The following is a 111,619-nucleotide window of genomic DNA, read 5'->3' on the forward strand; positions in this document are numbered from 1 at the left end:
TCGCGGACCGAGTCGAACAGTGAGGGGATGTCCGCGCCGGAGGCGTGGCCGTAGGCGCGCAGCCCGTTGCGGGACGCCCCGCCCAGGAGCTGGTAGACCGGCATCCCGGCGACCTTGCCCTTGATGTCCCACAGCGCCATGTCCACCGCTGCGATCGCGGCCATCGTCACCGGGCCGCGGCGCCAGTACGAGGACCGGTACAGGAACTGCCAGGTGTCCTCGATCCGGTGCGGGTCCTTGCCGATCAGCAGCTGCGCGACGTGTTCCTTGAGGTACGCGGCCACGGCCAGTTCGCGGCCGTTCAGGGTGGCATCACCGATGCCGGTCACGCCGTCCTCGGTGGTGATCCGCAGGGTCACGAAGTTACGGGAGGGGCTTGTCACGAAGACTTCCGCGGCAATGATTTTCACAACAGGTCCTTTCGAGCGGGGGGGCTGGGTCGAGGCTGGTTCTGGAATTTAGTTGGAGTTGGGCGCGAGCGGTTTGGCGGCAGCCCTTGAGGCGGCGGCTTCCGAGGATGCGGCAGCCGTTCCTTCGGCTCCGACTTGTTCACTGGTGCGGCGTGCCCGGATCTCGGTGAGGATCTCGGCGTGCATGGCGTCTGTGAGGTTGTACTTGGACATGACCAGGACGGCCAGGATGGTCAGCACGGCGGGGATGGCGCCGGCCGCGAGCTGGATTCCGAAGATGGCGTCGGCGGTCTGTGCACCGCCGGACTTGTAGCCGCCCAAGGCCAGTGCGTAGGCGGCGAGCGCGCCGCCCACAGCCTGGCCGGTCTTCCGGGTAAAGGAGAACAGCGCGTAGGTGATGCCCTCGGTCCGGACACCGGTCTTCCATTCGCCGTACTCCACCGTGTCGGCTTCCAGGGCCCACACCACGATGTTGACGGCGAGGACGCCCACGAGGCTGACCACCAGGCCGGTGAAGCCGATCCAGACCTGGCTGGCAGGGGTGAAGAAGATGATGGCGCCACCGATGACGGTGAGCAGGGACGAGTAGATGTACACGCGCTTCTTGCCGACGCTGCGGACCAGCTTGGGCATGAAACCTGCCAGCACGAACGTGACGACCAGCTGAATGATGGACAGGACCGGATACAGGTCGAGGCGGCCGAGGACGTCGCGCAGGTAGTACAGCTGCACGGAGGTCAGCGCGAGGTAGCCGGAGAGGAAGAAGAAGGAGCTGATGCACAGCATCAGGAGGGGCTTGTTGCCCTTCAGGGTTTCCATGCTCTGCTTGAGGGACACGTTCGGGACCGCGCGGTGGACGCGTTCCTTTGCGGTGAGGACTGTGAAGAAGTACAGGGCCGCGCCGATCACGACGAATACCATCGTGATGGTGGTGAAGGTTGCCTGCAGGTCAGCGCCGGGCTTGATGAGCGGTGCCACGAAGATGCCGAGGGCCGAACCCACCAGCAGGCCGCCAACCATGCGTGCCGATCCCAGCTTGGCGCGCTCCCCCGGGTCCTGCGTCATGGCGCCAGCCAGGGAGCCGTAGGGGATGTTGACCAGGCTGTAGGCCAGGCCAAGGGCTGCGTAAGTGACGTAGGCGTAGAGCAGGGTGCCGGACTCGCCCAGTTCGGGGACGGAGAAGGTTGCAACGCTTAGGAGCAGCAGCGGGATGGAGCCGAACATGATGAATGGACGGAACTTCCCGAAGCGCTTGCTGAAGCTACGGTCCACCATGCGGCCGGCAAGGACATCGGCGAACGCGTCGAAGATCCTGACGGCCAGCAGCAGGGTGCCGGCAGCGGCGGCGGAAATGCCCGCAACGTCTGTGTAGTAGACGAGGAGGAACATGGTGGCCGTGGTGAAGGCCAGGTTGTTGGCGGCGTCGCCGGCGCCATAGCCGATGATGTTCAGTTTGCTCAGTTTTTTCATGATTGGGCTCCTTTACCCGGTGCCGTCCCCGCGGGGCCGGCGAAAAATGATGAAAACGTTAGGGGGTGGTGGTGCCCGCTATGGTTTTGTCGCTGCCGTTCTTGACTCCGGCGAGCGCGGTCCAGCGCTGGCGCAGGGCGAATGCGGCGGGTTTGGGCCGGCGGTCGCGGGTGAAGACGCCCTTCTTGTTGCCGTCCACCCGCATGATGCCGTTGGACGTTTGGAAGTCTGCGAAGTTCCACACCTGCTCGCCCACCATGGCTTCTACCCGGTCGAAGACGCGGTGGTACATGGTCAGGAAGGCTGCCTGGTATTCCTCGCTCCAAGGCTGCTCATAGATGGAGTGGAAGCCGGGCATGGTGTCCGGTCCGTACTCGGTCATGATCATCGGCTTGCCGTACTTGGCTTCCCATTCCCGCAGCTCCTTCTCCAGGACCTGCTCCGCTGTTTCCAGATCCCCGTTGTTCAGGTACCAGCCGTAGTAGCGGTTGAGCATGATGACGTCGAAGAGGTCGCCCAGCAGTTCCTTGTCCGGGGTGTCGAACATGACGTTGACGTAGCCCACGGGGCGGGTGGGGTCCAGCTGACGGGTAAGTTCTGCCAGCGGCTGGAAGTATTCGCGGGCGCCTTCCTCCGAACCGTTGGGTTCGTTGGCGATGGACCAGATCACTACGGACGGGTGGTTCTTGTCGCGGGCCACGAGTTCCGTAATGGCCTGGCGGTGGTTCGCGGCGGTATTGGCGTCCACGCCGCCGTCGACGTACGTCTTTTTCGCTATGCCGCCGAACACGGCGCCGAAGCCAAGGTGCAGGCCCACGGCAGCGGTTTCGTCGATCACCACGATGCCGTGGCGGTCAGCGAACTCCATGACTTCCTCGGCGTACGGGTAGTGCGAGGTGCGGAAGGAGTTGGCGCCCACCCAGTCCAGGAGCTGGAAGTCGTTGACCATCTGGGCGTTGCTGTGGCCCTTGCCGATGGCGACATGGTCCTCGTGCATGCCGAAGCCGGTGAAGTAGAAGGGCTCCCCGTTGATGAGGAATTCCTTGCCGCGTACTTCGACTGTCCGCACGCCCACGGGCAGCGTGTAGCTGTCCAGCAGCCGGCCGCCGTCGTGGATTTCAGCGGTCAGGTTGTATAGGTATGCCGCGCCGGGCTTCCAGAGCACGACGTCGTTGATCACCAGGGCGCCCTCGGCGCCTTCCGCGCGGGACACCTCGACGCCGTCGGCATCCTTGAGGGAAACAGTCACCGTTTCGCTGCCGGAGCCGCCCGCCGTCGCGATGGTGTAGTCAACGGTGCCGGTGGCGCCGTCGAAGCCGGTCACTGCCGTGATGTCGTCCACCGTGACGGCGGGCGTGCTGTAGAGCCAGACGCTGCGGTGGAGCCCGGCGTAGTTGTAGAAGTCATGGAGGTAGCTCTGCTGCCGGCGGCCGTCCTCGGTGACGGTGATGCTGCCCGGCGGGATGGTGGCCTGGGTGAGTTCGTTGTTCACGGAGATCGTGAGCCGGAAAGCCTGGCCCGGGGTGACGTGGTCCGTGATGTCGGCGCTGAACGGCATGTAGCCGCCGGTGTGCTCGGCGACCAGGACGTCGTTCACCCAGACCATGCCTTCGTGGGTAGCGGAGTCGAGGCGGACGTGGACCCGCTCCCCGGCCCAGCCGCGGGGAACGCGCACTTCGCGCTGGTACCAGACGTAGCCCACGTGGTCGCGGATGGCCTTGTCCGGGAAGACGTCGTTGTAGCTGGCCGGAACACCCATTTCGAGGCTGGTTTCCAGCGGAGCCTTGAACCATTCCTGCCGGTGTCCGGCACGGTCGAAGTCCACCTGGAAGCGATAGAGGCCGTCGAGGTTGACCATTTCACGGGTTTCGTTTGCCTGGGGCTTGAGCATTTTGGCGAAGTCCTTACGCGTCATTGCGGGGTGGGTCTGGGGAGGATTGCGGGTGCCCGGGGTCGCGGCCGGGTTTTTGCTCTTGTTGTAATCCTAATCACTTGGCAATCATTTGGCAAGCGGTTGCCATCTTTTTGTTGAAAGTTCATGAAACACTGCTGCCCGACTCCCCGTGATCCGGGAGCCGGGCAGCAGTGCACGTACGGAGGACGCTACGGGAAGACAGCCAGCTCCCCGAACGTTCCGCACAAGTCTGCAATCAGCTCGACGACGGCGGGGTCCCCGGCCAGGGCCGGATCCACCAGGCCCAGCAGGGCACGGATCCGCTCCGCGCCGCTGAGCCGGTTGGCTTCGGCCGCCTCACTAGCCAGCGGATCCTGGAACGCTGCCGCGGCGGCGCTGTAATCCATCCACGCAGCGATCATGAGCGCCGCCGCCGCACCGGACCGCCCCGCTGCACGTTCGGCCCGCAGCACCGGAACGGCGCGCATCCGCAGTTTGGTGCTGCCGTCCATCGCAATCTGCGCGAGGTGGTGGGCAATCCGGGCATTGCTGAAGCGTGCCAGCAACGCAGCGCGGTAAGCCGGGATCTGCAGTTCCGCAGGATTTCCGTCCGGCCCGGAAAGGTTCGCTTCCGCCTCGTCCCAGAACTTTTCAACGGCCTGCAGGCAGAGCGGGTCCGCCAAAGCCTGGGCCACTGTGGTGTGGCCGTGAAGCTGCCCGGCGTAGGCCAGCAAGGAGTGCGCGCCGTTCAGGAGCCACAGTTTGCGGTTCTCGTACGGTTCAATGTCGGCCACGAACACGGCACCGGCGTCTTCCCAGCGCGGGCGTCCCGCGGGGAAATCCCCGCTGAGCACCCAGTTGGCGAAGGGCTCGGCCACCACGGGTGAATTGTCGCGGTAACCGCACGCGGCCTGGACGGCGGCAATGTCCGCATCGGTGGTCCGCGGGGTGATGCGGTCCACCGAGGTGCTGACGAAGCTGATGTTGGCGTCAATCCATCCGGCCAGGCCTGCGTCCCACGCCCCGGCCATGCCCACCACGGCGTTGTGCGCCACGGTGCCGTTGTTGGAAAGGTTGTCGCAGCAGACCACGGCGAGCGGTCCGGCGGCAGCAGCCCGGCGGGCGGCGAGGGCCAGCACCAGCCGGCCCAGCGGCGTCGTCGGATTTCCGCTGCCGGACGCCATCAGCGCAAGGTCGGCAACGACGTCGGACGCCGTCCGGTCGAGTTGCCCGTCGGCGCCGAGTCGGTAGGCAGCTTCGGTGATGGTCAGGGTGACGACGGCGGTGGCGGGCGCGGCAACCAGCTCCGCGAGCCGCTGCACGTCGGCGCCGTCCACGGCCTCCACGATGCTGCTGACCACAGTGAAGGAGTCGCCGCCGTCAGCGCGTTCCACCAGGGTGAACAGCCCGTCCTGTTCGGCCAGCGCCAGCGCTGCGTCGGGGCGTCGGCCGGTGAAGGCTGCGATGCCCCAGTCGGCGGCGTCAGCCGACAGGTGGGTGTACCAGGCCTGGTGCGAGCGGTGGAAGGCGCCCAGTCCCAGATGGACGATCCGCACGGGTGCCTTGGCAGACGGCCTCAGGCTGCGGCTGAGTTGGGGAAGTTCGACGGCGGGTTCCGGCGCGGATTTCAGTTCGATGCTCACAGCTTGAAGACCCTTCGGGGCGAGCCGTCGACGATGTCGACGATCAGTTCATGGGCGCGGTCCTCGCCGACGCGGTGCTCCGCTACCAGCCTGGCCAGGAAGGAGGCCTCGATCCGGCGGGAGGCATCGTGGCGCGCGGGGATGGAGCAGAAGGCCCGGGTGTCGTCGATGAAGCCGGACGAGCGGGAGAACCCGGCCGTCTCCGTGACGGCTGAACGGAAGCGCAGCATGGCGTCCGGTGCGTCCAGGAACCACCACGGGGCACCGAGGTAGACGGACGGGTAGAAGCCTGCCAGCGGCGCGAGTTCGCGGGAGAACACGGTCTCGTCCAGGGTGAAGAGCACCAGGTGGAAGTCCTTGGCGGTGCCGAAGTCCTGCAGCAGCGGGCGGATTGCCTCGGTGTAGTTGGTGGCGACGGGAATGTCGTGGCCTGTGTCTGCACCGTAGGCGTTGAAGGTGGGTTCGTGGTGGTTGCGGTAGGACCCCGGGTGGATGGTCATGACCAGGCCGTCCTCCACGGACATCCGCGCCATCTGGTACATCATGTGGGCTTCGAAGTCGTCGCGGTCCTGCGCCGTGGCCTGGCCCGAGCGGGCGCGGTCGAACAGCTTGGCCGCATCGCCGGCGTCGAGCTTCAGCGTCGCGGGAGTGCGGACGCCATGGTCCGCGGAGACTGCGCCGTGTTCCACGAAGTAACGACGCCGGTTTTCCAGAGCCGTGACGTAGCCGGCATAGCCGGTGGCGCCCTCGCCCGCTGCCGCGATGAGCCGGTCCACGTTCGCGGACCAGGTGGGGTGCGCGATGTTCAGGTAGGCGTCGGGGCGGAAGGTGGGAAGGACTCGTCCGTGGAACGTGGGGTCCTCGGCGATCGCCTTGTGGCTGGCCAGGCTGTCCAGCGGATCGTCCGTGGTGGCCAGCACCTCGATGTTGAAGTCCTTGAAGAGCTGGCGGGGCCGGAAGCCCGGCTCGAGCAGCTTGGCAGATATCGCATCGTAGCTGGCATCGGCGGTCTCGGCGCTGATCTCCTGCTGGAGGCCGAAGACGCTGCTGAACTGGGTGCGGAGCCAGTAGCCGGAGGCCGTTCCCTCGAACAGCGGCCAGGCCTTGCAGAACTCGTGCCAGACGGTACGGGAGTCCGGTTCCCCCGTTGCCGGGCCCTTCAGCCGGTTCAGGGGAACGCCGCTGGCGTGGATCAGCCGCGTGACGTAGTGGTCCGGACTGACCAGCAGCGCTGCGGGGTCCGGGAAAGGGGTGTTGTGCTCGATGACTGCGGCGTCAACGTGCCCGTGCGGGGAAATGATGGGGAGGTCCTGGACGCGCTGCAGGAGGTCGCGCGCAATGCTTCGCGTTCCGGGATCCGCGGGCAGGAGCCGGTCTGGGTTGGCGGCAATCGACTGTGACATAGCTCAATGGTCCGGTCTTCCCCGGGTATTTGTCAACCGGTTGCCAAATATTGCCAGAGTGTCCCGGATTACTGTTCGCTACGGTTCCGGACTGTCGCACCTGCGATCCGGGCCGCGGTTGTCCGAGACCGGCGCGGATATCCGGAAATGCCGCGGACTTGCTCAGCCCGCGGGCAGGAGCCGTCCGCTCGAGCCCCGCAGCACAAGCTCTGTTTCGACGCGCAGGGTGGCGGTCGGCTCCCCTGCGCCGTGCAGCAGGTCCAGCAGCAGCGCGGCAGCGCCGGAGCCGCACTCCCCCAGCGGCGAGCGAACGGTGGTGAGCGGAGGCGTGGTGAAATCCGCCCCGAAGATGTCGTCGAAGCCGACGATGCTGATCTGGTCCGGGACCACCACCCCCGCGGCCTGGAGTTCCTGCATGAGCCCGATGGCCAGGAGGTCGTTGTAGGTCAGCACGGCCGTGGCACCGCTGGCGCGGACGTCGCGCGCCACCTGCCGGCCGCCGTCGACCGTGGGTTTCGTGGATTCCAGCCGCACGGCGTCGAGCCGGGACCATTCGCAGGCGGCCTGCACGCCATCCCAGCGGCGGGCGGACATCCAGGACTGCGCAGGACCGGCAACAAAGGCAACCTTGTGGTGCCCGTTGGCCGCCAGGCTGCGGACTGCCTCGCTGATGCCCTTGTTCACGTCGGGAACCACGCACGGCACGCCGTCGACCTCTCGGTTGATGACCACCACGGGCTTGTCGCGGGCGATGGTCCGGATGTCGTCGTCGTCCATGCGCGGACTGGCAAGGATGAGGCCGTCCACGGTGGCCATCATCCGGCGGGCAGCCGTCAGCTCGGTGACGGCGGACTCGGCGGACTCGGCAAGTACCAGGGTGTAGTCGCGGAGAGTCGCGGTGGTTTCTGCGCCGCGGATGATGTCGAAGAACGTGGGGTTGGTGATGTCCGCGACGATCAGCCCGAAGGTGTTGGTGCGGCCGGTGGGGAGGGCCCGGGCGAACGGGTTGACGTGGTAGTTCAGTTCGGCGGCGGCATCCTCGATGAGTTTCTGCGTCTTGGCGCTGACGCGGCCGGGCTTGCTGAGCGCGCGGGAGACCGTGGACGGATTGACGCCGGCAACCTTGGCAATGTCGTAGATGGTGGCGTTGGATTTTCCGTCCCGGGCGTTCTTCTTGACCGGACCTGTTGGTGCGGCTACGTCCGGCGTCTTGGGTTCAGTCACCGCCCCATCCTAACGAGGAAACAACCCAACCAGGTCGCAGTTGTGGCCGTTTTGAGCGCTCAAACGGCCACAACTGCCAGTTAGTTGGGCGAGGGTTGGCCAGCGGTTGCCGGGCTGGGGTTGCGGGTTGCTGGAAGGGACTAGGAGCGCTCGGGGAACTTGCCCTCGTCCGCGATGCGCTTGTTCAGCTCGGCGAGGAACTCGTCCTCGTCGAAGTCCAGCCCAACCTCCGTGCCGGTCCAGCTGGAGAGGTGGATGGCGTTGGCCAGTCGGACGCCCTTGATGCCGTCCGATCCCGGGGCCAGCAGTGGGGTTCCGTCCAAAATGTTGGCCGCGAAGTTCTCCAGGACGCCGGAGTGCTGCGCGCCCCAGGCGGACTCGAACTCGATGACCTCTGTGGTGTAGTACTCCTCGGGATTCAGCTCGCCCATGAAGAGTTTGCGGACATCGTCCATGTCCATGCCGTCGCTGAGTTCACGCTCGGGCTTCTTCAGGCGCGTCACCGTGGCGGTTTTGGAGTTTTCGACGACGATCTTGCCCTGGTCGCCCAGGATCTCGAAGCGGTCGGTCCCCACGAGGTCGTGCGTGGCCGTCACGAAGACGCCCGTGGCGCCGTTGCCGTAGTCCACGACCGCAGTGACTTCGTCCTCCACTGCGATGTCGCGGCGGAAGCCGTAGGCAACCTTGGAGTAGACGGACTTGGGCACGCCGCAGATCCACTGCCACAGGTCCAGCTGGTGCGGTGCCTGGTTGACCAGCACGCCGCCGCCTTCGCCGCCCCACGTGGCGCGCCATTCACTGGAGTTGTAGTAGCCCTGCGGGCGCCACCAGTTGGTGATGATCCAGTTGGTGCGGCGGATGCTGCCGATCTCGCCGTTGCCGACGATCTCCTTGAGCTTCTGGTACAGCGGGTTGTTGCGCTGGTTGAACATGATGGCGAAGGAGAGCTCAGGCTTGCCGGCGGCAAACTCGTTGAGCTCCCTAACCTGCTTCGTGTAGACGCCGGCGGGCTTCTCCACGAGCGCGTGGATGTTGCGCTTGAGCGTTTCGATGCCCATTTCCGGGTGCAGGAAGTGCGGCACGCAGGTGACCACGGCATCCACGTCGCCGCTTTCCAGCATGGCGATGTAGTCGTCGTAGAAGGCAACCTCCGGGTACGTGGCCGAGGCCAGCTCCTTCTTGGCGGGGTCAGTGTCGCAGATGGCGCCAATCTCCATGTTCGGGACCAGCCCGTCGGTGATGAACCTGGCGTAGGCGCCGCCCTGCTGGCCCAGGCCGATGATGCCCAGGCGTACTTTGGTGCTCACAGTTATTTTCCTTTTCGTTGGTTGAGCTTGTCGAAACCGGATGATCGGGATCAGTGGTTAGAAGAGGCCCGCGTGGCCCATGGCCACCAGGTTGTCGTAGGAGGTCTGCAGGGCATCCCACACAGTGCGGCCGTAGAGTTCGTCCTGCTCCACGAGCATGTACTGGGCGCCGGCAGCCTGCGCGGCCGGAATGATGGCGGGGAAGTCCAGGTTGCCTTCGCCCACTTCGGCGAACTGCACTACGTTCTTGAACTCCGCCATGAAGCCCATAAAGTCCCCGGAGTCCAGCAGCCCGAAGGAGGACTCGGGCAGTTCGCCGATCCGGTAGTCCTTCAGGTGCACCATGGCCGTGCGGCCCGCGTACTTTTCCAGGGTGCGGACAGGGTCGAGGCCGCCGCGCTGTACCCAGTGCACATCGATTTCCATGCCCATGGCGGGGGAGTTCTCGGCGATGATGTCCAGCATGTACTTGCCGTCGAACTTCGCGAACTCGATGTGGTGGTTGTGGTAATACAGGCCGAGGCCCTGCTCCCGCAGGCGTTCGGCGTATTCGTTCGCCTGCTTGGCGAAGTCAATGACTGCGCCAATCGATTTCATGGCAGGGAACGGCAGCATGCCGATCCGAAGAAGCTTGGAGTCGAGGCGCTTGGCGTCATCCACGATCTTGTCGAAGTCGTCCCTGAGCGAGTCACCGGGACGGCCTTGGGGTGTCTCCATGGCCACGGACAAGGCTGCAATATCCATGCCCAGTTCGCTGCGGGAACGCTCCAGTTCAGCGACGTTTTCCGGAGTCATGGGAATCTGGGAGATCTCGACGGCGTTGTAGCCGATCGCGCTGACCTTGCGGAGCGTTTCAAACGCGCCGAGTTCGGTGAAGCTGTCTTTCAACATCATCGCTTGTACGCCAATTTTGGCCACTGTTTCCTCCGTGGTGTTCCGGGCCCCTAAGGGCCATTTTGCCGGTTTCGTGCTGTCACCCGAAGCCGCCGCCCGGTGTTAGGGCGAACGCCGTTAGGCGACGGCGCCGGCCTGTTCAATTTGATGCTGCTGGTTTTCCAGCAGCCGGTGCCGGCCCGCCCGGCGCTGTTCCTGCCGGTCAGGATCGGGGACCGGGGACGCCAGCAGCAGCCGCTGGGTGTAGGGGTGGTCGGGGTCGGTGGTGACGACGCCGGCGGGGCCCTGTTCGACGATCTCCCCGTGGTACATCACGGCGACGCGGTGGCTGATGTGCCGGACCACGTCGAGGTCGTGGGAGACGAACAGGTAGGAAACGCCGGTGTCCCTCTGGATCTGCAGGAACAGGTCCAGCACCCGCGCCTGGGTGGACAGGTCCAGAGCACTGACGGGTTCGTCGCAGACAATCAGCTTCGGCGAGAGTGCCAGGGCCCGGGCGATCGCGACCCGCTGGCGCTGGCCGCCACTGAACTCACGCGGCAGCCGGTGGATGGCGTCCGAGGGCAGCCCCACCTGGTCAAGCAATTCCTTGACCCGCTTCCTGGCCGCTGCCGATTCCATGCCCTGTACTCCGAGTGGCTCGGCGAGGATGGCGCCGATCTCCAGGGCCGGGTTCAGCGAGGTGTAAGGATCCTGGAAGACCACCTGGAGGTCGCGGCTGAGCGTGCGCCGTTGCTTGCGCGTGGCGTGGCTGATGTCTTTGCCTTCGAAGATGATCTTTCCGCCCGTCACCGGGGCAAGGCCGAGGACTGCCCGGCCCAGGGTGGTTTTTCCGGAACCGGACTCCCCCACCAGGCCGAGGGTTTCGCCCTGGCCGATGGAAATGCTGATGTCCGTCAGGGCCCGGAACGGCTTGGCCCGGAACTTCTTGCTGGGATATTCCACAACCAGGTTGTCCACCGTCAGCAGCGGGGCGCTCTCCGTGGTGCTCATGCGACCGGCTCCTTCTGGCTGGATACAAGCATGGACATGGGTTTTTTGCCTTCGAGCATCGATGCCAGGAGAGTCCGGGTGTACTGCTCTTTCGGGTTCCGGAGGATGTCACGGACGGACCCCTCCTCCACGAGCCGGCCGTTCTGCATCACGGCTACGCGGTCGCAGAGGTCCGCCACCACACCGAAGTTGTGCGTCACCAGGACGACGCCGATGTTCAGTCGCTGCTGGAGCTCGCGCAGGAGATCCAGAACGTCGGCCTGAACAGTAACGTCCAGGGCCGTGGTGGGCTCGTCGGCGATCACCAGGTCCGGTTCACAGCTGATGGCGCCGGCGATCAGCACACGCTGGGCCATGCCCCCGGAGACCTCGTGCGGGTAGGCGCCAAACGTCCGGTGCGGATTGACGATTCCGACGTCGGTCAGGAGCTTCAGTCCCCGCGCCGTCGCCTCAGCCTTGGAGATTCCCAGGACACGCACCATGGGCGTGACCAGCTGGTAGCCGATGGTGAAGGCGGGGTCCAGGTTGCTCATGGGCTCCTGCGGAATGTAGGAGATCCTCCTGCCGCGCAGCTTGGACAGCCTCGCCTGGTCGACGCGTTCCTCGCCCGGTGCCACGGTGTAGTTGCCGTCGAACTGGATGGAACCGGCCACGAGCCGGGCGTTGTCTGGAAGCAGACCCAGGATGGAGAACGCCGTCTGGGATTTGCCCGAACCGGATTCACCCACAATGCCCAGGATCTCGCCGCGGTCCACGTGGAAGGAAACGTCGTCCACCACCTTCTTGACGGAGCCGTCTGCCTGCGGGTAGCCGACGCCGAGGTTGGTCACCTTTACCAGGTGGTGCTCGGTTCCGGCGTCCACGGCGGCCACCGACTTACGCGACGGGCGCGCGGCGGCGGGTGCCGGCGTCGAGCCCTTAACCAGAGCCCTGGCGCGGCGGTGCTTGATCTTTTCCCCATCCTCCAGGGCGTCACGGATGGCGTTGCCCAGCAGGACCAGCCCGCCGATGGTCAGCGCCATGGCCACAGCGGGCCAGAACAGCAGGGTTGGGTTCAGGTAGACGTTCTTGAAGCCTTCCGAGAGCATGACGCCCCAGGTGGCCTTGGTGGGATCGCCCAAGCCCAGGAACTCGAGTCCGGACTGGATGGCGATGGCCACGCCGGCAATCGCCGCTGTCTGGATGATGATCGGTGCCCGGACCACGGAGAAGATGTGGCGGGCAATGATGCTGAGGTCGGAGAGCCCGGATACGCGCGCAGCGTCAACATACAGCTCATTCCGCACCGACTGGACGGCCGTGCGGGTCAGCCGGAAGTAGGACGGGCTGATCAGGACGCCGAAGGCGATCATGGACATCCATACCGACGGGCCGAAGGCCGCCCGGATGGTCAGCAGCACGATCAGGCCGGGGAGGCTCATGAGGATGCTGACCACCCAGTTGGAGACCGCCTCGAACTTTCCGGAATAGTAGCCGGCGATCAGGCCGGCCGGCAGGCCGATGACAATGGCGACGCCGGCGCACAGCAACGCCGAAAGAAGCGTCAGCTGCGCACCGAACAGCAGCCGGCTCCAGACGTCGCGCCCGGCGCTGTCGGTTCCCAGGATGTTCACGGAATCTGGTGCGGCCAGGGTCTTGGCAATGTTTGCGTGATTCTGGTCAAAGGGCGCCAGAACGGGCGCGAGGATGGCCAGAAACGAGATCGCCAGCAGAATTACCGTGGCAGCGATGCCAAGGGGGTTCTTGAACAGGCGCCGGATCACGGTGGAGCGGACCACACTGCCGCTCTGCCCCGCGTGATTGGAGGGCGTGGGGGCGGCAGGTGCAGGGGCGGCAGCTGCCGAGGTTTCCACGGAATCGCTCATGACACACGTACTTTCGGGTTGAGCCAGCCATTAAGAATGTCCACCAGCAGGTTCACCACGATCACGACGACCACCGTGTACATCACGACGCCCATCACCACGGGAAGATCCGACTGGCCGGTAGCGGCGACCGCCAGCGGACCCATGCCTGGGAGGGCAAAGATCTGCTCGATGATGACCACGCCGCCAAGCATGCCGATCAGCTGCAGGCTCAGCACGGTCAGGCCGGCCGGAGCAGCACTGCGCAGTACGTGCTTGAAGAGGATCTCGCGCTCACCGATGCCGCGGCTGCGCAGGGTGCGGACATAGTCGCGCTCAAGCTGTTTGATGACCGCGCTGCGGATCTGCTGCGCGCCTCCCGTGACGCCGTTGATCAACAGGGCAATCACGGGAAGGGACATGGAATAGACCCACGCCTCGGCCCCGGAGTCCGGGGAGATGGTGCTGGTGGCAGGGAACAGTCCCATCTGGATGGCCAGGATGGTGACCAGGATGACGCCAATCACGAACCCGGGGATCGAGTCCCCGATGATGGCGCCAACCTGGACCACCCTGTCCACCCAGCCGCGCTTGACGGCCGCCGCCACACCGATCAGTGCGGCGCAGATGGCGATCAGGATCATTGCGGTGAAAACCATGGTCATGGTGACCGGAATCCGGGTGGCCAGGGAATTGGCCACCGGTTCCGAGCTGAACCACGAAGCACCAAGGTTTCCGGTCAGGGCATCGCCCAGCCAGGAGAAATAACGGGTCACCAGGGGCTGGTCCAGCCCCAGCTCGTGTTCCTTCATCGCCACTTGTTCAACAGTGGCCTGGTCACCCAGGATGTTCCTGGCGATGCTTCCGCTGGAGACATAGAGCAGGCAGAAGGTGAGCGCGGAGACCACAAACAGCACCACCAGCCCGCTTCCCAGCCTTTTCGCAATGAACCTGATCATGGTGTCCTACTTGGCCGGTGAGTAGTTGTAGATGGACGGAACGGCCTGCTGGATCTGCGGCGTGACGTTCACCTTGGAGTTGTGGTAATACATCTGGTTGACCCGGAACAGCGGGGCGAACCATGCCTGTTCGACGACGTACTTGTTGACTTCCTGAGCCAGCTTGCCGGCATCGGCGCCTCCGTTGCGCACTGCCGCGATCTTGGCGTCCAGCTCCGGCGTCGCATTCTTGAACGGGTTGTAGAGCGCTTTGGTGGAGACAATCTGGTCGGTGGCAACCGTGGGCTGGCCCTGGAAGAGCGAGAAGTACATGCTGGTGAACTTCTGCCCGGCAATGTCAGAGGTGAAGGTATTGGTCAGCGCGGCGCCAACCTTGAGGGTGATGCCCACGTCCGCCAACTGCTGCTGGACCACGGAGATCTGCGTTTCGAAACCGGGAACGCCAGGGATTTCCAGGGTTACGCCACTTTCGAAGCCGGCTTCCTTGAGGAGCTGCTTTGCTTTGGCCGGGTCATAGCTGTAGTAGTTCTCCAGCTCCTCGGTCCAGGCCCCGCTGGCCTTGCCGAACGGCTGGGACGTCGGGGTGCCCTGGCCCAGCATGACTTGATCGAGGATCGTCTTGCGGTCGAAGGCGTAGTTAATGGCCTGGCGGACCTTGACGTTCGCGAGCGCCGGGTTCTTGGCGCCGTCGCGGTCCAGGAGGAGCAGGCCCTGCCAGTCCACTTCGTTGGCAGCCAGCTTCATCTTGGCGCCCTCCGCCTGCTTGCCGTTCTTGGGATCCAGGATCGTGGCATCGACCTGGCCGGAGACAAGGGCGTTGGTGCGGGCGGTAAGGTCCGGCAGGATCTTGAACGTCAGCTTGGAGTACTTCTGTAGGTCCTTGTTCCAGTAGTCCTTGCGGGCAGTGAAAACGGTCTGGGAGTCCTTGACCGACGCCGCCTTGTCCATCACGTACGGGCCGGAGCCCACCGGTTCCGTCTTGATGCCTTCGCTTCCAAGTGCCTTGGGGCTGCCCATCAGGCCCGCAGCCTGGCTGAGGAAGTATTCCAGGGCCGGGTCCGGGGTGGTGAGGTTGATGTCGATGGTGTCGGCATCCACAACGGCCACATCTTTGACCGCATTGAGCTGGGCCATCTGCGGGCCGTTGGCCTTCTTGAAGTGGTCCATGTTCGCCTTGGCCGCTTCGGCGTCGAACTTGGCTCCGTCGCTGAAGGTGACGTCAGTCCGCAGATCCACAGTGAGCTTGGTGCTGTTGCTGTTGTACTTCCAGGCGGTAGCCAGCATAGGGCTGAGCTTTCCGTCCGGTTCGCGGAGGATCAGGGTGTCATACACGGCCTGGTAGGGCTGGAGGACGTGCCCCACGTGGGCCTGGGCCGGGTCCCAGGAACGTACGTCCTGGATCGTGCCGATCGTCAGCGCAGTGGCGGCGCCGGCGGCTGAGCCGGAGTTTGCGGTGCCGCCGCACGCGGTCAGGGCAAGCGCCGCGCTGACTGTTAGGGCGGTCGCTGCCGCCTTGGGACCTAACTTCATTGTTGGCTCCTTGGATCTTTGGAACGTGATGCTTACGGAATAGGCCGGTGTGGCGTGGACCACACCGGCCTTGCGAGATTCAGCGTACGCATTGTTGCCGGCTTTGGCAACCGATTGTCAAAATCGGTGCAATATTGGCTTGAATGCGTTGGAAATGTAGCGGTCTTAGCCTCTTCGAATTGCTACAACCTGTTGCCCAACAGATATCTCAGGACATCCTGTGGGCTGGCGCCGGGTAGCTCTGCCGGTAAATATCCTTGATGATGCGCAGCGACTTTTCGGCCTCCGCGGGGCTGATCCAGAACGTCTCCGCCTCGTCCAGCCGGCCATAGAAGTCGTTGATCAGCAGCTCGTGCGACACACCCCAGTAGGAGCGGCCGCCGGAGTCGCTCTTGCGCTCCGGAATGACCTCTACGCGTCCGTCCGCATAGGTGACCGTGAGGCTGTCCCGCAGGCTCAGGACGGCCCTTTCGGTGACGACGTCGAGTGTCACCGGCGCGTTGAAGGCATTGGCCAGGGTGGCATAGAAGGCGCTCCGGGCACCGTTGGCATGTTCCGCAACGAATTCCGCGGTGTCTTCCACCTCAATAGTGCCGGCCAGGAAGCGCGTGGAAGCGTTGCCGCTCACCGTCACGACGTCTCCCACCAGCCACTGGAGCAGGTCCACGGTGTGGATGGCCTGGTTCATCATCAGCCCGCCGCCACCGCCGGCCCACGTCCCCCGCCACGGGCGGCTTTGGTAGTACTCGGCGGAACGCTGCCACATCACTGTTGCTGACGCTCCCACCACGGCCCCCAGCTCGCCCGTAGACAGCAGCGAGTGCATGGCCTGCGAGGTCGCGTTGTACCGGTTCTGGAAGCACACGGCGATTTTCGCGCTGGCTGCGGAGGCGGCTTCAACCAGCCGCCGCCCCTCCGCCAGCGTGTGGGCCAGCGGCTTCTCCACGATGACGTTGACGCCGCGCTCCAGGCAATCCGCAGCCACCGAGGCGTGCTGGTCATGCGGGGTGCAGATGTGCACCACGTCCGGCCGGACGGCCTCGATAAGGGCCATGTGGTCAGCGAAGCCGGGGACGCCGTAGGCGGCCACCGCGGAAGCCAGCCGCCCCGGATCCGAATCGCAGACCGCAACCAGCGTGGCGCCGTCGAGCTTTGCAACCGCTTCGAAATGCACGGCGGAAACGTCGCCGCAGCCGATGACCGCCGCCGTCGTGCTCAAGAGAGTTCAACCCCGTTTTTCGCGGCGAGCGCGGCAAAGGCGCGGGCCGCGACGCCGAAGGCCACCGGCCCCGAGAATCCGCCCAACTCATGGGCGCTGGCCAGGTGGGGTTCCAGCGAGGCGAACCCGGTGAAGCCGTCCGCCTTCAAGGCGGCAATGGTGGCGTCCAGTTCGCCGTCGCCCTCGCCGGAGGGCACCACTTCGCCGCTGGTGGACAGCGCATCCTTGACCTGGAAATACTCAAGGTAGGGGCGCAGCATGGCGTAGCCGTCGGTGTGGGGCTTGACGCCCACCTGGACGAAGTTGGCGTTGTCCCAGGCGATGCGCAGCGACGGGGAGTCCACGGTTTTCATGATGTCGAGGACGCGTTCGGGGGTGTCGCCGTAGATTCCCTTCTCGTTTTCATGCAGAAGCACGACGCCGGCCTCCGCGGCTTCCGCGGCCAGCGCACCCAGGCGGGCGATGACGTCGTCCCGGATGTCTTCCTGGCTCTGGCCTTCGGCCCGGTAGAACGAGAAAATGCGGATGTATTTGGTATCCAGGCCCTTGGCCACGGAGATGATCTGGCGGAGCCGCTGCACTTCGTGCTCGACGGGCAGGGAGACGTCCACCTTGCCGATGGGGCTGGCCACGGCCGAGACCTTGAGGCCCTTCTCATCGAGGATTTCCTTGAGGGTGGCAACCTGCTGCGGTTCCAGCTCGGAGACATTAGTGCCCCAGGCGCTGCGCACCTCAATGTGGCTGGCACCTAAGGCCAGCAATACCGCGGCCTGCACCGCGGGATCCGGATCTATTTCATCGCCGAAGCCTGAGAGCGGCCAGACTGCGGTTGTTGATTTGCTCACGCGGATCTCCTGGGTTTAGCGGCCGCCGCGGTGGAAGCTCGCATTCCTGCCCCAGCGCGGTGACCCAGTTCACAAACGGTGTCCAGCCCAGTTTAGCCAGTCTGGCCGACAATGACAACCGATTGCCAAACTTTGACAATCTGTGGCATTCTTTGCTGACGGGATCTGTGGCGACAGTCACAGGCCCGCCTGTCCGCCCCCGGCCATTCCGGCCCGGCCACCACGTTCAGAGAGGAGCGCCGTGGCTACGACGCAACCAGCAGCAGTGGACCGTCCGCCCACCATCCATGACATTGCCGCGCTCTGCGGCGTCGCGGCCTCCACCGTTTCCCGGGCCCTCTCGACTCCTGACCGCGTCAACATCAGGACGCGGCTGCGGATCGAGGCGGCTGCGGCCCAACTGCACTACATCCCCAACAGCCAGGCGAAGGCGCTCAGCTCCGGCCGGACAGGTGCCGTGGGAGTCCTGGTCCCGGACATTACCAACCCGTTCTACTTCGACCTCATCAGGGGCACCCAGCTCCAGCTCAAGGCGGCCGGGTACACCCAGTTGCTGGTGGACACGGAGGAATCCGATGAGGTGGAAGCCAGCACCATGGAGCAACTGCGCAAGAGTGCGGACGGCATCATCGTTGCCGCATCCAGGCTCAGTGACGAAGCCCTGCTGGCTGCGGCCGCAAAGATGCCCATGGTCACCATGAACCGCGACGTTCCCGGGGTCCCTGCGGTCCTCATTGACACCCCGTCCGCCACCAGCCAGGCCCTCGACCACCTCATCTCGCTGGGCCACACCCGGGTCGCCTACATGGCCGGCCCCACGACGTCCCAGTCCAGCGAACGGCGCTGGACCGCATTGTCCGAGGCGGCCGAGGAACGCGGCGTGGAAGTCCGCAGGCTCGGACCGTTCGCCCCCAAGACGCAGTCCGGCGCAGCTGCGGCGGACGCCGCCGTGCACAGCGGAGTGACTGCGTGCATCGCGTTCAACGACCTCATCGCCATCGGCATGCTCCAGCGCCTCCGGGAACGCGGCATCGGCGTTCCCGAGGACATGAGCATTGTAGGCTGCGACGACATCTTCGGCGCCGACTTCTGCAATCCGCCACTGTCCACCATGGCGTCACCGATTGAACAAGCCGGCCGCGTGGCGGTCTCCATGCTGCTGGCCCAGCTGAACCCGCTGGCCGGCGGCGGAACACGCAGCAGGTCGGTGATGCCCACCCACCTGACGGTCCGAGGCTCCACCGGCCCGGCACCCGGCGCGACCCACGCATGGAAGTGAAGGTGCGGACACAGTTGAGCGTTGCCGACGCCGCTGACTAGGCTGGGCACATGCGCGAACTCCAGGCCAAGATCATTGAAGAAATGGGCGTCCAGCCCCGGATCGATCCTCCCGAGGAGGTGCGCAAGCGCGTCACTTTCCTAAAGGAGTACCTGAAAGCCACCCGCACAAAGGGCTTTGTTTTGGGTATTTCCGGAGGCCTGGACTCTTCGTTGGCGGGGCGCCTTGCCCAGCTCGCCGTCGAGGAGCTCCAGGCCGAGGGCACCGAAGCCAACTTCGTGGCGGTCCGCCTCCCCTACGGCGTGCAGCATGACGAAGACGACGCCCAGGCCGCCCTGGACTTCATCCAGGCCAAGACGGAGTGGACCTTCAACATTTCGGCGGCCGTGGACGGATTCGAGGACGAGTTCGAAAAGACCGTCGGATCGGAGATCTCCGACTTCCATAAGGGCAATACCAAGGCCCGGACGCGCATGATCGCCCAGTATGCCCTGGCCGGTGAGCACAACTACCTGGTTATCGGCACGGACCACGGCGCCGAGTCCGTGACGGGGTTCTTCACCAAGTTCGGCGACGGCGGTGCGGACATCCTGCCGCTCTTCGGCCTGAACAAGCGGCAGAACCGTGCACTGCTTGCCGAACTTGGCGCCCCCGCACGGATCTGGGAGAAGGTGCCCACGGCCGACCTCCTGGACGGCAAGCCCGGCCGCACGGACGAGGACGAACTCGGCATCACGTATGACCAGATCGACGACTACCTCGAGGGCCGTGATGTCCCGGAGAACGTGGCCGTGGCCATCGAGCAGAAGTTCCTGCGGACCCGGCACAAGCGCACCGTTCCGGTCAGCATCTTCGACACCTGGTGGAAGCACGAGGGTCCGGAGGAGCCCAGGGCAGGACTCTGATCCGGGCTCCTAGGGCAGCAGCACGATCTTGCCGCGGCCGTGGCCCGTCCTGCTGATCTCCAGTGCATCGGCAGCCTCAATGAGGGGCATCCGGTGGGAGATGTGGAAGGTGATCTGGCCGTCCGCAGTGAGGGTAGCCACTTCCTCAACGCGTCCTTCCAACTGCCGGACGGCGGCGATTCCGGCTTCCGCCGAGTGCTTGCCGGGAACTGTTGTTACGGCGCGGCTGCGGTCCTGCAGCAGTTGGGCCGTCGCGGCAACGGCCTCGTCGTTGCCGATGGTGTCGAACACAGCGGTGACATCACCGGTGGCGTCGCTCATATCCCGCACCCGGTCCGCCAGCCCCGCTCCGTAGGTCACGGGTTCGGCACCCAACTCGCGGAGGTACTCGTGGTTGGACTCGGACGCCGTGCCGACCACCCGTGCCCCGAGTGCTACGGCGATCTGGACCGCGGCCGAGCCCACTCCTCCGGCCGCGGCATGGATGAGGAGGGTGTCTCCGGGGCGCACTCCGAGCTGCTTCAGGGCAGAGTACGCGGTGCCGCCGGCCACGGGGATGCACGCCGCCTGTTCGAAGTCGACGCCGGCAGGGAGCGGGGTGAGCTGTTCGGCCGGGACCAGGGCTTCCGTGCGGTAGCCGCCGGTGAGGCCGTTCCAGATCACTTCATCGCCGACGGCAAACCCCTCGAAGGCGGGCCCCACAGCTGTGACCACGCCGGCTGCCTCACTGCCGGGCACCGCCGGAAAATCCAGCGGTGCCCATTGCTTCAGGTAGCCGGCCACAAGTTTCCAGTCGACAGGGTTGACGCTGACCGCCCGGAATTCCACGCGGACTTGGCCCTCGCCGGGCTCAGGCAGTTCCTCGGCTCCTACCTTCAGGACCTGCGGGCCGCCGTATTCGTCGAAGTAGATCCTGGTGCTCATGGCTCTGGCTCCTTTGCTGCTGTCCCTGCCCTCTAGTGCAAGGGTAGGCAGGGCACTGCAGGCGTCACAAGGAGACATCTGGAGTCCGGTCAGCGCCTGACTTCCACCTCTCCCACCATGCCCATGTAGTCATGCAGGGCGCAGAGGTAGTCGTACTCGCCCACCTTGTTGAAGGTCACGGTGAATTTTGCCCCGGGCTCCATCAGGCCGGAGCTGAGGTCCCCGCCCTTGAAGTTCTTGGGATTGCCCACCGGCGCGAACACATTGGCCGGTTCATGCCCGAACGTCACGGTGTGCGGCGCACCCATCCCGGCATTGACAAAGGTCACAGTGTCGCCGAGGTGGACGACTATCTCATGGTGGACGAACCGCATCAGCATCGCGGTTCCGTTGTCCGTACCGGCGATCACCTTGTGGTTGCTGGCCTGCTTGCGGGCCGCCTCCCATTGCTTCTCGCCGTCCCGCACGATCTTCCGTTCCTCTTTCTTGGTCTGGCGGTCGTACTGCGACTGCGTGAACGGGTAGTCGGTTCCGGCGGCCCGGACATGGACCGTACCCTTCATCGCCATGCCATGCACAACGCAGTAGTAGGTGAACTTGCCGGTGTGCGTGAACTTCAGCATGTAATGCTCCACCGCTTTGAAGCCGGTGTTGGAGACATTGGCCATGATTCCGGAGTTGTAGTACGAGTGGCCGTCATACGTGGTGCCTCCCTGCCGGCTCAACTGCTTCGGATCAAAGGGGTTGAACGGCGTGAGCGGCTTGCCTTTCGCCAGGAACGTCACGGTGTGGATTTCTGCGGCGTTTGCCTCCCACTTGATCTTGTCCCCGGCGTTGACATAGATGTTCGACGGAAGGAAGGACATGCCCTGGATGGCCTGGTCTGAGGACTCCGAGCCGACTTGGACGGTCCAGGTCCTCGGCGAGTTCTCATCGTCGGCAAACGCTGCGGTACTAAGTGACAGCGGCAGGAGGATGGCCGCCGAAAAGGCGAGGAGAAGGCGCAGCAGGTGCGGCCTTTGGTGGTTTTTTGGTTTGAGAGTCATGCGACTCATTCCTTTTACGCTGGGCGTTGGCAGCCGCGAAGCGGCCGGGAAGGTACCGGCCCGCAGATTGCGGTACCGGACCGATGCCAGAGCGGCGCGGATCCAGCGGGACCCTTCTGCTTTTCTCTGTCGCCCAGCCCAGGGAAGGGAAGAGGCCTCGGAACCGGACCCGCCACCGAACTAGGCGACAACACGGACTTTCCGGTTCTCGAAGGGATAAGTTGTGGTTCTGTTGAGCCGTCAGAGCCCGGATTCGTGGCCGACGGCGTGCGGTCTAAGCCGGTCGGTCCGAGACTACAGATACAGTTCCCATGGTGCTCCGCGTCGAGGAAATTGTCGAGATGCCGAGGGTGGTCAGCCGGCGCTGGGCGTGCGGAGCAGGGCTGAGATCCGGTGTGCCTCTTCAAGGAGGAGCCGGCCCAGGAACTCCTGCCGGTCTCCGCGGAAGCGCGGCTCGATCCCGGTCAGGGACAGTGCCCACGCCGGACGGTTGGCCTGGTCGAACACGGCCGCGCCCATTCCCCAGCTGCCTTCCAGCACCAGGCCGGGGTTCACCGAATAGCCCAGCTGGCAGGTTTGCTTCAGGTTAGCCCGGACCAGTGCCTCCGGGTGCCCTTCTGCGAACTTTCCGGCGTGGACGGGCCACCCGGACAGGACCTGCTCCCGTTCGTTCTCCGGCAGGAAGGCAAGGATGGCCGTGCCTGCCGATGCCACGCCCAATGGAAACCTGACGCCCTCATGCAGTACGAACGAGCGCACTGGGAAGCTGCCTTCCTCGCGCAGCAGGCAGACGGTCTCGGTGCCCCTGCGAACGGAGAAGAAGGCGCTCTCGCCCGTTTCCTCCGCCAGCCGCCGCAGGCTGGGCCTGGCAATGTCCTCCAGCGGGAACCGGGCGGAGGCCACCGATCCCAGCAGCAGGACCTCCGGGCCCAGGACCCAGTTGCCGGTCCGGGCATCGTGGTCCAGGAGTCCTTCCGCGGCCAAAGAGGTGAGAAGGCGGTGGACCGTGGGCCGGGTGAGGCCTGACTCTCGCACAAGTTCCAGCAGGGAGCTTCCCTCCGGCCTGCGGCCCGCGATTCGCAACAGTCCGGCAATGCGGCTGACCACCTGGGCCCCCTGAACGGGTGTCGGGTTCATAACTCTCCTTCGTGTATCCATAATGTGGATACACAGAACACTACCGTCCATACTATAAAAAGAGCCATGCGTAGGGATAATTTCGTCCTTGACAGTGCCCCTCGGACGCCCGTACGCTCAACATCCAAGGCCTGAGTCCACAAAGTGGAACACGCGGTGAGCATGTTTCGAGACGGTCCGCCAGCAGCCCATCGGAGCCCCCACGATCCAACCCCCACCGATCCAACCCCCAACGATCCAACCCAGCTCAATGAGGAGATGCGATGTCCAAACTTAGATCCGCAGCGGCCGAGGCCTTGCAGGATGTGCTCCGGGACGGCATGACGCTCGCCGTCGGCGGCTTTGGCCTGAGCGGCATCCCGGCGGACCTGATCGAGGCCGTCCGGAAGTCGGGCGTCGGCGACCTGACGGTGGTGTCCAACAACATGGGCGTGGACGGCAAGGGTCTCGGTGTCCTGATCGAGGCCGGCCAGGTCCGCAAGGTGATCGCCTCCTACGTGGGCGAGAACAAGCTTTTCGCCGAGCAGTACCTGGCCGGCCTGCTGGAGGTAGAGTTCACGCCGCAGGGCACACTGGCCGAGCGGCTCCGCGCCGGCGGCGCCGGCATCCCCGCGTTCTACACCAAAACCGGCGTGGGCACCCTCGTTGCCGAAGGCAAACCGCTCGCGGATTTCGACGGCGAAACGTACGTTCAGGAGCGCGCCATCCGAGCCGACGTCGCACTGGTCCACGCGCACACGGCCGACACGGACGGCAACCTGATCTACCGCTTCACCGCCCGCAACTTTAACCCTGTGGTGGCCACCGCCGGCGCCGTGACGATCGCCGAGGCCGAGGAGATCGTGGAGCCCGGCGAGCTGGACCCGAACCACGTCGTCACCCCCGGCGTCTACGTCCAGCGCCTCGTCCAGTCGAGCAAGCGCGTCAAGGACATCGAGCATCGCACCGTACGCCCGCGCGTCGAGCCCGTCCCCGCCTAACCCAGCGCGAACGAACACTTCAGCCCCTCGATTTTGAACCCCAAGGAGAAACCCATGGCCTGGACCAGGGATGAAATGGCTGCCATCGCGGCCGAGGAACTCAACGACGGCGACTACGTGAACCTGGGCATCGGCATCCCCACGCTCGTGGCCAACAACCTGCCCCAGGGCGTCCGTGTCGTGCTCCAGAGCGAGAACGGGCTGCTCGGCATGGGCCCGTTCCCATTCGAGGGCGAGGAAGACGCCGACCTCATCAACGCCGGCAAGCAGACCGTCACCGTGCTGCCAGGCGGCAGCGTCTTCGACTCCGCCACGTCCTTCGGGATGATCCGCGGCGGCCACGTCAAGGTTGCCATCCTGGGGGCCATGCAGGTGTCCGGCAGCGGCGACCTCGCCAACTGGACCATCCCCGGCAAGATGGTCAAGGGCATGGGCGGCGCCATGGACCTCGTCGCCGGGACCCCGCGCGTCGTCGTCCTCACCGAGCACAACGCGAAGGACGGCACCGCCAAGATCGTCAAGGAGTGCACCCTGCCGCTTACCGGCCTCCGCGTGGTGGACCGGATCATCAGCGACCTCGCGGTCTTCGACCTGGAAAAGACGGACGACGGCGGCCGGCAGCTCACGCTCACCCGCCTCGCGCCAGGGGTCACCGTGGAGGAAATCCGCGGGAAGACCGAGGCGGAGTTCACGGTCGCACTCGAAAATGCCGCCCCCGCTTTGGAAGGAGCCTCAGCATGAGCCTCAAAGATCAGTTCGGCAAGGACGTCCTGCTCACCGGCTGGGGCCACAGCCGCTTCGGCAAGCTGACGGATGAGACCCTTGAATCCCTGATCGTTCAGGTCGCCACCGAGGCTATCGGCAACGCAGGGATCGAACCCGGCCAGATCGACGAGATCTACCTCGGCCAGTTCAACTCCGGCATGATGCCGCTGGCGTTCCCGTCCTCGCTGGCGCTGCAGGTCTCGGAGCAGCTGGCCAACGTCCCCGCCACGCGGGTTGAGAATGCCTGCGCCTCGGGGTCGGCCGCGTTCCAGCAGGGCACCAAGTCGCTGCTGGCAGGCACCGCAAAGACCGTGCTTGTGATTGGCGCCGAGAAGATGACCCATGCGGGGGCGGACGTCGTGGGTGCGGCACTGCTGGGGGCGGATTACGACATGGCCGGCAAGGCCTCCACCACCGGCTTCACCGGGCTGTTCGCGGAGGTGGCCAAGCATTACGGGAAGCGCTACGGATCCAGCGTCGGGAACCTCGGCGACGTCCTGGGCACCATCGCGGCCAAGAACCACCGCAACGGCGTGGACAACCCCTACGCCCAGCTCCGCAAAGACCTCGGCGAGGAGTTCTGCCGCACAGTGTCGGACAAGAACCCGATGGTGGCCGATCCGCTGCGCCGCACCGACTGCTCCCCCGTGTCCGACGGCGCCGCCGCCGTCGTGCTGTCTGTCTCACCGACCGCCGGGGTCACTGCCCCGGTCCGGCTCGCCGGATTCGGCCACGCGAGCGACTTCTTCCCCGCAGAACGCCGCGACCCCACCGCCTTCGCCGCCACCCGCGTCTCCTGGCAGCGCGCCCTGGCGATGGCCGGCGTCGGGATCAAGGACCTGGACTTCGCAGAAGTCCATGACTGCTTCACCATCGCCGAGCTGCTCATGTACGAAGCAATGGGCCTTACGGAACCTGGGCAGGGCGTCCGCGCCATCGAGGAAGGCTGGGTGTTCAAGGACGGGAAGCTGCCCGTCAATGTATCCGGCGGCCTCAAGGCCAAGGGTCACCCCGTGGGTGCGACGGGCGTTTCCCAGCACGTCATCGCAGCCATGCAGCTCACCGGCACCGCCGGCGACATGCAGCTGGCCGGCCCCCGCCGGGCAGCGGTGCAGAACATGGGCGGCGTAGGAATCGCCAACTACGTCAGCGTCCTCGAGGCCGTCTAAGCCCGGGCGCCGAACCGTCCTGACCTTCTTTTGTCCGCAGACCGCGGCGACACGCGAATTCACCCGCGTGTCGGCTGCGTGGCCGCCGAATGAAGGTCAGGACGGCGATGCGGGCATGGCCATCTAGCTCCGGCCCCGGATCAGGGCCGCAATGTCGGCAAAGCCCAGGCGCTCCGCATTGTCCAAGGCCGTCCGGCCCTGGGGGTCACGGATGGAGGGGTCGGCGCCGGCCGCCAGGAGCAGCCGGACCACTTCCTGTTGCCTAGGACCGCCATTGTTGAGCAGGACGGCCTCCTGCATGGCAGTCCAGCCGAGGTTGTTCACGTGGTTTACGGGAATTTCCGCGGCGATAAGGATCCGGACCGTGTCCACATGGCCGTGTTCGCTGGCCGGTATGAGTGCAGTCCCGCCGTAGCGGTTGGTACTGGACACATCCGCACCGTTGGCCAGGGTCAGCCGAAGCACGTCGTTGAACCCTTCTGCTCCGGCGTAGAGGAACGCCGAATCCTGGATCGCGTCCTTGGCGTTGACGTTGCCGCCGGCCTGGATCAGCTGCTTGACCAGCCGCGCATTGTTGGCTTTGGCTGCAAGGATCAGCCGCCGGTCGAGCTCCGCCTGGGCCTCCCGGGGCAGCGCCGGGCGAGAAGCCGTGGCCCCTGTCGGCGTGGAAGTCTGCGACTTTGCCGGGCTTGGCGTTCCCGGGCGCGGTGTGGCCACACTCGAGATGGCCGCCGATGGCGCACTGGGTCCGGCAGTGGCAGCGCTGTCTGCCGCGCCTCCTACCCCCACGGCGCTGCATCCTGCCACTGCTGCTGCCACGGTAACGGCCGCCAGTGCGCTCACAACCGGCATCCGTCCCGGCGCCGACGTGTACCGACGCCGTCCAGCAGCGTTGAACCGCCTCATGAACCGAACCTACCCAGCGATGGCATCGGCACCCGCTGCCGCGCAGGCTTCGTCGAGCTTGCCGTCCGGGGCGCCGCCCACGCCGATGCCGGCCACGGACACGCCGTTGACCTTGAGCGGCACTCCGCCGGGCAGGAAGAGCGTGCCGGGAAGGTCGGCGATGCTGGGGCTGTTGCCCATGATGCGCTTCGCCAGCTCGCTCGTGGGGGCACCAAAAGCGGCAGCGGTATAGGCCTTCCGCTTGGCCGATTCGATGGTGTGCTCAGCCGCGTTGTCGCCCCGGAGGATTGCCTGCACGGTGCCAAACCGGTCGACCAGCGCTACCGTGACGAAGGGCAGCTTGTCCGCCTGGCACTTGGCAAGCGCCGCGCCCACCGCCTTGGCCGAGGCGCCGACGGTGATCCGGCTCTGAGCCACAACGTTGGCTGGCACCGGCTGCACGTCCGCGGCAGGCACGGCAGCGGGTACGGCGGCGGACACCGAAGCCGGTTCAGCCGCCCGCGCCGAGGAACCGCTTCCGGAGTTGGCGGCGGCGGTCGCACCTGCCGTCAGGACGAGCGCTCCGGCTGCGGCGGCGGCAAAAACCTTGCTGGACTTTTTCACGGTAGTTCTCCTTTTAGCGCTGAGACTCAGCTGAATCAGGTGGCGGAATCGGGTACATTTCCATCGTGCCGCCTGCCCCGAACGCGCACATCGGGCCTTCGTGGGCACCGTGCTCCCCCTAACGGCCAGCGGGATCAGCCAAAAGGCTGAGAGACGAGCAACGGCGCGGGCAATAGCATGGTGGATAGCACTCCCTCCACCGGAACCGGACGCCATGCCTTCCTCAGCCCCAGCACTCCCCCAGGAAACCCTGCCCGGCCGGACAGCCCAGGCATCAGGCCCGCTGGGCAGGATTGACGCCGCGGTCCACCTGGGTTTCGCGGTGCTGCTGGTGGCGTCGGTGGTGCGTTACGTGATGCGGCACAGCCCTGCTGACAACCTCATGGTTCCCGGCCTGGCCGCCGCCGCCTGCGTTCTCTACGCCGTCATCGCCGTGCTTGCCCAGCGCGGGCGTCCCTGGGCCGTCTGGATGTTCATCCTCGTCGCCGTGTGGGCGGTCCTGGTGGTTGCCGCGCCCAGCTTCGCGTGGTGTTCGTTTGCGCTGTTCTTCCTCTGCCGCACGGCATTCCAGGGGGCGGTGGCCTACATCGCAGCGGGCGCGACGGCGGCCGCCACCGCCGTCGGGCTGTTCCGGCTCAGCGACGGCCCCGACCTCGCCATGCTGCTTGGTCCGCTTGCCGTCGGCGTCATGCTGACGCTGATCTACGACCGCATCGAGCACGACGCCGCGGAGCAGCGCCGCCTGCACGCTGAGGTGTCGCTCGCCCAGGGACAGCTGGCCGCCAGCGAGCGCCGGGCCGGCACCATTGCCGAGCGTGAGCGTGTGTCCCGCGAAATCCACGACACCGTCACGCAGGGCCTGGCCAGCAGCCTGCTGCTCCTGGAAGCGGCGAACCGCGCCTGGCCCGCCCCGTCGTCCCGGCAGGACCTCAGCCAGGCCAGCGGGCTGCTCCGCCGGAACCTGTCAGAAACGCGGAGCCTCGTCCACGAGCTCGCTTCCCCCGGACTGGACGCCTCTCCCCTGCCCGAGGCCCTGCTGCAGGCCGCCTCGCAGTATGTCCCCGGGGCGCGGCTGCTGGTCACCGGCGAGCAGCGGCCCGTTCCCGCGGACGTCCGCCACACACTCCTGAGGGTAGTTCAGAGCGCGGCAGCCAATATCCAGCTCCACGCGTCCGCAGCGAACGTGACGCTGACGCTCGGCTTCCTTCCGGAGGCCGTCACCCTGGATATTTACGACGACGGCGGCGGCTTTGATCCGGCGGCGGCAGCACCGCCATCGGACGCCGGAGGCTACGGGCTGCGGGCCATGCGGCAGCGGGTGGAACAGCTGGGCGGCGTATTCTCGTTGGAAAGCACCCCCGGCGAAGGGACCATCGTGGCCGCGCAACTGCCTGCCAGGGAGGACGCATGAGCGCCATCACCGTCCTCCTCGCTGACGATCACCTCGTGGTCCGGAGCGGGCTCAAGGCGCTGCTGGGAACCCAGCCGGACATCGACGTCGTGGCCGAGGCCGCATCAGGCGAAGAAGCCTTGGCGAAGGTAGAGGAACATTCCCCAGCCGTGGTGGTGATGGACCTGGCCATGGGCGCCGGCATGGACGGCATCGAAGCCATCCGGAGGATCCGCGAACGCAACCGGCGGCAGGCGGTGCTCGTGTTCACCACGTACGATTCCGACGCCGACATCGTCCGCGCGGTGGACGCCGGCGCCATGGGCTACCTGCTCAAGGACGCCGCACCGGAGGAGATTTTCGCCGCCATCCGGGGTGCCGTACAGGGCAGGAGCGTGATGAGCGCCCCGGTGGCCTCCCGGCTGTTCCAGCAGCTGCGGAATCCCGACGAGGTCCTGACCCCGCGCGAAGCCGAGCTGCTGAGCCTCCTCACCGAGGGGCTCAGCAACCGCGAACTCGGCCAGCGGCTCTTCATCTCCGAGGCCACGGTCAAAACCCACCTGGCCCACATTTACGCCAAGCTCGGAGTGGAAACGCGGGCAGCAGCCATCGCCACCGCCATCCGCCGGGAGGGCATGCGCTAGGCCGGGCCGCCACGTACGCGTGCGGGGTCTACACTCGTTCAGGTCACGCCCACCTTCCGACAGGAGCAGCCATGCGCGCCACCATTATCCACGGCCCCGGAGACATCAGGGTGGAGGACCGGGACTATCCGTCCGTCCAGCTTCCCACGGACGCGGTGGTCACGGTGACTGCAGCATGTGTGTGCGGCTCAGACCTGTGGCCGTACCGCGGCGTGAAGCCAACCCACGCGCCCTCCGCCATAGGTCACGAATTCATCGGCGTGGTGGAGAGCGTCGGCGATGATGTGAAGGCTCTCAAGGAGGGCGACTTCGTGATAGCCCCGTTCGTGGTGAGCTGCGGTGAGTGCCCGCAGTGCCTGAACGGCGTCACAGTCGCCTGCGACCGGCTCGCCGGCTGGGGCGGCAAGGACGATGCAGGATTAAGGATAGACGGCGGCCAGGGCCAGGCAGTGCGTGTCCCCCTTGCCGAGTCCACCCTGGTCAGGGTGCCCGACGTCGGCGACCCAGACGATGCGCTCCGGAAGAACCTCCTGACGCTGTCCGACGTCATGGCCACCGGCCACCACGCCGCCCTCAGCGCCCAGGTCTCTCCCGGCCGGACCGTTGTGGTGGTGGGCGACGGCGCCGTGGGGCTGTGCGGTGTCCTGGCAGCCAGGCGCTTAGGTGCCGAGCGGATCATCGCGATGTCGCGCCACGCTGACCGGCAGGCCATCGCCCGCGAGTTTGGCGCCACGGACATCGTGGAAGAACGCGGGGACGACGGCGTGGCGAAGGTCCGTGAGCTGCTCGGCGGCGTCCTCGCGGACTCGGTGCTGGAGTGCGTGGGGACCAAGGAGTCCATGGAACAGGCCCTGCATTCGGTCCGTCCAGGCGGCGCCCTGGGGTTCGTCGGGGTACCGACCGGCGGCGCCGAGATTCCGCTGCGCTATCTGTTCGATAGGAACATCACCGTGGCAGGCGGGATGGCTCCCGCCCGTACATATATCCCGGAACTGCTGGCAGACGTGCTGGCCGGGACCATCAACCCGGGCCGGGTGTTCGACGTCGAAATGCCGCTCGAGGAAGCAGCCGAGGCCTACAAGGCAATGGACGAACGCCGGGCCATCAAGGTGCTGCTGACTCCATAAGACGGACCCGCTCCGGCTATTGCATGGCCGCGGGCCGGGGTCTAGCGTGATCGGCATCAGCATCCACCGCCCCTCAAGGAGCCGTCATGGCCGGGTTTGTGCAGATCATCGAATTCCAAAGTTCCCGCATCAAGGAGATTGAAGAATTGGGCCGGCCGTCAAGGACCGAGGGAGCGACTGACCCCACGTTCCGTCGCATCGTGGCCACCGCGGACCGCGACCGGCCGGGGACCTACTTCACCATCGTCGAATTCGATTCCTACGAGTCGGCCATGGAAAACTCCAACCGGCCGGAAACGTCCGACTTCGCCGCGAAGATGGCGGCGCTGTGTGACGGACCACCGGTCTTCCGCAACCTTGACGTCATGTGGGAGGACACGGGCGAGGCTTCGGACGCTCCCTAGCGGCCGAAATCCGCGAAACCGGGAGCCGGAAATGGCCTCCCCGCAGCACGCCGACCAGGACAGTCTCGTGCTGGAGCTCGGCAGCCTCGGCTCGGCACCACTTTCCCGGGTGGGCGGCAAGGCCCTCAACCTCGGGAAGCTGGCCGCTGCGGGTTTCCCCGTGCCGCCAGGTTTCTGCCTGACCACCTCGGCCTACGCACTGGCGGTTCCACGGGAGCTGGACGCTCTGGCCGCTCGCCTTGACGGGATCGGCCCCGTGGCGGCCTCCACCGACGCCGAGGCAGCGATTGCCGAGCGCCAGCTTGAACGGAGGCAGCCTGCCGAGCGCCAGCTTGCCCAGCGGGCGCGGGAGCTTGTGGGGACGTCACCGGTCCCACCGGAAGTCGCGGCGGCCCTCCGCACTGCCTACGCAGCGTTGGGTGCCGCGCCCGGCGCCGAACACGCCCCGGCGGTGGCGGTTCGCTCCTCCGCCACCGCGGAGGACCTGTCCTTCGCGAGCTTCGCCGGGCAACAGGATTCGTTCCTGGATGTCGTCGGTGCCGACGCTGTGATCGAGGCCGTCCGGCGATGCTGGGCCTCCCTGTGGACCGACCGGGCGGTTGCCTACCGCTCGGCCAACGGGATCAGCCATCGTGACACAGGACTCGCCGTCGTCGTCCAGCTTTTCGTCGACGCCGCCACTGCGGGTGTGTTGTTTACCGCCAATCCGGTCACCGGCACACGCGGTGAAACCGTCATCGATGCGAGCCCGGGACCAGGCCAGGCCGTGGTCTCCGGGGCAGTCAATCCGGACCATTTTACCGTGGACAGTGCGACGGGGCGGATTCTGCAGCTTGTCCGCGGACGCGTCGGTGCGGCCACTGCCGACCTCGAGCCCGGCAACGCCGGTGGCCAGCCGAGCCTTGCCGACGCCGAGGTCCGTGCTCTGACCGCGCTGGGCCTCGACGCCCAGCGGCTGTTCGGCGAACCCCAGGACGTCGAATGGGTCATTGACGCCGGCGGCATGATTTGGCTGACCCAGTCGCGTCCGATCACTGCGCTGTACCCCTTGCCTGATCCATCGTCCGCGGAACCGTTCGGCGTTGAATCCGAGCCAACATCCGACGTCCGCGTTTATCTGTGCGGCTCCCTGCTCCAGGGGCTGACCCGCCCCATCACGCCAATGGGGCTTTCCGCGCTGGGCATGTGGGGCGACCGCAGATCGCCGTGGACCTACGTCAGCCCCGGCCTGCGCATGTATATGGACCTCACCCCTTTAGTGCGCAGCAAGTCCGGCCGCCGGGCCCTGGTGAGAATGCTCCCCGTGGCGGACGGTCGCTCGGCAGCCGTTCTCCCCGCACTTCTGGACGACCCGAGATTCAGCGTCATCAAGCACCCGCTCAGGAAAGCGCCGGCCACAGCGGACGGGGCCCGCGGAGGCGGTTCCTTTGCCCGCCCTGGCCTGGTGACGTGGCTGCTTCCGGCCCTGATTCGAGCCGTTCTCCGGCCGGAAGCAGAATTGCGCAGGGCACGGACCTTCGAACAACGCCTCGCGAAGGATCTGGCACTGCGCGAGCCCGCTACCGCCTTCCGGCGCCTCGACCACGCCGAGCATGCAGCGGTGCGGACGGTTGATGGCCTCTTCCGATCCACACTGCCGGGGCCCGCCACGGGCTATACGATGCTGGCCCTGGCCCGCTGGCTTCTGCGCGGAATTGCCGAACCTCGCGAGCTGGAAGCAGTCCTCCGCGGATTGCCCCACAATGTGACCACCGAAATGGACCTTGAACTCTGGCGTTTTTCCGTGTCCATCGCCGGGGACCCCGCCTCGCGCAGTGCATTCCTCGACAAACAGCCTGATGAACTGGCCGTCAGCTACGCCGCAGGAGAGCTGCCCGCTGTGGCGCAGTCCGGCCTGCGCGGATTCCTGGAACGTTATGGCCACCGCGCCGTGGCGGAGATCGACTTGGGCATGCCCCGGTGGGCCGAGAAGCCGGACCATCTTCTCGGGATGATTTCCAACTACCTTCGGGTGGAGGATCCGGAACAGGCTCCGGACCGGCAATTCCAACGGGCGTCCGATCACGCGGAGGCGAGAATTCGCAGCCTCGTTGAGCGGGCCCGTACAAGGAGCCAGCTGCGGGGCCGTCTGGTGGCGCTGTGCCTGCACCGGTCACGGCAGCTGTGCGGGCTACGCGAACTTCCGAAGTTCTACGTCGTCACGGTGCTCGGCGAAATGCACAGGCAGCTCACCGCCGTCGGCGCCGAGATGGCCAGGACCGGTGCCGTCGCCGCCGCCGCGGACGTCTTCTTCCTCAGCTTCGACGAGGTCCGCGTGGGCCTGCGCGGGGCCGATCTGAAGGGAATGGTGACCGACCGCCGTCAAATTTATGATGCTGAACTGCGGCGCCGGCGAATTCCCCGGCTCCTGCTCTCCGATGGCACGGACGTCGAGGCCGTGGTCGCCGGTGCGGCCGCGGCCCCCGGAGGAATGGTCGGGACACCCGCATCCACGGGCACGGCCACCGGACGGGTCAGGGTGATCCTGGACCCTGTGGGCGCGCGCCTGGAACCCGGGGAAATCCTGGTGGCGCCTTCCACAGATCCGGGCTGGACGCCGCTCTTCCTGACCGCTGGTGCGCTGGTGATGGAAATGGGCGGCGTCATATCCCACGGGGCGGTGGTGGCCCGGGAGTACGGCATCCCCGCCGTCGTGGGCGTGCCGGACGCCACCAGCAGGCTGCGCACCGGTCAGACCGTAACTGTGGACGGCGCAGCGGGGACTGTTACCGAGGTTGCGACCGCCGCAACCGACGATGGGACCGTGAGGTAGTCCGGTCCTTGGAGGAGCAGATCGGGGACCCTCCGTAGCCCGCGGAATGCCCCGGGATTTCGTGCTGCTGCAGGCGGACGTCTTCAAATTCGCCCTGCCCGGGACCAGGAAACCGCAGGTCCGGCCACCCCCTGCGGACCGAATCTGCCGTTACAGGAGGGACAGTTGATGACGGTAGCTATTGCACGGCCAGCGTACGCACCCTAGGTTTGAGACAGCGGAAGACAGTCTCCGCATCTGCCTGCCGTCGGAGCAGGACCAGAAAAGGGTTACAAAGGAAGTAGTAGTAATGGCAACAGGCACAGTTAAATGGTTCAACGCCGAAAAGGGTTTTGGCTTCATCGCTCCGGATGACGGATCAGCAGATGTTTTCGCGCACTACTCGGCAATTGCCAGCAGCGGCTACCGCTCCCTGGATGAAAACCAGAAGGTCGAATTCGATGTGACCCAGGGTCCCAAGGGCCCGCAGGCAGAGAACATTCGCCCGCTGTAAGGCTTGAAAACTGCCCGGGATGTGCCGACTGGCACATCCCGGGCAGTTTCTTAACTACTTACATGGACGGAGTTCGTGGACCGCCGATCCGGACCGCGCAGACACCCCATACCGGGGCGATCTCGGTAGAGTGCCCACTATGGATGACAAAGCGATTCTGCACCGCTACCTCCGCACGCGCCGGGCCCAGCTGCTCGCAAAGCTCGACGGCCTCGGTGAGTATGACGCCCGCCGCCCAATGACGCCCACCGGGACCAACCTGCTGGGCCTGGTCAAGCACGTTGCGAGCGTGGAGCTGGGCTACTTCGGTGAGGTGTTTGGCCGCCCCAGTGAGCGGGACGTCCCCTGGCTCGACGACGGCGCGGAACCGGATGCTGATATGTGGGCGACGGCTTCGGAGACCCGCGATGAGATCGTGGACCTGCACCGCTTCTCAGCCTCCCACAGCGACGCCACTATCGAGGAACTGCCCCTCGACGCGCCCGGCGTGGTGCCGTGGTGGCCCGAAGAGCGGAAGCACGTGACCCTGCAGCAGATCCTGGTGCACATGTGCGCAGAGACGGCCCAGCACCTGGGGCACGCCGACATTCTGCGGGAACTCATCGACGGCTCAGCCGGTCAAGGGCCCAACGACCCCAATATCCCGCAGCGGAGCGCCGCCGAGCAGACGGCGCACTTCGGCCGGATCGAGGCCGCGGCACGCGAAGCGGCGACTCCGGCGGAAACACCCGCAACGCCGCCGTTCGTGTCTGAACGCTAGGCATCAGCGCCCCGCGGTTCGCCGGTTTTAAGCCTTGGGTTTCGGCGCCGGCTTTAGCGCCGGCTTTAGGCTCTGGGGCAAGCGCTAGACGAAGGCCGACACCCCCGTTACCGCCCGCGCCACGATGAGCGAGTTGATCTCGTAGCTGCCCTCGTAGGTGTAGAGGATTTCAGCGTCCCCGAACAGCTTTCCCATTTCGAAGTCGCTGCTGATGCCGTTGCCGCCCAGCAGCGAACGCCCCATGGCCACCGAGGCACGCGCCAGCCGGGTGGTGGTGGACTTGGCCATGGCGGCCTGGGCCATCTCCAGTTTGCCTTCCTCCTGGATCCTGGCAAGCTGGGCCATCAGCGCCAGGGACGCGGACGCATTGCCCAGGATCTCGGCGAGTTGCTGCTGGATCAGCTGGAAGCGGGCCAGCTCCTTGCCGAACTGCCGGCGCTGCAGCGAGTAGGCGCGCGCGACGTCGAACGCGGCCAGCTGGATCCCGGCCCCCTGCCAGCCGACCCAGGCACGTGAGTCCCGCAGGAGCTCGTTGGCCTTGGAGAAGTCCGTAGCCCCGGGGAGCAGGCTGGCCTCCGGGATCCGGACGTTGTCCAGCACGATGTCCGCGTTCTGCATGATCCGCAGGCCGATCTTGTTGGCGATTTTAGTGGCCGTGTAGCCGGGCCGGTCCGTTTCCACGATGAAACCCTTGATCTGCTGGTCGGTCTCATCCCGGGCCCACACCAGGGCAAAATCAGCAATGGTGCCGGCTCCGATCCAGCGTTTGGCCCCGTTGATCACCCACTCGCCGTCCTCGAGCCGGGCAGTGGTGGCCAGGCCGCCGGCGATGTCCGATCCGTGGTCCGGCTCTGTCAGGGCGAAGGCCCCCAACTGCGTGAAGGCAGTCAGTCCGGGCAGCCAGCGCTGCTTCTGTTCGTCGGAGCCGAGCTCCTGGATCATGCCCACAATCAGTTCGTTGTGGATGCCCACCAGGGCGGAGAGCGACACGTCGGCCCGGGCCACCTCCACGTACATGAGGCCTTTGAAGAGCTTGGACGTGCCGTCCGTCTGCAGCCCGCCGAGTCCGCGCTTTCCCATCTCAGCCAGCAGCCCAAACGGGAATTCCTCGCGGTTCCAGTAGTCAATGGACTGTGCCCTCACCCTGGCCTGCAGGAACTCCCGGATGTCCAGGTAGCGCTTCCGCTCGTCAGGAGGGAGTAGGTCGGCAATGTACATGAGGTCGGCGTCGGGGAACGGCGGCGCGGAAACCTCCGGCCCGCCTGCCGCCTGCGGAGGCACCGTCCGCCGGGCAGCATCAGCACCTGCGGATTGCATGCCTTCCGATTGCATATCTGTGGATGGTGCGCTGTCACGTCCTTGTGGCTGCACGGGCATGTATCCCTTCGCTCTTCCAAACCCTTGGATGTCCTAGTATATTGCACAGTGATGTGGATCACTAGGACGTGCATCCCGAGGCGAAAGGTGCCCCATGACAGTCACCGATGACTTCCGTGCAGCACGCGACCAGCTGCTGGCCCTGCGCGATGACTACGGACAGGCCCGGGGCAGCTTCCAGTGGCCACGGTTCGAGGAGTTCAACTTCGCCCTGGACTGGTTCGACACCGTCGCGGCGAATCCGGCCACCGGCGGCAACCCCGCGCTGGTGATCGTGGAACAGGACGGCTCGGCCACGCGGCGCAGCTTTGCCGAGCTGTCGGCACGCTCAAACCAGGTGGCCAACTGGCTCCGCAGCCAGGGCGTTCGGCGCGGGGACCGCATGATCATCATGCTGGGGAACCAGGTGGAGCTGTGGGAGCTTATGCTGGCCGGCATCAAGCTCGGCATCGTGCTCATCCCCACCACCACCCTGATGGGTCCGGCGGACCTGAAGGACCGCGTGGAGCGCGGCGAGGCGGCGTGGGCCGCCGTCGGAAGTTCCAACATCGGCAAGTTTGCCGACGTTCCCGGCGCCTACACACTGATTGAAATCGGCGAAGCCGGCACCGCACCCACCCGCGCGGTCCAATACTCCGACTCCGCCGCCTCCGCCGGGGACTTCACCCCGGACGCAGTCACGAAGGCCGATGAGACCCTGCTGCTGTACTTCACCTCGGGCACCACGTCGAAGGCCAAACTCGTGGAGCACACGCACACGTCCTACCCCGTGGGCCACCTGTCCACCATGTACTGGATCGGCCTGGAGCCCGGGGACGTGCACCTGAACGTTGCCTCCCCGGGATGGGCGAAACACGCCTGGTCCAACGTGTTTACGCCGTGGATCGCCGAAGCCTGCGTGTTCATCTACAACTACGACCGCTTCGACGCCCGCGCCCTGATGGACCAGATGGACCGCGAAAAGGTCACCAGCTTCTGCGCCCCGCCCACGGTCTGGCGAATGCTCATCCAAGCAGACCTCACGCTCCTCCGGAACCCGCCCACCAAGGTGGTTTCGGCCGGCGAACCGCTCAACGCCGAGGTGATCGGGCAGGTCCACCGGGCCTGGGGCCAGACCATCCGGGACGGCTTCGGCCAGACCGAGACCACGGTGCAGGTGGCCAACACCCCGGGCCAGCCGGTCAAGATCGGCGCCATGGGCCAGCCGCTGCCCGGTTACGATGTGGTTCTCGTTGACCCCGCCACCGGGGAAGAAGCCGACGACGGCGAGCTCTGCCTGCGCCTGGACCCCCGCCCCGTGGGGCTGATGAAGGCGTACTATGGCGACCCCGGGAAGACGTCGGACGCCTTCCGCGGCGGCTACTATCACACGGGCGACATGGCCAGCCGGGACGAGCGCGGCATCATCACCTATGTAGGCCGCGATGACGACGTCTTCAAGTCCTCCGACTACAGGCTGTCCCCGTTCGAACTGGAGAGTGTCCTGATCGAGCACCCGGCGGTGGCCGAGGCCGCAGTCGTGCCTTCTCCGGATCCGGTCAAGCTGTCCGTGCCCAAGGCCTTCGTGGTCCTCGCAGCTGGCCATGAGCCCGGGCCGGAACTTGCCGAGGAGATCCTGCGCTACTGCCGCGACCACCTGGCTCCCTTCAAGCGCATCCGCCGCATCGAATTCGCCGAGCTGCCGAAGACCATCTCCGGCAAGATCCGGCGCGTCGAACTGCGGCACAGCGAAGAGATCCGGCACGCCGGCAATTCCGTTTCCGGCAGTCCCCTCGCCCAAAACCTGGGCACGGAATATTCGGAAACGGACTTTCCGAGCCTGAAGAACCAGGGGTGAGCGATGGGAAGACCCCTGCCCCGCGACCCCATCGCCGACGCCCAGCGGAACTGGGAACGCCACGGCTGGGGTAATGTCGCCGCGCCGATGGCCGCCATTACCGCGATCATGCGCACCCAGCAAATTCTCCTGGCCCGTATCGAGGGGGCGCTCAAGCCGTTTGGCCTGACCTTCGCACGCTACGAGTTGCTTGCCCTGCTGAGTTTCGCCCGGAGCGGCGCCCTGCCCATGAGCAAGGCGAGCGCCCTGCTCCAGGTCCATCCGACGTCGGTGACCAACGCCGTCGACCGCCTCGAAAAGGCCGGCCTGGTGATCCGTTCACCGCACCCCACGGACGGGCGCACCACACTGATCGAGCTCACCACCGAGGGGCGCACCGTTGCCAAAAGAGCGACGGCGGTACTCAACACCGAGGTTTTCAGCCAGTCCGGCTTCGCTGACGGTGAGGTGGACCAGCTGATCCGGATCCTGGGCGATTTCCGCCGCCAGGCAGGGGACTTCTCCGATTAACGGCGGACTCGCCGGCCGTGCCCGCAGTGGAGTCCTCAACTTAGCGGCCGGGCACGGCATCCTCGCCTGCTGCCCGCGCGGACGGCAGGAGTAATTCCTGCACGAAGGTGTCGAGCAGGGCCGCCTGATGCGGACTGTTGGCAAGCTGCACCAGATCGGCCGCCGTGCTGGACAGCTTGACGTTGGTGTGCTGGCTGTGGGTGGAAAGCAGATCGAAGGCGGCATCGGAGCCGATCCGCAGGATCCCCATGAGTATTCCCTTGGCCTGTTCAATGGTGCTTCGTGTCCCGACGGCCCCTTCGACCGCCTCGCGGGACGCCCGTTCGGTCTCCCAGCGAAGCGTGCTGGTGAGGTCAATAATGAACCCGTCCACCGCCCGCAGGACGCCTGCCTCCACCACCGCCTCCCCCGCAGTGAGGACGCGGTGCTCGCGCAAGCGGGAGTCGATAAGGCGGTGATAGCTGCAGAAAAATCCCCCCGAAACACAGGCGGCGGCGAATATGTCGCGGCAGCGGTCCCTGTCTTCGGGGTGTTTGTGGGAGTAGAGCAGTTCGATCGTCGGCACGATCTCCCCGCGGCAGTAACCATGGAGGGCATAGATTTCATCGGACCAGTGCAGCTCAAGGGACTCCGCATCATAGCGGAACGTCCCGGCCACGCAGTCCGCGTCGCCAAGGGCGCTGGAGTACGTTTTTACGCTCTTCGGCTCGTTCATCGCGACATCTTCAGCCGCCCCGCGTCCGCTCATTTCACCCCGGGCGGCTGTCCGCTGGAGGAGGAAACGAGGGACCGTACCGGGGCGGACACCGTGCACGCCTGCCGCACCTCGGGGCGTGCCGGGAGGCCGCGCCGAAAGCCTGCCCCTGAACCGCCCGCTGGAACCGCAGCCGGGCGGCGCGGAGGCTGGCGGTCAGCCGGTGCCGCCGAAAGTTCCGTCACGTGGCCCATGCCTGCATACTCGCGAACAGCTGCAATACCTTCCACTGCTGCTGCCTTGTCGGGAAAGGCCCGGGACACTGCCATCACGGTACCGTCCGGGGCTGTGAGCTGAAATCTGAACGAAGCATCAGCGTCAATGAATAGTTCGAACATGCCGGCCATGAAGTCCTCCCCGATCAAGAGAATTATCAGGCTTCCGATGACGCCGTCGGCACCGGAAGCGGTCGAAGTGTTCCCTTATCGCGCCACAAATGATGGCGGGCGCGAATTGATGAATTCATGAAAGTGTGAACCAGTTGTGCCCATTTTTCAAGGTCAGTCCACGCCTTAGCACCGCCCCGGGCGTCCGTCCGAGACATTAGGATGCAGGATTTGCCTGCCCGGGCAATCGGCGGTCCTAAGACAGACCGTTCTGTCTCTATACTTGATTCTAGGCGCGGCTATTCGTCCCCGCCGGTACCGGATTGGGGATTGCGGCGGAGGGAAATTCGATGGATGACATGCCAGGCGGCGTTGTCCTGACCGATGTGAAAGCGGACCTCTTCAAATCGATGGGCCATCCGGCACGCATCCTCATCCTGGAGATGCTGGTTGCCGGCCCCGTGGCTGTAAGCCGGCTCCGGGACGACACGGGCCTGGAGGCCTCGAATCTTTCCCAGCACCTGGGAATCCTTAGACGACAGCGGCTGGTCATCCCATCCCGCAAGGATGGCCGCCTGTTCTACGAACTGTCCTGCACTGACGTGAGCGAACTTCTGGAAGCAGCCGCCGGACTGCTTGGATCCGTCCGGCAATCCACAGGCGGGCTCCATACCTCCCGAAGCCTGCAGACTGCCGGCTGACGCCAGCTACCGGCCATCCCGCTAGGCCGGGCTTGCGGCCTCTTTCTGCGCGGACGATCCGAAGAGCCAGGCTGCAACGTCGCTTCGCAGGATCAGGTGGGGACTGCCAGTCGCACTGACGCTGCCGGCCGGCACGTAGTAGCCGCGGCCTGATCCCGGGCCTCCTACGGCACGGTCCAGTGCCTCCACGATCCGACGGCTCAAATGGCCGTGGGGACCGGCGGCGTGGATCTCCTCAAGTTCATCCAGGGTGAGTCGTCCCAGTACAGCAGCGATGTCTGCCACGATCGTTCCCTTCTCGCACAATTGCTTGAAGTGCAACGATAGAGCGCCGCGATTAACGGCGGGTGAAATCGCGGCGGCGATCAGCCGTACTCAGTACAGGAAAATGTCGAACCATGCCCGGTTATGGGCGTGGAGCAAAACGAGGAAGAGCACGAAGTCGAAGAGCAGGTGAACGGCCACAATGTAGGAAAGTGACTTCGTCACGGAGAATATGCGGGCCTGCAGGAGCGCGAAGGGAAAGATGAAGAGCGGCGCCCAGGCCCGGAATCCCAGTTCCCACAGGAAGGACGTGAACAGGACGGCCTGCAGGAGGTTGGCCTGCCAGTCGGGCAGGTGCCGCCGGAGCAGCGCGAAGGACGTGCAGATGAAGAACAGCTCGTCCCAGATACCCAGGGCGTTCGTTCCGACGAAGAGCCGCGCGATACCGTCGGGGTCATGTACGGCCGGCCAGTTGGCATAGACCCCTGTCCTGATCATGTAAACGGGCAGCACGGCGTAGCCCAGCACCACCACAAGGGGCAGGTACAACTTCTCTCCGCGCGTCCACTTATTGCCGGTCATGACCGGAAAGACCACTGCGTGTTCTTTGGTGATCCAGCGCGAAACGGCATACGGAATCCCCACGGCCAGGATCATGGCGGATCCCATGATGAGCATGTGCGAAGTGCTGATATCCGTGGTGATCGGAACAGCACTGACCGCGGCGACCCCCACCGCAATCAGGACGAGGTCGCGCAACAGCGCCCGGTCAACGAACGCAGCAACCACCAGCGCAGCTGCCAGCAGGGCGTAGCCGGGAACGCTCTGGTCCAACGCGAACAGGGTGAAGCCGGACAGCGACAGCATCGCCGCCGGGATGACGCGCAGGGAAGTCCCCTTGACAGTGCGCTGCACGGCCAGGGGGATGTTCACCGGTGCCTGAACTCCGGCTGGCGCTTCTCCGAGAAAGCCGCCATGCCTTCTTTCTGGTCCTCTGTGGCGAAGAGTGAATGGAAAAGCCTGCGCTCAAAAAGCACGCCCTGCGCCAGCCCCGTCTCAAACGCCGCGTTGACCGCTTCCTTGGCCAGCATGGCGGCGGGTTTTGACTTGGACGCGATGACTTCGGCTGCCTGCAGCGCCTCCTCCACGGTGTCTGCTGCCGGCACTACCCTGGCCACGAGACCGGAGCGTTCCGCCTCTTCGGCATCGATGAACCGGCCGGTCAGGATCATGTCCATCGCCTTGGCCTTGCCCACAGCGCGGGCCAGCCGCTGGGAGCCGCCCATGCCGGGAAGCACTCCAAGATTGATCTCCGGCTGGCCGAACTTGGCGTTGTCCCCGGCGATGATGAAATCGCACATCATCGCCAGTTCACAGCCGCCGCCCAGGGCGAAGCCGGACACCGCCGCAATCAGCGGAATCCGCAGCCTGGTCAGGTCTTCCCACCCGCGGAACCAGTCGGCGTCGTACATCTCGATGTAGCCCTTGGAGGCCATCTCCTTGATGTCCGCACCGGCTGCGAAAGCCTTGCCTGAACCTGTGATCACCACGGCGCCCACCCCAGGATCGGTGTCCATGGCTGACACCGCGGCAACGAGCTCATCGAGGGTCGCCCTGTTCAGGGCGTTCAGCGCCTCGGGCCGGTTCAGGGTCACCAGGCCCACACGGCCACGGCGCTCCACCAGAATGTTCCCGTACTCCTGCGACATGCGTGCCCCTCATGGTTGGTCGTAAAACTAAGACTACTGACCGGACTTGTCCCGGATGTCGGTGATGATGCCGGAAAAATCCCGGCCGGCACCGCCCTCGGCGGCGAAGGCGTCATATATTTCCGAAGCCAGCGGTCCCATGCGGGCCGCAACGCCCGTGCTTTGGACGGCGTTGAGGGCCAGCCTGAGGTCCTTCGCCATCAGCGCACCGGCGAAGCCGGGCTGGTAGTCCCGGTTCGCCGGGCTCGTGGGCACCGGCCCCGGGACAGGGCAATTTGTGGTGAGCGCCCAGCACTGCCCGGACGCTGCCGAGGCGACGTCGAACAGTGCCTGATGCGTCAGCCCCAGCTTCTCGCCGAGGACGAAGGCCTCGCTCACGGCGATCATTGAGACACCCAGGATCAGGTTGTTGCAGACCTTCGCCGCCTGCCCGGCACCGTGCTGCCCGCAATGGACCACGCGCCGGCCCATCACCTCCAGCATCGGCCGCACGGCTTCAAAGTCCTCCGGCAGGGCGCCCACCATGAACGTCAGGGTGCCCGCCTCTGCGCCCACCACACCGCCGGAAACCGGCGCGTCGATTGCCCGGTGCCCGGCTTCGATTGCCAGCCGGGCCGCCTCCCGGGCCTCATCAACGTTGATGGTGGAGCAGTCCAGGAACATGGTGTCCGGGCCGGCAGCCGAGAGCAAACCGGCCCGCCCTTCTTCGCCCTGGTAGGCGTCCAGCACGTGCCGGCCGCTCGGGAACATGGTGAGGACCACGTCCGCCCCGGCCACTGCTTCGGCGGCGCTTCCCGCGGTGGGGACGCCGTGCTCACGCGCGGCTTCGAGGGCCGCCGGCACGACATCGAATCCCGCGACTGTGTAGCCGGCCTTGACCAGGTTGACCGCCATGGGACCGCCCATATGGCCCAGCCCGAGGAGCGCTATGTGCTCCTTCTTCTCCGCCGGGCCGGTGGCAGCCGCATCGCCGCTGGGCCCTGAAGCGTCCGGTGTCGCAACGTCAGGCATTGTCAGTCTCCTTCTCCAAAAGAACCAGCTCCCTGTCCCCCAACGGCGCAAAGAACCGCTCGACGTCGGCCGCGTGCACTTCCGACAGCGCGGGTGGCCGCCACTGCGGATTTCGGTCCTTGTCCACCACCTGCGCGCGGATCCCTTCGCGGAAGTCCGGGCCCGCCAAGCAGCGCAGTCCCACCCGGAATTCCTGAACGAGAGCCTCGTCGAGAGTGAGCCCCGCAGCGCGCCGCAGCGATGCGAGGGCCACCTTCACCGCCGTGGGTGACTTGGCCTCGATGGTGTCCGCAGCCTCAGCCGCCTCACCGCCCGCAGCCCGCAGCGTCCGAAGGATTTCCTCGGCGTCGCCGGCCGTGTAGCAGGCGTCGATCCAGTGCCGCTGCGCCTCCAGCCCCGAGGCCGGCGGCTTTTCGGCGAAGCGTCCGACGGCGGCTTCCGCGGTTTCGTGTTCAAGCGCTGCCGCCAGGTCTGCGAGCTTTTCGGACCGGACAAAGTGGTCGGCAAGTCCCAGGAACAGCGCATCGGCGCCGTCCAAATGGGCGCCGGTCAGGGCCGCATGGGTGCCGGCCTCCCCCGGCGAGCGCGCGAGCAGCAGGGTGCCGCCGACGTCGGGCACGAACCCGATGGTGGTTTCCGGCATCCCCGTCCTGGTCCGCTCAGTGACGATGCGGACGGAGCCGTGGGCGGAGATCCCCACGCCGCCGCCCAGGACCAGTCCGTCCATGAATGCCACATACGGCTTGGGATACCGGGAGATGAGCGAGTTGAGCCGGTACTCCGCTTCCCAGAAGCCGGCGGTCTCATCGCCGCCAGCCAGGATGTCGCGGTAAATGGCCACGATGTCCCCGCCCGCGCACAGGCCCCGTTCACCGGAACCCTGCACCAGGACGGTGGCCACGCCGTCGTCGTCGGCCCAGGCGGTGAGCCGGCGCAGCATTGCGGCCACCATGCCGGCGTTGAGCGCGTTGACCGCCCTGGGGCGGTTCAGCGTGATGACGCCCAAGTGGCCGCGCCGTTCAAACAGGACCTCCGCATCGGCATTGTCAGTATCAGTCGGGATTGAATCAGAGCGCCGCTCAGCCATCAGCTTCCTTCCGGCATGATGAAGCTGGCCCCTTGGCGGATACCCGAAGGCCACCGGGTGGTCACGGTCTTGGTCTTGGTATAGAACCGGAAGGCGTCGGCGCCGTGCTGGTTGAGGTCTCCGAAGCCGGACGACTTCCACCCGCCGAAGGTGTAATAGGCAATGGGCACCGGAATGGGCACGTTGATGCCCACCATGCCCACTTGGACCCGACTGGCGAAGTCGCGTGCGGCGTCCCCGTCTCGCGTGAAGATCGCCACGCCGTTGCCGAACTCGTGCTCGCTGCAGAGCCGGAGGGCTTCGTCATAGTCTGAGGCGCGCAGGACGCTCAGCACGGGGCCGAAGATCTCCTCCTTGTAGATCTTCATGTCCTTGGTGACGTTGTCGAAGAGCGTCGGTCCCACCCAGAAGCCGCCGCCGTAGCCTTCCACCGCAAGTCCGCGGCCGTCCGCCACCAGCGTGGCGCCTTCGTCGACACCGGACTGGATGTAGCCCTCGATCCGCTCCTTGGCAGCTGGCGCCACCACCGGCCCGAAGTCCGAGTCCTTGTCCAGGCTGTGGCCGACCTTCAGGCCCTTGATTCGCTCCTGGAGCCGTGACACGAGCCTGTCCGCAGTATCCTCACCCACCGGAACCGCCACGGAGATGGCCATGCAGCGTTCGCCGGCGGACCCGTACCCTGCCCCGATCAGGGCGTCGGCGGCCATGTCGAGGTCCGCGTCGGGCATGATCACCATGTGGTTCTTGGCCCCGCCGAAGCACTGGGCGCGCTTGCCGTGGGCGGCCGCGGTGGCGTAGATGTACTGGGCGATGGGCGTGGAGCCCACGAAGCCGATTGCCTTGACGCGTTCGTCCTCAAGCAGCGCGTCCACGGCTTCCTTGTCGCCGTTGACCACGTTGAACACGCCGTCCGGCACGCCGGCCTCCGTGAAGAGCTCGGCCAGCCGCAGGGGCACGGACGGGTCCCGTTCCGAGGGCTTGAGGATGAAGGCGTTGCCGGCCGCGAGGGCCGGGCCGGACTTCCAGAGCGGGATCATTGCAGGGAAGTTGAACGGCGTGATGCCCGCAACCACGCCCAGCGGCTGGCGCATGGAATGCACGTCAATGCCGGATCCCGCGTTGTCGGAGAACTCGCCCTTGAGCAGATGAGGGGCCCCGGCAGCGAACTCCACTACTTCGATGCCGCGCTGGATGTCGCCCTTGGCGTCTGGAATGGTCTTGCCGTGTTCCGAGGACAGCAGCCTGGCCAGCTCGTCCAGGTTCTCGTTCACGAGGTCCACGAACTTGAGCAGGATGCGGCCGCGGCGCTGGGGGTTCATGCCCCCCCACTCCAGTTGGGCCTTTTCCGCGCTGGCGATGACGTTGCGGACCTCCTCGGAGCTGGCCAGCGGCAGCCTGGCCTGGACCTCACCGGTACAGGGGTCATAAACATCGCTGAACCGGCCGGAGGTGCCGTCGACCCTGTGGCCGTCAATGTAGTGGGACAGTTCGCGCACCATGATGGAATGCTCCTTTGCATGTGACCCAGGTCATCTTGGACCTGAATATACTCGGACTTCCTACTAAATTCCAGAGTCCAGGAACCGGCATGCGCGCGCGTTCCGCCTTTGGTGCCCCATTCACCCCGGGCCCAAGTTCGGTAAGTTAGGAACTGTGAAGATAGCTACCTGGAATGTGAACTCCCTCCGTGCCCGAGCTGACCGAGTGGAAGCCTGGCTGCAGCGCTCTGACTGCGATGTCCTGGCCATTCAGGAAACCAAGTGCAAGGACGACAACTTTCCGTGGGAGCTGTTCGAACGGATGGGCTACGAGGTGGCGCACTACGGCCTGAACCAGTGGAACGGCGTGGCAATTGCTTCCCGGGTGGGGCTCGACGACGTTGAACGCGCGTTTGTGGACCAGCCGGTGTTCGGCAAGGCGGGCAAGGACCCCATACAGGAAGCCCGCGCCATGGCAGCGACCTGCGGCGGCGTCCGCGTCTGGAGCCTCTACGTCCCCAACGGCCGCGCCCTCAACGATGAGCACATGCCCTACAAGCTCAAGTGGCTGGACTCCCTCAAGAACCACGCCGCCGGCTGGATCACGGAGAACCCCGAAGCGCAGATCGCGCTGATGGGCGACTGGAACATCGCGCCCACGGACGACGACGTCTGGGACATCGACATGTTCCTCTCCCAGGGGCTGACGCATGTCAGCGAACCCGAACGTGCCGCATTCCGCGCCTTCGAGCAGGTCGGCTACTCGGACGTGGTCCGCCCGCACACCCCCGGCCCCGGCGTCTACACCTACTGGGACTACACACAGCTACGCTTCCCCAAGAAGGAAGGCATGCGGATTGACTTCGTCCTGGCGTCGCCAGCCCTTGCCGCGCGTGTCACCGGAGCCTCGATTGACCGTGAGGAACGCAAGGGCAAGGGCGCCTCTGACCATGCCCCCGTGCTGGTGGAGCTTGCCGACTAATGGGGACAGACAACCAGTGACGGGGAGGCAATCATGACGGGAAACCTCTACCGGGGCCAGGCCGGCCTGCCGTTCTCGTCCACGCTCCGGGTCTATGAGCCGCTGGATGCCTTCCCCGAGGACCAGCAGGCTGCCCTCAAGGCGGCCGGCAAGCGTGCTGCCTCCCGCGCCGCCGTCGAAAACGCCGAGCTGCTGGCCTCGCTCGGACGGATCACCAGGCCCGGCGGCGATCCGTTCCCCACAGGACGGACCGATCTGGTGCGCATCACCCGCGCGCCCGGCGTGCCGGTGGAGAACGGTGCCAAAGACGCGGCGGACACGGAAAAATCCGACGGCGCTGCACTCCTTTACTGCCCCAGCCAGCTGGTGCTGCGGGCCGGGCTGGCGGCCAATGCGCTGATGGAGGGAATCCACGGGCCGCTGGCCGAACTCCTGATTCCGGAAGAGCAGCGCGACAGGCACCAGGAGCGGATCGATCTGGTCAACGCGCGCGAAGGCGCCACCCGCGTGCACACCCGGGCGTCCACCTGGGGCATCCCGTTCAGCTGGTTCTCCCTGTTCCTCGAGTCTGATCCGCAGGAAGTGGTGGAGTCCGGCGGCCGGATCCTCACCGTCCGGGTCTGGACGCCCATTGCCCAGGCCCTCGACCGGGTGCGTTACGCCGTGGCGAACCTCGCCCTGGCCGCGCCGGACCTCGACATGCTCGATGACCTCACGCAGCTCACCGAATGGCTGGAGCTCTTCCATGCGGATGCCATGGTCGAACTGGACTACGGGGCGGTGGCAGACAAGGTCTACCCGGATGATTCGCCCATGGACGTGCGCCTTGGCATCGAGTGCCTCGCCGAGGGAGACATGACCGGCGCAGCTGCCGCCTACCGCAGGCTCGCTTCGCGCTGGATCCCCATCCGGCAGCTGGCGCGGGCATCCTGACCGCCTGACGCCCGCTAGGCGCGGGGCGCCGCCGTCGTCCGTCTGACGATGAGGCGGTGCGGCGCGACGGTGGAGTGCACCGCGCCGGTGATCCCGACGAGTTCATCCAGGAGCATCTTGGTGCCCAGCTCGGCCTGCTCATCGGGCCGCTGGCCCACAGTGGTGAGTCCCAGGGCTTCGGAAAAGTCGTGGTCGTCGATGCCGATCACCGACAGGTCCTCAGGAACGCGGACGCCCACGCGGTTCGCCTCAAAAATGACGCCCATGGCCATTTCGTCGGAAGCACAGAAGATTGCTGTCGGCTTGGGACCGTGCTGGCCCCACAGCCGCCTGAATGCTTCCTGGCCGCTCCGGACCGTGAAGTCTCCCCACTCATCCCACTCCGGGCGGACCTCGAGGCCGGCCGCGGTCATGACGTCCTGGAATGCAAGGATGCGGACGCGCGGAACGTCGAAGTTGAGGTCGGTTTCGTCGTCGCCGTGGAGCAACGCGATGTCGCGGTGGCCGAGGCCGATCAGGTGCTTGACGGCGGCGGACGCTGCTGCGTAGTCGTCAATGCCAATGTAGGCGCATTCCTCAACGTGGCCGCCCACGACGACCAGCGGAATGTCGATCTTTTGCAGGTGCTCAAGCTCCTCATGGGACAGCGCCATACAAAGAACCAGGAGCGCATCGATCTGCTTGTAGACCATGGTCTTGCTGAAGAGCCGTTCACGGTGGCTGCCGTGGCCGCCGAGGTTGAACAGGGACAGGTTGTACTGCCGTGCGTGCAGCTCGCGGTCTGCGCCTTCAATCGCTTTGGAGAAGAACCAGCGGCTAACGAACGGGGCCAGCACGCCAATCGTTTTGGTGCGTCCGGTGGCCAGGCCCGAAGCCGACGAGGAAGCCACGTAGCCGAGGGCGCCTGCCACTTCCAGGATTTTTTCACGGGTTGCAGGCGAAACCCTCGGCAGCCCGCGCACGGCCCGGGACACCGTGGCCGTGGACACTCCGGCGGCGGCAGCCACGTCTTCGATGCTTACTCCGGAGTGGCCGCCGCGCTGTGCCCGGTCAGTTGTGCGCGCCACGGTGTCCCTTCAAAGCCCTTATGCTGATTTCCGCCATGTCGTTCTCCCAGCGGCAAGAAACCATTTTAGTCCGGCCCGCTGTCAGCTGTGCCTGGTGGCGGTGCGCGCGGGCAGGCGCCTGCGGAGCCTGATCATCCCGTACAGCGCCAGCAGGATGGCCAGCAAGCCCAGCGCCCAGCCGAGGGCCGGCTGGGCCGTGAGCTCCATCCAGATGGTGAAGACGAGCAGCACCACGGCCCAGAAGCCAAGGAATCCGATGATGATGTCGAAGTCCTCGCCCGACCGGACACGCTTATGCCCCAGCCAGGCTGCCTGCTTCTTGCCCCGCGGTGCTGCCCCGTCTGTCACTTGACTGCACCCGCTGTCAGGCCGGCCACGATCTTGCGCTGGAAAACCAGCACCAGGATGACCAACGGAATGGTCACGATGGTGCCCGCCGCCATGATGGCGGTGTAGGGAATTTGGTTTGGCTGCGCCCCGGCGAAGTTGGCGATAGCCACTGTCACCGGCTGGGTCGCATCGCTGGACAGCTGGCTGGCGATCAGGAATTCATTCCACGAGGAGATGAACGCCAGGATCGCAGTGGTGAAGATAGCCGGGGCGGCCAGCGGCATGATCACCTTCCGGAACGCCTGGCCCTGCGTGCAGCCGTCCACACGGGCCGATTCCTCAAGTTCCCACGGCATTTCGCGGAAAAACGAGGTCATGGTGTAGACCGTCAGCGGCAAGACAAACGAAATATTCGGAATGATCAGCGCCTGGTAGGTGCCCATCCATCCGATGTTGGTGAACAGCTGGAACAACGGGGTGATCAGGGCAACGCCCGGGAACATGGAAGCACCCAGGATGAAGCCCAGCACCAAGTACTTGAACTTGAAGTTCAGCCGGGCCAGTGCGTAGGCGGCGAAAACACCGATGACCAGCGACACCAAGGTGACGACTCCACCGATGAACACGCTGTTCAGCAAAGCCTGGCCGAACCTGTTGCCAAACGATGTGTCGAACGCGGTATTGAAATTGTCCAGGGTGACGTGCGTCGGCAGGATCGAGGTGTCGTACGTGAAGCCCACATCGCGGAAGGCCGTCACCACCATCCAGTACGCCGGTGCAAGGCACCAGATCAGGACCACTGCGGCACTTATGTAAGTGCGGCCCTGCGCCCACTTTTCCCGGTTCTGGGCCGCCTTCCTGCCCCTGTCCTGCTGCGCGCGCAGTTCGGTTGTCGCGGCGGTCATTTCTTCCCCTTACCGGTGGCGCCGCTTTGCTCCACAACATTCGCCCCGAGGAAGCGGACGAAAATGAAAGCGACAAGAAAGATGATGATGAAGGTGATGGTCGACAAGGCCGCGGCAGAGTTGAAGCCTTGCCTGATCTGGTTAATCACCAGGATCGACAGCGTGGTGGTGTTGTTCGCGCCGCCCGTGAGGATGTACGGAAGGTCGAACATGCGGAGCGCGTCAAGGGTGCGGAACAGGATGGCCACCATGAGCGCAGGCTTCACCAGCGGCAGCGTGATCATCCGGAACCGCTGCCAGGCAGTGGCCCCGTCCACCTTTGCCGCCTCGTAGACCTCGGCAGGAATCATCTGCAGACCCGCGAGGATGAGCAGCGCCATGAACGGAGTGGTCTTCCACACATCCGCGATGACCACCGCCCACTTGGCGGGCCATTCGCTGCCTGTCCACAGAATGGAGGTGTTGAACAGTTTGTTGGCGATTCCTTCGAAGGCGAAGATGAAGAACCAGAGCTTGGCGGTCACGGCGGTGGGAATGGCCCACGGCACCAACACGGCCGCACGAACGAGGCTCCGGCCCTTGAACGTCCTGGCCATGATCATGGCCATCCAGAAGCCGAGGACGGTTTCGAAAGCAACGGTCACGACGGTGAAGAAAAACGTTGTTGTCGTGGCCGACCAGAACTGGGCGCCGAGTGTTCCTGGCGGGCAGGCGACGGTTCCGCCGGCAGGTGCCGCACACTGCTGCGCGAGCCAGTTCACGTAGTTCTGGATGCCGGCCGAGCCGCCGGCGGTGAAGAGTCCCGTGGCCGGATCGAGTCCGGCGTCTTTTTGGAAGGACATCACGATGGCACTGATGATCGGGTAAACGATCACAATGCCCAACGCGATGACGGTGGGGGCAAGGAGCCAGGAAGCCCACTTACCTTGGCTGAGGATCTTGTTGTCCTCACCCACGCCCTTGGGGGCGTGATGGACGGGGGTACCGCCCGACGCCGGTGCCTTGACCGGCGTCGGGCCTAATTCGGTTGCCATGGCAGACCTACGATCCTGCACCGGCGGATTCGATGGACTTCTGCATGTCTGACAGTGCAGTGTCCACGGGCTTCTCGCCCTTGATGGCTGAGTAGGCGTTTTCCTGGATGGCCTTGGTCACCGCCGGGTAGAACGGGGAGACCGGGCGGGGAACGGCTTTCTCAATGGACGTCTTCAGGACCGGCAGGTACGGAAGCTTGGCCACAAGATCCTTGTCGGTGTACAGGGATCCCAGCACCGGGGCCAGCGAACCCTGGGTTGCGTAGAACTTCTCGGACTCTTCCGAGGTCATGAACTTCAGGAAGTCCAAGGAAGTGGCCTTGTTCTTGGAATAGACGCTGACAGCCAGGTTGTGTCCGCCCAGCGACGAGGCGCCGGCGCCGGTCGCGCCGGGGATCGGTGCGATGCCAAGCTTGTCCTTCACTGCAGACGAACCCTCAGTAGTTGCCAGGTTGTAGACGTAAGGCCAGTTGCGCAGGAACAGGAGCTTGCCGCTCTGGAACGCCTGCCGGCTCAGCTCCTCCTGGAAGGTGATGCCTTCCTTGGGAATGTTGCCGTCTGCGTATGCCTTGGCGAGGTTCTCCAGGCCGGCCTTGGCCTCGGGGGTGTTCAGGCTGGGCTTGCCGTCCTTGTCCAGGACCGATCCGCCGGCGGAGTTGATGGCCTCGGACGCGTTTACGGTGAGGCCTTCATACTTGCTGAACTGGCCGGCGTAGCAGCCGATGTTGTTTTTCTTGGCGATGGAGCACATGCTCATCATCTCGTCCCACGTCTTGGGTGGGGTCGGCACCAGGTCCTTGCGGTAGTAAAGCAGGGCTCCGTCAGAGGTCTGCGGCGCGGCATACAGCGTGCCCTTGTACGTGCCGCTGTCAACGGTGGGCTTCAGCATGGCGCCGGTGTCGATGGCCATCTTGTCCTTGAGCGGCTGCAGCCAGCCCTTGGCAGCGAACTCGGCGGTCCACACTACGTCAACGTCCACGACGTCGTAGCCGGCGTCCTTGGCCTGGAAGTGCTGCACGATATCGTCGTGCTGCTGGTCGGCCTGGTCGGTCTGCTCCTTGAAGGTCACCTTCTCGTTCGGGTGCGCGGCGTTCCACTTGGCAACCAAGGGGCGCACGACGTTGCTGTTGTCCTTGCCCTGGACGTAAGTAATGGGCCCGCGCCCGTCAAGGCCCGCAGCGGCGTCGCCGCCGGCAGCACCGCCACCGGTGGCACCCCCGCCACCGCCACCACAGGCGGAGAGCGTTAGGGCGAGAACGCCGGCAGTAGCTACCGGTAGTAAGAATTTCGGGGTTTTCATTGGCAGGAGACTCCTCGCTGAGTGACAAGACAAATCACTGGTGCATTTGATGTGGTGACAGTCACACTAGTAACGTTGCCGGAACAAATGCAAGCGTTTACACCTAATTGTTACCGGAGAGGCAACCATGAGCCACCGCCCGATTTCAACGCCCGGTTCCGACATCGGGACGTGGTGGGCCAGCGCAGTCGTCTATCAGATCTATCCCCGTTCCTTCGCCGATGCCAATGGCGATGGCATGGGCGATCTCCTGGGCGTCACCGCGCGGCTACCGTACCTGAAGAAGCTCGGCGTCGATGCCGTCTGGCTGTCGCCGTTCTACAAATCCCCGCAGGCGGATGCCGGCTATGACGTGGCCGACTACCGCCAGGTGGACCCGATGTTCGGCAGCCTCGATGACTTCGACGAAATGTTACACGAGGCTCACGACCTGGGCGTGAAGGTCATCGTTGACCTGGTGCCGAACCACACCTCGGACGAACACGTGTGGTTCCAGGAGGCCCTGGCTGCGGAGCCCGGCTCAGCCGCGCGGGAACGCTACATGTTCAGGCCGGGGAAGGACGAAACGGAGGGTTCCGGCGACGGGAACACGGCCCCAAACAACTGGAAGTCCATTTTTGGCGGGCCGGCCTGGACGCGGACCACCAACGCGGACGGAACCCCCGGCGACTGGTACCTGCACCTCTTCGACACCAAGCAGCCGGACCTCAACTGGGAAAACCCTGAGGTCCAGGAGGAAATGCGATCCGTGCTGCGCTTCTGGCTGGACCGCGGCGTGGACGGCTTCCGTGTGGACGTGGCCCACGGAATGGTCAAGGAGGCCGGGCTCCCGGACTGGGAAGGCGTGGCCGCCATGGTGGAAGGCTCGTCCGAGGGCCGGCATCTTCCGGACGCCCCCGGCGCCCACCCGGAGGCAGTCGAACCGCACACAGCCCACCGCGCAAGCCTGGCGGCCGGCAGCGCCGGCGCGGATGACGCCGTCGGGGCGAAAGTAGCCGTGCTCGATGCGCCCGGGGAGGCCCTGGACCACCAGCCGGTGTCGCCGCTGTATCCGCCGTCGCCGTTCTTTGACCAGGACGGCGTCCACGACATATACCGCGACTGGAACCGCGTGCTGGCCGGGTATGACGGTGACCGCATGCTGGTCGCCGAAGCCTGGGTGGAGCCTGCGGAGCGCCTCGCCCGCTATATCCGGAAGGACGAAATGCAGCAGGCGTTCAATTTCGATTTCCTCCTGGCCGGGTGGGACGCCCAGCGCATGGCCGTAGCCATCGAAGAGTCGCTCGAGGCAGCCGCTTCGGTCGGCGCACCGACAACGTGGGTGCTGAGCAACCATGACACGGTGCGGCACACGACCCGCTTCGGACTTGCGGACCCCACCACCTTCCCGAAGGGCATCGCGGCCGAGGACGAGCAGCCTGATGCCGCCCTGGGACTCGCGCGCGGCCGTGCGGCCACGCTCGTATCCCTGGCGCTGCCAGGTTCGGCCTACCTCTACCAGGGCGAGGAACTGGGCCTGCCGGAGCACACCACCGTGCCGGCGGACGCGCGCCAGGACCCGACATTCTTGCGCACCAACGGAGTTGAGCGGGGACGCGATGGGTGCCGCGTTCCGCTGCCGTGGAAGTCCGGCGAGCCCGGCTTCGGATTCGCCGAGGCCTACACGGCGGCCGTTTCACCTTCCAGCGGAGCACCTTCCAAGGGGGCACCTCCCAGCGGAACGCCCGACGGCGGATCATCAGACGGCGGATCGTCAGACGGCGGGGCAGGTCACCGCCAGCCCGCCGAGCCGTGGCTGCCCCAGCCGGCGTCCTTCGGCGAGCTGGCCGCGGACCTGCAGGACGGCGTCGAGGGTTCCACGCTGGAGCTGTACCGATCCGCGCTGTCGCTGCGCAAGAGCCATGGCCTGGGCTCGGGATCGTTTTGCTGGGCCGACATCCATGACCCCGAACTCGGCGTCCTGGCGTTCCAGAACCGGGGCATCCTGGTGGTGGCCAACATGGCAGCCGAGCCGACGCCCGTTCCGGATGGCTACCGCGTGGTGTTGTCGAGTGCGGCCGGACCCGCGGGCGCCGGGACGGCCGCCTCCGTTGCGGCCGAAGCCGTGACTGACGCAGCAGTTATTGTGCCGAACAGCGCAGCTTACCTCGTGGCGGGATAGCCGGACGCCGAGGACAAGAGTGCCGCGTTAGGCCGAAGAGCGCTGCGTTCCGCGGGGAACGCAGCGCTCTTCTGCCTTTATCCGGCGCGAATGGTGGTAGCACAGACCGGACGCTGCCCGGTAAGCCTGCCCGGGGTGCCGGGGCACCACGGCGCCGGGCGCGAGTGACTCGCGAAAAGGCTACTTGCCGCCCTTGAAGAGCCCGGCAAGCTTGGCCCCGAAGCCCTTGACGTTCTCGGTTACATCGCCGGCGAGTTCCTTCGCATTTTCCGCCACGTCTCCGGCGAGGAATTCCTTGACACTCCCCGCCGCCTGACCGGCAAATTCCTTGACGTGTTCAGCGGTCTCGCCCGCGAACTCCTTGACGTTTTCGGCAGCGTCGCCCGCAAATTCCTTTGCATGGCCCACAGCGTTTTCGAGTCCGTCCTTGGCAGCCTGGTTTCCTGTTACGTCTTCGCTCACAGTGTTCTCCTTCATCGACGGGCTTGGCCGGGCGGTTGGGCCCGGATACGGGCCGTGGCTGCCGCAATGGACAACCACGCCTCGCTCTTCAAAACTATGGCCAAGGCGTGCCTGCACCAAACGGGAACGCGGCCGGACCTGCAGGAGGTCACATTCAGCGGACGCGCTCCGCACGGCTGAAGCGGCTGCGGGCTCCGGCGGCAACATGCACCAGCACGGGAGTCTTCTGGCCCACGACCGCTTCCAAGGCCGCGACCAGTGCTGACGTGTCCGCCGTGAGTGTGTGCGGGGCGACTCCGGGCCTCGGATGCAGCCGGATCTTCAGGGCTGGCTGCCCACGGACCTCGTAGGTGGTGACCGTGGCGCCGGCAAGATCGGGACGTTCAGCCAGCGCATTCTTCAGTGCCTGTTCTGCGACACCGCCGCCGATCCGCACGTCTCCGGGAACGCTGCCGGGATCTTCGGCGGCCAGCAGAAGATCGGCACGTCCTTTCCCTTGCTGGGCGACCCAGGCCACCATGAGGACGATCAGCAGCACGAGGGCAAGGGCCAGGACAATCCAGACCCAGCTTTCCTGCCGGCCAGGGAACCTCGTGCCGTCAAAGAGCCGGTTGGCGCCGTCCCAGACGTCTCCTGACCAGGACTGCCACCAGGATCCAACGGCGGGAACAGTGGCCAGCAGCATCAGCAGGATGCCAACAGCCAACAGTTTGAGGCCGAGGATGCCGATGAGGATCCTGTTGAGCAGCCGGGGCGTGTTGTTCATGCGCCAATCACCCCCGACGTCGCCAGATTAACCCGCACCGCAGGCATGGGAATCGGCGCCATTGAGCGAAGTTCGTCCTCAACTGCTTCGCGGACGGCGTTCTCACTCACCGGTACACCGGAGGTCGGGCGGACATTCACCACGGCCTGCCGCTGGGATACCACCACCATGACCTGCTCCGACGTGACGTTTGCCGCGAGGCGCGCCCGGCGGGCCAGGGCGGACGCGATTACTTCGTCGTCCACCACCACGGCCACCCGGGGGTCGTCCAGCAAGTGCCGTGCCCGGCGCCCGGGCAGTATGGCGCTGAGGAAAAAGAAGAGGCCCGCAGCCGTGACCACTGCGCCGGTAACCCCCAGCAGGAGGGGCGGAATGCCGTTCGGAAGCGAAACGATCCGTTCGGCTGCCGTCTGGGGATCGACAAGCCAGGGCGGCTGGCCGACGGCCCGGACAGCCGATTCGAGGAGTGCGTAGAGGCAGAAGAGGATGACGAGGGTGGCGGCGATCCCTGCCGCCGCAGCGCGGGAGGAATGGGTTTCCCGGTCCAGGATCCGGCGCATGTCCAACGACGCGGAGTGGCCCGGCCCGCCGGAGGCATCCGCCGGCTCCTCGCCGGTTGGGTTCTGCTGTTCGATGACGGAGCTCAACGGACCCGGCCCCTTTCCGTGACGTGGGCACCGCTGATGCGGATATCCACCCTGCTCAGCCGAGCACCGCTGAGTTCGGTGACCCTGGCCAGGATCTCGGACTTGGCGGCAATGGCCCTGTCCCAGATGGAGCCACCGAAAGCCGGCACCCGTGCCGGGTCGCGGAGGACAGCAGTCAGGGCGGGAATCTTGATAGGCGTGACCAGTGACAAGGCCAGCAGGCCGTCGTCGTCCGACCAGTCTGCGCGGACGTCGTGCGGCGGAATCCCCAAGGCGTCACCGGCTGCAGCCTTGGCCAGGCTGGTCAGGGCCTGGGTGCTGATCCGGTTGTGGCCGTTGTAGAGCTGGCTGGGAGCCGCCCCGGCTTCCGCGCTCATGATGAGGAGCGCCGGCCGCTGAGGGCATCGATGACGCTGCGCAGGTCCAGTTTCCCTTCTGCGGCGCGGCCCAGAAGGGCACCTATGCCCATGAACAGGAGGGAAATCAGGAACCCCCACAGGCCGAACTGGAGCGACATGAACGCCACGAAGGCGCCGATTCCGATTCCCACGACCGTCAGGCTCACAGGATCGCCTCCCTCTCAGCTGCCGCCGCTGCCCCTGCTGGTTTCACCGGCGGGGCAATATAGACATCGGTGATTTCGACGTTCACCTCTATGACCTGCAGGCCAACGAGTTTCTCGACTGCCGAATAAACGGCGGCCCGGACCTGGTTGGCCAGGGAGTGCAGCGGCGTGCCGTACGCCGCGACCAGGGTGATATCAACCGCGACCTGGGTTTCGCCAACCTCGGCATGTACCCCCGCTGCGTGGTCTGAACTGCCTACCGCGTCCCGGATGGCCCCCAGCGCCCTGGAGGAACCGGTGCCCAGGGAGTAAACCCCTGGCACGGCGCGGGCGGCGATTCCGGCCACCTTGGCTACTGCCGTTTCAGAGATGACCGTCCGGCCGCTGCCGCCGGCCTGACTGAGGGCCGTTTGTGTGCGCGTGCCGGCAGGATCCGTGTTCGGGTATTCCATCAGGCGCTCCCCTTCCGTTGATCACAACCCTATCCCCTAGGTCCGACATCGTCAGGGGTAGAGCCGCGATTCGCCCTTCCGTTCCGGCACCGTTCCTTGACATCAGGAAGCACCCTTTATAACTAGGAACTAAAACTAGGAACAGTTGCTGGCCAGCCATTTGGTCACGGGGGCCATGGCGTCCTGGAACTTACCGCTGGAATACACCGTCTGGTCGCTCAGCCCGGCCACGGCCACTTCATTAAGCCTGGCGAAGTCTGCCTTCAGAGATTCCGGGACGCGTTCCGCCGTTTCACTCAGCTCCGCCTTCTTCTGCTCAAGTTCCGCGGTCTTGCCCTGGGCAGCGGACAGAGGCAGCAGGGAGGCACCGGTGGCCTGTTGGGAAATCGTGGTGCATGCCTCCGCGGCGGTGGCGAAGCCTCCAAAAGCTCCGGATGTTGTGCCCGCGCTCGGCGCCGCGGCGGGGTTGCTCGAAGAGCCGGAACTGTCTGGAGAAGAGGACGGCGACGGCGCGCTGCCGGCTGTCGGGGCGGAGCAGGCGGTCAGTGCCACAGTGGCGAAGACGGCGGCGGCGGTCAGCGGACGGGCAAAGTTTTTCACAGTTCACATTTCCTGGATCGGTTCCGCCGCCGAACGGCGGCCTTGTCTGGCCGGCGGAGGCGCCGGCCGTGTGTCCCCCGGCGTGCGAGTCTAGCCGGGGCGACACCCTGCTTTCCAAGTTGACAGCCCAAGGTTTCTGGCTGACGGGGCGTACGAGGCGCAGGTGTTTAACAGCGGAGGCGCCCGGAACTGGTCCGGGCGCCTCCGCCGATTTACTGCAGTGTTGCCGTTCTACGGGTGAGCCCGGCGTTACTTGTAGTGGCCTTCGCCGCCAACGCGGACGTTGGTGGGCAGGTAGCCGAACGGGCCGAGGCCGTTCTGGCCGAAGCTGCGGTCAACCTTGGAGACACCGTCCCGGAAGTTGATCTTCACGGTGGGCGACAGCGAACCGCCGCGGACGCCGTTCACGTTGTCGATGAAGGACTGGACCAGTCCGCCCGGCTGCACGTAGTGCGAGTAGGCCTGGAACTGGCGGCCGTTCTGGTTCGGGGTCGGCGCTTCCGGGGATTCCGACGGCAGGTTCAGGTCCGTCGGGGAAGCCAGGGCGAGGCCGCTGTTGTTCATCGGCTGGTAGTCGGAGCGGATGCCGTTGCCCACGAAGCCGTAGACGCCGTCCGGGCCGCGCATGCCAGCCGCGTAGGTGAACTGGTGGCTAATGGTGAACAGGTAGTACTTGTTCTTGCCGCCTTCATTCTGGATGAAGATCTGCGGGCGCTCAGTCTGGTCATTGACGCAGTTGGCGGAGAGGACAGGAGGCAAGAAGTGCCACTTGGTCAGGTCCTTGTTGTCTGCTACTGCCAGGCCGACGTTTGCAGTCTGATAGTAGGCGCCCTTGCTGTTGACCTCGTCACGCTTCTCCGCGTTGGGGTCACCGGGAGCGTAGCCCAGGTCCTCGTCCTTGCACTTGTAGTCGCCGCGGGTTCCGCCGGTGTTGCCTTCGAACACCATGTAGGTCTTGCCGGGGTGTGCCGGGTCGGCGAAGGTGTAGGGGTCCCGGAACGCGAAGCCCGGGTTCTGGGCCTTGTTCTGGTACATCTTTCCGTCCGGCTCCAGCAGCTTGGTGTGCTTGAAGCCGTCGAAGGTGACGCCGTTCTTGTCGGCGTGAATCTTACCCAGCGCCTTGGCAATGACGGCGTCAGGGGCAATTCCACCGCCGCCGGAGTTGCGCTCCTTGACGTCGTAGAACGTGGTGGCCGTGTAAAACACGTTCACCTCGTTCCCCTTCATGAGCCGGGTGGAACCGGACCATTCGGTGTTACCGATGGAGGTGTTGTCCAGGAACAGGTGTCCGCCGTAGTTCCACTTGTCCTTGGCCGGGTCAGCGTTGGTCTTGCGGAAGAAGTAGCCGATGCGCGCATTCCAGTGGCGCTGGTCGAAGCCGTAGCCTGCGTGGCGGTCGGCGACCAGCGAGAAGATCACGTCGTAACCCTTGTAGCTGATCTGGTTTGCGTGCTCATCGGTCAGGGACCAGGTGTCCCAAACCCACACGTCGTCATTCATGGCCGGGAAATCCTGGGGGATCTCCGGCATGGTGACGTCCGGACTCATGGAGTTCTGGCCGGGCTTTACCGTGGAGTCGCTCTGCGCCATGATCTGCTTGGCATCAGCGCGGGTCCACTTCGAGGTGAAGTCAGACGCCGGATCGTGCACCTTCTGCGTGTGCTTGGTCGGCAGCGGAAAGCCCGGGGCGGGGGCCGGCATCTGGGTGTTCGACGGCGGATCCGACGGCTCGTTGGCCTGCGCCGAGGGAACTGCCAGGAAAGCCGTGGCAGCGACAGCGGCCGCCAGTGCTGCGGCGGCTGGTCGCCACCGCAGCATCCGGGTGGTGTTGGGGTGCTTGTGCATTTTTTGCTCTTCTCGCGGAGATAAATTTCGTGGAAGACGGGCTGACGCCCTGTCCCCCGCACTCCGGAGGCCTCGCTGACACGGCATGCGTCGTCGAGGACGCCGTTGTGTCGAGGGAGAGCGGGGTTTGGGTAGAACCCCGCTTGGATGGCTCGGAAGGTTTGTGCTTTTCCCGGCCCACATTCAACGGTAGACAACGTTGTCACCCGAGTTCAACACGGTTTTCGGAGTGCGGCCGGCCCAGCCCATAATTTGTGCAAGCGCTTACATCTTCTGTTGGCGCGCGCGTGCCACGATCACATATCCGAGTCAAATGTTGCTTAACAAATATGATTTCTTTTCGTCATCCACTGTCCGTTTACCCAACCGCTGCTCCGTAACGGCCCTATTCGGTCTGGAAAAGGGCCGTTACGGAGCAATCGACATCACGGGGAGTGGTGACGGGGATCATGGAAGATAGTTGTCATCCGCCACGCATCCAGTTGGCGCAGCTGCACCCCTCCAGTGGAGGAGCCCGAACAGGACCCCCGCCCGGTGTCGGGCAGGCGCGTGTGTCGGGCAGGCGCATGCCGTCAGCGGCTTGGCGTTCGCGAAGATCTCCAGGGCGGAGTGGTCCACACCCCGCGGAGCTACAAGCGGCCGTGAGGGAGGGCCGGCGCATGCTGAGGACGCGCGAACCGCACAGATGCACGGCAACGATTTGGCGCCACCCGACTTCGCCCGACCCTGGACCACCCGCGCGTCTTCGGAGCGCTTGTGGGGCGCTAGAGAGGTCGCGGGGTTAAAGAAGAAAAGCACCAGTTCCGAAGAACTGGTGCTTCCCAGTGGTGGCTCCGACCGGCGTCGATCCGGTGACCTTTCGATTTTCAGTCGAACGCTCTACCAACTGAGCTACAGAGCCTAGGTGACATGTCACCATGAGAGCCGGAATTTCTTCTGGCAATCAGAGCGACCCTGACGGGACTTGAACCCGCGACCTCCGCCGTGACAGGGCGGCGCGCTAACCAACTGCGCTACAGGGCCTTGCTTGTTTCTTGCTGTTCACAGTATCGCTACTGCAATTTTTCAAGGCCTTTAGCCTACCAGACTTTCACACCCGGTTTGACCACTTCCTTGCGTACCCCCAACGGGATTCGAACCCGTGCCGCCGCCGTGAAAGGGCGGTGTCCTAGGCCGCTAGACGATGGGGGCCTGAACTCAATCCGGCTCATTCAGGGCAAAAATAAAGGGCCGAAGCCATTCGTTTTTGTCCCTCCGAGTTGCTCCGAACTGGACCTCTAAAACTATAGGGCCTACCCCGGGGAAATCCAAAATTGGCCGGGATGACACTTCGGAGGCCCCGGAGTGAGCTGCCGAAAATTGGCAGTTTCTCGTTTAGACGTGACCGATTTCCGCCAGCCCTGGAACGTGGAACAGGACTACATTGGCACCATGGCAACCACCGCCGACACCAGCCCCATGCAGCCCGCACGTCCCCACAAGGGATCTCCGTCAGCTGCACCCGCCCCTGCCCCCTCCGCGACCGGCGATGCTTCACGGCCTCACGGTGCGCCGACACCGGATAACCCGGCCAGGGGGCCAGTCAACAAACTGGGCGTCGCCGCCGTCGTCATCACGGTGGTCCTATGGGCCTCCGCGTTCGTCGGCATCCGCGCCGTCGGACCCAGCTTCTCCCCCGGATCCCTGACGCTTGGGCGGCTGGCGATCGCCGCCGTCGTGCTAGGGGCTGTGGTCCTGCCCAAACTCCGCGTGCTGCCGCGGGGACGCGAGTGGTGGCCGATCCTGGCCTACGGCGTGATGTGGTTCGGCGGCTACAACGTGGCCCTCAACGCCGCCGAACATCTCCTCGACGCCGGAACCAGCGCCCTACTGATCAACGTCAACCCCATTCTCATCGCGGTAATGGCCGGCGTCATCCTCAAGGAGGGGTTCCCGCGCTGGCTGATCATCGGAAGCCTCGTGGCGTTCGGTGGCGTTGCCGTGATCGCGCTGGGTTCGGGGCAACGATCGACGGCGGATGTGGCCGGCGTGCTTCTTTGCCTCCTCGCTGCTGCGCTCGCCGCCGTCAGCGTCATCGTCCAGAAGCCGGTGCTGCGGAAGTTCCCCGCCGCGCAGGCCACCTGGTTCGGGATCATGGTGGGGTTCCTGTGCTGCCTGCCCTTCGGTGGCCAGCTGGTGACCGAACTGCAGGCGGCGCCGCTGCCGGCCACGTTCGGCCTCGTGTACCTCGGCATCTTCCCCACCGCCATTGCGTTCACCACATGGGCCTACGCCCTTTCCCTGATCGACGCCGGAAAGCTGGCGGCCACCACATACTTGGTACCTGGCACCACCGTGCTGATCTCGTGGCTCGTGCTGAGCGAAATCCCCACGGTATGGGGGCTCGTGGGCGGCGCCATCTGCCTGGTGGGCGTGGGGCTCACGCGGAGGAGATCCCGCTAGAGTTTGGATATGCCCGCAAACCTGCCGCCAGGACTTCCCATCGTTCCTGACGGAGCCGGCGATTCCTCTGGCTTCGACATGTCAGAGACTGATTTCGAAGCGGCTGTCAGCGACGCCCTGGACCGGATCCCGGCCGATGTGGCGCGGGCCATGGACAACGTGGCGGTCTTCATCGAGGACGACTACACGCCGCAGCCGGGCGAGGACCCGGACACCGTTCTGCTGGGTCTCTATGAGGGTGTCCCGCTGACGGAACGCGACTCGTGGTGGGACGCGGGCTCCCTGCCGGACCGCATCACGATTTACCGCCAGCCCATCCTCGACACCTGCTCCACGCGCGAGGACGTGGTGGACGAAGTGGCCGTGACGGTGGTCCACGAGATCGCCCACCACTTCGGCATCGACGACGAGCGGCTCCACGAGCTCGGTTGGGACTAGCCTGTAGGCATGGGACACGACCACAACCATTCCCACGGCCTTACGGCGACGGGCAAGCACCGCAACCGACTGATCGCCGTTCTGGCCATCACAGTGGCCGTGGTGCTCGTCCAGGTGATCGGAGCAGCCCTGTCAGGCTCCCTGGCGCTGCTGGCCGACGCCGGACACATGCTCTCCGACGCCGCCGGCATTTTCATCGCCCTCCTGGCGGCGTGGATCGCCGCCCGCCCGGCCAGCGACCTGCGGACTTACGGCTACCAGCGTGCCGAGGTCCTCGCCGCCTTGGCCAATGCCCTCATCCTCGTCGTCATCTCGGTGGTCATCTTCAGTGAGGCCATCCGCCGGATCGGGTCCGCGCCGGACGTCCAGACGGACATCATGCTGTATGCGGCCATCCTCGGCGCGGCGGCCAACCTTGCGTCCCTGCTGATCCTGCGCGGCGCCCAGAAGGAAAGCCTCAATGTGCGCGGCGCCTACCTGGAAGTGCTGGGCGACCTGCTGGGATCGTTCGCGGTCATCGCCGCAGCACTTGTAATCATGCTCACCGGCTTCCGGGCCGCGGACACCATCGCGTCCGTGCTGATTGCCGTGATGATCCTGCCCCGCGCCTGGCACCTGCTGCGGGATGTGGTGGATGTCCTGCTGGAGGCCACGCCGAAGGGCGTGGAAGTGCGGATGATCCGCGAACATATCCTGTCCGTGGCCGGCGTGGTTGCCGTCCACGACATCCACATTTGGACCATCACCTCCGGTGTGCCCGTGTTCTCTGCGCATGTGGTGGTCGAGGACGCGGTCCTGAGTGCGCGCGGCGCTGACCAGGTTCTGGACAAGCTCACCACCTGCCTCGGCTCGCATTTCGACACCGAACATTGCACGTTCCAGCTCGAACCCGCCAGCCACTCCGAGCACGAGTCGCACCAGCACGCCTGAGCGCACGGCGGCTCGAGTCCCGCCCTTGGCGCAACACGCACGTCCAAAATCCGACAGAATGACTCTCGTGTTGTTTAGGATGCTGATGTGACTCGTGTTGCCAAAGTGATTATTGGCACGTAGCCTCAGTGCTGCTGGGTGATCTGCAGAGGGGCACTTCCGTGCCGCCTCCCTACTCGTTCGTCCCGGCCCTAGATGCTGCGAGGTTTGCGAATGAGTTTGTCCGGTCCCGGCCGCAAGGCGGCCGTGCTGTGCACCGCCGTCGTCCTTCTTGGAACCCTCGCGGGGCCGGCGCAGGCTGACCAAGCGCCGTCCGCTCTCGCCGCCGCCGTCACGGTTCCGGCGTCACCGAAAGTCCCCTCTCCCGAGGACATCGCCGCTGCAAAGTCCAGTGAACGCACGACGGCAAAGGAGGTCACCAGCATTGAGCACATCCTTGCCGATGCGGCCGCCGCCCAGGAGGGCACCTTTGCGCGAACCCTCGAAGCGAACAACGCGTACAGCGACGCGCTGGTGGAGCTGCGCATACGCGGCGATGCCGCGGCGGAGGCGACCGCCCGTGCCGAGGCAGCGGACACGGATCAGGCAAAGAGCCGCAAGGAGATCGGCCAGCTGGCGGGAGATCTATACCGCAATGGCGGGCTGAACCCGGCCCTGAGCAGCCTGGTCACCGGAAAGGGCGATGTGCTGCAACAGGCCTCCACGCTGCAGGCCCTCTCCGCCGGCCGCAGCCGCGCCTTCGAAACGGCCGTGAACAGCGCTTCCGCGGCAGAATCACTTACCGCGGCAGCGGCTGATGCCCGGCGCGCGGCAGACGACGCTGCGAAGACCGCAGAATCGCTCAAGGCCGAGGCCGAACAGGCCAACGCAGCGCAACTGAAAGCAGTGTCCGATGCGACGGCGCAGCGGACAGTCCTGGTCGGCCAGCTCGCCTCGCTGAGGCACACCACGGCGGCGCTTGAATCAGCCAGGGTTGATGCCTTGGACCGCCAGCGGCAGCAGGCACGCCTCGCCGCGGTAACCGCAGCAGCCCAGCAGGCCGCAGCGGATCAGCCTGCGGCTGCCAGTTCGGCGTCCAACGGGCCCGCATCCAATCAGCCGGCGTCCCCCCAGCCGGCACAGGAAAGCCAGACCGGCGCCTCCGCGCAGAAGGCTGCTCCGGCGGCACCGGCTCCAGCGCAGCCTGCGGCGCCTGCGCCTGCGCCTGCCAGGCCCGCCCCAGCCGCGCCGGCGGCGCCCGCGCCGGCACGTCCCGCAGTGCCCTCACCGGCAGTGCCTGCCCCGGCAGTGCCCGCCCGACCCGCCCCAGTGGCACCTGCTCCTGCGCCAGCTCCAGTGCAACCTGCCCCCTCACCCGGAGGCTCCACCCAGACCGCCATTTCCGTGGCCCTGGGCAAGGTGGGCAAGCCCTACTTCTACCAATGGGGCGGCACCGGCGCCTACGGCTTTGACTGCTCGGGACTGGTTCAGAACGCCTTCGCCGCGGCAGGGAAATACCTCCCGCGGACGGCGTCGGAGCAGTTCGCCCAGGCGCCCGTCCACGTTCCTCTGTCGCAGGCGGAGCCCGGCGATCTCCTGGTGTGGGGATCCGCCCCGGGCTTCTATCACGTGGCCATCTACCTGGGCGGCGGCAGGGTAGTTCAGGCCCTCAACCCCGCCGCAGGCATCACGGTGACGGACCTGAGCGCGATGGCAGGCATGCAGCTCTATCCGGTGGCTGCGCGCTACTAGCCCGACGGTTTTCCGTGCAATGTTCGCCAGCCGGTGAACGTCAGGACAGCACGTCCTTGCTGACGAACCTGCCGTACGCCAGTGCCCCGAACACGGCGATGTAACCTGCCTGCAGGAGGGCGTTGCTGGTGAACGAATCCCACCCGATCGGCTGGCGCAGCAGGTCCGCGAAACCGAACCAGTAATGGCTGAACAGCCATGGATGCAGCCACTCCAGCTGCGGCAACTGGTCCAGCACCTGGGAGCCGACGGACAGCACGATCGTGGCTGCCATGGCACCCACCGGCACATCGGTAAGCGTGGACAAAAAGAGCCCGATTGCGGAAAGTCCCAGCAGCGACACCATCTGGTAGGCGGCGATCAGGAGCATCCGCCCCACTGCTTCGCCGGGCTCCACGACGTCGCCGGACAGCAGGGTTACGGGCCCCACGGGGAAAAGCGCCGCACCGATAGCCGCGCCGGCGAGCGCCACGGCCACCGGGGCCGCAATACAGAAGGCGGCCGCCCCCACATACTTCACAATGAGCAGGCGCACCCGCCCCGCGGGAGCCACGAGCATGTACCGCAGGGTTCCGAGGCCGGCCTCGCCCGCGATCGTGTCGCCCGCAACCACTCCGATGGTCAGCGGCAGGAACAGCGGTACCGAAACGATCAGCGCCGTCACTCCGACGAAGAGGCCGTTTTGGGTGATGCGGTCCAGGAACGCGGGCCCGCGGCCCGCAGGCACCGCCGTCGAGACCCGAACGACGACGGCGATCAACACCGGGATCGCAGCCAGTGCCAGCAGCAGGGCCTGGGTCCTCCTGCGGCGGAACAGCAGCGTCAGCTCCGACGCAACCAGCGAAGCGCTCGACGGCGGCCGCCGGGCGTCACGCACGGCCATGCCGGTGTCATCACTGCGCGACATCGAAGCCCTCCCCCGTCAGCGCCACGAAGCGGTCTTCCAGGCTGCCCCGCTCAACGGTGAAGCCGCGGACGCGGACGCCGTCGGCCACCAGCGCGGCGACGATCGATTCCGGGGCGAAGGTCTCCGTGCTGCGGGCGCCATTCCCCGGCAGGCCGCCGGCGGCGTCGGGCAAAGTTGCGGTGATGACCGCTCCGGCACCGTCCGGATGACCGACGACCGGGGCCATGCCGAACCGGACCAGAACGCCCGAGGCCGCACCGGCGTCGGGCGTTAGCAGGCGGAGCTGCGCTGAACCCGCCTGGCGGAGCTCCGGCAGCGGCCCCTGTGCCACCAGCCGACCAGCACTCATGATCGCCGCGTGCGTGCAGATCTGCTCCACTTCGGCGAGCAGGTGGCTGGAAACGAACACCGTGGCGCCGTCGGCGGCCAGCGACCGGACCAGGCTGCGCACCTCCCTGGTGCCCTGCGGGTCCAGTCCGTTGGTGGGTTCGTCCAGGACCAGCAGTTCCCTGTGGGAAAGCAGGGCGTTGGCGATTCCGAGCCGTTGCTTCATGCCCAGCGAATAGGCCCGCACCTTCTTCCTGGCAGCATGTGAGAGCCCCACCCGCTCGAGGGCTTCCGCCACCCGGGCGCGCCGCGTGCCAGGCGTCGCATGCCGGTCCGCGGCGTCAAAGCGGTGCAGATTTGCTGCGCCGGAGAGGAACGGATAGAACGCCGGGCCCTCGACGAGGGCGCCCACCTGCGGCAGGACCTCGTCGAGCCGGCGCGGCATGTCCAGTCCGAGCACGGTGACCGAACCTGCCGTGGCCGCGGCGAGGCCGAGCATCATCCGGATGGTGGTGGTCTTTCCCGAGCCGTTGGGGCCCAGGAACCCGAACACGGATCCCCGGGGCACGGCCAAGTCGATGGCGTTCACGGCCAGTTGGTGGCCGAAGCGCTTGGTCAGCCCCCTGGTCTCGATGGCGAGTCCGGCGCCGCGGTCAGCGGGAGTCACCTCGCGGCAGCGGCGGCCTGCAGCCGCTCCAGGGGTACAGACCCGGCAAAGACGCGGCCGTCGTCGGTCAGCAGGACGTTCAGCAGGGACGTCGAGATCGCCCGGCCGCCGGGAACAGCGATTGTGGCCTGCCGAAGCAGCGGGTCCTTCAGCAGGGTATCGGCGGACGGCGCACCGGCGTTCGCACCGCCGGCACGGGCGGGGAACCCGACCACGGTCTCCCAGCCGGAGCCCGTCAGTGACGGGGACTTTCCAGTCGCGTTCGTAGCCTTACCCTTGGCGTGGTGCTTGCCCATGTCCTTCGCGGCATGGGGCGTTGCCGGCAGCGCCAGGTTCTTGACCGTGGCACCGGGCGGCGGCGTGAAGTTGAAGAGGCCGGCATCCGGGGCACCCAGCGTCAGGCTGGAGAACGCGGTCCGGAACGCAGGCTCGGCCTGGCCGCGTGCCCGCACCTCCACGCTGAGCGGCAGCCCCTTCTCACCGTCCACGGCGATGGCCACGGATTCGACCAGCGTCCCCTGCGAGCGCGGAGTCAGCGTCAAATTGTAGGCAGCGCGTCCCGCCACCTCGACGTCGTTACCGACGGTCACGTCCGTGGACGAGTCGATCTTTGCCAGCATCCGGGCCGCGAGCTCCTCCGGCGTTGCCATGGTTCCCGGCGTGCGGGAGTCGGGCGATTTGTGGCCTGCGGCCTTCTCCGGCAGCGTCACGTGGGTGGCGGTGTTGTCCTTGGAGTTGTACAGCCAGACGTCGTTGCCCTGCCGCACCGCGTCACGCTCGGCGAGCCGGTCCATGACCTGGACCCGCACTTTGGTGGGGCCGTCGACGTAGACGCGCGCGCTGTGCGGTCCCGCCAGCAGTTCCGCAACCGAGCCCGTGCCGGCACCGGACGAGGGACCGATCTGGGGAACATCGGGCAAGCCGAGCTCGGACGTCTGTTCCAGCGTTCCTGACAGGGACTTGGTAGTGTGCTGTCCGATCATGGCGAGCACCTGGGCAGGCGTCTTGTCGGGCAGGGGATCCCGGGCGCTGGCGGGAACGGACCCTGCCAGCACTCCGGCAGCAATTACAGCAGGTACGGCCACGGCGGGCGTCCACCGCAGCCACTTGGAGGCCATCTCAACTCCACTCCGACGTCGCAGGTTATATCCTCAGGGTACGCCTCGGCACATCCCCTGACAGCCCCTAATTCCGGCGCCGCGCTTTCGCCCGCGAACGTACTGGGCCAGACTGGACGGGACGCCGTCATCCAGCCGTGGGAGCCTGAGCAAATGAGCATCTATGCTGCCTCAACCACCCCGGCGGACGAGCTGACCGGGATAGTCGGCTTTGCCGCCCAGTCCATGGACGCGCTGGGCGAATGGGGCGTAGGGCTGTTCACGCTCGCAGAAACGGTTTTCCCGCCGATCCCCAGCGAGGTCATCCTTCCCCTCGCCGGATTCCTGACCCGGCAAGGATCAATGAGAATGGGCCTGGTCTTCCTCACCAGCGCCCTGGGCGCCTACGTGGGTGCGCTCGCACTGTATTTCCTCGGAGCGAAGCTCGGGCTGGAACGGTCCATCCGCTGGCTCTCCAAGCTGCCGCTGGTCGACCGGGAGGACTTCGAAACCGCCGAGCGCTGGTTCCGGCGCCACGGCAAGTCCGCCGTCTTTTTCGGCCGGCTCCTTCCCGGCGTACGCAGCCTTATTTCGCTGCCTGCCGGCGCCGAGAAGATGCATCTGGGAACGTTCAGCGTCTTCACCATCGCCGGAAGCGGGATCTGGAACGGGCTGCTGATCGGTCTGGGTGTCCTGCTGGGCAAACAGTATTCGATGGTGGAACAGTACGCCCGCTATCTGAACTACGCGGTGTACGCCGCCTTGGCAGTCGCCGTTGTCTGGCTGGTCATCCGCTACATCCGGCGGAGGAAGTCGGCGGAGGACCCAAATTGACTCGCATTTAAAGCCGCTTTGAGCCCGCAAAACGACATTAAGTGAGCCAGTTTGGGTGCGCGGGAGCCGTCAGCTTCCGGGCACTATGGTGCCCGCACCGCCGTCGACCGTTATGCTCTGTCCCGTCCGGAGAACCGACGTGGCGTCCGCGACGCCCACCACAGCGGGGATGCCGTACTCCCTGGCGACCACCGCGCCGTGCGAGTTGGGGCCGCCCATTTCCATGACGAGGCCGCCGGCGGTGAGGAAGAGCGGCGTCCAGCCCGGATCGGTGGAGGGCGCGACAAGGATCTCACCCGGCTCCAGGTGCGCGCCTACGGGGTCCAGGATGACCCGGGCCGGAGCAGTCACAGTTCCCGCCGATGCCGGGCTTCCCGTCAGGGCACCTTCCCCGGCAGCCCCGTCCGACGAAAGCAGGGCCTCGGGCTCGGTGCCGTCGGAGAGAAGCAGCCGCGGGATTCGCCGCCGCTCCAGCTCGAGGTAGTAGGCCCCCTGCCGCCGGACCACGAGTTCCTGCATGTCCGCGCCGTCCAGTGCTTGCCCGGCCTCGGCAAAGTCCAGGAAGAAGACGTCGTCGGCGCGGGCGATCCGGCCCTCGGCCGCCAGAGTGGCGCCCACCTCGGCCACCTGCCGCCGGACCTCGGCCAGCGCCACCACGAGCTGGTACTTGGGAAGTTCACGCAGGCCTGCGAACAGCCGGGCCCGCCGGAGCGCCGCGCGGACGAGGGCGCCCCGGACCCGGCTCCTGGCCGTGGTCTCGGCCACCAGCCGGGCCACCTGTGCCTCCGCTTCGTCTTCGGCTTTGCGGAACTGGCGGTCCGGGGCCAGGTCCGGGTCGTCGAGCCGCAGGTAATTGGCGAGCACCCCAAGGATATGGGTCGGGTCATCCCGCCAGCGGGGCATGCCGACGTCGATTTCAGCCACAGCCCGGTGGCCGAACCGCTCCAGGAACCCGGCCAGGCCCGCCTGCGCCACGGCGGGAAGTTCGCCGGCGCTGAAACGCTGCGCGAGCACGGTCAGCGGCTGTCCGGAGAACATTCGGGCAGACCCGTCGTCGGCACGGATCGCCGCTGCCAGCCGCCACAGCTCCAGGTCCATCGCGGTGGTGACGTTGTTGGGCAGGCCGCGGAGAATCGGCTGCAGCTCGATGCTCCGTTCACTTCCGGAACGTTCCTTCCCTCCCGCAAGTTTTCCTGCGAGCGCCAGCATCGCAAAGCCGAGGGCAGGCAGCGGAAGGATGGCGGTGACTATGGGAAACATTCGGGCCAGGACCTGCTCAGCGTAGTCAAGACGCTGCCGCGGCGAAGCCCCAGGAGGGAGGTTCAGGGAATCGCTGAAGTTGCTGGTGAACGCTTCGAGGCGCCGCAGTGCGGCTTCCGGGCGGAACAACGCGCGCAGCAGGGATTCCGGCACGCGGGCACGCACCGCCACGGGCCCCACGTGTTTCAGGAGCCCCAAGGGAGTTCGCCGGGTGATGGAAAACCGCGGGTCCGCGAACACCCGGCGCAGGACCGCCGCGGAGCGCGCCTCCATCACGTCAAACACCTTAGGGACGATGCGGCGTCCCACGGTGCTCCGCGCCACTGTGGTCAGGTCGAAGAAGATGCGCTGGCCGGCCTCGACGTAGGGAGAGGGGCCATTCCGTGCGTCGGGCACGTCAAAGCCTGCCGCCCGCGCAATGGAGGACGCAATGATCCGGAAGGCCGCGAGCCCCATCGGAGTGATGGGCCGGGTCAGCCCCTGGGCGAGGCTGAAGCACAGGTAGACGCGGAGGTCCTCCCCCGGCCTGGCTTTGTCCGCCATCGGATACAGCGTGGTGATGGGGCGGGACTGCGTCAGCCAGGCCTTGCCGCGCGTGTCGATCGCCCACTCGGTATCCTGGGGCGATCCGTAGTGGTTTTCTGCCCGGCCGCCCAGCGCGGCCAGCTCCCGGATCTGCGGGTCCGTCAGGCAGGCCTTCCCTGCCGCAGCAGGCTGGTCCACGCTTTCAGTGCCGCCCCCGGGTAACGCGCGGACCACCAGCCGTTTGTCTCCCAGCCGGCGCTCCAGGATCTTCCCGGACGCGATGTCCACCACGAAATGGTCCGGGTTGACCGCGCCGGACACCACCGCCTCGCCCAGGCCCGGGCTGGCGTCGATCACCGACTCGCGGCGGCGGCCGGTCACGGGGTTCGCTGTGAACATGACGCCCGCCGATTCGGCGTCCACCATGCGCTGGACAACGACGGCGAGCGCCACCGTGGACGGGTCAATGCCGCGGCTGGCGCGGTAGGCGACCGCGCGGTCCGTCCAGAGCGACGCCCAGCATTTCCGCACGGAGGCCACCAGGGCATCCGCCCCCACCACGTTGAGATAGGTGTCCTGCTGGCCGGCGAAACTGGCGAACGGCAGGTCCTCGGCCGTGGCCGACGACCTGACCGCCACCGGAACGTCCGGCCGGTCCGTGCCGCCCATCGCCTCGTAGGCGGCCTGCACCTGGGCGGCGATCCCCGGCGGGAGCTCGGCCGCCTCAATCAGGCTGCGGGCCCGGCCTGCCAGCTCGGCGAGCCTGTCCAGGTCATCCGCCGGGGTGGCCTCCAGGGTGCGGTGCACGTCGGTGAGCCCGAGCGGGGCCACCGCTTCAACGTACGCCTCGGTGGTAAGGCAGAAGCCGTCCGGCACGGGCAGGCCGGCGGACAGGAGCTCGCCGAGGTTCGCGGCCTTGCCGCCCACCAGGGGCAACATGTTGGCGCTGATGTCACCGAGGCCGAGAACCAGCGCGCCCATCGGCTACGAGGCGCCGAGCATGGGGCCGAAGCTGGCGCGGTCGGCAAGCCGCAGATCCTCCCTGTCCGGCACCACCATGACCGGGCTCTTGGCGTGGTGCAGAACGCCGTCCGACGTGGAACCCAGGAGCATCCCGGCGAAACCGCCGCGGCCGCGGGTGCCGACGACTACCAGCTCCACGTGGCGGCTTGCCTCAACGAGCACTTCCACAGGGGAGCCGTCCAGGAGCCGGGTTTCGATGGCGAGCCGGGGGAAGTGGCTCTGCAGCCAGGCGACGCCGGCCTTGAGCTGGATCTGGATGTCAGCAAACAGCGCTTCCCTGTCCAGCGGCGCCGGCACCCACGCCAGCGATCCGCTGTACTGGGGCACCGCGCAGATCACCCGAAGCGGCGCTCCGAGCCGCTCGGCCTGGGCCGCGGCTTCAAGTACGGCGACGCGGGCCTGCTCGGAGCCGTCCACGCCCACCACAACGACGTTCTCCACGGGAGCGCGGCCGGCTTTGGCCTGTTCAGCCCTGATGTGCTTGTCCTGCGTGGTCTCCCCCAGGCGGTCCGAGCAGATCAGGGGGACGGTTACTGTGGCGCATTTGGCGTGTGCCGGCAGCGCGCTGCTGACCGAGCCGAGGAGCCGTCCCACGAAGCCTCCGCGGCCGCGCGTTCCGACGACCAGAAGCTCGGCGGTTTCGGACATTTCCAGCAGCACCCCGGAGGCGTCGCCGTTCTCGACGGCGGCGCTGACGTCGACGTTGTAGCCGGCAACCTTGTCCACCGCATGCTTCAGGATGGCCTCCGCACCCTCGCGGATCACCGAGTCGTCCACGGTGGCGTAACCGCCGTCGAGGCCCGACGCCGCGAAAATGGGGACGGAGTACGCGGTGACGATGTGAAGCGGACGACGCCGGCGCTCGGCTTCGCGGGCTGCCCACACCAGCGCACACTGCCCATGGTCTGAACCGTCGACGCCGACCACTATCCCCTGGGGCCTGGCGGACCTGCCGTCGCCATCCCGTGCCGGGTCCGGATGCAACTCGTGTGCGCCCATTCGGTCCGCCTCCTCGCGATACTGCCCTGATGATGCGGCTATTCTGCCAGACAGAGGCACAATCGCCGTCACCCGGCAGGCCTTCTTTACCCGGGTGTAGAAAACCTGCTCTTTGACACAACTATTCTCGGTCAGAGAGTACTTAGCAAGCATGCCCGGAGCACAGCAATCGTGCCTCCGGCGACTGAATCTCAGGCCCTGTTATGCATGGCTGCCAGGGGGCTTTACCGTGACCCCGGGCCGTTCCCCGCCAATGTTCCCGGAGGGCTATCCAGAGTCCGAAAAAGTCTGTATTCTTCGAGGCACTGTTGATCCGAGATTTGTGTTTCAGAACACGTCCGGACGATATTTTGTGTCTGCTTGCTGGGGCAGCGGACCGTGCAGGGCACGGACGCCCTGCGCTTCGAAAATCTCGAGGAGGAAGCTCTAGTGTCAAGCATGCCCGGTCTCAGCGGAGCTGAACGGACCACCACTGTGGTCATCGGCGCCGGCCTTCCCGGCCTGGCAATCGCCACCGAGCTTCGGCGGCGAGGGGTGGACTCCATCATCGTGAGCGGGCTGGAGTCCCCGGGCGGCGGCCAGACGTCCCAGACGGCACCCCTTCAACGGTGCGACGCGGCCGATGGCTCTTCGCGGGAGGAGCGCAACGAGATCCTGCGCCACCTTCGCAACTATGCTTCCAGCCACCAGCTGGACATCCGCAGCGACACCTCTGCGGTGCTGCTGGATAAGATGGGATCCGGGACAGCCGGACCCACCCTCCACCGGTGGGCCGTCCACACCCCCGACGGCGTACTGCTGGCGGACCATATCGTGCTCACGCGCTGCGCCAACAGCCAGCTCCGCAGGATGCTCACTGATCTCGGCATCTCGGTGGGCCAGAACCTGGTGGCTGCCATGCGCGCCATCGGCATCTATCTGGTGGGGGTGGGCGGGCTCATCACCCCGACACCCAAGGAAGTACTCCGCCAGGCCAAGGTGGTGGGCCAGGCCATCTCGGCGAAGGTTCACCCGGACAGCGTCCCCTCAGTCCTCACGGGAAGCTTCGCGGCCCTCCCGGCCTCCGTCCAAGCCGTGTAACCCGGCTACGACGACCGGCCTCCCGGTCGCGCCCCGGTGCCCTCGCCTTCGGAGTCAGCCGCATCCCCCGCGCCGGAATCCTCGTCGTCGCTCCCGGTCACGAGCCTGCGGCGAGCGAGGACACCGAGTGTAACCAGCAGCCCCAGCGCCACGGCTGCGAACACCACCAGGCTCCACGGGAACGGTTCCGAGGCGTCCGGCACCTTGTCCGGAGCCGGGGTGATTCCCGGCTGGGGTGTGCCTGCCGTGGGAACCGGGGCGGCCGCCGTCGAGCCTGCCGCCCCGGCGGTTGCAGTGAAAGTGAAAGTCCCTTCAATGGGGTGCGAGTCCGAACTGACCACGCGCCAGACCACTGTGTACTTGCCCGCAGGCGCGCCGTCCCGCAGCTTCTGCGAGGCCACGTTGTCAACGATCTCCACCTTGCCGTCTGCCCAGTCGCCTCCGGACGCGTCGCTGACCTTGATCTGCGAGCCCAAGCCGAGCGGGTTGTTGTTAAACGTGACGGACACCTTCGCGGGAGGCGTGGCCACGGTGGCACCCGCGGCCGGGCTGCTGGACTCGGCGGCGTCATGGGCTGAGGCCGGGCCGGCGCTGAAAAGCATCGCGGCAAAAGCGACGGCGCCCAGTACGGCGATGAGCAGCTGGCGGGTGGAACGCATGGGCGGATTTCTCCTCGTGTTGGCTTCCTTACAGACTAGGCGAATTTGCCTGGGAGGATCCCTGCAACCCAATAGGATTCAACCAACCCCAAAACTCCCGGAGGACTAATGCTTAAGCAGGGCTCTGCACTGGACCGGTATTTCAAGATTTCCGAACGGGGGTCCAACTTCTCCCGCGAGATCCGCGGCGGTTTTGCCACGTTCTTCGCCATGAGCTACATCGTGGTGCTGAACCCGCTGATTCTTTCCGGCCCGGATTCCTCCGGCGCCACGCTCGGCTTTCCTGCCGTGGCTGCTGTCACCGCATTCGTGGCGGGCATCCTCACCATCCTCATGGGCGCCTGGGCCAAGCACCCGTTCGCCATGGCCACGGGACTGGGCGTCAACGCATTCGTGGCCGTCACCGTGGCCACCAACCCGGGGCTGAGCTGGCCGGACATGATGGGCCTGGTCCTGCTGTCCGGCGTCACCATGCTGATCCTGGTCCTCACCGGATTCCGCACCGCGGTGTTCAAGGCTGTTCCGGACGGACTCAAGACGGCGATCGTGGTGGGCATCGGCCTGTTCATCGCCCTGATCGGGCTCGTCAACGCCGGGTTCGTGCGCCGCATCCCGGATGCGGCCGGCACCACTGTCCCGGTGGGCCTGGGCTTTGACGGCAAGCTCCTGGGCTGGCCCACGCTGGTATTCGTGTTCGGCCTCATCCTGACCATCGGCCTGCTGGTCCGCAAGGTCAGGGGGGCCATCCTGATCGGCATCATCGCCTCCACCATCCTCTCCGTCATCCTCGAATTCACCCTGCACATCGGCCCGAGCTTCGACGGCAAGAACGTCAACCCGCAGGGCTGGTCCCTCGTTGCCCCCACGTTCACGGAGTGGGCTGCCCCGGACCTGTCCCTGATTGGCAAGGCCAACCCGCTGGGCGCCTTCGAACACTTGGGCTTCATCGCCGCGACGCTGCTGGCGTTCGTGATCCTGCTGAGCATCTTCTTCGACGCCATGGGCACCATGGTGGGCCTGGCCAACGAGGCCGGAACCGTGGACAAGGACGGCAACATCCCCAACGTTGACCGGGTGCTGCAGGTCGACGCACTCGGCGCGATCGTGGGCGGCGGCGCCTCCGTGTCCTCCAACCAGATCTTCGTGGAGTCCGGCGCAGGCATCGGGGAAGGCGCGCGGACGGGCCTGGCCTCGATTGTGACCGGCCTGCTGTTCCTGGTGGCCATGTTCTTCACGCCGCTCATCAACCTGGTGCCCTTCGAAGCCGTGGCCCCCGCCCTGGTGGTGGTCGGCTTCATGATGGTGGCCCAGGTGGGCAAGATCGACTGGAAGGACTGGGGCATCGCCCTTCCGGCCTTCCTGACCTTTATCCTGATGCCGTTCACGTACTCGATCGCCAACGGCCTGGGCGCGGGCTTTATCGCGTATGTGCTGGTCCGCACTTTCCAGGGCCGCGCACGGGACGTTCACCCGCTCATGTGGGCCGTCGCCGCCGCGTTCCTCCTGTTCTTCGGCATCGGCACCCTCGAGCACGCCCTGGGCATGGCCTAACCGCGTTCCCTTTCGCCGAGGTGGCATTTGGCGGCAGTGTTTCCGAGACATTGCCGTGAAATGCCACCTCGCCGTTTAAGCCGGGTTGGCCCGGGGGCGCGGTTCCGGGATTTCAGACAGGACGACGGCGGCCTGGCTGGCTTTCGCTGACTGCATGCGGTGAGCTTGAAGCATGGATTTTCCCGCGCTTTCCGTCAATGCCCAGCCCCAGCCCTGGACGGGGCGTTTCGACGGCGACGGCGATGCGCACCGCCGGTGGTGGCAGGCGGTGGCCCCTTACGCGGCGGCCGCCGGCGGAGCCACCGCTCCAGACAAGGCTGCCCGCCCGGCAGTGATCCTCGGCTTCTGCAGCGATGAGGGCGTGCGGCGCAACAAGGGCCGGACCGGCGCCGCCCAAGCTCCTGCCGCCATCCGGAAGGCGCTGGGGCCCCTGGCCTTCCACCTGCGCAGGCCTGTCCTTGACGCCGGGGACGTCGCAGTCACGGACCGCGGACTTGAAGCCGGACAGGCCCGGGCCGGGGCGGCTGTCGCAGCACTGCTCGACGCCGGCAACCTCACCGTACTGCTGGGCGGCGGCCACGAAACCGCCTTCGCTAGCTACCTCGGTGTGGCCGGCTCCGAAGCCGTCCGAGGGGGCAAGCGGCTCGGGGTCCTGAACCTGGATGCCCACTTCGATCTCCGCGACGAAGCCGCGCCCAGCTCGGGCACGCCGTTCCTCCAGATGGCCCAGGCGGAAGCCGCCGCGGGGCGCGAACTGAAGTACGCCGTCGTCGGCATCTCCGAACCGAACAACACGCGTGCACTGTTCGACACCGCCCACCGCCTCGGAGTGGAATATCTCCTGGATGAGGACTGCACGGCGGACGCGGTGCACGCATTCGTTGCGGACTTTCTTGCTGACATTGATGTCCTGTACCTGACCATCGACCTCGACGTGCTGCCGGCGTCGGTTGCCCCCGGGGTGAGCGCGCCGGCGGCGTTCGGCGTCCCGCTTCCGGTGATCAGCGCTGTGTGCCGCCAGGCCGCTGCCAGCGGGAAGCTGCTGCACGCGGACGTGGCGGAACTCAACCCGGCACTGGACCTCGACAACCGCACGGCCCGCTTGGCGGCGCGGCTCGTCAACACCCTGCTGGCGTAGGCCAGCGGGCGGGTCCGCAAGTCACGTCAGCAACGTTCAGCACCGTTCGGCACCGTTCAGCGGCGCGGGGCCGGCGTGGCAGGCCGACTCGGTGCCGGGCTGGCGGGCGGGCGGGCAGGTTTAGTTGCGGGCGGCCGCGGAGCGGGGGGAGGCTTCCTGACCATTGCAGCGGGCGGCTTGGGGAAGGCAGCCGCCGGGTACAGGCTGGCCACCTTGAGCATGTAATTTGCCCACTGGGGGCCGGCGATCATGTATCCGTCGATGCGGCCGTAGAACTTTCCGTTGATGGTGAGGTTCCTGCCGGGCCGCTGCTGACCCTCCAGCGCGTCGCCGAAGAAGGACGCTGTGGCCAGCCCGGTGGTGTAACCAAGGACCCACGTGGCGCCGTTGCTGTTGTTCGTTCCTGTCTTGGCCGCGACGGGGACCCGGCTTTGGACCTTGGGGTTGATGTAGATGCCCGATCCCACCTTAAGCACATCCTGAAGCGCCGCATTCACTCCGCGGGCCACGTCCTTGTCTACGGCGTCACGGCAGCTGGGGGCCTGACCCGGCAGCGGCTGGCCGGCAGCGTCCGCCACCCGCAGGACCGCGAACGGCTCACAGTAGCGGCCATCGGCGGCGAAAGTCGCGAAGGCATTGGCCATGTGCAGCGGTGCCACGCCGGTGGCGCCCAGCAGATTGCCCAGCTGGTGCATGTTGACCGGGGCGCCGTCCAGGCCGCTGTGGATGCCTACGGCGTCGACCATGTTCTGGATCCCGCAGAAGTCCAGCTGCGCCGCTGAGGCAAACGTGGCCGTGTTGATGGAGTTGTACAGTCCGTAATTGACGGGCATCTTCCGGTAGTAGCCGTCCGAGGCGTTCTGAAGGTCGTCGGCGGCTTCCAGGCCGGCCCTTCGCTGTTTCGTGCTGTAGGCGCCGAGCACTTTCCCGCAGGAAGACCGCCAGCGGAATCCCAGCGGGTACTCCCGCTTTGAGGCGTTCACCGTCTCCGTCATGGTCCTGCCCTCGTGCAGCCATTCGGCGAAGGTGAACGGCTTCATGGTGGAACCCGGCTGGAAGCCGCCAGCGCCGTTGAGGTCGTTGCCGTTGACGTCCTTGGAATCCACGTTGAAGTTCAGCTGGCTATCGAATTTCCCGCGCTGGGGAAGGAACACCGTATTCTGCGCCATGGCGAGGATCTTGCCGGTTCCCGGCTGGACGGAGACCAAGGACGAGCCCCACTTGTCCGGATTGGCCCCGGCCGTCGAGTTCACCTGTGCCTGCGCTGCCGCCTGCAGCCTGCTGTCCAAAGTGGTGGTGATGGTCAGCCCGCCACGGTACAGCTTTTGCTCGCGTGCCTGGGTGTCCGGGCCAAACGCCGGGTTGTTCAGGATCAGATGGGTGACGTAGTCGCAGAAGTACGGGGCTATCGCGGCGGCGGCACAACCCTGCCGGGACGGCCTGACCTTCAGGCCCACGCCGGACGCTTTGGCGGCGTCATGCTGTTTCTTGGTGATCTTGCCCTGTTCCAGCATCGCGTCCAGGACCTGGTTGCGCCGCTTGACGGAGTTCTTCGGATTGGTCACCGGATCATAGAAGCTGGGGCTGTTGACCAGCCCGGCCAGCAGGGCCGACTGGGGCAGGGTGAGTTTGCTGGCCGGAACGCTGAAGAAGTACTGGGCGGCCGCCTCGATGCCATACGCGTTGCGGTTGAAGAAGACGATGTTGAGGTAGCCCTCGAGGATCTGGTCCTTCGTGTACTTCTTTTCCAGCGCCATGGCGAGCCGCATCTCGCGCAGCTTGTCCCCCATGCTCTTCTGGCCGCTGAGGACCACCTGGTCCTCGCGTCCTGCGGATATCAGGGACTCGTTGGCCACGTTGGTGACGTACTGCTGGGTGAGGGTGGACGCCCCCTGCCGCTCTCCGCGGGTGATGTTGCTCGTCAGCGCCCGGAGAACACCCTGGGTGTCCACTCCGCTGTGCTCGTAGAAACGGCTGTCCTCGATGGCCACGAGCGCGTTCCTGATGAACGGGGACATGTTTTTGAGCGGGACCCGCACCCGGTTTTCGTCATAGAAACTGGCGATCAGCTTTCCGTCCGCGGTCACCATCCTGGTGGTTTGCGCCGGCGTTTGCACCGCCAGATCGGTTGGAAGGCCGTTGAAGTAGGAGATCGACCGGCTCACCCCGGTGCCGGCCAAGGCGGCCGCCGGCACGATGAAGCTTGCCACCAGGACCCCACAGATACAGCTCACGACCACGAACCCGAGCATCCCCGCCAGGGCCCGGGCTGCCCGGGACAAAAACCTCTTCAGTGCCATGCTTCCAGCTCACCACGCATCCCGCTTGATTTCAGGATACGCGCCGCCCGTTACCCGATCCACATCCGGCCGCCCCGGCCGGCGGGCGCTCCAATCCGGCCGCTAATCCGGCGGTAACGTGACGCGTGAAAAGGACGAGACAATGCCGGTCAAGCCGGCTGTCAAATGCCAGTCATCTTACGTCTGACCCAATGGGCGGGTAGAATAGTCTCCGGCATCGGCACGAATCACAGAAAGTTTGGCACATGAGCACAGCAACAATGGAGCGCCCAACCGCTTCGTCTTCCGCGTTAGGCTCGTCGGCTTCCCGGTCCATCCACCTGGCCTTCACCAGCGCGGACCAGGTCCACGAGGGCTTGGAAAATGCGGTTGAAGCCCTGATCGGAGCAGCTGCCCAAGAAGGCACCTGTGGCATCCGGGTGACCCGGCTTGAACCCGGCCGGTACACCGTCGCCCTCGACGATTCCGTCCCCTTTGGCGAAACCCACGAGGACATCGCAGCTTAACACGCAAAGAGCCCCCGCCCCTGGTCTCGCCCCGCTGAAAAGCGGGCGGTCCCAGGGCCGGGGGCTCTCTTGTGCCTAAACCCTTCTACTGACGGGTCCTGCCACGTGCGTTAGGTCCGGACCACGTGCGTTAGGCCCGGCGGACCTGCACGCCGTCGGACTTCATGTAGGGCTGCGTCTCCGAATGCCCGCTGCCTACGAGCCAGAGAACGTTGCCGCTCCGCGAAATCTCCTCAACCTCGCCTGCCGCAATGACATGCGCATGCTTGAGGATTTCGACCCGCTCGCCCGGCCGCAATGATCCCCAGTTGGAAACCGTTGCAGCGTGTGCGATGCGCCTGGACAGGACTGCCCCGCGTGCTTTCATTTGAACTTCTACCCCTTTGTGGATGTTCTTCCGCCACAGCATCGTCGATGTGACTTTCACTACACCTTCAGTTCTACTACACTCGGCGGGCTCGTTCCCGGAGCGTTGCAGAGTATTTCGGCGGCGCCGGGAAATGTTTCCCGGCGCCGCATATTGTTCTGCCTCAGGCGAGGATTCCGACGGCTGATTCGGCTGCCGCCCGCACCTCGCCGGACGCCACGAGAAGATCCGCCGCTTCCAGTTCCGGCGACAGGAACCTGTCCGTCCCCGGACCGTCGACGACGTTTCGCAGCGCGGCGACGACGGCGGTACCGGCCGGACCCGGAGTCAGTTCGCCGCCGGAAAGCTGCGTGCGCATGTCGATGGCCCGGGCAGACGTCACGAGTTCGATCGCCAGGACACGGCGCAGGTTCTCCACTGCCTTCCGGAGCTTGCGTGCGGCATGCCAGCCCATGGACACGTGGTCCTCCTGCATGGCGGAGCTCGGAATGGAGTCCACCGAGGCCGGAACCGCAAGCCGCTTGTTGTCAGAGACCAGCCCCGCCTGCGTGTACTGCGCAATCATCAGCCCCGAGTCCACGCCCGGATCACCGGCGAGGAATGCGGGCAGGCCGTGGGAGCGTGCGGGATCCAGCATGCGGTCCGTGCGCCGTTCGGCAATGGAGCTCAGGTCGGCCACAGCGATGGCCAGGAAGTCCAGCACGTACGCCACCGGAGCGCCGTGGAAGTTGCCGTTGGATGAGACGCGTCCGTCCGGAAGCACCACCGGATTGTCGATGGCGGCTGCCAGTTCGCGCGAGGCCACGAGGGCGGCGTGGTCCACGGTGTCCCGGACCGCCCCGGCCACCTGGGGTGCGCAACGCAGCGAGTACGCGTCCTGCACCTTGGAGTCCCCCACCCGGTGGGAGGCCACAATCGGGGAATGGGACAGCACCCGCAGCATGTTGTCCGCGCTGGCAGCCTGGCCCGGGTGCGGCCGCAGGGCCGCGTGGAGTTCGGGCAGGAACACCTGATCGGTGCCGAGCAGCGCCTCGACGCTGAGGGCGGCGGTGATATCCGCCGTCGTCAGCAGTTGCCGGATGTCCGCGATGGCCATGAGGAGCATTCCGAGCATGCCCTCGGTGCCGTTGACGAGTGCCAGGCCCTCCTTCTCCGCGAGCGTGACGGGTGCGATCCCGTGTGCGGCGAGGAGGTCGGCGACCGGGCGGCTGCCTTTGGCTCCGTAGAGCTCGCCGTCTGGTCCCGTCGCCTCGCCCTCGCCCATCAGCACGAGCGCGCAGTGCGAAAGAGGCGCGAGGTCGCCCGAGCAGCCCAGCGAACCGAACTCGCGGACGACGGGGGTGATGCCTGCGTTGAGCACGTCCACCATCGTCTGCAGCACCACCGGACGGACACCGGTGCGGCCGGACGCGAGGGTCTTGGCCCGCAGGAACATGATGCCGCGGACCACTTCGCGCTCCACGGCAGGGCCCATGCCGGCGGCGTGGCTGCGGATGAGCGATTTCTGCAACTGGGTGCGCAGCTCATTGGGGATGTGCCGGTTGGCCAGAGCCCCAAAGCCCGTTGAGATTCCGTATGCGGGGACGTCGCTGGAGGCGAGGTCGTCGATGTGGGCCCGGACCTTGGCCACCGTCTCAAGCGCTTCGGTGGAGATGGTCACCTTCGCGTCGTGGCGCGCGACGGCGACGACGTCCTCGGGGGTCACTCCGCTGGAACCGAGGGTGACGGTCAGGGGTGCTTGCGTTGTGATGGTCATTGATATCTACCTAGGTCTAATTGTTAGCCGGTCCTCCGATCGATTGCTCCGTAACGGCCCTTTTCAAGGCTCAAAACGGCACCTACGGAGCAATCGACGAGGTTTTCGCGAGCTGGGGTTAGCGGGATTCTGACATGGGGATGCGGACGCCGCGTTCCTTGGCGACTTCGACGGCGCGGTCGTAGCCGGCGTCGGCGTGGCGGATGACGCCCATGCCGGGGTCGTTGGTGAGGAGCCGTTCGAGTTTCTGCGCGGCGAGGTCGGTGCCGTCGGCGACGGAGACCTGGCCGGCGTGGATGGAGCGGCCGATGCCGACGCCGCCGCCGTGGTGGATCGAGACCCAGGTGGCGCCGGAGGCGGTGTTGAGCAGGGCGTTGAGCAGCGGCCAGTCGGCGATCGCGTCGGAGCCGTCGGCCATAGCCTCGGTCTCGCGGTACGGGGAGGCCACGGAGCCGGAGTCGAGGTGGTCGCGGCCGATCACGATGGGGGCCTTGACCTTGCCTTCCTTGACGAGCTGGTTGAAGAGCAGGCCGGCTTTGGCGCGTTCGCCGTAGCCCAGCCAGCAGATGCGGGCCGGCAGGCCCTCGAACTCGACGCGCTCGGCGGCGGCGTCGATCCAGCGGTGCAGGTGCTTGTTCTCCGGGAAGAGTTCCTTGATGGCCTTGTCCGTGACGGCGATGTCCTCCGGGTCACCGGAGAGGGCGACCCAGCGGAACGGGCCCAGACCCTCGCAGAACAGCGGGCGGATGTAGGCCGGGACGAAGCCGGGGAATTCGAAGGCACGGGGATAGCCGCCCTTGCGAGCCTCGTCGCGGATGGAGTTGCCGTAGTCGAACACCTCGGCGCCGGCGTCCTGGAATTCGACCATGGCCTGGACGTGCCTGGCCATCGAGGCCTGGGCCTTCTTGGTGAAGCCTTCAGGATCGGCGGCGGCCTCGGCCTGCCATTCGGCCACGGTGATGCCTTCGGGCAGGTAGGACAGGGGGTCGTGGGCGGAGGTCTGGTCGGTGACGATGTCGACGGTGAGCTCGCCGGCGTTGTGGCGGCGCAGGATCTCCGGGAAGACCTCGGCGGCGTTGCCGACGTAGCCGACGGACCAGCCGCGGCGTTCTTCCTTGGCCGCCAGGACCTTGGCGATCGCGGCGTCGAGGTCAGTCTCTACTTCGTCGAGGTAGCGCTTGCCGGCACGGCGGCGCAGGCGGGTCTCGTCGACGTCGACAATCAGGCAGGCGCCGTCGTTCAGCGTGACGGCGAGGGGCTGGGCGCCGCCCATGCCGCCGCAGCCGCCGGTGAGCGTCAGGGTGCCGGCGAGTGTGCCGTTCTCATCGCCGGTGAGCTTGCGGGCGATGGCCGCGAAGGTTTCGAAGGTGCCCTGCAGGATGCCCTGGGTGCCGATGTAGATCCATGAGCCGGCGGTCATCTGGCCGTACATCATCAGGCCCTCGGCCTCGAGCCGGCGGAACTCGGGCCAGTTCGCCCAGTCGCCCACGAGGTTGGAGTTGGCCAGGAGCACGCGCGGCGCCCACTCGTTGGTGCGGAAGACGCCGACCGGCTTGCCGGACTGGACCAGCAGGGTCTCGTCCTTCTCCATGGTCTCCAGGGTGCGGGTGATGGCATCGAACGCGGCCCAGGACCGGACCGCCCGGCCGGTGCCGCCGTAGACCACAAGGTCATCCGGGCGCTCGGCGACTTCCGGGTCCAGGTTGTTCATGAGCATGCGCAGGGGGGCTTCCGTCTGCCAGGACTTGGCGGTGAGCTCGGTGCCGCGGGCTGCTTTGACCGGGCGGGCACCGGTGGTGAAATCGGCGGGTGCCATGGTGGCTCCTTCGTGTTGCTGTTTTGGGAGAGCGGAGTGCTTCTGTATCTACTAAAGCCCCTCCCCGGCGGCGTAAACAGGGGTTTCAGAGCGCACCTGTCCGGTATTCCAGACAAGGCCGCTCATCAAAAACCATGGCAGGAAGGTAGGTACACGTTGTCGCTGAAACAATCCCGTGAGTCCCACGCCGTGCCGAGGTCCATGGTTTCGTCCGCCACGATCCGGGCATGCTGCCATGAAATGCTGCCCGCCTGCAGCGCGGATGGTGTCATCTGCAGGCCGGCCGTCAGGACGGAGGCCTCGTACAGCAGGGCACTGGCGGCGCTTTCACTGACCGTCAGGACACAGGCGACCTCAGCAGGACAGTCTGAAATAGAAGACACGAACTGCCCGTGAGCCTCATCACAGCTTCGCCAAACATGGTCTGCTGGATAGCGATCCCCCTCCCAATGACGAGAAGGTATTCGCATGCAACAAGCCCCAACAGCAACCAAGCCGGCACTGGACGGAACCGACGGAAAACCCGCCGGGACCACTGGCACAGCAGTCAGCGCCGCCGTCGAAACCGTTCTGCACCGTGGTCTCAACGTCCGCCACATCCGCTTTATGGCCCTGGGGTCGGCAATCGGCACGGGACTGTTCTACGGCTCCGCTTCCGCCATCCAAAAGGCCGGTCCGGCCGTGCTGCTGGCCTACATGATCGGCGGCGCGGCGGTCTTCATGGTGATGCGCGCCCTCGGTGAAATGGCCGTGCGGCATCCCGTTTCCGGCTCCTTCGGCCAGTACGCCAGCCGGTACCTGGGCCCGTTCGCCGGTTTCGTGACCGGCTGGACCTACGTCTTCGAGATGGCGATCGTGGCCATTGCTGATGTCACGGCATTCAGCATCTACATGGGCTTCTGGTTCCCGGAGGTTGAACGCTGGATCTGGGTCCTGGCCATCATCTTCTTCCTGGCCGCACTGAACCTGCTGAGCGTCAAGGTTTTCGGCGAGTTGGAGTTCTGGTTCTCCCTGATCAAGGTTGCGGCCATCATCGGCATGATCGCCGGCGGCGCCGCCATCATTGTCTTTGGCTTCCACACCGGAGGGTCCACGGTGGCTCCCGGGCTGGGCAACCTCGTCGGACACGGCGGCCTTTTCCCCAACGGCTTCGAAGGGCTCCTTGCCTCGTTCGCCGTCGTGATGTTCGCCTTCGGCGGGATCGAAACGATCGGCATCACCGCCGGTGAGGCGGCCGACCCCAAAAAGGTGATCCCGAAGGCCGTCAACACCGTACCCGTCCGCGTGCTCCTGTTTTATGTGCTGACCCTGGGTGTGCTGATGAGCCTGTTCCCGTGGAACGAAATCGGCAGCGGCGGCAGCCCGTTTGTACAGATCTTCAGCGGGCTGGGCATTCCGGCCGCACCGCACATTCTTAACGCAGTGGTGATCACGGCGGCGCTGTCCGCGATCAACAGTGACATCTTCGGGGCCGGGCGCATCCTGTTCGGCCTGGCGCGCCAGGGCCACGCCCCACAGAGCTTCGCGAAGGTGTCCCGCCACGGGGTGCCGTGGATGACGGTGGTGATGATGACCGGCATTCTGCTGGTGGGCGTGGTCCTGAACGCCGTCATTCCGGAGGACGTCTTTGTGCTGATCGCCTCGATCGCCACCTTCGCCACAGTGTGGGTCTGGGTGATGATCCTCGCCTCCCATGTTGCGATGAAGCGCGAGATCGCCCGCAGCGGCCTCCCGGCATCGGAATTCCCTTCCCCCTGGTGGCCGGCGGCGTCGGTCCTGACCATCGGCTTCATGGCCGTCGTGATCGCCGTCCTGGGAGTTTTCGAAGACACCAGGGTGGCGCTCTACGTGGGCGCCGTCTGGCTGGGCCTGCTGTTGCTGGCCTACCGCTTGTGGGTCCGCGGCCATGGCCTGGCCCGCGCGGAGCTCGTGGATGAGACCGCGTCCCTACCCGTGGTGGACGCGGCCAGCGCATCCTCCACACACGCCCGGCGGTAAAACGTTCCGCCGGGCAACGCACAGGCGCCCGGCCGCCGCCCGCCCGGCGCCGGACTACTGCGCCGGGCGGCCGTGGATCCGGACCGACAGCTCGTTGGCCACCCTCTGCACCCGGGCGGCGAGCGCCGGCCACTGGTCCGCCGGCAGTTTGTCCTCGAGGAACGTGACGGCGACTGCCGCCGTCGGCCATCCCAGGTGATCCGTGACGGCGGCGGCGATGGAGCCGAAGCCCGGCGTGACTTCACCATGTTCCGTGGCATAACCGCGCTGGCGGACCTGGTCAAGATGCGAGGACAGCGCCGAGTATTTCATGATGGCGCCCTCCACCTCGTGCCGGGCGCTGAACGCGGCAGCGTTCGGATAGAGCGCCCGCACCTGGGACTTCGGCAGCGCAGCAAGGATGGCACGGCCGCTGGCGGTGAGATGGCTCGGAAGCCGGACGCCGACGTCGGTCACCAGCGACGGCCGGTTCTTGGCCCGCTCCTCCACGATGTACAGGACGTCGCGCCCGTGCAGGACCGCGAGGTGCGCGCTTTCGCCGATCGCGTCCACGAGCGAGGCCAGCACCGGCCGCCCCAACCGGGACAGCGGTTCCTGCCGCGAATACGCGGAACTGAGCTCGAAGGCGCTGATGCCGAGGCCGTAGCGCTGCTCCTCGTGGAGGTGCAGGACGAAGCCGTTCGCCTCCATCACGCCGAGGAGGTGATAGACGCTGGAACGCGGCAGTCCCAGGGCGGTGGCAATGTTCGACGCCGCCATCGGCCCGCGTTTGGAGGCCAGCAGTTTGAGAATGCGAAGCGTATTTTCTGCCGCCGGGACTTTCGACGCCGCCTTCGCCGCCTTTACCGGAGCCGCTGCTTCCCTTTGCAGGGGTACGACCGCTGTCATTTTTCCTCCGTCGTTCAGGTTCCGGAATGAAGTCGAGTCCGGGATACCGTACTTAATCGTGCACCTTCCGCCGGTTATAGGTATCAGGCTGAGGCGCCAAGGTGTCTGGAATGCCAGACGGCGCTCAGCGGAGCATCCCACGCCGTTCCGGCGCAATTGCCTCCACAGGCAGGTAGTACCCATGAGACCAAGTGTTGCCGCTGGGAAAATTGGGGTAGTTGCTACTCGTGTGCCTCTTGGGTGCGCTGTCTAGTGTTGTTCCCACGGTGCACCCCGGCTTGGAGAACTCTCCGACAATCGCTACCGGATCCGCACCGCCAGTGAATCGACGAATGGTCACACTGCGAAGGAGTGGTTCCGATGACCCAGTTCACCGCCGAAGCCCCGGCTACCTCCATCCGAGCCGGACGGCTGTCCGGTTTCCTGAGTAAAACACTGAGCCGCGCACGGACGGCGGCCATCCCCTACAAGATCGGCGACGCAGTGGTGGGCGATGACCCATTCAACGGCCGGCGGGAAGGCATCGTGGAGCTGAGGAACGGCAATTCCGTGGGGTTGAGGTCCTCCGGGCGCGTGTACTTCTACGATTACCGGCAGCTGAGGCGGCCGGAGTAGCCGACAGCGTCCCGTCCCGGCCCTACAAAGGAGTGCGTTTTCCATGTCCATTGCAAACTTACCCACCGCCTACCTGACCATCGCAGAAGTCGCCGCGGCGATGCGGGTGTCGAAGATGACCGTCTACCGGCTGGTCAAGTCCCGGACGCTGGCCTCCGTCCGCTTCGGGAAGTCCTACCGCATCCCGGAATCGATCGTGGAGGACTACATCCGGCAGTCCGGCGCACCGGCAGATTAGCAGACCTGCTGATTAGCGGGCTCAGGCAGCCTTCGGAAAGACCCCCGCGCCCGCTAGCCCGGAGCGGGGCGCCGTCCCCACTTTGGCGCAGATCCAGCGGCCGAGTTCCGTGGCGCGCACCGGATCAATGGACGTTTCGAACCCGGCACGCCCCAGCATCCACGCCAAGTCCTCGGTGGAGACGTTGCCGGCGGCACCGGGGGCAAAGGGGCAGCCGCCCAGGCCTCCTACCGCGCTGTCGAACACCCCGACGCCGGCCGCCATCGCCGCGTACGTATTGGCCAGGGCGGTGTGGCGCGTCTCGTGCAGATGCGCCCGCAGCCGCACGTCGGTTTCCGAGCGCAGCCCGGCAAACACCTCGCCGACCTGCCACGGGACGGCGCAGCCAATGGTGTCTGCGAGCGCAACCTCAGCCAGCATCGCGCGCTGCAGTGCGCTGCGGACCACCGAGAGGGTCTGCTCCTGGGACACGTCGCCCTGATAGGGGCAGCCAAATGCGACGGCGGCCGTCACTGTGAGCGGAATCGAAGCCGCGGCAGCGATCGAGGAAACTTCCTCCAGGGAGTCGAGGGCCGCGGCCACGGTGGTGTTCTGGTTTGCGGCGGCGAAGGCGTCCGTCACCGGCAGTACGTAGTTCATCTCGTCCACGCCCGCGTCAACGGCACGGACGGCACCCCTGGTGTTCAGGACCAGCCCGATGAAGCTCGCACCGGTATCCCGGGGCACGCCCGCCATGACCGCATCCGCGTCCGCCATCTGCGGGACTTTCCTTGGGTTTACGAAGCTGACGGCCTCAATCCGGCGGGCACCCAGGGAGATGAGCTCGTTGATGAGCCGCAGCTTGTCGTCGGTGCTGACGGGCACCTTCTCGTTCTGAAGTCCGTCCCGGGGACTGACGTCCACAATGGAAACGGCCCGTGCGGCCTGTACATCGTTCATCAGATGGCACCTTCGTCTTTGGCGTCCTGCAGTTCCTTGTCGGAGAGCCCGAGGAGCCCCTCGTAGATGTCCCGGTTGTGGGAGCCCGGCGTCAGCGGGCCGCTCCAGCCGATCTGCCCCGTGCTCCGCGTCAGCCTGGGAATGATCCCGGGCTGGACCACGGTACCCAGCTGTTCGTCCGGCACGTCCACCAGCATTCCCCTGGCGCGAAGCTGGGGATCCTCGAAGATGTCCTCGATGCTGCTGACCGGGCTGTTCGGTACGGAGTGCCGGTCCAGGAGCGAGGTCAGCCCGTCATGGCTGTAGCCGGCCGCCCATTCGGCAATCAGGGATTCCAGCTCTTCCTGGTGCGCGCCCCGCGCCGCGTGGTTGCTGTAGCGCGGGTCCGACGTCAGTTCGGGGCGTCCCATGGCGGCAGCAAGCCGCACGAAGACCGAGTCCTGGTTTGCGGCAATCACCACCCACTTGCCGTCACTGGAACGGAAGATGTTCGACGGCGCGATCCCCTTCAGCCCCGAGCCGCTGGGTCCCGGGACGACGCCGGTTGCCGCGTAATCGGGCACGGCGCTTTCCAGGAGTGAAAAGCATGCTTCCACGAGGGACACGTCCACCACCTGGCCCGTTCCTCCCCGCGCGTCCCGCCAGTACAGGGCCAGCAAAATGCCCTGCAGGGCATAGAGCGACGCCAGGCTGTCCCCGAGCGAGATGCCGGTGCGGGGAGGTGCCTGGTCCGGATAGCCGTTGAGGTAACGCAGCCCTCCCCGGGCCTCGGCCACGGAGGCGTACCCTGGCTTTTGCGCATCCGGTCCCGTCTGGCCATAGCCGGACACCCTGGCAATGATGAGCCCGGGATTTACCTTCCAGAGTTCCTCGGGGGCAAGGCCCAGCTTCTCAAGCGTGCCGGGACGGAAGTTCTCCAGGATCACGTCAGCTTCCTGGCAGAGTTCCAGGAAAAGCTCGCGTCCGCGCGGCGATTTCAAATCGAGCGTCACGCACTTCTTCCCGCGGGACTGCACGGACCACCAGAGCGTGTGCCCATGAACCCGGGCCCTGCCCCATTCCCGCATCGGGTCCGGCCTGTCGGGCGATTCGATCTTGATGACTTCCGCACCGAAGTCGGCAAGTTGACGGCCTGCGAAGGGACCCGCAATCAGGGACCCGAGTTCAAGGACACGCACGCCGGCCAGGGGCCCGGGGGCGTGCCGCATGGCGGGCTCGGTGGCGGTGCCGGGCTCGTCGCCTCGCGTGCCGGTCTCGGAAGCGTTCACCATTGGGGACTCCTGTTCTGCCGGCGTCGGCAAAAATCCGTGGCAGGCGTCACAGATTCGGTTAGCAGGGAGCCTATTGAGCAGTTCTCCTCGGGCGCCAGACTATTTCATATTGTGGACCTAAATCCACGATGTGGATAGCCCTTCCCGTGGAATTGTTCCCCCGATAACCCGCGTCGACTCTTCCGCCGCGGCAAGAACGGGCTCAACCCAGGAGGCGCAGACGTCGTACGGCATCCTCAAGGCGGGACCCATGACGGTGAGCGCCCCATACAGTTCGGCCTGTGGCCCAAAGACCGGGGCCGAGATTCCGCTCGCGCCAGAGACGCGCTCGCCGGTGGTGATGGCGAACCCGTCAGCCTTGGTCCTGGCGACTGCTGCCTCGAGGTTGGCGGCGTCAGTGATGGTCTGGTCCGTCAGCGAGCGGAGCCCGGAGCGGTAGACCTGATCGGCCACGTCCGGGTTCCACGCCAGGAGGACGCGCCCTGCGGCACCCACATGCAGCGGCATGATTTCGCCCACCTGCACCACCCTCCTGAGCATTCGCCGCGTCTCCGCCAGCGCTATGCATACCCGCTTTCCCTGCGACTCCCGGAAAACGCAGGCAGTCTCACCGAGCTCATCACGCAATCTCCGCAGCACGGGCGTCAGCAGTTCAAGGAAGTCCAGACCCTGGGTGGCCGGGGCGGCCCAGTGGGCCATCCGGACCCCCACGCGGAATCTGTCCCCGTGCCGGTCCAGGATGCCCTCCTGCACCATGTTCGCCACGAGGCGCTGGACGGTTGAGTGGGGCACTCCGGTCGCGGCCCGGATCTCCGCCAAGGACAGCTCTGGCTGGGCGAGGGAAAAAGCGTCCAGGATGGACGTGATCTTCCGGAGTACCAGCAAAGGCGTCGCCGATGATTCGTTGGGGCTCATGGACAAAGTGTATGAGCCCGCGGTTCAGGCGCTGGCCCATTGGTCCGCTTGGCCATCAAACTCCCGCCGGCCGTTGAGTGTGACCCGGGTTACTGCTAGCATCAGGTCCACATCATGATGGTGAACCCACGATGTGGCAATCCAGGCCCAGCTCGTCAGAGCCGACGCAGCGGGGCTGGAGTCGACGCACAAAATGTCCGACCGAGTAAGAATCAGCAGCGATAACAATCGGCCACCCCCGGCCGGAAAGAGTGCAATGATGCCAGCTGCACAGGCAGACACGTCAACGTACGCGGTGGAACTCACTGGGTGCACCAAACAGTTCCCCACGCCCGGGGGTGAGACCTACTTCGCCGTCCGCGACATCAACCTTAAAGTCGAGCCCGGCAGGTTTGTCTCGATTGTCGGTCCCACCGGTTCCGGCAAGTCCACCATCCTCAACATGGCGGCGGGGCTGCTGAACCCGAGCACTGGCGACGTGAAGAGCTTTGGGGAACCCGTGAGCGGGGTGAACCGACGGGCCTCGTACATGTTCCAGCAGGACCCCCTCCTGCCATGGAAGACGGTGCTCGACAACGTGAGCCTCGGCCTGACGATGGCCGGCGTGCCGAAGGCGGAAGCCCATTCGGAGGCACGGCGCTGGCTCGAGAAGGTTGGCCTCAAGAATTTCGCGGACCGCTATCCGCACCAGCTCAGCGGCGGCATGCGCAAGCGCACAGCCATCGCGCAGGCCTGGATCGTCAACCCGGATGTCCTGCTCATGGACGAACCATTTTCAGCACTCGACGTGCAGACCCGCCAGATCATGGAGAACGAACTCCTTCAGCTGTGGCAGGAATCTGGCAAGGCGGTCGTCTTCATCACACACGACCTGGACGAAGCCATCGCCCTTTCCGATGAAGTGGTGATCCTCGGGGCGGGTCCCGGAAGCACCGTGGTGGGAAGCTACGAAATCGACATCCCGCGCCCCCGCGACCTGCTCGACATCCGTGATGACCCGCAGTTCGTTGCCCTGCACCGCGAGATCTGGGGCAGGTTGAAGATCGAAGTCTCAAAGACGTACGAAACGGCAATGGCGGAAGAGGGCGAAGTCGCGTGACTCTCGTGGGATCAAAGAAAAACGGCCTTTCGGCGGCGTTGGACGGCGGCACACGCCGGCGTGCCCGCAGGACCGAGATGTCCCCGCTGGCGATGCGAAGCACGCAACTCCTCCTCACCCTCGCGGTCCTCGGCGCCTGGGAGCTGTCCGTGCGGGCCGGGATCGTGGACGAGTTCTTCTTCCCGCTTCCGTCGGATATCTTCCAGACCGTCTGGGTCTGGGTGTCCTCAGGATTCGTCTTCCCGCATCTGTGGATCACCATGCAGGAAGCCATCCTCGCCTTCCTCGTGGGGGCCGCCGCCGGGCTTCTCCTCGGCTTCGTCCTTGCCCGTGTGCGTTTCCTCGAGCGTCTGCTGGACCCGTTCCTGCAGATGTTCAATGCCCTCCCCCGCGTGGTGCTGGCCCCGATCTTCCTGCTCTGGTTCGGCCTGGGAATCTGGTCCAAGGTCGCGTTCGGCTTCACGCTCGTGTTCTTCATCGTCTTCTTCAACACCCTTGAGGGCGTCAAGAGCGTTGACCGGGTACTGGTGGACAATGCACGGATGCTGGGGGCATCCGAGAAGCAGCTCCTCCGGCACGTTTTCATCCCCAGCGCCCTGACCTGGATTTTCTCCAGCCTGCACATCAGCGTGGGCTTTGCCATAACGGGCGCCGTGGTGGGCGAATACCTCGGAGCGTCTGCCGGTGTTGGCTACGCGATCGCCCAGGCACAGGGCGTCTTCGACACCAAGGGCGTCTTTGCCGGGATGTTCATCCTGATGATCGTGGTCCTCATTATCGACCTTCTCGTCAACCGACTGGAGCGGCATCTGCTCCGCTGGCGCCCCGTGCAGTCTTCCTAGACAGTGCAGTCTTCGTAGACAGTGCAGTCTTCGTAGACAGTGCAGTCTTCCTGGACAGCCCAGCCGTCCTGGACCGTCCAATCGTCCTCAGCCGCTAAGAGGCGTCCGGAGTCTCGGCGCCGAAACCAATCCACTATCACTGCCTTGAAGGGACCCCCGATGACACAGAACGAAAACCGGCAAAGGCGCCGCGGCCTCATCCGGCCGCTTACCCTCATCGCCTCCGTTGCCCTGGCCCTGTCTGCCTGCGGCGCTCCGGCCGCGGCGCCGCCGGGTCAGTCTGGCAGCGCGGCGGCCGGTGGTGCCGGCAGTTCCAAGGTGACCATCGGCATCGGTGGCCAGACGCTCCTGACGTACCTCCCCACGACGCTCGCGCAGGAGCTCGGCTACTACCAGGAGGAAGGCGTGAACGTCGAGCTCCAGGACCTGCAGGGCGGCTCGAAGGCGCTGACGGCCATGATTGGCGGCAGCACCAACGTGACCAGCGGATACTACGAGCACACGATCCAGATGCAGGCCAAGAACCAGAAGATCAAGGCGTTCGTGGACATGGGCAGGTCCTCCGGGCTGGCACTGCTGGTCGCACCGAAGAACGAAGGCAAGATCAAGACCCTTGCCGATCTCAAGGGCAAGAACGTGGGTGTGACCTCGCCCGGGTCGTCCACGGACATGTTCATCAAGTACCTCCTCGCCAAGAACGGGTTGCAGAAGACGGATGCGGCGGTGTCCGCCATCGGCGCCGGTTCATCGGCGGTCGCGGCCGTGGAGCAGGGCCAGGTCGATGCGGCCGTCATGCTCGAGCCGGACGTGTCCGTGTTGACCAAGCGGATCGGCCACGACCCCGTGATCCTGGAGGACGTCCGCACGGCCGACGGACTCAAGGAAGTCTTTGAGACTGATGCGTGGCCGTCCTCCAGCCTCTACGCCAAGACCGACTGGCTGGACGCGAACAAGGAGACGGCCGGCAAGCTCGCCAAGGCCATCAAACGGACCCTGGAATTCATCGACGGGCATTCCGGCGAGGAGATCGCCGCAAAGATGCCCGAGAAATTCGCCGGTGGCGACAAGGCCCTCTATGCCAAGGTGATCGAGGACCTGAAGAAGACGCTCAGCAAGGACGGCGCCTTCACCGAGAATGGCGTCCAGGCCGTGCTGAAGACCCAGCAGGTGGCCAACCCGGAAGTCGGAAACAAGGACATCAAGCTGGAGGAAACCTACACGAACGAGTTCGTGAAGTAGGACCGCCTGCAGAGGCACCGAGTGGGCCCGTCATCCGGAATCGGATGGCGGGCCCACTCGCTTTGAAAGCCCGACGGCGGCCCGCACGGCAGGCGGGCGTCAGGCGTCCGGTACATCCCGGCGTCGCAAGTCCCGGCGTTAAGAGTCCCGGCGTTAAGAGTCCCGGCGTTGAAAGTCCCCAGGCCAGTCAGACCTGCGGATCCGGCCCAGCTCCTGGACCGGCCCGAGGTGCCCCCATTCATCGCGCCCGAGCCGCGCAAGCGGTCCGAGGAGATCGATCCGGGGATGGTCGCCCTCCAGGACGTCCGCGGAGATGGCGGCATGGGTGACCTCGCCGAACACCAGGACGCAGTCGCCCATCGCGAGCGTCGAATGCAGCCGGCACTCGAGGGCCACGGGGGACTCCGCCACCCGCGGCACACCGACCGTCAGGCCAGGCTCCCGGGTCACGCCGGCGGCGTCGAACTCGCTGACTTCCGGCGGGAAGTTGGTGCCGGTCGCGTTGACCTCGGCCATGAAATCAGCCGGCGCAAGGTTCACCACGAACTCACCCCGCGCCGAGATGTTCCGCAGTGAGTCCTTCCTGCCCACCGAGGTGAACTGGATGATCGGCGGGGTCACCGACGCGACGGTGAAAAAGGAATGCGGAGCAAGATTGTCCACCCCCTCGGCGGACGTGCTGGATACCCAGGCGATGGGGCGGGGAACAACAACGGCCGTCAGGAGCCGGTAGAACTCGGCGGACGGCATCCCGGCGGGACTGAAATCCTTGCGCATGGTCCCAGCCTAACGGCCCGGTTTTTACCGTGCCGACCAGCCGCCGTCCATGGTGTAGCTTGCGCCGGTGACCATGCCGGCGTCGTCGGAGGCCAGCCAGGCCACGAGCGAGGCGACTTCCTCCGGCTCCACGAGCCGCTTTACCGCGGACTCGGTCAGCATGACCTTGGCGAGGACTTCCGACTCCGGGATGCCGTGGACCTTGGCCTGGTCCGCGATCTGCTTTTCGACGAGGGGCGTGCGGACATACCCGGGATTGATGCAGTTGGACGTGACTCCGTGCTCGCCGCCCTCCAGCGCCGTCACTTTGCTCAGCCCTTCCAGGCCGTGCTTGGCGGAGACGTAAGCGCTCTTGAAGGGTGAGGCCCGGATTCCGTGCACGGATGACACGTTGATGATGCGGCCAAAGCCGTTGGCGTACATGTGCGGCAGGGCCGCCCTGACGAGCAGGAACGGTGCTTCAAGCATGAGCCTGAGGATCCGGCGGAAGGCTTCGGGCTCGAAGTCCTCGATGGGGCTGATTTGCTGGATGCCGGCGTTGTTCACCAGGATGTCGCAGTCGAGGCTCAGCGCCGCGAGGGCGTCCACATCCAGGAGGTCCACAGCCCATGCCGTGCCGCCCAGCTGGTCGGCGAGGGCCGCTGCGCCGGCTTCATCCACGTCAGCCACCACTACGTTGGCTCCCCGTGCGGCAAGCTCCCGCGCACACGCTGCACCGATGCCGCTGGCACCGCCGGTCACCACGGCCTTCCGACCGCTAATGTTCTTTGCGTTCATGGTCTGCTCCTCACAGTGTCAACGCTGACACGTGCCAAGAATCACGGCACTTTCGGTCCACCTGAGTATTGCTGCAGAAAGTTCCGGGTTCAATAGCCAATCCAGCACGCGTTTCGTGCAAAATTGCAGATATGGAAGCCAATCCGGATGATCTGCTGGTGCTGCTCGCGGTGTCCCGCTCGGCGAAATTCACGACGGCGGCACAGGCCTTGGGACTGAACCACACCACCGTTTCGCGCAGGATTGCGGCCTTGGAGAAAGCGCTCGGCGGGCGCGTCCTCTCGCGGGCGGCAGGCGGCTGGGAGCTGACCGAACTCGGTGCGCAGGCTGTCATGGTTGCGGAACAGGTCGAAACCGCGGTGCGTGCGCTGGGACCTTCGGGCCGGCCGCCCGACCCGGTGACCGGCGTCGTGCGCATGACCGCGACGGACGGCTTCAGCGCCTACATCGCCGCCCCGGCGGTGGCCAGACTGCGGCGGGACCACCCCGGCCTCAGCGTCGAGATCGTCACCGTCACGAGGCGGGCGCTGCAGCAGCGCTCCGGGCTCGACATCGAGGTGGTGGTGGGCGAACCGCAGGTGCACCGGGCCGAAGCGTTCCGTCTGGGTGAATACGTGCTGGGCATGTACGCCTCCCGCTCATACCTGGAGCAGAACGGAACTCCGGACTCCGTGGAAGCCCTGACCACGCATCCGCTGGTGTACTTCGTGGACTCCATGCTGCAGGTGGACGATCTCGACGCTCCGCGGCGCCTGGTGCCGGCGATGCGGGACGGGGTCAGCTCCACCAACGTGTTTGTACACGTTGAGGCAACCCGGGCAGGAGCGGGCATCGGCTTCCTGCCCTGCTTCATGGGCGACAGGCATGCCGATCTCGTGCGCCTGCTCCCCCAGCACTTCGCCGAACGGCTCCCCTACTGGATGGTGCTGCGGCCGGACTCCATGCGGCGACCGGCTGTCGCGGCCGTGGTCCAGGCATTGCGCGAAGAGGTGACGGACCACCGGGAGTCGCTGCTGGGACGCGGCGGAACTCGCTGATCGCTCCGTAACGGCACTTTCAGGCAAAAAACGGCAGTTACGGAGCAACCGTTGGGGCTGCTGGGTCGTGCCGGACCGGCGCCCCCGCGGCGAAGGCGCGCACCTTGTCGTCGTTCCAGATGTGGGCGGGCACCGCGCCGCCCAGGAGCCGGCGTGCCAGCCGGGGGTCATCGTCGAACGGCAGGTCGCTGCCGGCCATCACCATGTTTCCGTAGCGGCGGCCCTTCAGCATGGCGGGATCAGCAATGATCACGGTGTGCTCAAAGGCAGCCGCGATGGTGGCGGCGTCTTGGCGTGCATTCTTCAGGTCAGGGGCATCGCCCGAATTCACCACGTAGATGCCGCCCGGTGCCAGCACGCGCCTGGCATGGCCGTTGAACTCGCTCGTAGTCAGCGGACGCGGCGTCAGCGCACCGGCGAAGACGTCCCGGATGATGAAGTCACGGGTCTGCGGGGTGAGCGTTTCGGTCACGGCGCGTGCCTCGCCCACACGCAGCCTCAGCAGCGGAGCCTTGGGGAGGTCAAACCAGCCGCGGACGTAGTCGGCCAGCTTCCCGTCCAGCTCCACTACAACCTGGCGGGCGTCGGGGTAGGCGGCGTGGAAGTAGCGGGCCAGGGAACACGCTCCGCCGCCGAGGTGGAGACCTCGCAATTTGGGCCGGGATTCCGGGGGCCAGCGAGATTCGATGAGGGCGGCCATCCAGCGCATGTATTCGAAGTCCAGAAACAACGGATCGGCGAGGTCGATATGCGAACTCATGACGCCGTTGATCCGCAGCAGCCAGCCCGTCGAATTGTCCTGGTCCGCAATCAGCTCGCAGTCCCCGGTGTCGATGTAATAGACGCCCTCGACGGGACCGTCCGGTCGGGCGCCCTTGGCCAGCTCCACCACTCCACGCACCGCTGTGTCAGCCGTGCCGCCACCGAATTTGCCGCCTGATTTGCCGCGCCGTGCCATCAGTTGTCCGCCGCTTCCGTCATGATGCAAGCCTAGTTGACCTCCGTGCCGCCGGTTGAGCCAGTCGAAACCTCGATCTCGTCAGGCTCGACCAGCGAAGGCTAGGCTTCCGAAACCGCAGCACCCTCGCCGTCGCGGATGCGCTGGACCATGGCCGTGGTTGAACGCTCGGCCACATAGTCCAGGATGCATACCCGCCCGCCGTAGGCTTCCACGCCCTCGGTCTCGGCCAGCATTTCGGGTGTGTAGTCGCCGCCCTTGGCGTAGATCTCCGGATGCAGCTGCTCGATCAGCGGAATGGGCGTGGGGGTATCGAAGACCGTGACATAGTCCACGCAGCTCAGAGCCGCAATAACGGCCGCCCGGTCCGCCACGCTGTTGATGGGACGGCCTGGGCCCTTGAGCTTGCGCACGGAGTCATCGCTGTTGAGCGCCACTATCAGGATGTCCCCCAGCTGCTTGGCCTGGTTCAGGTACCGGGTGTGCCCGCTGTGCAGGACGTCGAAGCAGCCGTTGGTCAGGACCACCCGCTGGCCGTCGCTGCGGTGGGCACGGATGTGCCGTTCCAGCTCATCTGCCGTCAGGGCGGTGTCAGCGAAGCTCTCGAGGTAGCGCCCCAACTCGTGCGTGCCGCACACGGACGTCCCCGGGTGATGGACCACAACGTCGGCGGCCGCCTGCGCCAGATCCAGGCTGGCCGTCAGCGGGAGCGAGGCAGCCCGCGCCAGCGTCAGCGCGGCCACGAACGTGTCGCCCGCCCCGGACGCCTGCTTCTCGGTAGCGGGCCGGGCCCAGGTCCGGTGGGGATTGCCGGCGGACGGGATCAGGACGGTGCCGTCGCGGTCGAGCGTGACCACCACGGCCCGCGCCCCCGTGGCCTGCAGCAGCTGTTGCCCGTGCTCCGTGACGACGGCAGCGCGCTCCGGCCCGCCGGTGAGTCGGCGGTCCAGCAGCCTTGCGGCCTCCTGCGCGTTGGGCGTGGCGAGGTCCGGTTGCAGCGCCGCCCACGGGCGCGGGTCGTGCGCGTCCACCACCACCAGCCGGTCCGGTTCCCGCCGCGAGAGGCATTCTATGAGCCGGGCGCGGACAGGCCCTGCCAGAACGCCTGTCCCGTAATCGCAGATCACCACGGCGTCCTGGCGTTCGACGGCGGCCGGCACCGCCGCGGCGAGCCCCGCCAAAGCGCCGTCCGGAATGCTGGCGGCAGCGTCGTCGAACCGCAGCAGGACCTGGCCGCCGCTGCTGATGCGGATTTTCGTGGTGGTGACGATGCCCGGATGTTCGGTCAGGTGGCTCGTGTCGACGCCCGCGCCAAGCAGCTGGCGTTTCAGTTCCGCCCCGGCGTCGTCCGTTCCGATGATCCCGGCCACGCTGACGCGGGCGCCCAGGGCCGCCAGGTTCATGGCGGTGTTCGCGGCGCCGCCCGGGGAAAATTCGCGGCGGTCGATGTCCACCACGGGGGCCGGCGCCTCCCGGCACATCCGCTCGCTGCTTCCGCTCCACCAGCCGTCGAGTATGAGGTCACCCACCACCAGGACTGCGGGGCTCTCCTCTGCCAGACGCTGCGGAAGCCACGCCGCCAGGCCACGCTGTTCGGAGAGGTCCGGCCGGCTCTCGCGGGGCAGGCCGCCTCCGGCTATGCCCTGCCCCCCGGCTCCCCCTCCCGTCATTGTGCTGCGCCTTCCCCGGCGGCGGCGGAGCCGGCAGCCGACGGGCCGGCCGCGGAGGAGCCGGCAGCGGACGGGCCGGAGCTGGCAGAGACCTCGGCCGAGCGCGGGGCCAGAGGCGGCGGTGCAGCGATGTGCACCACCTTGACCCGGGTAAATTCGTCCATGAGTTCGGGGCCGTAGCCGAAGCCGTGACCGCTTTCGCCGCGTGGCTGGGCGGAACCGCCGGGAGCCCCGCCGAACACTTCATTGACTTTGACTGTCCCCACCGGAAGGACGGCGATTGCCCGCTGGGCGTGGGCGATGCTTCCCGTCAGGACCGTCGCAGCCAGGCCGTAGCGGCCCGCCGCGGCGAACTCGAGGCCCTCGTCGAAGCTATCCACCACGCGCACCGGAGCCACCGGGCCGAAGGTTTCTTCCGCCATGACGTCCATGGTGTCCGTGCAGTCCAGCAGAACCGTGGCGGGATAAAAGGCGCCGGGACCGTCCGGAACTGCTCCGCCCACCGCCGCCCGGGCGCCCAGCCGCACTGCTTCGGCAACATGGCGATGGACGGCCTCACGCAGGCGCGTATCCACCAGCGGTGCGATCCCGCCGGCACGGTTGCGCTTCCGGGCCTGCTCCGCTAGCGCCTCGCAGAACTGTACCGCCACGGCCCGGTGGACATAAATCCGCTCCACCGACGTGCAGATCTGCCCGCTGTTGCTGAAGGCTCCGATGGCGGCCTGCTCCGCCGCCCAGCCCGGATCCACCCCTTCGTCCACGAGCAGCGGATCATTGCCGCCGTTTTCCCGGATCACGTGGGCCCCGGACGCGACGGCAGCGCGCGCAATGAGTGCGCCCGTGTCGCTGGACCCGACGTGCGCAAAAACGTCAACGGTCGCCTGCTGCGTGAGAAGGGCGCCGACGTCGGATCCTCCGGTCAGGGTCAGCAGCACACCAGGCGGGAAGACGGATGCCAGCACCTTCCCGAGCCGTTCGCCCACTCCGGGGCAGCGCTCACTGGGCTTATGGACCGCGGTGTTGCCGGTGACCAGCGCCGCGCCGATCAGTCCGCACGCCACTGCCACAGGATCGTTCCACGGCGTCAGCAGCACGGCCACGCCGCGGGGTTCGGCCACTGTGTAGTCGGCCGCGAGCAGGTTGCCCCGCAGGCTGAGGCCGCGGTGCACGGGGCCAAGCTCTGCGTACTGCTCCAGGGTTGAAACTCCGGCAGCAACCCCGGCGAGAGCCTCTTCCGCGGGGCGCCCCGTCTCCCGCGCGTTGATATCCGCCAACTCCGCGGCAGCCCCGCCGAGGGCAGCGGCGGCCGCCCGCAGCAGCTTGCCCCGCTCCGCCGGTGGCGTGGCGGACCAGGCGGACCCGGCGTCACGGGCCTTCTCCACAGCCCGTGCCACATCTTCGGGCCGGGCGGCCGGGAACCTTCCCGCGACGTCGCCCGTGCGGGGGTCCCGGATGGTCAGCACGTCGTGGGCAGTGGCCAGGAAACTCTCGGTGGTCGCGTGCATGTGGCTCCTCGCTGGGTTCGCTTGGTGCGTGCCTCTACGGAGCAGGTGATCGCCCGACTCGTGATCCCGCCGTCTCCTGACCTCATCCGTACCCCGCCCTTGTCGGTTTACACGCCTGTGCCGTCAGGAGTTTTCGGCGCTGGCGGCCGGCGCTGGCGGGGACTTATGGTGGCCCCACGGGAATCCGCACACCTGACCTGATCCGTCCGTAGCCGAAGGGGCTGACGCCATGGAACACCTCAACCCCGACTTCGGCGGTGCACGCGCCACCGGCTATGGGGTGGGCCCGGTCCTGGAGAGATTCAGCGACGTATCGCGGATCGCCGTGCTGCGCGGTGGCGGCCTGGGCGACCTGATCTACGCCCTGCCGGCCGTCTCGGCGCTGAAGGCCGCCTATCCGGAGGCCTCCGTCACCCTGCTGGGCACCCCCATCCACGCAGAGCTGCTGTCCCAGATTGAAGGGCCCCTGGACGAAACGCTGATTCTGCCGTTCGCCGAGGGCGTCCGGCCGGGAGCCGAGGATCATGGCGAGCTGGACCGGTTCTTCGGCGAAATGCGCGCCAGGAAATTCGACCTCGCCGTCCAGCTTCACGGCGGAGGGCGCTACTCAAATCCGTTCCTGCTCCGCCTCGGGGCACGCCACACCGTGGGCACCAGGACCCCTGACGCGGCCCGGCTGGAGCGAACCGTGCCGTACGTGTACTACCAGCACGAGCCGCAGCGGGCGCTGGAAGTGGCCGGGTTCGCCGGGGCCCCGCCCCCTGGGCTGGAGGCGCGCGTCCGTGCCTTGCCGGAGTTCGCACAGCAGCTGGCCCCGAGACTGGACGCGCTGTTCCCGTCCGCTGAGGCGCGGGGCACTGTGGTGATCCATCCGGGCGCCACTGATCCGCGGCGCCGCTGGCCGGCGGACCGCTTCGCCGCTGTGGCCAGAAAAGCGGCCGACGACGGCTTCCGGGTCGTGGTGGTCGGCGACCACACCGAAAAGGAACTGGCGGAAACAGTGGTGGAAGCCGCCGTCGGCCACGCCAAGGCGGACTCCAAAGGGGCCAGCAACAGGGCACCGCAGGTGGCTTCCTTGGCGGGCCAGCTCGGACTGGGCGAGCTCGCGGCGCTGCTCGCTGCCTGCTGCGCCGTGGTGGCAAATGACAGCGGACCGCGCCACCTGGCCCAGGCACTCGGCACCCCCACCGTGGGCATCTTCTGGGCCGGCAATGCCATCAACGCGGCACCGCTGGGACGGACCCTGCACCGGATCCATCTCGGCTGGGCGACGCACTGCCCGGTCTGTGGAATCGACATCACCCAGGTGGGCTGGACGGCGCCGCGGTGCCGCCACGACGAATCCACCGTGGAGGCGGTCGCCCCCGACGCGGTCTATGAGGACGTCCGCCAGCTCACGGCCATGAACCTTCCTCCTCGTGGCAGATGAGCATCTCGCGGATCTCGCAGCCCGCGGGCTGTGACAGCACGAACAGGATGGCCTGGGCAACGTTGGCGGGATCGTTGAGGCGGGAATCGTCCTGCGGCTTGTACTGCTCCGCACGGTCGTCGAAAAAGCGTGTCTTCATGCCGCCCGGGATCATGGTGGTCACCCCGATCTCGCCACCCGTTTCGGCAGCAAGGGAGTGGCTGAAGCCCACCACCGCGAACTTGGAGGCGCAATAGGCCGTGGCCTCAGGGAGCGCCCGCTTGCCCAGCGTGGAGGCGATGGTCACCACCCTGCCACGGGAACGCTTCAGATACGGCAGAGCCGCCCGGACCACCGACACCGTCCCCAGAAGGTTGACGCCGATGACACGTTCCCATTCATCCGCGTCCACATCCTCGAGCTTTCCGCAGCGGTCAATCCCGGCTGCTGTGACCACTGCGTCCAGGCCGTCCAGCGTTTCTGCCGCCTGGCGAACAGCCTCGCTCACCGCCGCACGGTCCGAGACGTCAACTTCGAAGGCCTTCGCCGCCGAGACGTTCCGGATATCCCGGTCCAGCACCACCGGAGTCCCGCCCGCCCGCAACACTGCATCTACGACGGCGGCCCCCAGGCCGGAGGCCCCGCCTGTCACCAGGACGCGGCCGGGCCGAAAAGTCGATTCATTCATGGTGTTCCTTTCGTTCGGGACTGTTTCACGTTTGTCGTGTTCCTCAGCTGACCTTGGCCAGCGCGTCCGCCAGGACAGACGTGGACCGGGCCTGATGGAACGGCACCGTCACGCACCGCCCGCCCCAGCTTTCGACGAGACCCGCTTCGGGCAGCTGCGATGCCTGGTAGTCCCCTCCCTTCACCCAGATGGCCGGGCGCAGGAGATCCAGGCACGCCTGCGGGGTGTCCTCTTCGAAGACCATCACGGCGTCCACGCATTCGAGGGCAAGGAGAAGCTCGGCCCTGTCTTCCTGGCTCACGATGGGCCGCTGCTCACCCTTGATTCTGCGGACGGACTCGTCCGAGTTCAGGCACACAATCAGGCAGTCACCCAGATCCCGCGCCGCCGCCAGGGTTCGGACGTGGCCGGCGTGCAGCAGGTCGAAGCAGCCTCCGGTCGCCACCACGGTTCCCCCTTTCGCGCGCACCCTCCGGGCCAGGGCATGGGCATCCCCGTCCCGTCGGTGCCGCCAGACCGGCCGGTGGCGGTCCGGAAGGGAGGCGACTCCCCCTGCACCCAGGAAATGTGCGGCCTCGTGGATGGCAAGTTCAACGGCGTCGTCGAGGCCGCGGCCTTCTGCCAAGTGCACCGCCAGGCTGGCAGCAAGCCTGTCACCGGCACCGCAGGGATCGCTGACGTCGGTCGGCGGCGCCGGGACGATCCGCGGCGAGCGATTCCGCGTTTCCACCAGCAGTCCGCCCCGCTCCCCCATGGTGACGAGCACGGCCTTGACCTGCCAGCGGTCCAGCAGGACACCCCCCGCTTCGGCAATTTCCGCAGGCGTGGCCGCCGCACTGCCGGTTGCCTTGGCCGCCTCGGCCAGGTTCGGCGTAGCCACCGCCACACCCGGCACCGGCACCGCACCCAAGGGGTGCGGGTCCCACACGATCGGAACGCTGACTGCCAGGGCCGCGAGGAGGGACCGGATTTCCGGATTCGCGGCCAGGCCGCGGCCGTAGTCCGCAACGATAATGACTTCCGCCTGTTCAATGGCCGTCAGCATGCCCGCCGTCGCCCCCGGAACGGCCGGGCGACCGCAGTCCTCGTCCACGCGGACCACAGGGTGGCGGCCGGCCCGTACCCGCGTTTTCACCGGCGTCCGGGCACCCGAGGGTCCGGCCACCACCCGTACACCGGCGAGCGCGCCTTCCAGCTCCAGGGACGCGCCGTCGTCGGAAAGCACGGTCACCAGGGTGACGCGGTGCCCGTCATGGGCGAGCATTCGGGCCACGAGCCCGGCGCCGCCCGCCCGCCGCCGGACTTCAGCGATGTCCACCACCGGCACCGGCGCGTCCGGGCACAGCCGGGTCGCCTCGCCGTCCAGGTCCACGTCCAGCAAAACGTCGCCTACCACTGTGATCCTCATCCGCGGTCAGCCTCCAGACCGGGGACGCCGCGGCTCTTCCGGGTGACCTCGGCCTCGAACGCCCGGCACATGGCATGCAGCGCAATCAGATGCCCCTCCTGCGCGTTGGCTGATACGGCGTCGATGGCCACAGCGTCGTCGCAGCAGGCGGCCAGCGGATTTGGCGCCGGCCCGGTAAGCGCCCAGGTGGTCACGTTGAGCCGGGCAGCCGCCTCGGCGGCGCGAAGCAGGTTGGGGCTCTTGCCGCTCGTGGACAGCAGCATGAGGACATCCCCGGACCGCCCGTGCGCCCGCACCTGGCGGGCAAAAAGTTCTGCGTAGCCATAGTCGTTTGCGATGGCCGTCACGGCAGAACTTTCGGCGTGCAGCGAGATCGCCGAGAAGGGCACCCGTTCGCCGTCGAACCTGCCCACCAGTTCGGCTGTCAGATGCTGGGCCTCGGCAGCCGAGCCGCCGTTCCCGGCCGCGAGCAGCCGCTGCCCGCTGAGCAGCCGCTGGGCCAGCTCAACACCCCAGGCCGCCAGCCGGTCGGCCTGGCTTTCAAGCGACCGCAGCGCCGGCAGGACACTTTCCAGATGGATTCTGACAGCCTCCCGGGAGGCCGCTGGGACGGTGATGTCCGGATCCAGTCTCTTCCCTGTGTGCGGGAAACCCGCAGGCCCGGAATCCACCGGTGGCAGGGACGGAAGCTCAGCTTCCTGCAGGGACCATTCCGTTGTCACAGTGCCGCTCCTTCCATCGGTTCCAGGCTGCTGGACTGCGCGGTTCCGGCTATGGCCAGCTGGTACGCCGTTTCAGTTTCCGCCGCGACCCGGCTCCAGGAGTAGCGCGCCTTGGCCCGACGTTCGCCGTTCTGTCCCAGTTTCCTGCGGAGCGCGGGGCTGGACAGTAGGGCTGCCACGGCCCCGGCAATGGCCTCCGGGTCCTTCGGCGGCACGTGCAGGCCAGTTGCGTGGTCCACCACGCTGTCCGTCAGGCCGCCCACAGCTGCCGCCACCACCGGGATTCCGCAGGCCATGGCTTCCAGCGGGACAATGCCGAAGGGCTCGTACCAGGGCGTGCAGGCTACGGCATCCGCGCTCCGGAAGATCCCCGGCATGGCTTCCCGCGGCACCTGGCCGCGGAGCTCCACCTGGTCCGCCACACCCAGGTCCCGGGCAAGGTCGAGCAGGCGGCGTGCCTCGGGATCCTGGCCGTCCGCCCCTGCGCCGCCCCCGACGATGAGGAGCTCGACGTCGTCGAAGCCGGCTTCCCGAAGGTACGGCAGGGAGCGGATCACCAGGTCCACCCCTTTCCGCGGGACGAGCCGGCCCACCGACAGAATGCGGTGGGCGCGGGTCCGGGCATCGGCCGGACCTTCGCTGGAGAACAGCTCCAGGTCCACCCCGCACGGCGCAATCGAGACCTTGCCGGTAGCGATCCCCATCGACTTCAGTTCGAAAACCTCGTCGGAGCAGGTGGCAATGATGCGGTCCGCCGACCGCCCCACGGACGGCTCGAGGAAACTGCGCTCCGCCGGGCTCGTGTCATCCGCGCCCTGATACCGGCGTTTGACTGTCCCGAGGGCATGGAACGTCTGCACCACGGGGACCCGGAAACCGGCCGGCCCGCGGCGCGCGGCGTCCAGCGCGGCGATCCCGGACATCCAGAAGTGGCCGTGGACCACGTCCGGCGGCTCGCCGCCCCAGTGAAGGACCACACCGTCGGCGAGCGCGCCCATGAAAGGCAGCAGTTCGTCCTTGGGCACATGGGTGGCGGGACCGGCGTCCACGTGGACCACCTCAAGCCTGGGCTGCACCCGGACCGTTGCGGGCAAATCCGGCGAATCGCGCCTCGTGTAAACCGTTACCCGGTGGCCGCGCCGGGCCAGGGCGATGGAAAGCGCAGCCACGTGGACGTTTTGGCCTCCCGCGTCCACTCCGCCAAGCGCCGCCAAGGGACTCGCGTGTTCCGAAATCATTGAGATCTTCAATGGGTAGTCCTTTCTCGCGCCGGGGTTAAAGCTCAGGTCCTGAGTTCGGCCAACACCTTGTCCCAGTCCGCCAGGAAACGGTCAAGACCGTAGCGTTCCAAGGCGGCCTCCCGCGCTGCCTTGCCCCGCCTGCGCGCCTCTTCGGGATCGTTGATGAGCAGTTCGGCGCACCGGCAAAGCTCCTGAACGTTGGTTGAGATGCCCCCAGCCTCGGGCGGAACGGCCCGCGCCGCCTCGGTGGTGGCCAGGGCCAGGACCGGCATACCGAGGTGCATCGCTTCCAGCAGCGCAAGTCCCAGCGACGTCCACCGGAGCGGGTGCACGTAGGCCCGGCAGCGGGCCAGCTCCCCGTGGAGTTCAGCGGTTTTCAGATCGCCGCGGATCCTGAGCCTCGAGGGCGGGATGCCGGTGCTGGCGTGAAGGCCGTCGCCGCCCATCCCGAAGACCCGGAGCGGGGCGGCCGCGGCGAAGCCGGGCAGCAGGTCCGTTCCCGTCACGCGCCCCCGCCGGACCGGCTCGTTCACTACGACGCCCAGTTCCGGAACTTCGCCGGTGTAGAGGTAGCCGGGATCGGGGATGCCATGTTCGATGACCATGGTCGGCGCCCTGCCGCTGTCCCAGAAGAGCTCGTTGAAATGGGTCACGTGGACCACGGGAATCTCACGCTGGCCGGCGAGGGGATGCAGCGTAAAGGGGACATCGCCCTTGGGCGTGTTGTGCTCAACGTAGACGGCGGGCAGCCCGACGCCGGGGCGCCGTCCCAGCACGCGGGCCACCTCGGCGGCTTCCTCGGGACGCTGGAGGACGACGGCGTCAAGACCGTCCGCGTCGAGCCCCGCCAGGGAGACCTCCCGGACTGATGCCGGCCAGTCCCGGCCAGCGCGGCCCAGACCCCAGGGGCCGCCGTCGGGCAGAACCGGCAGGAGGTAGTCGTGCCGTCCACGGACGAAGGCATCCGTCCAGGAGCCATGAACATGCCAGAGGAGAATTCTCATTGGCTACGGACCTTTCTCCGGGTACTGAGGGAGGAGACACCGCGCATCAGCCGTTCAACCGCCTCCACCACCTGTTCCGGCGACACCGAACCCAGGCACGGGTGCCCCGGTACCGGGCAGATTCTTGCGCGGCTCAGCCGGCATGGCGCATTTTGATCGCCGAGCAGTTCCAGCGGAACGCCGTACGGCGCCCAACGGACCGCTGGCACCACAGGTGAGAACAGGCTCACCACAGGTGTCCCGACGGCGGCCGCCAGGTGGGCGGGACCGGTGTTGCCAGTGACCACCGCCGCCGCGTTCGCCAGTACGCCCGCGAGAGTGTCCAGATCCGTCTCCCCGCCCAGGTCAAGGCCGGAGGGGCCGGCCACCGTTGCCGTGAGCTCCCGCTCTCCGTGTCCCCCGGTCACCACCACCCGGTGGCCGGCACCCACCAGCAGTTCCACGGCGGCGGCATGGTGCAGCGGAGGCCACGCCCGCGCCGGGACTGCTGCGCCAGGATGCACCACCACGTACGGGCCCTCCCCCACGAGGTTCCGGACGTCCGGCGGCTCCTTGACCATGAGTTTTCCGTCGTCGCCTGCCGTGAGCTGGAAACCTGCCGCCCGGGCGATGCCCAGCGCACGCACAGCTTCCGGCTGGTCCTCGGGAAAGTCCTCACCCGGCTTCAGCCGGACATCCAGGAGCGATCCGGCGTAGTCCGTCGAGGCCCCGGTGATGCGTCCCACCCCCGCAAGCCGCAGGAGCAGCGCCAGCGGGAGCGGGGACTGGTGAAACGACGTGAGGATGACAGCCTCGGTGATCCGGGAATTGCGGACAAAGTTCACCAGCGTGTCCGTGTGTGGACCGGTCACGGTCGGGGCGGGATTGGTGATCCATGGGCTGTCCCACGTGAAGACGTCCGCAACATCAGGCAGCAGCGCGGCTGCGGGCCGTCCCTGCGGCCCGCAGAGCACGACTACGTCGTTGCGGCTGCCGCCGTCGGCTCTCCTGCCGTTTGCCACGGCCCTGACGGCGGGGCCAGCCAGCAGAACATCGCCCGCGCTGTCCAGCCGGGCCACCAGAACCCTGCTCATGCCGGTCCCAAAAGCAGCAGGGCGACAGCCTGCTCGAGATCCGCTGCGACCTCAAGGGCCGCAGCAACCTCCTCGTTCAGTGTCAGCGGCGTGGGAACAAGCACGCCCCTCGCTCCGGCGGCCCGTGCTGCCTCGACGTCGCTGCCGATGTCGCCGATGAACGCCACTTCCGATGCATCGATGCCGAGCCGGCTGCACGCACTGTGGATCATGCCCGGGGCCGGCTTGCGGCAGCGGCAACCGTCCTCATCAGCGTGCGGGCAGACTTCCCACACATCAAAGGGCCCCAGAAGGTCCTCCACCCTTGCGTTGACGCTCTCCACCTGCCCCCGGGTCAGGATGCCACGTGCGATGCCCGACTGGTTGCTCAGGACCCCCGTTGCCAGGCCGCGGCTGCGCAGTTCGTCCAGGACCCGCCGCGCACCGGGAAACGGCCTGACCTCGGCCGGATCGCCGTTGTAGGGCACGTCCACAACGAGTGTGCCGTCCCTGTCGAACAGCACAGCCTTGAGCGGGGAAACGTTGCTCGCCATACCCCCTCCGTTCCCCTCCCGGGGAGACCTAAACAACCGGCAGTCCACTTCTTCGGACTAGACTCCTCGTCAGGCGGCCGGCCCGGGCGGCCTTCAGCCGAGGAGGCCAGCAGTGGAAGCAATGCACGCCAATCCTGGACAGCCGGTCCTGCTGGTCCTGCGGGCGCTGAAACTGGGCGATCTGCTGGTAGCTGTGCCGGCGCTCCGTGCGCTGCGCCGCGCCTTCCCGGACCACCGTCTGCTCTACGCGGCCCAGGGCTGGCTGGCCGAAGCCGTGGACCTGGTCGGCGGGTACGAACTGCTCCCCACGCATGGCTTGGATGTTCCCATTCCGTTGGAAACCGGCCGGGTGGACGTTGCGGTGAACTTCCACGGCAGCGGCCCGGAAAGCGACGACCGGCTGGCTGAAATGAGGCCCGGAACCATTCTTGGCCACCGCGCCCCCTCTAGGCCCGGACCGCACTGGATCGAGGACATCCATGAACGTGAACGGTGGACCCGCCTGGTGCGGTGGCACGGCATCGAGGCAGACCCCGCTGACTACCGGCTGCTTCAGCCGGCGGTCCCCAGTCCCTGCCCGGGCGCCACGGTGCTGCACGTGGGCGCGGCATACGGCAGCCGTCTCTGGCCCGTGGAGAGGTTCGCCGAGGTGGCCCGGAAGCTGGCGGCCGACGGGCACGCGATAGTGTTCACGGGCAGCTCGGCCGAGCGGTCCCGGGCCTTGGATGTTGCGCGTTTGTCCGGGCTCGGAGAGAACCACGTCCTGGCCGGTACGCTGGGGCTGTCCGAGTTCGTGGCAGCCATTGCGGCGGCTGGACTCGTGGTCTCGGCCGATACCGGAGCGGCACATCTTGCCTCAGCTTATTCGCGGCCCTCGGTTGTGCTGTTCGGACCCGCACCGGTGGAAGTGTGGGGACCGCCGCCGGGACCGCACGTTGTGCTTACGGATGCTCAAGCCCGCCGGGGGGACACGTTCGCGGCGACGCCGGACCCGGCTCTCCTCGCTGTTTCAGCGGAGGACGTGCTCGGGGCCGTTCGGGGGCTGCTGCTCTCCTGATCCTCTTCGGCCAGCAGCCGGCGCTGCAGGCGCACAAGAATGCGGGACAGGCGCCGCGACACCTGCATCTGGGAGATCCCGAACCGCCTGCCCAGTTCCGATTGTGTCTCTTCGAGGAAGTAACGCCGGTAGAGCATTTCCCGGTCGTCAGGGTCCAGCTCCTGGATCGCATCACTCAGGCAGACCAATTCTTCCAAATGCTCAATGGGCGTGTCTTCTGCGATCAGCATTTCCGCCATGGGCGGCCCGCCCCACGGATCCGCGGTGTCGAGTGAATCGGGATGCATGCTGCTCGCCGCGGCCTGGGCTTCCCTGACGTCCTCAGCCGAAACGCCCAGTTCACCTGCCAGCTCGTGAACGGTGGGAATATGGCCCAGGGATTGGGTCAGGTCTGGAGCCGTGCGCAGCAATTGCGTCCGGACGTCCTGCACCCGGCGTGGGGGCCGCACGGTCCAGCAGCGGTCCCTCAGAAAGCGCTTGAGCTCCCCGCTAATGGTGGGGGCGGCATAGGCGGGAAAGCTTTCGCCCTTGTTCTCATCGAACCCCCTGGCGGCCTTGACCAGTCCCAGGTACGCCACCTGAACCAGGTCTGCGCGGTCCCTGCCCCGGGTGGCATAGCGCGAAGCAAGGGACTCGGCCAGGTCCAGGTAGTTCAGCACCAGATGGTTCCGGAAGGCATCGTGGAGGCGGCCTGCCTGAGGGGCCGGCCCCTTGCAGGCGTGCCCGGCAGACCCGTGACGAGTTCCTTCGATCTGGAAGTCACCGCTGGACACCGCTGACATGTCCACAGTGGTGAGGGGAGGATTCTCTGGCATTGTCGGGGATTCCTTCGACCTGGATCTCGAGAAAGCCTTCGGCAAGACTTAGAAGAAGGAAATCATAAGTGTGCTTATTACACAATGGCTTTGCGGACGCCGTGGTGCATTTGGCCTGGCAGATCCAGCCCAACCGCGACCTCGCGCTGCTCCACCGGACCGACGTCACGGGCACAGCCAACTCACGGACACCGCGCGAGCCCGCAGCTAACTGGGATGGGAGCCCCGGTCGTCATCACTGGAGGCCATCAAGGAAGTTATATAGGGCATGACTAAGGGTGCCGGCGTCGTTCCGTCCCCGCCACTCAAACCGCGTCGCGCGCTGCCGACCGCCGCGCGGGCATTGCTCGGCCGGGGGCGGCGGGGACGGGACTAGCCGGACTGTATTGCGTGCGGTCCGTCACTCCCGCGGAGTGTTCCGGCGCGGATCGGCCGGGTTTGCCTCTGCGTCGGTCCGCGGATCTCGT

Annotated in this window: 105 protein-coding genes, 3 tRNA genes and 1 pseudogene (1 of these 109 cut by a window edge); 36 read left to right on the forward strand and 73 right to left on the reverse strand. The window is 66.3% G+C overall.

Features of this window, described 5'->3' with window-relative positions:
- The 14 genes and pseudogenes from AC1DD3_RS10440 to AC1DD3_RS10505 all read right to left on the reverse strand — a co-directional run.
- Positions 1–410 (reverse strand): annotated as a pseudogene (locus AC1DD3_RS10440) (bifunctional D-altronate/D-mannonate dehydratase); the annotation flags it as partial.
- A 48-nt stretch (positions 411–458) separates the two neighbouring features.
- On the reverse strand, positions 459–1,880 hold the full coding sequence (uidB, locus tag AC1DD3_RS10445) for a glucuronide transporter (RefSeq protein ID WP_476881587.1): 1,422 nt from the start codon (positions 1,878–1,880) through the stop codon (positions 459–461).
- Between the two features lie 58 nt (positions 1,881–1,938).
- Positions 1,939–3,795: a beta-glucuronidase gene (gene uidA / locus AC1DD3_RS10450; RefSeq protein WP_476881588.1), complete on the reverse strand. Its 1,857-nt coding sequence runs from the start codon at positions 3,793–3,795 to the stop codon at positions 1,939–1,941.
- A gap of 188 nt (positions 3,796–3,983) precedes the next feature.
- Positions 3,984–5,417, reverse strand: coding sequence for a mannitol dehydrogenase family protein (locus AC1DD3_RS10455; protein WP_476881589.1), 1,434 nt, complete (start codon positions 5,415–5,417; stop codon positions 3,984–3,986).
- The gene (gene uxaC, locus AC1DD3_RS10460; RefSeq protein ID WP_476881590.1) at positions 5,414–6,820 is read right to left on the reverse strand and encodes a glucuronate isomerase; all 1,407 of its coding nucleotides are present in this window, start codon (positions 6,818–6,820) and stop codon (positions 5,414–5,416) included. Before uxaC ends, AC1DD3_RS10455 begins: the two co-directional genes overlap by 4 nt.
- 162 nt (positions 6,821–6,982) lie before the next feature.
- Positions 6,983–8,044, reverse strand: coding sequence for a LacI family DNA-binding transcriptional regulator (locus AC1DD3_RS10465; protein ID WP_476881591.1), 1,062 nt, complete (start codon positions 8,042–8,044; stop codon positions 6,983–6,985).
- Positions 8,045–8,184: 140 nt separating this feature from the next.
- Positions 8,185–9,351 (reverse strand): Gfo/Idh/MocA family protein, encoded by a 1,167-nt coding sequence (locus tag AC1DD3_RS10470; protein ID WP_230119331.1) that lies wholly within the window; start codon positions 9,349–9,351, stop codon positions 8,185–8,187.
- A 57-nt stretch (positions 9,352–9,408) separates the two neighbouring features.
- Entirely contained in the window at positions 9,409–10,245 is an 837-nt protein-coding gene (locus AC1DD3_RS10475; RefSeq protein WP_476881592.1) for a sugar phosphate isomerase/epimerase family protein, read from the reverse strand.
- Positions 10,246–10,362: 117 nt separating this feature from the next.
- Positions 10,363–11,238, reverse strand: a complete 876-nt coding sequence (locus AC1DD3_RS10480; RefSeq protein WP_476881593.1) for an ATP-binding cassette domain-containing protein — start codon at positions 11,236–11,238, stop codon at positions 10,363–10,365.
- Complete coding sequence (locus tag AC1DD3_RS10485; RefSeq protein ID WP_476881594.1) at positions 11,235–13,103, reverse strand: dipeptide/oligopeptide/nickel ABC transporter permease/ATP-binding protein; 1,869 nt, start codon at positions 13,101–13,103, stop codon at positions 11,235–11,237. Before AC1DD3_RS10485 ends, AC1DD3_RS10480 begins: the two co-directional genes overlap by 4 nt.
- Entirely contained in the window at positions 13,100–14,041 is a 942-nt protein-coding gene (locus AC1DD3_RS10490) for an ABC transporter permease (protein ID WP_476881595.1), read from the reverse strand. The genes AC1DD3_RS10485 and AC1DD3_RS10490 overlap by 4 nt, the downstream gene beginning before the upstream one ends.
- Positions 14,042–14,047: 6 nt before the next feature.
- Positions 14,048–15,571: an ABC transporter substrate-binding protein gene (locus AC1DD3_RS10495; protein WP_476881596.1), complete on the reverse strand. Its 1,524-nt coding sequence runs from the start codon at positions 15,569–15,571 to the stop codon at positions 14,048–14,050.
- Between the two features lie 208 nt (positions 15,572–15,779).
- Complete coding sequence (locus AC1DD3_RS10500; RefSeq protein ID WP_476881597.1) at positions 15,780–16,790, reverse strand: Gfo/Idh/MocA family protein; 1,011 nt, start codon at positions 16,788–16,790, stop codon at positions 15,780–15,782.
- Positions 16,787–17,635 carry a sugar phosphate isomerase/epimerase family protein gene (locus AC1DD3_RS10505; protein WP_476881598.1) on the reverse strand — a complete coding sequence of 283 codons (849 nt, stop codon included), beginning with the start codon at positions 17,633–17,635 and terminating at the stop codon, positions 16,787–16,789. The genes AC1DD3_RS10500 and AC1DD3_RS10505 overlap by 4 nt, the downstream gene beginning before the upstream one ends.
- Positions 17,636–17,876: 241 nt before the next feature.
- On the opposite strand from AC1DD3_RS10505, the gene AC1DD3_RS10510 reads away from it, so the two are divergent.
- Complete coding sequence (locus AC1DD3_RS10510; protein ID WP_476881599.1) at positions 17,877–18,914, forward strand: LacI family DNA-binding transcriptional regulator; 1,038 nt, start codon at positions 17,877–17,879, stop codon at positions 18,912–18,914.
- 50 nt (positions 18,915–18,964) lie between these two features.
- Entirely contained in the window at positions 18,965–19,819 is an 855-nt protein-coding gene (gene nadE / locus AC1DD3_RS10515) for an ammonia-dependent NAD(+) synthetase (protein ID WP_476877626.1), read from the forward strand.
- 9 nt (positions 19,820–19,828) lie between these two features.
- Here the strand turns inward: nadE and AC1DD3_RS10520 are convergent, their stop codons facing one another.
- From AC1DD3_RS10520 to AC1DD3_RS10530, 3 genes are all read right to left on the reverse strand, one after another.
- Positions 19,829–20,743, reverse strand: a complete 915-nt coding sequence (locus AC1DD3_RS10520; RefSeq protein ID WP_476881600.1) for an NADP-dependent oxidoreductase — start codon at positions 20,741–20,743, stop codon at positions 19,829–19,831.
- An 89-nt stretch (positions 20,744–20,832) separates the two neighbouring features.
- Positions 20,833–21,789, reverse strand: coding sequence for a plastocyanin/azurin family copper-binding protein (locus tag AC1DD3_RS10525; protein WP_476881601.1), 957 nt, complete (start codon positions 21,787–21,789; stop codon positions 20,833–20,835).
- A 354-nt stretch (positions 21,790–22,143) separates the two neighbouring features.
- Positions 22,144–22,926 (reverse strand): IclR family transcriptional regulator, encoded by a 783-nt coding sequence (locus tag AC1DD3_RS10530; protein ID WP_476881602.1) that lies wholly within the window; start codon positions 22,924–22,926, stop codon positions 22,144–22,146.
- Positions 22,927–23,189: 263 nt separating this feature from the next.
- Between AC1DD3_RS10530 and AC1DD3_RS10535 the strand changes: the two genes are divergently transcribed.
- From AC1DD3_RS10535 to AC1DD3_RS10545, 3 genes are read left to right on the forward strand one after another with little or no spacing between them, the layout of a single operon-like run.
- Positions 23,190–23,906 carry a CoA transferase subunit A gene (locus AC1DD3_RS10535; RefSeq protein WP_476881603.1) on the forward strand — a complete coding sequence of 239 codons (717 nt, stop codon included), beginning with the start codon at positions 23,190–23,192 and terminating at the stop codon, positions 23,904–23,906.
- A gap of 54 nt (positions 23,907–23,960) precedes the next feature.
- A complete protein-coding gene (locus AC1DD3_RS10540) occupies positions 23,961–24,647 on the forward strand; it encodes a CoA transferase subunit B (protein ID WP_476881604.1) in 687 nt (228 codons plus the stop codon).
- Entirely contained in the window at positions 24,644–25,840 is a 1,197-nt protein-coding gene (locus AC1DD3_RS10545) for an acetyl-CoA acetyltransferase (RefSeq protein ID WP_476877159.1), read from the forward strand. The genes AC1DD3_RS10540 and AC1DD3_RS10545 overlap by 4 nt, the downstream gene beginning before the upstream one ends.
- 123 nt (positions 25,841–25,963) lie before the next feature.
- Here AC1DD3_RS10545 and AC1DD3_RS10550 read toward each other — a convergent pair whose 3' ends face one another.
- Together AC1DD3_RS10550 and AC1DD3_RS10555 are read right to left on the reverse strand one after the other, a co-directional pair.
- A complete protein-coding gene (locus AC1DD3_RS10550) occupies positions 25,964–26,683 on the reverse strand; it encodes an ankyrin repeat domain-containing protein (protein ID WP_476881605.1) in 720 nt (239 codons plus the stop codon).
- 72 nt (positions 26,684–26,755) lie between these two features.
- A complete protein-coding gene (locus AC1DD3_RS10555) occupies positions 26,756–27,349 on the reverse strand; it encodes a GlcG/HbpS family heme-binding protein (protein ID WP_476881606.1) in 594 nt (197 codons plus the stop codon).
- Between the two features lie 214 nt (positions 27,350–27,563).
- On the opposite strand from AC1DD3_RS10555, the gene AC1DD3_RS10560 reads away from it, so the two are divergent.
- From AC1DD3_RS10560 to AC1DD3_RS10590, 7 genes are all read left to right on the forward strand, one after another.
- Positions 27,564–28,760 (forward strand): sensor histidine kinase, encoded by a 1,197-nt coding sequence (locus tag AC1DD3_RS10560; RefSeq protein WP_476881607.1) that lies wholly within the window; start codon positions 27,564–27,566, stop codon positions 28,758–28,760.
- On the forward strand, positions 28,757–29,383 hold the full coding sequence (locus AC1DD3_RS10565; protein ID WP_476877156.1) for a response regulator: 627 nt from the start codon (positions 28,757–28,759) through the stop codon (positions 29,381–29,383). The genes AC1DD3_RS10560 and AC1DD3_RS10565 overlap by 4 nt, the downstream gene beginning before the upstream one ends.
- A 71-nt stretch (positions 29,384–29,454) precedes the next feature.
- The gene (locus AC1DD3_RS10570) at positions 29,455–30,510 is read left to right on the forward strand and encodes a zinc-dependent alcohol dehydrogenase family protein (protein WP_476877155.1); all 1,056 of its coding nucleotides are present in this window, start codon (positions 29,455–29,457) and stop codon (positions 30,508–30,510) included.
- 86 nt (positions 30,511–30,596) lie between these two features.
- Positions 30,597–30,914: a hypothetical protein gene (locus AC1DD3_RS10575; protein ID WP_230119311.1), complete on the forward strand. Its 318-nt coding sequence runs from the start codon at positions 30,597–30,599 to the stop codon at positions 30,912–30,914.
- Between the two features lie 31 nt (positions 30,915–30,945).
- Positions 30,946–33,726, forward strand: coding sequence for a PEP/pyruvate-binding domain-containing protein (locus AC1DD3_RS10580; protein ID WP_476881608.1), 2,781 nt, complete (start codon positions 30,946–30,948; stop codon positions 33,724–33,726).
- 289 nt (positions 33,727–34,015) lie between these two features.
- Entirely contained in the window at positions 34,016–34,219 is a 204-nt protein-coding gene (locus tag AC1DD3_RS10585) for a cold-shock protein (RefSeq protein ID WP_013599688.1), read from the forward strand.
- A 139-nt stretch (positions 34,220–34,358) separates the two neighbouring features.
- Positions 34,359–34,979: a DinB family protein gene (locus tag AC1DD3_RS10590; protein WP_476881609.1), complete on the forward strand. Its 621-nt coding sequence runs from the start codon at positions 34,359–34,361 to the stop codon at positions 34,977–34,979.
- Positions 34,980–35,063: 84 nt separating this feature from the next.
- On the opposite strand, the gene AC1DD3_RS10595 is transcribed toward AC1DD3_RS10590, so the two are convergent.
- Positions 35,064–36,197, reverse strand: a complete 1,134-nt coding sequence (locus AC1DD3_RS10595) for an acyl-CoA dehydrogenase family protein (RefSeq protein ID WP_476881663.1) — start codon at positions 36,195–36,197, stop codon at positions 35,064–35,066.
- 253 nt (positions 36,198–36,450) lie between these two features.
- On the opposite strand from AC1DD3_RS10595, the gene AC1DD3_RS10600 reads away from it, so the two are divergent.
- Positions 36,451–38,193, forward strand: coding sequence for an AMP-binding protein (locus AC1DD3_RS10600; protein WP_476881610.1), 1,743 nt, complete (start codon positions 36,451–36,453; stop codon positions 38,191–38,193).
- A gap of 3 nt (positions 38,194–38,196) precedes the next feature.
- A complete protein-coding gene (locus AC1DD3_RS10605) occupies positions 38,197–38,703 on the forward strand; it encodes a MarR family winged helix-turn-helix transcriptional regulator (RefSeq protein WP_476881611.1) in 507 nt (168 codons plus the stop codon).
- 40 nt (positions 38,704–38,743) lie between these two features.
- On the opposite strand, the gene AC1DD3_RS10610 is transcribed toward AC1DD3_RS10605, so the two are convergent.
- The gene (locus tag AC1DD3_RS10610) at positions 38,744–39,418 is read right to left on the reverse strand and encodes a PAS and ANTAR domain-containing protein (RefSeq protein WP_476881612.1); all 675 of its coding nucleotides are present in this window, start codon (positions 39,416–39,418) and stop codon (positions 38,744–38,746) included.
- 29 nt (positions 39,419–39,447) lie between these two features.
- Complete coding sequence (locus AC1DD3_RS10615) at positions 39,448–39,804, reverse strand: YegP family protein (RefSeq protein WP_476881613.1); 357 nt, start codon at positions 39,802–39,804, stop codon at positions 39,448–39,450.
- A 329-nt stretch (positions 39,805–40,133) separates the two neighbouring features.
- Here AC1DD3_RS10615 and AC1DD3_RS10620 point away from each other — a divergent pair, with 329 nt between their 5' ends.
- Complete coding sequence (locus tag AC1DD3_RS10620; RefSeq protein ID WP_476881614.1) at positions 40,134–40,484, forward strand: ArsR/SmtB family transcription factor; 351 nt, start codon at positions 40,134–40,136, stop codon at positions 40,482–40,484.
- A 21-nt stretch (positions 40,485–40,505) separates the two neighbouring features.
- Here the strand turns inward: AC1DD3_RS10620 and AC1DD3_RS10625 are convergent, their stop codons facing one another.
- The 6 genes from AC1DD3_RS10625 to AC1DD3_RS10650 all read right to left on the reverse strand — a co-directional run bounded on the left by AC1DD3_RS10625 (position 40,506) and on the right by AC1DD3_RS10650 (position 46,054).
- Positions 40,506–40,769 (reverse strand): hypothetical protein, encoded by a 264-nt coding sequence (locus AC1DD3_RS10625; RefSeq protein ID WP_230119303.1) that lies wholly within the window; start codon positions 40,767–40,769, stop codon positions 40,506–40,508.
- 90 nt (positions 40,770–40,859) lie between these two features.
- Positions 40,860–41,615, reverse strand: coding sequence for a CPBP family glutamic-type intramembrane protease (locus AC1DD3_RS10630; RefSeq protein ID WP_230119340.1), 756 nt, complete (start codon positions 41,613–41,615; stop codon positions 40,860–40,862).
- A 62-nt stretch (positions 41,616–41,677) separates the two neighbouring features.
- A complete protein-coding gene (locus AC1DD3_RS10635) occupies positions 41,678–42,457 on the reverse strand; it encodes an enoyl-CoA hydratase (protein WP_230119302.1) in 780 nt (259 codons plus the stop codon).
- Positions 42,458–42,490: 33 nt separating this feature from the next.
- Positions 42,491–43,468, reverse strand: coding sequence for a 3-hydroxyisobutyrate dehydrogenase (gene mmsB, locus AC1DD3_RS10640; protein WP_290369772.1), 978 nt, complete (start codon positions 43,466–43,468; stop codon positions 42,491–42,493).
- Positions 43,461–44,555, reverse strand: a complete 1,095-nt coding sequence (locus tag AC1DD3_RS10645; RefSeq protein ID WP_476881615.1) for an enoyl-CoA hydratase/isomerase family protein — start codon at positions 44,553–44,555, stop codon at positions 43,461–43,463. The genes mmsB and AC1DD3_RS10645 overlap by 8 nt, the downstream gene beginning before the upstream one ends.
- Positions 44,555–46,054 carry a CoA-acylating methylmalonate-semialdehyde dehydrogenase gene (locus AC1DD3_RS10650; RefSeq protein ID WP_476881616.1) on the reverse strand — a complete coding sequence of 500 codons (1,500 nt, stop codon included), beginning with the start codon at positions 46,052–46,054 and terminating at the stop codon, positions 44,555–44,557. The genes AC1DD3_RS10645 and AC1DD3_RS10650 overlap by 1 nt, the downstream gene beginning before the upstream one ends.
- A gap of 154 nt (positions 46,055–46,208) precedes the next feature.
- Here AC1DD3_RS10650 and AC1DD3_RS10655 point away from each other — a divergent pair, with 154 nt between their 5' ends.
- Complete coding sequence (locus AC1DD3_RS10655; protein WP_230119299.1) at positions 46,209–47,015, forward strand: exodeoxyribonuclease III; 807 nt, start codon at positions 46,209–46,211, stop codon at positions 47,013–47,015.
- Between the two features lie 33 nt (positions 47,016–47,048).
- Positions 47,049–47,948 carry a DUF8083 family protein gene (locus tag AC1DD3_RS10660; protein ID WP_230119298.1) on the forward strand — a complete coding sequence of 300 codons (900 nt, stop codon included), beginning with the start codon at positions 47,049–47,051 and terminating at the stop codon, positions 47,946–47,948.
- 14 nt (positions 47,949–47,962) lie between these two features.
- Here AC1DD3_RS10660 and AC1DD3_RS10665 read toward each other — a convergent pair whose 3' ends face one another.
- From AC1DD3_RS10665 to AC1DD3_RS10685, 5 genes are all read right to left on the reverse strand, one after another.
- Positions 47,963–49,015 carry a LacI family DNA-binding transcriptional regulator gene (locus AC1DD3_RS10665; protein ID WP_230119297.1) on the reverse strand — a complete coding sequence of 351 codons (1,053 nt, stop codon included), beginning with the start codon at positions 49,013–49,015 and terminating at the stop codon, positions 47,963–47,965.
- Positions 49,016–49,096: 81 nt separating this feature from the next.
- Positions 49,097–49,363, reverse strand: a complete 267-nt coding sequence (locus AC1DD3_RS10670) for a hypothetical protein (RefSeq protein WP_476881617.1) — start codon at positions 49,361–49,363, stop codon at positions 49,097–49,099.
- Positions 49,360–50,250, reverse strand: coding sequence for a carbohydrate ABC transporter permease (locus AC1DD3_RS10675; protein WP_230119295.1), 891 nt, complete (start codon positions 50,248–50,250; stop codon positions 49,360–49,362). The genes AC1DD3_RS10670 and AC1DD3_RS10675 overlap by 4 nt, the downstream gene beginning before the upstream one ends.
- Positions 50,247–51,284, reverse strand: coding sequence for a carbohydrate ABC transporter permease (locus AC1DD3_RS10680; protein ID WP_476881618.1), 1,038 nt, complete (start codon positions 51,282–51,284; stop codon positions 50,247–50,249). Before AC1DD3_RS10680 ends, AC1DD3_RS10675 begins: the two co-directional genes overlap by 4 nt.
- 7 nt (positions 51,285–51,291) lie before the next feature.
- Positions 51,292–52,584, reverse strand: a complete 1,293-nt coding sequence (locus AC1DD3_RS10685) for an ABC transporter substrate-binding protein (protein ID WP_230119293.1) — start codon at positions 52,582–52,584, stop codon at positions 51,292–51,294.
- 127 nt (positions 52,585–52,711) lie between these two features.
- Here AC1DD3_RS10685 and AC1DD3_RS10690 point away from each other — a divergent pair, with 127 nt between their 5' ends.
- Positions 52,712–54,745 (forward strand): glycoside hydrolase family 13 protein, encoded by a 2,034-nt coding sequence (locus AC1DD3_RS10690; protein ID WP_476881619.1) that lies wholly within the window; start codon positions 52,712–52,714, stop codon positions 54,743–54,745.
- A gap of 180 nt (positions 54,746–54,925) precedes the next feature.
- Here AC1DD3_RS10690 and AC1DD3_RS10695 read toward each other — a convergent pair whose 3' ends face one another.
- The 11 genes from AC1DD3_RS10695 to AC1DD3_RS10745 all read right to left on the reverse strand — a co-directional run bounded on the left by AC1DD3_RS10695 (position 54,926) and on the right by AC1DD3_RS10745 (position 61,273).
- Complete coding sequence (locus AC1DD3_RS10695; protein ID WP_230119291.1) at positions 54,926–55,207, reverse strand: hypothetical protein; 282 nt, start codon at positions 55,205–55,207, stop codon at positions 54,926–54,928.
- Positions 55,208–55,361: 154 nt separating this feature from the next.
- On the reverse strand, positions 55,362–55,973 hold the full coding sequence (locus AC1DD3_RS10700; protein WP_230119290.1) for a hypothetical protein: 612 nt from the start codon (positions 55,971–55,973) through the stop codon (positions 55,362–55,364).
- Positions 55,970–56,620 carry a hypothetical protein gene (locus AC1DD3_RS10705; RefSeq protein WP_476881620.1) on the reverse strand — a complete coding sequence of 217 codons (651 nt, stop codon included), beginning with the start codon at positions 56,618–56,620 and terminating at the stop codon, positions 55,970–55,972. Before AC1DD3_RS10705 ends, AC1DD3_RS10700 begins: the two co-directional genes overlap by 4 nt.
- Entirely contained in the window at positions 56,617–56,997 is a 381-nt protein-coding gene (locus AC1DD3_RS10710) for a hypothetical protein (RefSeq protein WP_230119289.1), read from the reverse strand. The genes AC1DD3_RS10705 and AC1DD3_RS10710 overlap by 4 nt, the downstream gene beginning before the upstream one ends.
- Entirely contained in the window at positions 56,994–57,185 is a 192-nt protein-coding gene (locus tag AC1DD3_RS10715; protein WP_230119288.1) for a hypothetical protein, read from the reverse strand. Before AC1DD3_RS10715 ends, AC1DD3_RS10710 begins: the two co-directional genes overlap by 4 nt.
- Positions 57,182–57,637: an Asp23/Gls24 family envelope stress response protein gene (locus AC1DD3_RS10720; protein ID WP_230119287.1), complete on the reverse strand. Its 456-nt coding sequence runs from the start codon at positions 57,635–57,637 to the stop codon at positions 57,182–57,184. The genes AC1DD3_RS10715 and AC1DD3_RS10720 overlap by 4 nt, the downstream gene beginning before the upstream one ends.
- Before the next feature lie 135 nt (positions 57,638–57,772).
- Positions 57,773–58,237: a hypothetical protein gene (locus tag AC1DD3_RS10725; protein WP_230119286.1), complete on the reverse strand. Its 465-nt coding sequence runs from the start codon at positions 58,235–58,237 to the stop codon at positions 57,773–57,775.
- Between the two features lie 249 nt (positions 58,238–58,486).
- The gene (locus tag AC1DD3_RS10730; RefSeq protein ID WP_230119285.1) at positions 58,487–60,082 is read right to left on the reverse strand and encodes a glycoside hydrolase family 68 protein; all 1,596 of its coding nucleotides are present in this window, start codon (positions 60,080–60,082) and stop codon (positions 58,487–58,489) included.
- A gap of 825 nt (positions 60,083–60,907) precedes the next feature.
- Positions 60,908–60,983: transfer RNA gene (locus AC1DD3_RS10735), tRNA-Phe, on the reverse strand.
- A 48-nt stretch (positions 60,984–61,031) separates the two neighbouring features.
- A tRNA-Asp gene (locus AC1DD3_RS10740) sits at positions 61,032–61,105 on the reverse strand.
- Positions 61,106–61,200: 95 nt separating this feature from the next.
- A tRNA-Glu gene (locus AC1DD3_RS10745) sits at positions 61,201–61,273 on the reverse strand.
- A gap of 240 nt (positions 61,274–61,513) precedes the next feature.
- Between AC1DD3_RS10745 and AC1DD3_RS10750 the strand changes: the two genes are divergently transcribed.
- The 4 genes from AC1DD3_RS10750 (at position 61,514) to AC1DD3_RS10765 (ending at position 65,623) form a co-directional block, all read left to right on the forward strand.
- A complete protein-coding gene (locus AC1DD3_RS10750) occupies positions 61,514–62,524 on the forward strand; it encodes a DMT family transporter (RefSeq protein ID WP_476881664.1) in 1,011 nt (336 codons plus the stop codon).
- 9 nt (positions 62,525–62,533) lie between these two features.
- Positions 62,534–62,962 (forward strand): metallopeptidase family protein, encoded by a 429-nt coding sequence (locus AC1DD3_RS10755; RefSeq protein ID WP_230119284.1) that lies wholly within the window; start codon positions 62,534–62,536, stop codon positions 62,960–62,962.
- Between the two features lie 9 nt (positions 62,963–62,971).
- Positions 62,972–63,892, forward strand: a complete 921-nt coding sequence (locus tag AC1DD3_RS10760) for a cation diffusion facilitator family transporter (protein WP_230119283.1) — start codon at positions 62,972–62,974, stop codon at positions 63,890–63,892.
- 213 nt (positions 63,893–64,105) lie between these two features.
- Positions 64,106–65,623: a C40 family peptidase gene (locus AC1DD3_RS10765; protein WP_476881621.1), complete on the forward strand. Its 1,518-nt coding sequence runs from the start codon at positions 64,106–64,108 to the stop codon at positions 65,621–65,623.
- Positions 65,624–65,663: 40 nt separating this feature from the next.
- On the opposite strand, the gene AC1DD3_RS10770 is transcribed toward AC1DD3_RS10765, so the two are convergent.
- From AC1DD3_RS10770 to AC1DD3_RS10780, 3 genes are read right to left on the reverse strand one after another with little or no spacing between them, the layout of a single operon-like run.
- Entirely contained in the window at positions 65,664–66,506 is an 843-nt protein-coding gene (locus AC1DD3_RS10770; protein ID WP_476881665.1) for an ABC transporter permease, read from the reverse strand.
- 10 nt (positions 66,507–66,516) lie between these two features.
- Positions 66,517–67,524 (reverse strand): ABC transporter ATP-binding protein, encoded by a 1,008-nt coding sequence (locus tag AC1DD3_RS10775; protein WP_476881622.1) that lies wholly within the window; start codon positions 67,522–67,524, stop codon positions 66,517–66,519.
- Positions 67,521–68,642 (reverse strand): LolA family protein, encoded by a 1,122-nt coding sequence (locus AC1DD3_RS10780; RefSeq protein ID WP_476881623.1) that lies wholly within the window; start codon positions 68,640–68,642, stop codon positions 67,521–67,523. Before AC1DD3_RS10780 ends, AC1DD3_RS10775 begins: the two co-directional genes overlap by 4 nt.
- A gap of 153 nt (positions 68,643–68,795) precedes the next feature.
- Between AC1DD3_RS10780 and AC1DD3_RS10785 the strand changes: the two genes are divergently transcribed.
- Positions 68,796–69,455 carry a DedA family protein gene (locus AC1DD3_RS10785; protein WP_476881624.1) on the forward strand — a complete coding sequence of 220 codons (660 nt, stop codon included), beginning with the start codon at positions 68,796–68,798 and terminating at the stop codon, positions 69,453–69,455.
- Positions 69,456–69,524: 69 nt separating this feature from the next.
- Here AC1DD3_RS10785 and AC1DD3_RS10790 read toward each other — a convergent pair whose 3' ends face one another.
- The gene (locus AC1DD3_RS10790; protein WP_476881625.1) at positions 69,525–72,221 is read right to left on the reverse strand and encodes a PEP/pyruvate-binding domain-containing protein; all 2,697 of its coding nucleotides are present in this window, start codon (positions 72,219–72,221) and stop codon (positions 69,525–69,527) included.
- Between the two features lie 3 nt (positions 72,222–72,224).
- Complete coding sequence (locus tag AC1DD3_RS10795; protein WP_476877124.1) at positions 72,225–73,262, reverse strand: universal stress protein; 1,038 nt, start codon at positions 73,260–73,262, stop codon at positions 72,225–72,227.
- A gap of 438 nt (positions 73,263–73,700) precedes the next feature.
- Here AC1DD3_RS10795 and AC1DD3_RS10800 point away from each other — a divergent pair, with 438 nt between their 5' ends.
- A complete protein-coding gene (locus tag AC1DD3_RS10800; RefSeq protein WP_476881666.1) occupies positions 73,701–74,342 on the forward strand; it encodes an FAD-binding protein in 642 nt (213 codons plus the stop codon).
- 5 nt (positions 74,343–74,347) lie between these two features.
- On the opposite strand, the gene AC1DD3_RS10805 is transcribed toward AC1DD3_RS10800, so the two are convergent.
- Positions 74,348–75,001: a copper resistance CopC family protein gene (locus AC1DD3_RS10805; RefSeq protein ID WP_476881626.1), complete on the reverse strand. Its 654-nt coding sequence runs from the start codon at positions 74,999–75,001 to the stop codon at positions 74,348–74,350.
- A 108-nt stretch (positions 75,002–75,109) separates the two neighbouring features.
- On the opposite strand from AC1DD3_RS10805, the gene AC1DD3_RS10810 reads away from it, so the two are divergent.
- Positions 75,110–76,552 (forward strand): NCS2 family permease, encoded by a 1,443-nt coding sequence (locus AC1DD3_RS10810; protein ID WP_476881627.1) that lies wholly within the window; start codon positions 75,110–75,112, stop codon positions 76,550–76,552.
- A gap of 172 nt (positions 76,553–76,724) precedes the next feature.
- On the forward strand, positions 76,725–77,690 hold the full coding sequence (hutG, locus tag AC1DD3_RS10815) for a formimidoylglutamase (protein WP_476881628.1): 966 nt from the start codon (positions 76,725–76,727) through the stop codon (positions 77,688–77,690).
- 56 nt (positions 77,691–77,746) lie between these two features.
- Here hutG and AC1DD3_RS10820 read toward each other — a convergent pair whose 3' ends face one another.
- Positions 77,747–79,990: a transglycosylase domain-containing protein gene (locus AC1DD3_RS10820; protein WP_476881629.1), complete on the reverse strand. Its 2,244-nt coding sequence runs from the start codon at positions 79,988–79,990 to the stop codon at positions 77,747–77,749.
- 245 nt (positions 79,991–80,235) lie between these two features.
- Between AC1DD3_RS10820 and AC1DD3_RS10825 the strand changes: the two genes are divergently transcribed.
- The gene (locus tag AC1DD3_RS10825) at positions 80,236–80,496 is read left to right on the forward strand and encodes a hypothetical protein (protein ID WP_476881630.1); all 261 of its coding nucleotides are present in this window, start codon (positions 80,236–80,238) and stop codon (positions 80,494–80,496) included.
- A gap of 130 nt (positions 80,497–80,626) precedes the next feature.
- On the opposite strand, the gene AC1DD3_RS10830 is transcribed toward AC1DD3_RS10825, so the two are convergent.
- The 4 genes from AC1DD3_RS10830 to AC1DD3_RS10845 all read right to left on the reverse strand — a co-directional run bounded on the left by AC1DD3_RS10830 (position 80,627) and on the right by AC1DD3_RS10845 (position 84,818).
- Complete coding sequence (locus AC1DD3_RS10830) at positions 80,627–80,863, reverse strand: hypothetical protein (protein ID WP_230119588.1); 237 nt, start codon at positions 80,861–80,863, stop codon at positions 80,627–80,629.
- 163 nt (positions 80,864–81,026) lie between these two features.
- On the reverse strand, positions 81,027–82,619 hold the full coding sequence (gene hutH, locus AC1DD3_RS10835; RefSeq protein WP_476881631.1) for a histidine ammonia-lyase: 1,593 nt from the start codon (positions 82,617–82,619) through the stop codon (positions 81,027–81,029).
- Positions 82,620–82,737: 118 nt separating this feature from the next.
- Positions 82,738–84,435, reverse strand: coding sequence for a urocanate hydratase (locus AC1DD3_RS10840; protein ID WP_230119586.1), 1,698 nt, complete (start codon positions 84,433–84,435; stop codon positions 82,738–82,740).
- A 125-nt stretch (positions 84,436–84,560) separates the two neighbouring features.
- Positions 84,561–84,818: a hypothetical protein gene (locus AC1DD3_RS10845; RefSeq protein WP_354962161.1), complete on the reverse strand. Its 258-nt coding sequence runs from the start codon at positions 84,816–84,818 to the stop codon at positions 84,561–84,563.
- An 85-nt stretch (positions 84,819–84,903) separates the two neighbouring features.
- On the opposite strand from AC1DD3_RS10845, the gene AC1DD3_RS10850 reads away from it, so the two are divergent.
- Positions 84,904–86,433, forward strand: a complete 1,530-nt coding sequence (locus tag AC1DD3_RS10850) for an amino acid permease (protein ID WP_230119585.1) — start codon at positions 84,904–84,906, stop codon at positions 86,431–86,433.
- A 54-nt stretch (positions 86,434–86,487) separates the two neighbouring features.
- Here the strand turns inward: AC1DD3_RS10850 and AC1DD3_RS10855 are convergent, their stop codons facing one another.
- The gene (locus AC1DD3_RS10855) at positions 86,488–87,321 is read right to left on the reverse strand and encodes an IclR family transcriptional regulator (RefSeq protein WP_230119584.1); all 834 of its coding nucleotides are present in this window, start codon (positions 87,319–87,321) and stop codon (positions 86,488–86,490) included.
- A 360-nt stretch (positions 87,322–87,681) separates the two neighbouring features.
- Here AC1DD3_RS10855 and AC1DD3_RS10860 point away from each other — a divergent pair, with 360 nt between their 5' ends.
- Positions 87,682–87,936: a hypothetical protein gene (locus AC1DD3_RS10860; protein WP_230119583.1), complete on the forward strand. Its 255-nt coding sequence runs from the start codon at positions 87,682–87,684 to the stop codon at positions 87,934–87,936.
- A gap of 43 nt (positions 87,937–87,979) precedes the next feature.
- Entirely contained in the window at positions 87,980–88,174 is a 195-nt protein-coding gene (locus AC1DD3_RS10865; RefSeq protein WP_230119582.1) for a helix-turn-helix domain-containing protein, read from the forward strand.
- 21 nt (positions 88,175–88,195) lie between these two features.
- On the opposite strand, the gene AC1DD3_RS10870 is transcribed toward AC1DD3_RS10865, so the two are convergent.
- From AC1DD3_RS10870 to AC1DD3_RS10880, 3 genes are all read right to left on the reverse strand, one after another.
- Positions 88,196–89,113 (reverse strand): hydroxymethylglutaryl-CoA lyase, encoded by a 918-nt coding sequence (locus AC1DD3_RS10870; protein ID WP_476881632.1) that lies wholly within the window; start codon positions 89,111–89,113, stop codon positions 88,196–88,198.
- Positions 89,113–90,384: a CaiB/BaiF CoA transferase family protein gene (locus tag AC1DD3_RS10875; protein ID WP_476881633.1), complete on the reverse strand. Its 1,272-nt coding sequence runs from the start codon at positions 90,382–90,384 to the stop codon at positions 89,113–89,115. The genes AC1DD3_RS10870 and AC1DD3_RS10875 overlap by 1 nt, the downstream gene beginning before the upstream one ends.
- 117 nt (positions 90,385–90,501) lie before the next feature.
- Entirely contained in the window at positions 90,502–91,299 is a 798-nt protein-coding gene (locus AC1DD3_RS10880) for an IclR family transcriptional regulator (protein ID WP_476881634.1), read from the reverse strand.
- A gap of 259 nt (positions 91,300–91,558) precedes the next feature.
- On the opposite strand from AC1DD3_RS10880, the gene AC1DD3_RS10885 reads away from it, so the two are divergent.
- From AC1DD3_RS10885 to AC1DD3_RS10895, 3 genes are all read left to right on the forward strand, one after another.
- Positions 91,559–92,398, forward strand: a complete 840-nt coding sequence (locus tag AC1DD3_RS10885; protein WP_230119578.1) for an ABC transporter ATP-binding protein — start codon at positions 91,559–91,561, stop codon at positions 92,396–92,398.
- 5 nt (positions 92,399–92,403) lie between these two features.
- Positions 92,404–93,240, forward strand: coding sequence for an ABC transporter permease (locus tag AC1DD3_RS10890; protein ID WP_476881635.1), 837 nt, complete (start codon positions 92,404–92,406; stop codon positions 93,238–93,240).
- A 159-nt stretch (positions 93,241–93,399) separates the two neighbouring features.
- The gene (locus AC1DD3_RS10895; protein ID WP_476876470.1) at positions 93,400–94,479 is read left to right on the forward strand and encodes an ABC transporter substrate-binding protein; all 1,080 of its coding nucleotides are present in this window, start codon (positions 93,400–93,402) and stop codon (positions 94,477–94,479) included.
- Between the two features lie 153 nt (positions 94,480–94,632).
- On the opposite strand, the gene AC1DD3_RS10900 is transcribed toward AC1DD3_RS10895, so the two are convergent.
- The gene (locus tag AC1DD3_RS10900) at positions 94,633–95,256 is read right to left on the reverse strand and encodes a flavin reductase family protein (protein ID WP_476881636.1); all 624 of its coding nucleotides are present in this window, start codon (positions 95,254–95,256) and stop codon (positions 94,633–94,635) included.
- 24 nt (positions 95,257–95,280) lie between these two features.
- Entirely contained in the window at positions 95,281–96,033 is a 753-nt protein-coding gene (locus AC1DD3_RS10905; protein WP_476881637.1) for a 3-hydroxybutyrate dehydrogenase, read from the reverse strand.
- 131 nt (positions 96,034–96,164) lie between these two features.
- Between AC1DD3_RS10905 and AC1DD3_RS10910 the strand changes: the two genes are divergently transcribed.
- A complete protein-coding gene (locus AC1DD3_RS10910; RefSeq protein WP_476876467.1) occupies positions 96,165–97,070 on the forward strand; it encodes a LysR family transcriptional regulator in 906 nt (301 codons plus the stop codon).
- 37 nt (positions 97,071–97,107) lie between these two features.
- On the opposite strand, the gene AC1DD3_RS10915 is transcribed toward AC1DD3_RS10910, so the two are convergent.
- From AC1DD3_RS10915 to AC1DD3_RS10925, 3 genes are all read right to left on the reverse strand, one after another.
- Positions 97,108–98,028, reverse strand: coding sequence for a spermidine synthase (locus AC1DD3_RS10915; protein WP_230119572.1), 921 nt, complete (start codon positions 98,026–98,028; stop codon positions 97,108–97,110).
- 101 nt (positions 98,029–98,129) lie between these two features.
- Positions 98,130–99,698 carry a D-glycero-beta-D-manno-heptose 1-phosphate adenylyltransferase gene (rfaE2, locus tag AC1DD3_RS10920; protein ID WP_230119571.1) on the reverse strand — a complete coding sequence of 523 codons (1,569 nt, stop codon included), beginning with the start codon at positions 99,696–99,698 and terminating at the stop codon, positions 98,130–98,132.
- On the reverse strand, positions 99,695–101,203 hold the full coding sequence (locus AC1DD3_RS10925) for an aldehyde dehydrogenase family protein (RefSeq protein ID WP_476881638.1): 1,509 nt from the start codon (positions 101,201–101,203) through the stop codon (positions 99,695–99,697). Before AC1DD3_RS10925 ends, rfaE2 (AC1DD3_RS10920) begins: the two co-directional genes overlap by 4 nt.
- Positions 101,204–101,432: 229 nt before the next feature.
- Here AC1DD3_RS10925 and AC1DD3_RS10930 point away from each other — a divergent pair, with 229 nt between their 5' ends.
- The gene (locus AC1DD3_RS10930; RefSeq protein ID WP_230119569.1) at positions 101,433–102,632 is read left to right on the forward strand and encodes a glycosyltransferase family 9 protein; all 1,200 of its coding nucleotides are present in this window, start codon (positions 101,433–101,435) and stop codon (positions 102,630–102,632) included.
- Here the strand turns inward: AC1DD3_RS10930 and AC1DD3_RS10935 are convergent.
- The 7 genes from AC1DD3_RS10935 to AC1DD3_RS10965 all read right to left on the reverse strand — a co-directional run bounded on the left by AC1DD3_RS10935 (position 102,598) and on the right by AC1DD3_RS10965 (position 109,280).
- Entirely contained in the window at positions 102,598–103,299 is a 702-nt protein-coding gene (locus tag AC1DD3_RS10935; RefSeq protein WP_230119568.1) for an SDR family oxidoreductase, read from the reverse strand. The two genes, AC1DD3_RS10930 and AC1DD3_RS10935, sit on opposite strands and share 35 nt — an antisense overlap.
- Before the next feature lie 43 nt (positions 103,300–103,342).
- Positions 103,343–104,707, reverse strand: coding sequence for a D-glycero-beta-D-manno-heptose 1-phosphate adenylyltransferase (gene rfaE2, locus AC1DD3_RS10940; RefSeq protein ID WP_476881639.1), 1,365 nt, complete (start codon positions 104,705–104,707; stop codon positions 103,343–103,345).
- Positions 104,704–105,336: a D-sedoheptulose-7-phosphate isomerase gene (locus tag AC1DD3_RS10945; protein ID WP_476876482.1), complete on the reverse strand. Its 633-nt coding sequence runs from the start codon at positions 105,334–105,336 to the stop codon at positions 104,704–104,706. Before AC1DD3_RS10945 ends, rfaE2 (AC1DD3_RS10940) begins: the two co-directional genes overlap by 4 nt.
- An 89-nt stretch (positions 105,337–105,425) precedes the next feature.
- On the reverse strand, positions 105,426–106,679 hold the full coding sequence (locus tag AC1DD3_RS10950) for a glycosyltransferase (protein WP_230119565.1): 1,254 nt from the start codon (positions 106,677–106,679) through the stop codon (positions 105,426–105,428).
- Positions 106,680–106,711: 32 nt separating this feature from the next.
- Complete coding sequence (locus AC1DD3_RS10955; RefSeq protein WP_476881640.1) at positions 106,712–107,674, reverse strand: glycosyltransferase; 963 nt, start codon at positions 107,672–107,674, stop codon at positions 106,712–106,714.
- Positions 107,671–108,747, reverse strand: a complete 1,077-nt coding sequence (locus AC1DD3_RS10960) for a glycosyltransferase family 9 protein (RefSeq protein WP_476881641.1) — start codon at positions 108,745–108,747, stop codon at positions 107,671–107,673. The genes AC1DD3_RS10955 and AC1DD3_RS10960 overlap by 4 nt, the downstream gene beginning before the upstream one ends.
- Positions 108,744–109,280 carry a D-glycero-alpha-D-manno-heptose-1,7-bisphosphate 7-phosphatase gene (locus AC1DD3_RS10965; RefSeq protein WP_230119562.1) on the reverse strand — a complete coding sequence of 179 codons (537 nt, stop codon included), beginning with the start codon at positions 109,278–109,280 and terminating at the stop codon, positions 108,744–108,746. Before AC1DD3_RS10965 ends, AC1DD3_RS10960 begins: the two co-directional genes overlap by 4 nt.
- A 121-nt stretch (positions 109,281–109,401) precedes the next feature.
- On the opposite strand from AC1DD3_RS10965, the gene AC1DD3_RS10970 reads away from it, so the two are divergent.
- On the forward strand, positions 109,402–110,337 hold the full coding sequence (locus AC1DD3_RS10970; RefSeq protein ID WP_476881667.1) for a glycosyltransferase family 9 protein: 936 nt from the start codon (positions 109,402–109,404) through the stop codon (positions 110,335–110,337).
- On the opposite strand, the gene AC1DD3_RS10975 is transcribed toward AC1DD3_RS10970, so the two are convergent.
- Positions 110,232–111,152, reverse strand: coding sequence for a sigma-70 family RNA polymerase sigma factor (locus tag AC1DD3_RS10975; protein WP_476881642.1), 921 nt, complete (start codon positions 111,150–111,152; stop codon positions 110,232–110,234). The two genes, AC1DD3_RS10970 and AC1DD3_RS10975, sit on opposite strands and share 106 nt — an antisense overlap.
- A 400-nt stretch (positions 111,153–111,552) precedes the next feature.
- On the reverse strand, positions 111,553–111,619 hold the final stretch of the coding sequence (locus AC1DD3_RS10980) for an MSCRAMM family adhesin SdrC (protein WP_230119560.1). Its footprint extends 473 nt past the window's final position; the window shows 67 of its 540 coding nt (coding positions 474–540); its start codon lies beyond the right edge, outside the window; the stop codon is at positions 111,553–111,555.

Source organism: Arthrobacter sp. 05T444, from assembly GCF_056395905.1.

What these genes read in the sequence shown, in the direction of transcription:
- AC1DD3_RS10900 (WP_476881636.1), bottom strand. Translation starts at nt 95,256, where the DNA reads ATGCGCAAGGATTTCAGTCCCGCCGGGATGCCGTCCGCCGAGTTCTAC.
- AC1DD3_RS10480 (WP_476881593.1), bottom strand. Translation starts at nt 11,238, where the DNA reads ATGAGCACCACGGAGAGCGCCCCGCTGCTGACGGTGGACAACCTGGTT.
- AC1DD3_RS10680 (WP_476881618.1), bottom strand. Translation starts at nt 51,284, where the DNA reads ATGGCAACCGAATTAGGCCCGACGCCGGTCAAGGCACCGGCGTCGGGC.
- AC1DD3_RS10955 (WP_476881640.1), bottom strand. Translation starts at nt 107,674, where the DNA reads ATGAGAATTCTCCTCTGGCATGTTCATGGCTCCTGGACGGATGCCTTC.
- AC1DD3_RS10875 (WP_476881633.1), bottom strand. Translation starts at nt 90,384, where the DNA reads ATGGTGAACGCTTCCGAGACCGGCACGCGAGGCGACGAGCCCGGCACC.
- AC1DD3_RS10635 (WP_230119302.1), bottom strand. Translation starts at nt 42,457, where the DNA reads ATGTCGCAGGAGTACGGGAACATTCTGGTGGAGCGCCGTGGCCGTGTG.
- AC1DD3_RS10830 (WP_230119588.1), bottom strand. Translation starts at nt 80,863, where the DNA reads ATGAAAGCACGCGGGGCAGTCCTGTCCAGGCGCATCGCACACGCTGCA.
- AC1DD3_RS10865 (WP_230119582.1), top strand. Translation starts at nt 87,980, where the DNA reads ATGTCCATTGCAAACTTACCCACCGCCTACCTGACCATCGCAGAAGTC.
- AC1DD3_RS10870 (WP_476881632.1), bottom strand. Translation starts at nt 89,113, where the DNA reads ATGAACGATGTACAGGCCGCACGGGCCGTTTCCATTGTGGACGTCAGT.
- AC1DD3_RS10820 (WP_476881629.1), bottom strand. Translation starts at nt 79,990, where the DNA reads ATGGCACTGAAGAGGTTTTTGTCCCGGGCAGCCCGGGCCCTGGCGGGG.
- AC1DD3_RS10530 (WP_476881602.1), bottom strand. Translation starts at nt 22,926, where the DNA reads ATGAACCCGACACCCGTTCAGGGGGCCCAGGTGGTCAGCCGCATTGCC.
- AC1DD3_RS10850 (WP_230119585.1), top strand. Translation starts at nt 84,904, where the DNA reads ATGCAACAAGCCCCAACAGCAACCAAGCCGGCACTGGACGGAACCGAC.
- AC1DD3_RS10960 (WP_476881641.1), bottom strand. Translation starts at nt 108,747, where the DNA reads ATGAGCAGGGTTCTGGTGGCCCGGCTGGACAGCGCGGGCGATGTTCTG.
- AC1DD3_RS10915 (WP_230119572.1), bottom strand. Translation starts at nt 98,028, where the DNA reads ATGGCACGGCGCGGCAAATCAGGCGGCAAATTCGGTGGCGGCACGGCT.
- AC1DD3_RS10560 (WP_476881607.1), top strand. Translation starts at nt 27,564, where the DNA reads ATGCCTTCCTCAGCCCCAGCACTCCCCCAGGAAACCCTGCCCGGCCGG.
- AC1DD3_RS10575 (WP_230119311.1), top strand. Translation starts at nt 30,597, where the DNA reads ATGGCCGGGTTTGTGCAGATCATCGAATTCCAAAGTTCCCGCATCAAG.
- rfaE2 (WP_230119571.1), bottom strand. Translation starts at nt 99,698, where the DNA reads ATGACGGGAGGGGGAGCCGGGGGGCAGGGCATAGCCGGAGGCGGCCTG.
- AC1DD3_RS10650 (WP_476881616.1), bottom strand. Translation starts at nt 46,054, where the DNA reads ATGGTGCGCGAACTGTCCCACTACATTGACGGCCACAGGGTCGACGGC.
- AC1DD3_RS10800 (WP_476881666.1), top strand. Translation starts at nt 73,701, where the DNA reads ATGCCCGGTCTCAGCGGAGCTGAACGGACCACCACTGTGGTCATCGGC.
- AC1DD3_RS10840 (WP_230119586.1), bottom strand. Translation starts at nt 84,435, where the DNA reads ATGGCACCCGCCGATTTCACCACCGGTGCCCGCCCGGTCAAAGCAGCC.
- AC1DD3_RS10805 (WP_476881626.1), bottom strand. Translation starts at nt 75,001, where the DNA reads ATGCGTTCCACCCGCCAGCTGCTCATCGCCGTACTGGGCGCCGTCGCT.
- AC1DD3_RS10795 (WP_476877124.1), bottom strand. Translation starts at nt 73,262, where the DNA reads ATGGGCGCACACGAGTTGCATCCGGACCCGGCACGGGATGGCGACGGC.
- mmsB (WP_290369772.1), bottom strand. Translation starts at nt 43,468, where the DNA reads ATGCCTGACGTTGCGACACCGGACGCTTCAGGGCCCAGCGGCGATGCG.
- AC1DD3_RS10910 (WP_476876467.1), top strand. Translation starts at nt 96,165, where the DNA reads ATGGAAGCCAATCCGGATGATCTGCTGGTGCTGCTCGCGGTGTCCCGC.
- AC1DD3_RS10880 (WP_476881634.1), bottom strand. Translation starts at nt 91,299, where the DNA reads ATGAGCCCCAACGAATCATCGGCGACGCCTTTGCTGGTACTCCGGAAG.
- AC1DD3_RS10700 (WP_230119290.1), bottom strand. Translation starts at nt 55,973, where the DNA reads ATGAACAACACGCCCCGGCTGCTCAACAGGATCCTCATCGGCATCCTC.
- AC1DD3_RS10620 (WP_476881614.1), top strand. Translation starts at nt 40,134, where the DNA reads ATGGATGACATGCCAGGCGGCGTTGTCCTGACCGATGTGAAAGCGGAC.
- AC1DD3_RS10790 (WP_476881625.1), bottom strand. Translation starts at nt 72,221, where the DNA reads ATGGGCGCGCTGGTTCTCGGCCTCGGTGACATCAGCGCCAACATGTTG.
- AC1DD3_RS10540 (WP_476881604.1), top strand. Translation starts at nt 23,961, where the DNA reads ATGGCCTGGACCAGGGATGAAATGGCTGCCATCGCGGCCGAGGAACTC.
- AC1DD3_RS10535 (WP_476881603.1), top strand. Translation starts at nt 23,190, where the DNA reads ATGTCCAAACTTAGATCCGCAGCGGCCGAGGCCTTGCAGGATGTGCTC.
- AC1DD3_RS10615 (WP_476881613.1), bottom strand. Translation starts at nt 39,804, where the DNA reads ATGGCCGGCATGTTCGAACTATTCATTGACGCTGATGCTTCGTTCAGA.
- AC1DD3_RS10935 (WP_230119568.1), bottom strand. Translation starts at nt 103,299, where the DNA reads ATGAATGAATCGACTTTTCGGCCCGGCCGCGTCCTGGTGACAGGCGGG.
- AC1DD3_RS10520 (WP_476881600.1), bottom strand. Translation starts at nt 20,743, where the DNA reads ATGAGCACCAGGATCTACTTCGACGAATACGGCGGCCCGCAGGTCCTG.
- nadE (WP_476877626.1), top strand. Translation starts at nt 18,965, where the DNA reads ATGCGCGAACTCCAGGCCAAGATCATTGAAGAAATGGGCGTCCAGCCC.
- AC1DD3_RS10895 (WP_476876470.1), top strand. Translation starts at nt 93,400, where the DNA reads ATGACACAGAACGAAAACCGGCAAAGGCGCCGCGGCCTCATCCGGCCG.
- uxaC (WP_476881590.1), bottom strand. Translation starts at nt 6,820, where the DNA reads ATGTCACAGTCGATTGCCGCCAACCCAGACCGGCTCCTGCCCGCGGAT.
- AC1DD3_RS10720 (WP_230119287.1), bottom strand. Translation starts at nt 57,637, where the DNA reads ATGGAATACCCGAACACGGATCCTGCCGGCACGCGCACACAAACGGCC.
- hutH (WP_476881631.1), bottom strand. Translation starts at nt 82,619, where the DNA reads ATGACCATCACAACGCAAGCACCCCTGACCGTCACCCTCGGTTCCAGC.
- AC1DD3_RS10660 (WP_230119298.1), top strand. Translation starts at nt 47,049, where the DNA reads ATGACGGGAAACCTCTACCGGGGCCAGGCCGGCCTGCCGTTCTCGTCC.
- AC1DD3_RS10810 (WP_476881627.1), top strand. Translation starts at nt 75,110, where the DNA reads ATGCTTAAGCAGGGCTCTGCACTGGACCGGTATTTCAAGATTTCCGAA.
- AC1DD3_RS10565 (WP_476877156.1), top strand. Translation starts at nt 28,757, where the DNA reads ATGAGCGCCATCACCGTCCTCCTCGCTGACGATCACCTCGTGGTCCGG.
- AC1DD3_RS10970 (WP_476881667.1), top strand. Translation starts at nt 109,402, where the DNA reads ATGCACGCCAATCCTGGACAGCCGGTCCTGCTGGTCCTGCGGGCGCTG.
- AC1DD3_RS10975 (WP_476881642.1), bottom strand. Translation starts at nt 111,152, where the DNA reads ATGCCAGAGAATCCTCCCCTCACCACTGTGGACATGTCAGCGGTGTCC.
- AC1DD3_RS10905 (WP_476881637.1), bottom strand. Translation starts at nt 96,033, where the DNA reads ATGAACGCAAAGAACATTAGCGGTCGGAAGGCCGTGGTGACCGGCGGT.
- AC1DD3_RS10925 (WP_476881638.1), bottom strand. Translation starts at nt 101,203, where the DNA reads ATGCACGCGACCACCGAGAGTTTCCTGGCCACTGCCCACGACGTGCTG.
- rfaE2 (WP_476881639.1), bottom strand. Translation starts at nt 104,707, where the DNA reads ATGAGGATCACAGTGGTAGGCGACGTTTTGCTGGACGTGGACCTGGAC.
- AC1DD3_RS10885 (WP_230119578.1), top strand. Translation starts at nt 91,559, where the DNA reads ATGCCAGCTGCACAGGCAGACACGTCAACGTACGCGGTGGAACTCACT.
- AC1DD3_RS10585 (WP_013599688.1), top strand. Translation starts at nt 34,016, where the DNA reads ATGGCAACAGGCACAGTTAAATGGTTCAACGCCGAAAAGGGTTTTGGC.
- AC1DD3_RS10590 (WP_476881609.1), top strand. Translation starts at nt 34,359, where the DNA reads ATGGATGACAAAGCGATTCTGCACCGCTACCTCCGCACGCGCCGGGCC.
- AC1DD3_RS10860 (WP_230119583.1), top strand. Translation starts at nt 87,682, where the DNA reads ATGACCCAGTTCACCGCCGAAGCCCCGGCTACCTCCATCCGAGCCGGA.
- AC1DD3_RS10630 (WP_230119340.1), bottom strand. Translation starts at nt 41,615, where the DNA reads ATGCTGTCGCTGTCCGGCTTCACCCTGTTCGCGTTGGACCAGAGCGTT.
- AC1DD3_RS10930 (WP_230119569.1), top strand. Translation starts at nt 101,433, where the DNA reads ATGGAACACCTCAACCCCGACTTCGGCGGTGCACGCGCCACCGGCTAT.
- AC1DD3_RS10785 (WP_476881624.1), top strand. Translation starts at nt 68,796, where the DNA reads ATGAGCATCTATGCTGCCTCAACCACCCCGGCGGACGAGCTGACCGGG.
- AC1DD3_RS10825 (WP_476881630.1), top strand. Translation starts at nt 80,236, where the DNA reads ATGAGCACAGCAACAATGGAGCGCCCAACCGCTTCGTCTTCCGCGTTA.
- uidA (WP_476881588.1), bottom strand. Translation starts at nt 3,795, where the DNA reads ATGACGCGTAAGGACTTCGCCAAAATGCTCAAGCCCCAGGCAAACGAA.
- AC1DD3_RS10855 (WP_230119584.1), bottom strand. Translation starts at nt 87,321, where the DNA reads ATGACAGCGGTCGTACCCCTGCAAAGGGAAGCAGCGGCTCCGGTAAAG.
- hutG (WP_476881628.1), top strand. Translation starts at nt 76,725, where the DNA reads ATGGATTTTCCCGCGCTTTCCGTCAATGCCCAGCCCCAGCCCTGGACG.
- AC1DD3_RS10605 (WP_476881611.1), top strand. Translation starts at nt 38,197, where the DNA reads ATGGGAAGACCCCTGCCCCGCGACCCCATCGCCGACGCCCAGCGGAAC.
- AC1DD3_RS10525 (WP_476881601.1), bottom strand. Translation starts at nt 21,789, where the DNA reads ATGACTCTCAAACCAAAAAACCACCAAAGGCCGCACCTGCTGCGCCTT.
- AC1DD3_RS10770 (WP_476881665.1), bottom strand. Translation starts at nt 66,506, where the DNA reads ATGGCCGTGCGTGACGCCCGGCGGCCGCCGTCGAGCGCTTCGCTGGTT.
- AC1DD3_RS10685 (WP_230119293.1), bottom strand. Translation starts at nt 52,584, where the DNA reads ATGAAAACCCCGAAATTCTTACTACCGGTAGCTACTGCCGGCGTTCTC.
- AC1DD3_RS10710 (WP_230119289.1), bottom strand. Translation starts at nt 56,997, where the DNA reads ATGAGCGCGGAAGCCGGGGCGGCTCCCAGCCAGCTCTACAACGGCCAC.
- AC1DD3_RS10755 (WP_230119284.1), top strand. Translation starts at nt 62,534, where the DNA reads ATGCCCGCAAACCTGCCGCCAGGACTTCCCATCGTTCCTGACGGAGCC.
- AC1DD3_RS10965 (WP_230119562.1), bottom strand. Translation starts at nt 109,280, where the DNA reads ATGGCGAGCAACGTTTCCCCGCTCAAGGCTGTGCTGTTCGACAGGGAC.
- AC1DD3_RS10690 (WP_476881619.1), top strand. Translation starts at nt 52,712, where the DNA reads ATGAGCCACCGCCCGATTTCAACGCCCGGTTCCGACATCGGGACGTGG.
- AC1DD3_RS10760 (WP_230119283.1), top strand. Translation starts at nt 62,972, where the DNA reads ATGGGACACGACCACAACCATTCCCACGGCCTTACGGCGACGGGCAAG.
- AC1DD3_RS10595 (WP_476881663.1), bottom strand. Translation starts at nt 36,197, where the DNA reads ATGTACATTGCCGACCTACTCCCTCCTGACGAGCGGAAGCGCTACCTG.
- AC1DD3_RS10545 (WP_476877159.1), top strand. Translation starts at nt 24,644, where the DNA reads ATGAGCCTCAAAGATCAGTTCGGCAAGGACGTCCTGCTCACCGGCTGG.
- AC1DD3_RS10495 (WP_476881596.1), bottom strand. Translation starts at nt 15,571, where the DNA reads ATGAAGTTAGGTCCCAAGGCGGCAGCGACCGCCCTAACAGTCAGCGCG.
- AC1DD3_RS10780 (WP_476881623.1), bottom strand. Translation starts at nt 68,642, where the DNA reads ATGGCCTCCAAGTGGCTGCGGTGGACGCCCGCCGTGGCCGTACCTGCT.
- AC1DD3_RS10765 (WP_476881621.1), top strand. Translation starts at nt 64,106, where the DNA reads ATGAGTTTGTCCGGTCCCGGCCGCAAGGCGGCCGTGCTGTGCACCGCC.
- AC1DD3_RS10645 (WP_476881615.1), bottom strand. Translation starts at nt 44,555, where the DNA reads ATGGCTGAGCGGCGCTCTGATTCAATCCCGACTGATACTGACAATGCC.
- AC1DD3_RS10730 (WP_230119285.1), bottom strand. Translation starts at nt 60,082, where the DNA reads ATGCACAAGCACCCCAACACCACCCGGATGCTGCGGTGGCGACCAGCC.
- uidB (WP_476881587.1), bottom strand. Translation starts at nt 1,880, where the DNA reads ATGAAAAAACTGAGCAAACTGAACATCATCGGCTATGGCGCCGGCGAC.
- AC1DD3_RS10675 (WP_230119295.1), bottom strand. Translation starts at nt 50,250, where the DNA reads ATGACCGCCGCGACAACCGAACTGCGCGCGCAGCAGGACAGGGGCAGG.
- AC1DD3_RS10600 (WP_476881610.1), top strand. Translation starts at nt 36,451, where the DNA reads ATGACAGTCACCGATGACTTCCGTGCAGCACGCGACCAGCTGCTGGCC.
- AC1DD3_RS10580 (WP_476881608.1), top strand. Translation starts at nt 30,946, where the DNA reads ATGGCCTCCCCGCAGCACGCCGACCAGGACAGTCTCGTGCTGGAGCTC.
- AC1DD3_RS10610 (WP_476881612.1), bottom strand. Translation starts at nt 39,418, where the DNA reads ATGAACGAGCCGAAGAGCGTAAAAACGTACTCCAGCGCCCTTGGCGAC.
- AC1DD3_RS10475 (WP_476881592.1), bottom strand. Translation starts at nt 10,245, where the DNA reads ATGATGTTGAAAGACAGCTTCACCGAACTCGGCGCGTTTGAAACGCTC.
- AC1DD3_RS10750 (WP_476881664.1), top strand. Translation starts at nt 61,514, where the DNA reads ATGGCAACCACCGCCGACACCAGCCCCATGCAGCCCGCACGTCCCCAC.
- AC1DD3_RS10485 (WP_476881594.1), bottom strand. Translation starts at nt 13,103, where the DNA reads ATGAGCGATTCCGTGGAAACCTCGGCAGCTGCCGCCCCTGCACCTGCC.
- AC1DD3_RS10490 (WP_476881595.1), bottom strand. Translation starts at nt 14,041, where the DNA reads ATGATCAGGTTCATTGCGAAAAGGCTGGGAAGCGGGCTGGTGGTGCTG.
- AC1DD3_RS10570 (WP_476877155.1), top strand. Translation starts at nt 29,455, where the DNA reads ATGCGCGCCACCATTATCCACGGCCCCGGAGACATCAGGGTGGAGGAC.